Here is a 113904-nt window from a genome sequence, read left to right on the forward strand (position 1 = left end):
CAGATTCCGCCGACTCGGTAGACGGCCAGGGCAACTGCACATCCGCCGGCGCCAGCGTACCGGCCGCGGGGTGAAAGCGCACCGAAGCCAGCTGCGGCAGCGCCGCCACCTCGCCCGCCGCCACCAGCTGGGCGATAGGGAACAGCTGGATCTGCGCCGCCCCGCGTTCGGCAAACGCCACCACCGTGTGGGTGGTGCCCAGGTCGATGCCGACGGTGTAGCGTGGCTTCTTAATTGCTACATTAACCATAGCTACTTGCGCAGGTTAAATATGCGCCGGAGGCTGTTTTTATGCATTTTTTGGGCGTTGCCCACCGTGGCGTCCAGGGTGGCGTCATTCAGAATCGTCTTCCATGGATGTGTCGCCCTTGGCCAGCTCGCGCTCAATCTGCTCAATGCTGGGCAGGCTGGTCAGCAGCTCCGCGGGCAGGGATTCGAGCAACTTGTATTCTGCGATGCCCATGGGCTGGCTCTTGTCGCCCAGGGCGTATTCGGCCACGATCTTGTTTTTGCTTTTACACAGCAGCAAGCCGATGCTGGGGTTGTCCAGCGCACTCTTGAGCTGGCGGTCTACGGCGGTAAGGTAAAAACCCAGCTGCCCCAAATGCTCGGGCTTGAACTTGCCACCCTTGAGTTCAATCACCACATAGCAGCGCAGCTTGAGGTGGTAGAACAGCAGGTCGATGAAAAACTCGTCCCCGCCCACGTCCAGCAGCACCTGCCGTCCAACGAACGCAAAGCCCGCACCCAGCTCCAGCAAAAATTCGGTGACATGCTGGACCAGGGCGTTTTCAACCGCACGCTCCTGCGCCTCGTCGGTCAGTCCCAAAAAGTCGAAGCGATAAGGATCTTTGACCGACTCGCGGGCCAAGTCGGACTGCGGCTTTGGCAAGGTTGCTACGAAATTGGTGACTGCCGCACCGCTGCGCGCCAGCAGGCGGGTTTCAATCTGCATGTTCAGCACATTGCGCGACCAGTTGTGCTCCACGGCCTTGGCGGCATACCAGCGGCGCTCTTCCGGTGTATCCAAGCGCTCCAGCAAGACCAGGTTGTGGCCCCAAGGCAATAGTGCAACAGCCTGTTGCACAAACTCCGCGTCCGGCCAGGCCTGGGCAAAGGCGCGCATGTACTTGAGGTTGCGCGGAGAAAAGCCCTTCATGTCCGGAAAGGCGGCACGCAAATCATGCGCCAGCCGCTCAATAACCTTGGCGCCCCAGCCCTGTGCGGCCTGCCGTGCCAGGATGTCCTGCCCCATCTGCCAGTACAGCAGCACCAGCTCGCGGTTCACGGCCAGCGTGGCGCGCTGCTGGGCGGCGTGGATGCGCCCTTTCAGATCGGCCAGCCAGTCGGCATAGCCTTCTGGGGGCGGAACCAGACTGGCCGGCACCGTGTTGGCGTTGCTACTCATACTTTTTCTCTCCTTGCCGCCTTCGAAGCCGATGGGGTTGGCGCGCGAACCGAGGGCTCGATGCTAATCGAGCTATTCGCAGAATCCAGGCGGATGCGCACTACAGCAGCACGGCTTCCGGCTCGGGCCGCACGCCCAGGGGCAGCACGCACAGCCGGACGCCGTCCAAGCTGAGCACCAGGCCCAGTTGGCCGCCTATCTGCACGACGCCGCAGGTGGTCGCAGGCGGCGCTGTCGTGGTTGCTACCGCCAGCGTGGACAGAGCCGCCAAGGCGCTGATCGGCGGCTGGCGCAGCATCGCCCACAGGGTCTGCGGATCGCGCAGCTGCAGCGACTGCAGGTAGAGGCGGAAAACGGTCTCTTGCTCCACCGTTGGCTCCGTATCGGCGCCGGGGCCAGCCGCTTGGCGCAGCCGCAACAGCGCCCGGCGCAGCTGCTGCCGGCTCGCAGCTTCGGACCGGCCGCTGGCTTCTGCGATCTCGGCGTGGGTGACCTCGAAGACCTCGTGCAGCAACAGGGCTGCGCCATCTTCCGGCGCCAGCTGGGCCGCGAGCAGGCGCAAGGCGTGGGTGGTTTCCTGCGCCAGCGCCGCATCCATCTCGGCCGAGGGGGATGTGGCGTCGTCAGCGTCCATCCCGGCCAGCCATTGCTGCATCCAGTCGCGGCGACGCAGGCGGTCTATGGCCAGGTTGCGCACCACGGTGAGCAGCCAGGCCTGGGCAACAAAGGGCGCCTGCGTGTCTGGTGTCAGCGCGCGCAGGTAGGCGTCCTGCACAGCGTCCTCGGCTTCCGCCGGGCCCAGCAAGCGGGTAGCGGCACGCAGCAGGCGGTGGCGGTCGGCGTCGATCAGGGCCCAATGGTGTTCGTCGTACATGTCTACATGGTGCCATAGGGTGGCTTGGGGGGTGATGTCACGAAAGCTAAGCCCCATTCGTCAAGGCAGTTCAACCACAAGGACTCCGATATGGACACCCCAGACACCACCCCGCCCTCCAGCGCCACCGAGCCGCGCACCTCCTACCTGGAGGAAAAAGCTTTCAAGTCGCGTACCTTGCTGATTTTCGGCACCGTCACCGACGTGATGGCCGCCGACGTGGCGCGCAGGCTGATCGCGCTGGACGCCGACAGCGCCGACCCCATCGACGTGCTGGTGAGTTCGCCGGGCGGCCACCTGGAGTCGGGTGACGCCATCCACGACATCCTGCGCTTCATCGCCGCGCCGGTGAACATGGTCGGCACCGGCTGGGTTGGCAGCGCCGCCACCCATTTGTTCCTGGCCGTGCCGCGTGCGCGGCGCTACTGCCTGCCGAACACGCGCTTTCTGATCCACCAGCCCAGCGGCGGCGCCGGCGGGCCGGCCAGCGACATCGCCATCCAGGCGCGCGAGATCGTCAAGGCCCGCGAGCGCATCGCCCGCACCATCGCCCGCGAAACCGGCAAGCCGCTGGAGGACGTACTGGTCGACATAGAGCGGGACCGCTGGCTGTCGGCCGAAGAAGCGGTGGAGTACGGCCTGGTGTCGCGCACCATCGAGCGCAAGACCGAGCTCAGGTAAGCGTGATGCTCCATTTTTAATAGCTGCCTGCGCAGGTAGAACCTGCGCCAGAGGTCGATTTCTTATAAATCCTTACTGCCCGTCGGCACGGACTTCGAACTCGATCTTCCAGCCGTCCCCGCCGTTGCGTGGAATCGCGTGCAGCTCCAGCGTGCCGGCCTCGGTGACGGCGGCGCGCAGCTTGACGGGCACCACCTCGCCGGGCGCACGGCCGTCGGCAGGCAGATGGGCTTCGATCTCGGCCAGCTCTTGCAGCTCGTCCGGGGTCCAGAAGTCCAGCAGCATGCCGACCGCGTCATCCCGCCGCACGGACGAGCCGAAGAAGCGGAAGCGCACGGCTTCGCCGACCACCAAGCCAAACTCCTGCGGCGGCAGATCGGCTTGGCTGCCTTCTTCCATGCCGAAGGGCGCCACGCACAGGGCTTGCACCGGCGGCTCCAGGCCGGGCACGGCGGGCATGGCGGATTCAATGCCCACGTAGTAGGACTGGGCCGTGCCGCCGCGGATGCGGATGCCCTGGCCTTGGCGCACCGTGCCGTAGTAGGCGGCGCCGCGGGCTACCGCGTAGTCCAGGTCGGCACCGTCGAGCAGGCGTGCCGCCGGCGCGCCTTCTGCGGTCAGCCAGCTGTTCAGCGTGGCCAGGGTGCGCTGCACCAGCAGGTCCGACTTGAACACGCCGCCGTTGAACAGCACGGCCGTGGGGTGCAGAAAACTCGCGTCCAGCGCGGGCGCAAAGCCGCCGAGGGCCGCAGTGGCGCCGACCTGGCGGCCCAGCAGCGCGGCCAGGTGCCGGGTGACGGCCGCGTCCTGCGCATACGGCAGGCCCAGTTGGGTCAAGCCCGCACGGGCCCGGCTGATGGGGCGGGCGCTGCTGTCCACCTGGGGGAAGAAGCCTTCCAGGATGGTGGCGGTGAGCGCTTCGCGGCGCAGCTCGGCGCTGATGGAGCCGCCGATCAGGCGCGCGCCGCGGCTGGGGATGACCAGCGGAACCGACTGCACCTCGGCGTCGCTGAGCAGCTTTTCCTTGGCCAGCCGGCAGGCATAGGTGAGGGCGCGCAGCTGCCAGGCGTCCAGCGATTTGCCGTCCGCCGCCAGCTGGCGCGCCACACCATGGGCCAGGGCCAGGTCCATGTTGTCGCCGCCGAGCAGGATGTGCTCGCCCACGGCCACGCGGTGCAGCTGCAGATTGCCTTCGGATTCGACCACGGCGATCAGCGAGAAGTCGCTGGTGCCGCCGCCTACGTCGACCACCAGGATCACGTCGCCGACCTTGACCTGTTTGCGCCAGCCGCCGCCGCTTTGGGCGATCCAGCTGTACAGCGCGGCCTGCGGCTCTTCCAGCAGGGTGACGCCGGTGTAGCCGGCGGCCTGGGCGGCCTCGGCCGTGAGTTCGCGCGCGGCGGGGTCGAAGGACGCGGGGATGGTCACCGTCAACGCTTGCTGGTCGAACGGGGCTTCAGGGTGCTCACTGTTCCAGGCGTCGCGCAGATGCGCCAGGTAGCGGGTGCTGGCCTCCAGCGGCGAGATGCGCGCTACCTCGTCGGCCGCCGCACCGGGCAGGTCCGGCGGCAAGATGGCCGCGCGCCGGTCCACGCCGGGGTGGCAGAGCCAGCTCTTGGCGCTGGACACCAGGCGGATCGGCGTTTGCGCGCCGTGGCTGCGTGCCCATTCGCCAAGCACGCCCGTGGGCGCAGCGTCCCAGGGCAAAGCCAGGTCGCCGGGGGCGAATTCGCTGCCGTGGGGCAGGTAGATGAAGGACGGCAGCAGCGCGTAGTCCTGCACCGCGCCAGGGCCGCTTTGCTGCGGTATGGGCAGTATCTGCGGGGTGGCGCTGGGGTCGTTCAGGTCGGTAAACGACAGGGCGCAGTGGGTCGTGCCCAGGTCGATGCCGATGGCGTAGCGGGCAGCGTTTGGAGCTGCACTCACAGTTCCACCTCGGCCGCGGCGATGACATGCGGATCGTGGCCCTCGGTGGTGCGGGGCAGGCGCACGTCGGTGGCTTTCCAGCCCGGGTGGCGCAGCGTGCCACGGAAAGGGGCTTGGCCAACCACATTGCCCGTCAGGCGCACGCTGCAGGCGTCAAAGCCGGCATCCAGCACCACGCGGCTGCCTTCGGCCTCGCTGCGCGCAGGCACCAGGGTGAAATGCTCTTGCAGCACCTTGCGGCAGCCGGTGTGCACTAGGCGCGCGGCGCCGCCAATGTCGGCGTCGGAATAGGCGGCCACGTCTTCCTGGATGAAGTCCACAAACCGGGCTTCGCGCTGCAGCAGGCCCAGCAGTTGCAGGGCGGCGTCGGGGGTAGAGACTTTCACCGCAGGTGCGGGCGTTGGCACGGGCGCGGGTGGCGCAACGGGAGACGGGGCGGGTGCGGCCGGCACGCCGTCACGCAGTGCTTGCAGGCGGGCGGCCAGGGCGCCATCGCCCAGCACGGCAAATGCCAGGGCCAGGCGGCTGAAAAAAGAGGGGCTTTGACTCGGCATTCATTTCTCCACAAATAATTTAGGCACAACGCACCCCTCCAAGGACACCGTAGAACCGGCTTTGCCGGGCTACTGGTGTCGCCCCCTGCAAGGGGGTTGGCGCAAGACGCGTAGCGCTGCAGCCTGGGGGTGAGTCAAGTCCTTCCACAAAGACAAACGGCCCGGTGATCCACCAGGCCGCAGGGCATATTTTGTCAGGGATGGACGCCGTAGCGCCCGGGTGCAGGGTTTAAGCCTTGGCTTCCAGCGTGGCTTCCACGGTTTCCACTGCCTTGTCGGTGGCTTTCTTGGCTACTTGTTGGGCGGATTCGATGGCGTTGGTGGCGGCAGCCACAGCCGACTTCACCAAGGCCACGGCGTTTTCACTGCCGGCTGGGGCATTTTTGGCAGCGGCTTCCACGAAGCTGCTGATTTCAGCCTTCGCATCGCTTGCAGCCGCTTCCACGTATTCGCGCACTTCGTTGCCGCTGGAGGTCACGATGGACTGCACATGGCGCAGGTAGGAAGCGGCCTTTTCAGGAGCAGCCTTCAGGGCCTGGCTTTGCAGGTCGGCGAAAGCCTGGGGGTTTTGGGCACCGGCCAGGGTCTGGCTGGCATCGGCGGCTTCTTGCAGCGTGGCCTTGGCGGCTTGCAGGTTCAGGCGAACCAGGCTTTCAGCGCTGCCGAACAGGGAGTTCGACAGATCGAACAGGCCGGCAACAGCGGATTTTTGGGTGGCGAGGATGTTTTCGAAATTCAGCATGGATAGCTCCAGTGGTAGTAAACGGTGGTAGTCAGGTCGGGCAGTACAACAATATGTTGCACTGCAACATAATCCAAACTATACGCCCCAAGTCATGGCAATTCCAAGACAGCAAGCTCTAATCTAGAGGCCGGGCGATAATCCACCCCCTGGCAAACCATTCGAAGCACCACGCCCATGAGCACCAATGAAGTCGTCCGCGACGCGCAATCCGTAGAGTCCTACAACCCGCTGGCCAAGCAGAAAGCGGGCGCCAAGCTGTCGCGCATCCCAGTCAAGGTCGTGCAAGGCGAAGTGTTGAAGAAGCCGGAATGGATACGCGTGAAAGCCGGTTCGCCCAGCACCCGGTTTTACGAAATAAAACAAATTTTGCGCGAAAGCAATCTGCACACGGTGTGCGAAGAAGCCAGCTGCCCCAACATCGGCGAGTGCTTTGGCAAGGGCACGGCCACCTTCATGATCATGGGCGACAAGTGCACGCGCCGCTGCCCATTCTGCGACGTGGGCCATGGCCGCCCTGACCCGCTGGACGTGGACGAGCCGCTGAACCTGGCCAAGACCATCGCCAAGCTGAAGCTCAAATACGTGGTGATCACCAGCGTGGACCGTGACGACCTGCGCGACGGCGGCGCCCAGCACTTTGTGGATTGCATCAAGAACATCCGCGAGCTGTCTCCAGAAACCCAGATCGAGGTGCTGGTGCCCGACTTCCGTGGCCGTGACGACCGCGCTTTGGAGATCCTGAAACTGGCCCCGCCGGACGTGATGAACCACAACCTGGAAACCGCGCCGCGCCTGTACAAGGAAGCCCGCCCCGGCTCCGACTACCAGTTCAGTCTGAACCTGCTCAAAAAATTCAAGGCCCTGCACCCCAACGTGCCCACCAAGAGCGGCATCATGGTCGGCCTGGGCGAGACCGACGAAGAAATCCTGCAGGTCATGCAGGACATGCGTGACCACAACATCGACATGCTGACCATCGGCCAGTACCTGTCGCCCAGCAACAGCCACCTGCCGGTGAAGCGCTACGTGCACCCCGACACCTTCAAGATGTTCGAGGAAAAGGCCTACGCCATGGGCTTCAGCCATGCCGCCGTGGGCGCCATGGTGCGCTCCAGCTACCACGCCGACCAACAAGCCGAACACGCATTGGCCGCCCAGCAATAAATGGCAACTGTCGGGGGCCTGTGGTTCAACCCTAGAAACCTGGGCAACTTCGTCTCCAGCGCGGTGCTGGAGCGGGGCCTGACCCTGTACCGGGGCCAGAAGGTGCTGGACATGGAAGTCCGCGCCATCGACAACGGACGCTGGCAGCTCAGCGGCGCGGTACAGGGCAGCGAACGCAGCCCGTACACGCAAAACATCCGCCTGCACATCAATGTGCACGGCATGCTGACGCACTGGGATGCCGACTGCAGCTGCCCGGTGGGCGTGGACTGCAAGCACGCGGTCGCACTATCGCTGAAGGCCGCCTACCGCACCCAGACCAGCAACACCCCGCCACCGGCCAAACCGCCGACCGAGGCGGAGCTGGCCGCCGCCCGCCAGGCCGCAGCCGAGCGCAGCCGCGCTGCGGCGCAGGCCAAGGTGGGCCACTGGCTGGCCCAGTTCGATGCGCTGGAACGCGGCCCCTCGGCCGCCCATACCGAGCTGTGGGAGAGCTTTGTCTATGTGCTGAGCCCCAGCCCCGGCGCGCATCTGGCGGGCATGCTGGAGCTGCAGCTGCACAAGGCACGGCCCAAGAAAAACGGCGACTGGAGCAAGCCCAAGAGCCTGTCCACCCTGCCCACGCCCGGCCATCCCATGTGGGACGACGCCAGCCCGCAAGACCAGGAGCTGCTACTGCTACTGAAGGGCCAGAGCGTGGCCTCGCCCAGCCCGTCCTACGGCATCAGCGCCGTGGTGGCCGGTGCGGCCGGCCTGCTGGCGCTGCAGCTGGCCTCCGCCACCGGGCGGCTGTTTGCGCTGGCCGACGGCGGTTTTCTGGGCAAAACCCTGCAGTGGAGCCCACCGCGCGACATGGCCTGGGAATGGCAGGCCAGCAAGGACAGCAAGGCCGATGAGCCATTCTGGAACCTGCGCGCCAGGCTAGACGGCGGCCAGGACACTGCGCAAATCTACGCCAACCACCCGCCGCTGTACCTGGACCTGGCCCAGGGTGCCTGTGGCCTGGCACAAACCCAGGGCATACCCGCCGCCCAGTTGCCCCTGCTGTTGAACGCGCCACCCGTGCCACAGTCCGCCCTGCAGCCGCTGCAGGCACCGCTGTTACGCCGCCTGGCCGCCGTGGCCATGCCGCCCACCTTGACGCCCCTGCCCACGGCGCAAGGCGTGAAGCCCGTCGGCCATCTGCACATATCACCTGTCAGCCCCAAGAATGAGGCTACCGAGGGCCTGCTACGGGCGCAGCTGAGCTTCGACTATGCGGGCCTACGCGGCAGTTGGGACCACTACGAACACACGGTACTGGTGCAAAACGGCAGCACCCGCACCTTGCTCTTCCGTGACCTGGACACCGAAGCTGACCTGCGGGGTCAGCTGGATCGCCTGGGCCTGCTGGGCTCACCCACGGAGGGCTACCACATTCCGGGCCGCATGTCGCAGCAGCCCTGGCTGGACTGGGCCGATACCGACTTTGCCGTGTTCCGCACAGCCGGCTTCCAGGTCAGCCAGGATGACGCCCTGCAGCACTGGCTGCAGCGCGCCGATGTGCTGCAGGTGGAAATGCAACCCCAGGGCGCAGCCGACCCTGAGGCATCGCCCTGGTTCGACCTGTCGCTGGGCATGGAAATCAACGGCCAGCGGCACAACATCCTGCCCTGGCTGCCCAGCCTGCTGGCGCAGCTGGCCAATGCCCCGGTGGATGCGCACAGCGGCGAACGCGTGCTGCCGCCCCATGTCTTTTTGCGCCAGCCCGAGGGCGATGCCTTCATCCGCGTGCCCACCGAGCCGCTGCGGCCCTGGCTCTCGGCCCTGCTGGAACTGGCGGGCAGCCGCCAGCACGACCTGGGCGGCGACAGCCTGCGCCTGAGCCGCATGGAGGCGCTGCGAGCCGGTGCAGCACTCGGCCAGGGCGCGGTATGGAGCGGAGCCCAGGCCCTGCAGGAGCTGGTAGCCCAGCTCGCCGGCCAGCAAGCCCTGCCCGAAGTGGCCCTGCCCGCCAGCGTGCAGGCCAGCCTGCGGCCCTACCAGCAGCAGGGCCTGAACTGGCTGCAGTTTCTGCGCCGTGCCGGGTTGAACGGCATCCTGGCCGACGACATGGGCCTGGGCAAGACGCTGCAGACCCTGGCCCACATCCAGGTCGAAAAAGACGCCGGCCGGCTGAGCAACCCGGCGCTGATCATTGCCCCGGTGAGCCTGATGGGCAACTGGCAGCGCGAGGCCCAGCGCTTCTGCCCCGGCCTGCGCACCCTGGTGCTGCACGGCGCCGACCGCCACGAGGTGGCCGACACCACGCATGCGCACGACGTGGTGATCGCTCCGTATTCCCTGCTGCAGCGCGACCGCGACGGTTGGCTGCAAGCCCCCTGGCACACGGTGGTGCTGGACGAGGCGCAGAACATCAAGAACGCCAGCACCCAGGCCGCGCAGGTGGTGGGCGAACTGAACACCCAGCACCGACTGGCGCTGAGCGGCACGCCCATGGAAAACCACCTGGGCGAGATCTGGAGCCTGTTCCACTTTCTGATGCCCGGATTTCTGGGCAGCCAGGCGCAGTTCAACACCCTGTTTCGCGCGCCCATCGAGAAGGCCGGCGACAGCGAGCGCCTGGCCCAGCTGCGCCGGCGCATCACGCCCTTCATGCTGCGCCGGACCAAAGCCCTGGTGGCGCACGAGCTGCCGCCCAAGGTGGAAACCGTGCTGCGCGTGGAGCTGGCCGGAGCCCAGGCCGACCTGTACGAAACCATCCGCCTGAGCACCGAGAAAGCCGTACGCGAAGCCCTCAGCGGCAAGGGCCTGGCCAAGTCGCACATCACCATCCTCGACGCCCTGCTCAAGCTGCGCCAGGTCTGCTGCGACCCGCGGCTGCTGCCGCTGGAAGCGGCGCAAAACATGCAGCAGTCGGCCAAGCTGGAGCAGCTGATGGAAGTCCTGCCCGAGATGCTGGCCGAGGGCCGCCGGGTGCTGCTGTTCTCGCAGTTCACCAGCATGCTGGCGCGCATCGAGGTCGAGCTGAAAAAACGCGGCATCGCCTGGACCAAGCTCACTGGCCAGTCGCAAAAGCGCGACGAGATCATCGAGCAGTTCACCAGCGGCGCGGTGCCGCTGTTCCTGATCAGCCTGAAGGCCGGTGGCGTGGGCCTGAACCTGCCGCAGGCCGACACGGTGATCCATTACGACCCTTGGTGGAACCCGGCGGTGGAGGCCCAGGCTACCGACCGCGCCCACCGCATCGGCCAGACGCAAAGCGTGTGGGTGGTGAAACTGGTTGCCCAGGGCACCATCGAAGAACGCATACTGGCCCTGCAGGACCGCAAGGCCGCGCTGGCCGAGAGCATGTACAGCGGCGCCCAGGCCCGCAAAGAGCCGCTGTTCTCGGAGGATGATCTGCAGGAGCTGCTGAAACCGCTATCGAAATAAGAGCTGCCACCGCAGGTATTACCTGCGCCAGCGGCCTATTTCTTATAAATCCCCGACGACCGGACTGCGGCGCAGGTGGCCTAGCGCAGCCACAGCCGCTATCCTTGGCGGGTCGACCACCTACTTGCACGCAAAGGAATTGATATCCCATGACACCCGGTACACCGCCCAAGCCGTTTTCGATGATCCGCGAATTCCACTTGGCCGATTGGTTCACTCTGGCAAACGCCGTGTGCGGGGTGGGCGCGCTGTTCTCCATCATGACCTACCTGGAGATACGCGACGTGCGGCACGTGTACTTTGCCTGCTGGCTGGTGCTGGCGGCCTTTGTGTTCGACGTGCTGGACGGCAAGATCGCCCGCTGGCGGCAAAAGACCTCCATCATGGGCCGCGAGCTGGACTCGCTGGCCGACGTGATCTCCTTCGGCGTGGCCCCCGCCATCATTGCCTACGGCTGCGGCATGCAAGGCCTGTACGACCGCATCGTGCTGGCCTTCTTCGTGGCCTGCGGAGTGTCGCGCCTGGCCCGCTTCAACGTCACGGCGGAAATGCTGTCTGACGGCGGCGACAAGGTGAAGTACTTCGAGGGCACGCCCATTCCCACCTCCATCGTGCCGGTATTTGTGATGGCACTGGCCGCCTGGTCGGGTGCGCTGCGCGAGAACCTGTGGTTCGGCAGCATGGAGCTGGGCGGCTTCCACTTCCACCCGCTGGTGCTGATGTTTGCCGTGTCGGGCTCGCTGATGATCAGCCGCATCCGCATCCCCAAACCGTAACCGCTATAAATTCAGGAGCTACCAGCGCAGGTACTACCTGCGCCAGAGCCCGATTTCCCTTAAATTCCGCAGGCTAGCGCCAGAGCTTCTGCGATACCCAGTAGCCGTAGTCCACCTCGATGTTTTCCTGCAGGCCCACCAGGTTGGTGGCCTGCTGGCTGAGCAGTTGGCCGAACTGGGCGGCCAGGTTGTACTGCTGCTCGACCAGCTTGGACATGGTATTGGCGCGCTTGCCCTCCTGGTACTCCTTGGCCAGGCCGGTGCAGCCAACCACCCAGGCTTGTTGCTGCTGTTGCAGGCGGCGCAGCACGGCCGCCTGCATCTGACCCATCTCCTGCCAGATGTCGGTGCTCCAGGCCTGGGGCAGCAGCGCCGCGGTACTGGCCGCATTGCCACTGATGCGGGCAAACCACTGGCCCATCAGGATCTGGAAGGTCTGCATATGCTGCACCGGTCCCGGGGTGGCGGCTCGGGTCGCATGGGCGGTCTGGGCCATGGCGATGGGCACGACCTCGGTGATGGCAGTGACCGGCGTAAGCGCGGCTGCAGAAGGTGTGGCAGGTGCTGGCACCAGGGCAACAGCGTTGGTGGTGTTGCTGGCGGCAGTGGAAGAATCGGCTTTCTTGGGCATGGTGGGCTCCTGGTGTGTGGGTATAGACCGTGACTTAGCCGCCCAGGCGGCTGAGCATGCTGTGGATGGCCTTGATCTGGATAGCTTCGCGCGAGTAGTAGTCGGGCTTTTGTGCGTCGGGGCTGGAATAGCCCCACCAGTCCCAACAGCCCTCGGGGTTCTGCGTTTCACCGTCGTCACGGCCCTCGGCCTGGGGGTAGAGCACGATGATGTTGTTGCTATCGGCCATGTGGTTATAGCCGGTGGTGGTGAAGTAGCGGTTGCCGTAGGGCGGCTGGTTGCTGATGTCGGCCCGGCCGTACACATAGTCCACGTAGTTGTAGCCCTGCTTGCAGCCATGCAGGGCAATGTGCACACGGGCCGGCGCACCCTCTTCCACCGCCTTGGGCACGTAGGCATAGCCAAAGTCGCTCATGCTGGCGCGCTTCTGCTTGCCAAAAAATTCGGTCTGGTCAAAGCGCAACATACGCCCGGTCAGCTGTTCGGCCGGCGGGTTCAGCGGGCCGTAGATATGCTGCAGGATGTGGTGCGACTGCATGAAGCCGCCGTTGTTGATGTAGGGAGGCTGGTTGGTATGCAGCACCGAGTCTTCGGGGTTGTCGGTCAGGATGGAGTGGCCGGCGTCCAGGCTGTTGTCGTAGAAGATCTGCGCGGGCTTCACGCCCAGCAACTCGTAGAAGCGGCGGGTGCGCTCCACCACGTCGGAATACACCACGGTGTCGGCCTTGCCTGTGAACAGGTAGACCTTGTCGTCGGCCAGGTTGTCGATGGCGTCGATCTGGTTGGCCGAAGCGGTTTCGCGCGCCAGCTGGGCCAGCAGCGCCGGGTTCGGCCCGGCATTGGGCAGCAGCGGGTTCATGCAGATATAGAGCGCGTTCTGCGCAAAAGCGTCTTCGTCCAGCGTGGCCGGCGCGTGGTAGGACTCGACACAGCGAAACGGCCCGCCCGCAATAATGCCCGCGCCGCAAAAGCTGGCCGAATGCGCCAGGTGCAGCTGCACCGTCATGAAAGCCCCGGACGACAGGCCAGAGACCGAGCTCTGTCCTTTCTGCACCGCATAGTCCCCGAGCTGGACTATCTGTGAATTTAAGCTGACGACCATATCTGCTTTCCTCCCGCTTAAGAACCTGTTCATGGTCTATTTGGGGCCACGCAGCTGCCTTCTCGGGAGGGGCTGGTAGGCGCGGCTCGCCGCCAATAGCCCGGCTATGGGCAAGAGTCGCAACGCCCCAGACTGCCCGAGAAGGCAACTGCCCTACGGGTTGGGGAGAAATCGGGCGATTTGCCCGCCATCACCCTTGCATGGGCAGGGAGCCCATGCTGCGGGCGCTGACAGCCAACTCATCCCGATTGCTCCCCAACGTGGCCCCAAATAGACCATGAACAGGTTCTCCTGACCGAAGTCGGCAAATTTCAGGCCACAGCCGGGACGGTCACACCACCCGGTCAGGGCACAGGCCGCCCCTGTGCCGGGGTACGGCGCCGCGATGTTGCATTGCAGCAATTTGCGCCATCGCACTCTAGCATGGCGAAAGATTTTTGTGGGGACAAAACCCGGCGCCGGCCAGGATTTCAGTAGGTGCTCAGCGGACCCATGCCGGAATCCCACTCCACGCCTTCGCTGCGGGCGCTCAGCGGCAGGTTGATGGCCTCCGACGGGTCTTCGGACTGCAGCACGCCCAGCGCCCAGGGTGCCAGGCGCGAGGTGTCGGCGCGCAACACCTCCTGCTTCACGGCCAGGATCTGCGCCGGGTGCATGGAGAAGCTGCGCAGACCCAGGCCCAGCAGCAACCGGGTCATGGACACATCGCCGGCCATTTCGCCGCAGACACTGACGCCCTTGCCCTGCGCATGGCAGGCCTGGATGGTGTCGGCCAGCAGGCGCAGCACAGCCGGGTGCAGCGGGTCGTACAGGTGGGCCACCGACTCGTCGGCACGGTCAATCGCCAGGGTGTACTGGATCAGGTCGTTGGTGCCGACCGACAGAAAGTCAAAGTACTTCAGGAATAGCGGCAGAGACAGGGCTGCAGCCGGAATCTCGATCATGGCGCCCAGCTTGAGCGGGCCGTAGGCAATGCCCCGGTTGTCCAGCTCGGCCCGGGCGAAATCCAACAGCGACAGGGTCTGGCGGATCTCGCTGCCGTGCGCCAGCATGGGGATCAGCAGATTCACCTGGCCGTGCACGGCGGCCCGCAGAATAGCGCGCAACTGGGTCAGGAACATGGCCGGATCGGCCAGGCTCCAGCGGATGGCACGCAGGCCCAGCGCGGGGTTGAGGTGGGTGTCTTCCTTCTGGCCCTTGTCCAACGGCTTGTCGGAGCCGATATCCACCGTGCGGATGGTGACCGGCATGCCCTGCATGCCCTCCACCGCGCGGCGGTAGGCCTGGTACTGTTCTTCCTCGTCGGGCAGGCGGCCCTGGCGCCCCATGAACAGGAATTCGCTACGGAACAGGCCCACGCCCAGGGCGCCGGCCTCCACCGCGCCAACAGCGTCTTCGGGCATCTCGATATTGGCCAGCAGCTCGACCTTCTGGCCGTCCAGGGTGATGGCCGGGGTATGGCGCAGGCGCACCAGGCGCTCGCGCTCCAGCGTGCCCTGGCGCTGCTTGAAGCCGTATTCGGCCAGGATGATGGTAGACGGGTCGATGATGACCACGCCGGCGTCGCCGTCGATGATCACCCAATCGTCCTGGCGCACCAGCTGGCTGGCGGTGCGCGCGCCCACCACGGCGGGGATGTCCATGCTGCGCGCCACGATGGCGGTGTGCGAGGTCTTGCCGCCCACATCGGTCACAAAGCCGGCGAACACGCTTTGCTTGAACTGCAGCATGTCGGCCGGCGACAGGTCGTGCGCAATCAACACCAGCGGCACGGCCAGGTTTTCGTCGGGGAACAGGCCTTCACCGGACTTGCGCCGCGCCGGCACGGGTGGTGCAACGGGCGACACCACGCCCTTCATGTAGCGCAGGATGCGCTCGACCACCTGCTCCAGGTCGGCTTTGCGCTCGCGCAGGTATTCGTCCTCCATCTCGTCGAACTGGCGCGAGATGATCTCCAGCTGGGTGGTCAGCGCCCATTCGGCGTTGTACAGGCGGTCGGTAATCCAGTGCTTGATGCCGATGGTCAGGGTTTCGTCTTCCAGCAGCATCAGGTGCACGTCAAGCAGGGCCGCCAGCTCGTGGGGCGCGTCCTTGGGCATGTCGTGCTGCAGGCGCTGTAGCTCGTCCACCACCGCATTGCGGCCAACGCGCACGCGGTTGATCTCGGCCTCGACCTGGTCGGGCGTGATGAAGTAATGCGCCACCTCGACCCGGCTGGAGCCCACCAGCACGGCACGCCCGATGGCAATGCCGCGGGCAACAGGAAGACCGTGGATGGAAAAAGTCATGGATGAATTATCAGCAGTAAAAGTGACGCGGCCATGCCGTCAATTACTGTCCTTCACCAAACTTGTCGTCAATCAACGCCAACAGCGCGTCCATGGCCTCTTGCTCTTGCGGGCCGTCGGTGTCGATAACCACGGTGGAGCCTATGCCTGCGGCCAGCATCATCACGCCCATGATGCTCTTGGCGTTCACGCGGCGTTCGCCCCGGGCGATCCAGACCTCGCAGGGAAAACTGCCCGCCAGCTTGGTGAGCTTGGCGGACGCGCGGGCATGCAGGCCCAATTTATTGCTGATGGTCGTAGTGGCTTTGATCATGCTTCTTGCGGGCTTGGTTCTGGGGTGCGGTGATGGCGACTTGCATGATGCCCTGCGAACCGCCAATCAGCGCACGGGACACCAGGGCCTCCAGCGATTCATGGCGGTAGCTGACAGTGCGCAGCAGCATGGGCAGGTTGACGCCAGTGATGAGCTTGGACTTGACGCCATCCACCAGCTTCTGCGCCACATTGCAGGGCGTGGCACCGAACACGTCGGTCAGCACCAAAAAATGGGAAGAACGCATCTGCTCCATGGCGATGCGCGCCATGGAGAAGGTCTCTTCGGGAGATGTATGGGGCTGTACGTCCAGCGCTACCACGCCCTCCGCGCAGTCGGGGAACACGTGCAACGCGCATTCGCGCAAGGCATGGGCCAACGGAGCGTGGGCGATGATGAGGATGCTGTTCATAGCGCTTTATTATGGTCTGAGCCGGTTTGGCTCATTCAAGTTTCAATCCGGCGAAAAAAGTATCGGCTACGGCGGTATCCGGCTGGTCGGCCAGCACCAGCGCATGGAACAGGTCCAGGCCGGCCGGGCTGCGGCGGGCAAACCACACAGCCTGGGCGCTAAAGATACGGCCATCCGCCCGCTGGCCTTGGGCCTGCAAGCGCAAGCCGGCGGGCTGGGGCGCACTGCCAGGCAGGGCAAACGGTTGCTCCTGCACCGCGCTGGCGTGCCAATTCACCAGCGCGGCGCTCTTCCAGCCGGCCAGGGCCTCATCGGCCCGCGACGGGTCGGCCAGGCGTACATGGGAGACGGCAAAGGTGGCGCCACCGGCCTCGCAGCCTTGCATATCCAGCGACACGCTGGCGCCGGCCATGGGCACCTCGCGGCTGCCTTTGTCGGGTTTGCAGGGCAGCAGCATCTGCAAGGCATGCTGGTCAGATCGCACGCTGCGCCAGTTCAGCGTGGGGCTGCAGGCCGCCAGGGCCAGCACAAACACGGGCAAACAGCGCATTCAGGAAGCGCCAAACACCTTTTTCAACAGCGCACTGCCGGTACCCACCGGGTCCTGACGGATGTTCTTTTCCTGCTCGCCAATCATCACGTACAGGCCGTCCAGGGTTTTGCGGGTGATGTACTGCTGGATGGAGGCATCCTCCTGCTTTAGCAGACCCAGGCCCACGGCCTTGCCAGCCAGTTGGTTGTATTTCTCGGCGGCGCCCACGCGCTCTGTGGCCTGGGTGACCACCGGCAGAAACTTGCCAAACAGCGGCTCACGGGTTTTCTCGGCGAAAAATGTGGTCATGGCGGTGTCGCCGCCGCTCAGGATGTTCTTGGCATCGGTAAAGCTCATACTCTTCACTGCGCTGACCAACTGGTCCTTGGCCAGAGGCACGGCGGCCTCGGCGGCGCGGTTCATGGCGGTGACAAGCTCGTCCACGCGCTGGCCCTGGCCCAGCTTTTTCAGCCATTTGGCGGCGTCATCCAAAAAACCAGGCAGGGGAATGCGAACTTTTTCATTGCCCAGGAATCCATCGGTGCGGCCCAACAAGCCAACGGCCGCCACAGCGGACTTCTCCAGTGCGGCCTTCAGTCCCTGAGAAGCCTCTTTGTCACTCAGGTCGGACAGCGACAGGGCATGCACCTGCTGCGCCGTGCCCCAAAGCAGCACGACCAGCGCAGAAAGTGAAGCGGAATTAAAATCGCGGCGTTCCATAGGGTCCCCTAGAAATGAAAAAAGCCATCTACATAGCCGGTATCGCAGCCATTCTGGCCGCAGGTTCAGGGGCCTATTATCTGACTGCAGGCAGCAGCAATGCGGCACCCATGGCCACCTATGTGCTACTGGACGGCAGCCAGAAGACCACCGCCGACCTCAAGGGCCGGGTCACCCTGGTGAACTTCTGGGCCACCAGCTGCGTCACCTGCGTGGGTGAAATGCCCAAGATCATCGCCACTTACAACAAATACCATACCCAGGGCTTTGATACGCTGGCGGTGGCCATGTCCTACGACCCGCCCAGCTACGTGGTGAATTACGCGGAAACCCGCAAGCTGCCCTTCCAGGTGGCCATAGACAACACCGGTGCGGCCGCCAGCGCCTGGGGCCAGATACAGCTCACACCCACCACCTTTCTGGTCAACAAGCGCGGTGAAATCGTCAAACGCTTCGTGGGTGAACCTGATTTTGACGACCTGCACCGCCTGATCGAAAAACTGCTGGCAGAAGCCTGAGGCACCTCCAGCGCAGACAGCAACTGCGGCGGGAGCTACAAAAACAATAGCACACCGCATTCTTGGACGGAAGTCCACTGCACAGGACTAAACTGGTGGCGTTGCTTTTCTCTAACGCCCGCCTTGACCACTCCATTGATTGAGATCGTGACGCCCACGTCCGAGGGTGCGCTGGACGCCACCCGCAGCATCTTCCAGGAATATGCGGCCCAGTTGGGTATCGATCTGTGCTTCCAGTCTTTTGACGAAGAACTGGCCCAGCTACCCTGGGACTACGCCGCGCCGCGCGGCAGCTTGCTGCTGGCCCTGGTGGACGGTGAAATCGCCGGCTGCTGTGCCCTGCGCCCACTGGACAATGTGGACTATGCCAATGCCTGCGAAATGAAGCGCCTGTTTGTGCGCAAGGCCTTCCGAGGCTTCGGCCTGGGACGCCAACTGGTCGAGGCCACCCTGGACAGCGCACGCTCGATTGGCTACAGCTACGTGCTGCTGGACACACTGGACGACATGGAGGCTGCCCGCACCTTGTACGAAGACCTGGGCTTTCAGGGCATTCCTCCGTATTACCACAACCCCATTCCCGGCGCGCACTATCTGATGGCAAGTATTTGAAGCTGAAGCCGCGCCAGCCCGCCAAGCACCGCGCGTATTACGTATTAATATCCCACAGCGTTCTGCCCAGCGCACCTCCACCAAGATCACCAACATGCGCTTACCTTTGCTGTTCGGCTCCCTGCTTTGTGCCGCTGCGCCCGCGCTGGCGGCAAAGCTGCAGGTACAAGTGCAGGATGACGCCGGGCGGCCGCTGAGCGAAGCCGTGGTGTTCCTGGAGTCGCGCGAGGCACAGGCTGCCGTCAAACCGCTGCAGGGCGCCGAAGTGGCGCAGATCAACAAGCAATTCGACCCGCAGGTCCGTGTGGTCACCGTGGGCACCGCCGTCAACTTCCCCAACCAGGACACGGTACGCCACCAGGTGTACTCGTTCTCGCCCACCAAGACCTTTGAGCTCAAGCTGTATGCGGGCACCACCGCCAACCCGGTGGTCTTCGACAAGCCCGGCATCGCCGTGCTGGGCTGCAATATCCACGACAAGATGGTGGCCTGGATCGTGGTGGTGGAGACGCCCTACTTCGGCCGCAGCGGTGCGGATGGCAAGTTCCAGCTCGACAACATTCCGCCTGGCAACTACCGCCTGCGCATCTGGCATGCCAACCTGCCCGTGGGCGCGCCCGCGCTGGACCAGCCCCTGGCGCTGGCTGCCGCCGGTGGCAACCTGAGCGTGCGTGTGCCAGGACTGGTTCCATGAAGCGACGCTGGACCTGGTGGCCAGACATAGGCGGTTGGCGCCTGTCCACCCGCATCGTGATGATGTCGCTGGTATTGCTGCTGGTGGTGCAAGCTGCCGGTCTGCTGGTCGTGCGCGCCAGCATAGAGCGCAATGCCCGCAGCCAGATTGCCAACGAACTCCAGCTGGGCGAACGCGTATGGCGTCGCCTGCTGGACCAGAACGCAGAAAAACTGCGCCAGGGCGCGGGCCTGCTGGCCGGAGACTTCGGCTTTCGCGCCGCCGTCAACTCCGATGACGTAGAAACCATTCGCTCGGCCCTGGACAACCAGGGCGCCCGCATCGGCGCCACGGTATCCGCCCTGCTGGACAACCAACTGGCCCTGCGCGCCACCAACTACACGCCCGACACCCCGGCCCTGAGCGATGTGCTGGCCCAGATCGCCACGCCACTGTCACGCAGCGAATCGGGGGGCACCGTGGCGCTGGTAGGCAACACGGCCTACCAGTTCGTGATGGTGCCGCTGCGTGCCCCGCTGGTGATTGGCTGGGTACTGATGGGCTTCCCCATCGACCAGTCGCTGGCCAACGACATGCTGGCGCTGTCCGGCCTGCATCTGGCCATGCTGACGCAAGCCCACGGCCAAGCCGTCCAGGTCGGCATTTCCACCCTGTCGCCTACGGTGCTGCAAACCCTGCAGACCACGGGGGTCAGCGCAAGCGAGCTGCAGGACGACGGCGACACCCTGGTCATACGGCACGTCAATCTGCATGCAGTGACGGGCAATGTGCAAGTGCTGCTGCTGCGCTCGCTGAGCGAGGTGGTCGCCCCGTTCCAGAAGGTGCAGCTGGTGCTGCTGGTCATCAGCCTGCTGGGTGTGGTCCTGTTCGGCCTGGGCAGCACCTGGGCTGCGCGCCGCGTGACCACGCCATTGCGTTCCCTGGTCGAAGGTGCGGACCGCCTGGGCCGCGGCAACTACGAACAGCGCATGCTCTACACCGAGCGGCGCGATGAGATCGGCGACCTGGCGAACGCGTTTGACCGCATGCGCAAGAGCATCTCCATCAACCGCAACGAGATTCAGCAGCTGGCCTACTGGGACCGGCTGACGCGCCTGCCCAACCGGGTGCGCTTCCGCACCGAAATCCAGGACATCATTGCCCAGCGCAGCCCCAGCGGCAGCAACACGCAGTCCCTGGCCGTCATCACGCTGAACCTGGACCGCTTCAAACACGTCAACGACATCCTGGGCTACGCCGTGGGCGATCGCCTGCTGGTGGCCGTAGCCGAGCGCCTGCTGCTACGCATGGGCGAGCAGGTGCTGGTGGCCCGCCTGGGCGGCGACGAATTTGCCGTGCTGCTGCCCCAGGCCAATGCCGCCAGTGCCATGGTGGTGGCGCAGGCAATTGGCACCTCGTTCGAAGCTCCGCTGACCTACGACGAGCACACGGTGGACCTCAGCGCCAGCCTGGGCGTGGCCTGCTGGCCCCAGCACGCCACCGACGTAGACACCCTGCTGGGCCGGGCCGAAGTCGCCATGTACGCGGCCAAGCGCAAGACCACCGTGACCCAGCTGTACGACCCGGCGCTGGACTCCAGCAGCAAGCAAACCCTGTCGCTGCTGTCCGAGCTGCGCCACGCGGTGGAACACAACGAGCTGCGGCTGTTCCTGCAGCCCAAGATTTCCCTGGCCACCGGCCGGGTAGTGGCCGCCGAAGCCCTGGTGCGCTGGCAGCATCCGCAACGCGGCCTGGTGCCGCCGGACAGCTTCATTCCTTTTTGCGAGCAGACCGGCTTTGTGCGCCAGCTGACGCTGTGGATGTTCAATGAAGCCGCCCGCCAATGGGCCCAGCTGCAGCTGCCCAACCAGCCGCTGCGCATCGCCGTCAACCTGTCAACCCGCGACCTGCTGGACCTGGACTTTCCGGCCCGGCTGGAGGCCCTGCTGTCCAAACACGGCGTGGCGCCCGAAGGCTTCTGCCTGGAGATCACCGAAAGCGCTATCATGGACGATCCGCTGCGCGCCGAAAGCACGCTCAAACGACTGTCCGACCGGGGCTTCAAGCTGTCCATCGACGACTTCGGCACCGGCTACTCGTCCCTGGCCTACCTGAAGCGCCTGCCGGTGGACGAGTTGAAGATCGACAAGTCCTTTGTGATGGCCATGGAGCGCGAGGTTGACGACGCCAAGATCGTGCGCTCCACCATCGACCTAGCCCACAACATGGGCCTGACCGTGGTCGCCGAGGGCGTGGAAAACGCCGCCATCTGGGACCTGCTGCGCGAGCAGGGCTGCGACGAGGCCCAGGGCTACCACATGAGCCGCCCCGTGCCGGTGGCCGATTTCATGCTCTGGCGCGAACGCTGGATGCAACGCGCCGAAGCCTGAGCCAGCACCCACGCCGCATGGCGCAAAATGGCATCTAGCGCGGGCTCTCAAGCCCGCTTTGCCACCCTCCAGAAAGTCCCTCCATGAACGCAGTCAAACTGTTTGCCATTGTCCTCATCGCCGCCGGCACCCTGGCCCTGGTGTACGGCAGCTTCAGCTACACCAAGGACACTACCGCCGTCAAAATCGGCCCGCTGGAGCTGTCGGTGAAAGAGAAGGAAACCATCAATGTCCCGGTCTGGGCCGGCGTGGGCGCCATCGTGGTGGGTGGCCTGTTGCTCGCCTTTGGTGGCAAAAAGGGCTGACCCAGCCACTATTAAAAACATAGCTGCCGACGCAGATATTGCCTGCGCCGGCAGCCTATTTCTCTTGCAGTTGTGAGGCCCACATGCTGACACTGGATACCTGTATCGCTTTCTTCACCCTGTCGCTACTGCTGGGCTTCACCCCCGGGCCGGACAATATTTTTGTGCTGATGCAGTCCGCCACCCAGGGCCGCAAGGCGGGCTTTGTGGTCACCCTGGGCCTGTGCGCCGGCCTGGTGGTGCACACCCTGGCGGTGGCCTTTGGTCTGGCAGCCGTGTTCGCCGCGTCGGCCACGGCCTTCACCGTGCTCAAAGTGGTGGGCGCGGCCTATCTGGTGTACCTGGCCTGGCAGGCATTCCGCGCGCCGGTGGGCGCGCTGGCATCCAGCGTGGACCAGCAGCCCAGCATGCGCCGCATGTTTTTGCGCGGCTGGATCATGAATCTGACCAACCCCAAGATCGTGTTCTTCTTTCTGGCCCTGCTGCCACAATTTGTGCACGCCGAACGCGGCGCAGTAGCGCTGCAGCTGTGCGCCTTGGGCGGCATCTTCATCCTGACCACGCTGATCGCGTTTGGCACCATCACCTACTTCGCCGCCACGGTCAGCAGCCGGCTGCGCGGCTCCGAATCAGCCCAGCGCTGGCTGAACCGGATGGCGGGCACGGTGTTCCTGGGCATGGCGGCGCGGCTGGCGCTGGCGCAGCGCTGAAAATCAGATTGCTATCAAAATAATAACTCTCAGCGCAAGTATTTCCTGCACTGGAGACCCAAAAGGCATGGACTTCTAAATCGCCAACACGGCTGCGTCGCGCACCGCTAAGGGCGCCATGCTGGCCTTGCCCTTGCCGTTGCGTTTGCTCTCATACAAGGCCTGGTCGGCGCGGTCCATCAGATTGGGCAGGCTCTCCACCGTGCCGCCCAGGAACATCGCAACACCGATGCTGGCGCCCATGGACACGTGCTCTCCGTTGTCCAGCCCCACCGGGGTCAGCATGGTTTGCAATACCTTGTGGGCCACCTCCATCGCAGCCTCGGGTGAGGCCACAGCATTCAGCACCAAGGCAAACTCGTCACCACCAATCCGGGCCGCGGTGTCATTGGCGCGGGCCAGGCCCTGCAAACGCTGTCCTACGCGCACCAGCACCTGGTCGCCACTGCGGTGTCCCAGGCTGTCGTTGACGGGCTTGAAGCCATCCAGGTCGATCAACAGCAAGGCCCCTGGACGGTGGTCGCGGTGCGCCGTCAGCACCGCCTGCGACAGGCGGTCTTCAAATAAGCGGCGGTTGGGCAGGCCAGTCAGGCGGTCGTGGCTAGCCAGTGCCAGCACCTGCTGGTGCGCACGCATCAGGCGCGCACTCAATAAGCCCAGCAGCACAGCAAAAGCGTATGACAGCCAAACCACCAGCGTTGGGGCGCTGCCCGCAGCACGCCAGCCGCCGGTGGGCACAGCCCCCAATAGCCAGCTACCGCCACCGGGCAGGGGTACCTCCAGCGTAGCCGGGTTTTCATTGAACAGCTCGGCGCGCCCCAAAAACACCGCGCCACCGGCACCGGTGGCATCTCGGCCCCGCGCCGCCACCTGAAAGCCCATTTGCTCGGTGGTCAAGCCCACGTCGGCGAACAAGATGTCGGCATTTACCGTCAGCGACACGATGCCCCAGTAGGCGGGCTCGGGGTTGTGCTTGCCGTCCAGCACCGGCGCCAGAAACACGGGCGTACGGCTGGTAATGCCCAGCCCGCCCTGCACCAGCTGTATCGGCCCAGCCACCACGGTGCGACGGGTCTGGATGGCGCGCTCCACCGCACCACGCTGCTGCGGGTTGTCCATGTAGTGCAAGCCCAGGGCCTTCTCGTTGCCCAGGCGCGGATAGATGTCGGCAATGACATTGTCTGGCGCCAGTGCCAGGTTGCGGATATTGCGCTGGTGCTCCAGCAGACGCCCCACCACCGTGGCAAAAATGTCCGGCGGCATACGCCCCTGTGCGGCCACAAAAGCAGCCACCGTTTCCGGTACGGACAGGGTGCTCTGCAGCTGCCGATCCATGCGGTCGCGTATCTGCAGCAAGTGGCTTTGCGCCTGCACGGCAATTTCGGCCTGCGCCTTGTGGTGCGAGATATTGATCACCAGCCAGGCCAACGCGGCAGCCAGGGCCCCGCTGACAACACCCACGGCCAAGGGCAAATGGCGGTTGCGAATCCAGTTCGGAGGAAGGCGGTTGGAAGGTATCTGGCGTGGCGTGGTCAAAACCCCAGTTTATGCGGCACAGATCTAGCCACCCGCCAATGCACTCCGTAGTCCGAACCTGTCAAAACCTACCAGCGCCGCCACCACCAACACGGCCGCCGCGGGGCCGGCCGCGGGGTGCAGGATGGAAGCCAGAATGGCTACCACCAGGATCAGCTGCTTCAGTCCCCAGCTGTACAAAATGCCGGCCCGACGCACGTAGACGCTACCCACTGTGTGCCAGCGCTCGCGGGTAGCAGAGCCGACGGGCATGGCGCAAATAAAGCTGGCATGGTGGTAGTAGCGCACCGCCGTGACCGACGCCACCAGCGACGCCAGCAGCACGGCCAGCAAAAGCAACTCCAGCGCCAGCCGGGCAGTAAAAATGGGCCAGTCGGCTGCGGCGTCGATGCTCGCGTGCAGGGCCGGCACGGCCAGCGTGGCGGTGCCCATCAACCCCAACGCAGAGGTAGAGGCCACCATGGTGGCCGACATCAGCGAATTGCGCAGCGTCTGCACCGCCAGCAGCTCTGAGCCGCTGAGCGCGGACACCGCCGCAAACCACTCCTCGCGCAGCGCGGCATGGGCGCTGCGGGCCAGGCGCTCGGGGTGACGCCGTTGGGCCAGCGCCAATGCCAGCTCATAGCCCACCAGAATCAGCACGGTGGTGAGCGCGGCCAGCCAGCTTGCGTTATCGGTCATGGCTGCTTGGCTGAACGCCGTTCCAGCCACTCAAACAAGCCCATACCCACCAGCATGGCCGCCACGAACGCCATGGCCTTGGCCAGGCCCATACCCACGCCGACCAAGGCCGGGCCCGGGCAGAAGCCCGCTACCCCCCAGCCCACGCCAAACAGCAGACTGCCCAGCACCAGGCGGCGATCGATGTGGCGGGCGCTGGGCAGGCGCATGGGGGCACCCAGCAGCGACGCGCTGCGCCGCTTGGCAACCGCAAAGGCCGCGGCCCCCACGGCGATGGCACCACCCATCACGAACGCCAGCGACGGGTCCCACAGGCCGGCCAGGTCCAGAAAACCCAGCACCTTGGCCGGATTGGCCATGCCGGAGGCGATCAGGCCCAGGCCAAACACCAGGCCCGACAACAATGCAGAGATAAACACCATGGCCAACTCCTTACCAGCCTAAAACGTGGCGCACCACGAACACCGTGACAAAGCCCGCAACCATGAAGGCCGCCGTCGCCACCAGAGAACGCGGCGACAAGCGCGACAGACCGCACACGCCGTGCCCGCTGGTGCAGCCCGCGCCATAGCGCGTGCCGATACCCACCAGCAGACCGGCCAGCAACAAGGTTCCGTAGCCCGCGTCGATCTGCGGCGTGGGCAGCACGGCGAACAGCCGGTACACCAGGGGTGCGCCCACCAGGCCCAACACAAAAGCCAGCCGCCAAGCGACATCACCCCGCGTGGGCACCAGCAGACCGCCCAGCACACCACTGATGCCGGCAATGCGCCCGTTCAGCAGCACAAACAGCGCTGCGGCCAGGCCGATCAACGCGCCGCCCACCAGTGCAGCCAGCGGGGTGAAATGGTTCCAGTCCAGGGTCATCACGCCTCCTTGGGGCAGTAAAGGCGGTACAGCACCGCCAGAATTTCCAGCATCGCGGGGTCAACCACGCTGTAGTAGATGTTCTTGCCCTCGCGGCGCGGGGCGATCACACCCTCGTTGCGCAGCACGCCCAGCTGTTGCGACAGCGTGGGCTGGCGAATGTCCAGCCGCTGCTCCAAGTCGCCCACGCACATCTCGCCTTGCGACAGCTGGCACAACAGCAGCAAACGGTCTTCATTGGCCAGCACCTTCATGGCGGCCACCGCATGGTGGGCGGCACCGCGCAGCACGGCGGGGTCGATGGCATCGGAGGCTTGTGTCATGGCTAGATATCGAAAGTGGCTCTTGTTTTTATTATACAAATTTATATAATATATATCAAACAACTGTAGAGCCCAGTCATGACCACCCGCTTGCATACCGAAGGCTTTTTCGATCCCGCAACCTGGACCGTGTCGTACGTCGCCTGGTGCCCCACCACCCGCCGCGCCGCCGCCATCGACCCGGTGCTGGACTACGACTTCAAATCCGGCCACACGTCCACCACGTCCGCCGACCGGCTGGCCACCTATGTGCAAGCGCACGGCCTGCAACTGGACTGGATTCTGGAAACCCATGCCCATGCCGACCACTTGTCAGGTGCACGCTACCTGCAAAACAAGTTGGGCGGCCGCATCGCCATTGGTGAGCGCATCCGCACCGTGCAGGCCACGTTCCAAAAGCTGTTCAACCTGGAGCGCAGCTTCCTGCCCGACGGCAGCCAGTTCGACCACCTGTTCCGCGACTTTGAAACCTTCCACATCGGTGAGATCGAGGCCACCGCCCTGCCGGTGCCTGGCCACACCCCGGCCGACATGGCGTACTACATCGACGGTGACGTAGACGGCGCGGTGTTCGTGGGTGACACCCTGTTCATGCCCGACGTAGGCACGGCCCGCGCCGACTTCCCCGGCGGTGACGCGCACCAGCTCTACGCCTCCATCCACCGCCTGCTGGCCCTGCCGCCCGACACCACGGTGTACGTGTGCCACGACTACCCGCCCAGCAGCCGTGCGCCCGCATGGCAGACCACGGTGGCCGCGCAGCGCGCCCACAACATCCATGTGCGCGACGGCATCTCCGAAGCCGAATTCGTCGCCATGCGTACCGCCCGCGACGCCACACTGGACGTGCCCACGCTGATCCTGCCGTCCATCCAGGTCAACGTGCGCGCGGGCCATATGCCGCCTGCGAACGACAACGGCGTGGCCTATCTGCGCATCCCGCTGAACGCGCTGCCGGTGCACGGCTAACGGTCGCGGCGGCCAGGCTCAAGAGCGGTCTTGACTGGCCTCGACGGTCGACGCATCGCTTTTGAACAGCGCGATGTCACGGGTGTTCTTCTGCACCGCGACCGCGCCAAACAGGCTGAGCAGGAAGGACATGGCATAGAAGCCCTTCTCGCTTTGCGCCAGCGTGGCATTCACAAGCCCCACCGACAGCAGCACCACCACGATCGCCAGCGACAGCCAGCACAGGCCAAAGTAGATGCCGGTGACAGGAATGCCTTCCATCCGATCACGCACCGACTTTTGCAGGGACACGGCGGCAAACAGGCCGTACAGCAGCACGGTCAGGTAGTAGCCCTTCTCGTTCAACTGCATGGTCGCGTTGGACAGGCCAAACATGTAGACGGCAGCCCCGACCAGGAGCGCAATCCAGGATGCGCCCACAAATGCGGCGGTAGGCCGTTGAGTCTGTATCGCCATGGTTTTCCTTTGAAGATTAGTGGTGTGAAATAAGGCCCATGCCCGACGGCAGTCATGCTCCCGCGTGCGTGGCAAACCGTATGCATGTGGACATGCCGGACGGCGGCCGCCTACTTTACCGCGATGGTGCTCCATACCCGTGGAACACGAGGGCAACTGCAGCGCAAAACGCAACGGCACTGAACGAGTGAAAACTGGGGATGCGCAATTTGAATTGAAAACACCCCGAGCACAGCCTGTGAAAACATCCTTAGCCTGCGACGTCCGATGCGGTTAACTTCATAGCAACAGATTTTTGTTTGGGTCAGCCAACGCCACATGTTTTGCGAAGTGAAGAAAATCCCCTGCCAAATTCTGCGCTTTGCTAACGAACATATGAACATCAACATCGACTAACTGATGGCAGGGAAGTATTGATTCCTCGACGACTTCCGAAAACAAGTCATACAAACTGTGGGTCAAATAATTACGCTTCATTGCCAGATCGTCGAAATGCATTTCCCCCTTTCGGCTTAGAAGCTGACTCTCTTTCATCTGCTTCACCATCTGGCCCAGAGTAGCGTTAGCCCGAACATTCTTGCACCCCTTTGCTTTTAGGTAGATGCGAAGATTGGTTTCAAGCATGCCTGCAGCCAGCATCACTTTGCCAATCCCATCACAAAACGCCAACTCCTGATACAGGAGACGAAAGAACTCTTGTGGTTCCACGAAATCGAAAGACATCGCGGCTACCGTTTGAGTCGGCGGCAAGCTGCCCACAAAACCCAATCGCCGGATTCCGATTGGAGCTTAAGCAACAATCGCCTCCAACCCCCGCGCCTCGATCAATTGCAGCAACTTGGCCGCTGCGCCGCTGGGGTGCCGGCCAGAGCCAGGGGACTCCCACTTTTGTACGGCGGACAGGCTGACGTTCAGGATGGATGCCAGCACAGACTGACTGACCTTGGCTTTTTCAACGCGGATGTAGGTTACGTTCTCCGGTGTGTAGGCGGGGGGCTTCTTGCAGATCAGCTGCATCTTGGCCATGTCTTGCTTGGAGATCAGCGCATGCCCCTGGAGCGCCTGGGCCATTTCCATCATTTCATCCACTATGCGGTTGGGGTCGCGCGGTTTGGTTTTAGACATGGCAAATTTCCTTTAGTACATCAGCAGCCACCAGCGCAGTGAGTTGAACCATATTGGCCTGCTGCAAACTGGCCGCAATAATTTTTACGGCATCGACTTCCTTGTCTGAAAAATCAGACCCTGGCTGGCTCTTCTCGCGACCCGCCAGGAAGAAGATGGCGTCTTTATGCTTCTTGGCTACCAACGTGCGGGTGGAACCACTTTTACCCTGGCCCGGCACTGCCACACGCTTTTTACACACGCCGGCTCCAAGGTCCGCTTCGAAAAGCCCTTGCTCAATTTCACGGGCCGCTTGGCATAGCAACGCATCGGTCAAGACTTTCCGCGCCCAGCGGTCAAACGTTTTGATCTTGAAGACGCGTTTCATGGCGTTATTTTAAACAGCTATAGCACTATGTGCAATAGCCAAGCCCCCCCGCATTTTTACGCTTTCTTTATACCCCTGCACCTCCTCTCTACCCCGTTTTTACGCCTGCTTACATAAGCTTCCCCCATCAATTTCTGAAAAAAGAGGTGTCGTATGGACGTGGTCTATCTGGCGGGCGCAGGCTTGCTGTGGGGTGTGATGGTGTTGCTGGTGAAGGGCTTCCAGAAGCTCGAAAAACCAAAGGGAGGCCGCGCATGATCCCGCTCGACATGCTCTATGGCCTGGGTGGTGTGTGCGCCGTGCTGTTGCTGGCGTACCTGGTCTACGCGCTGATCTGCGCTGAGGAGTTCTGATGAACGCCAACGCTTGGGGCCTGTTGGCCCTGTATCTTGTGGTGCTGCTGGCCGCGGCCTGGCCGCTGGGCCTGTGGCTGGCGCGGCTGGCGGAGGGGCGCATTCCTGGCTGGATGCGCCGCGTGGAAGCGCCGCTGTACCGCCTGGCCGGTACCAACCCCGACAAGTCCATGCACTGGGCCCACTACACACTGGCCCTGCTGGCCTTCAACACGCTAGGCGTGCTGGTGGTCTACGCGCTGCAACGCTTGCAGCTGTGGCTGCCGCTGAACCCGCAGGCCCTGGCGCCCATCAGCCCCGACTCGGCTTTCAACACCGCGGTGAGCTTTGTGACCAACACCAACTGGCAGGGTTACGCAGGCGAGTCCACCATGGGCTACCTGACGCAGATGCTGGCACTGGCGGTGCAAAACTTCTTCTCGGCCGCCACCGGCGTGGCCGTGGTGTTTGCGCTGATGCGCGGCTTCGCTGCGCGCTCCACCGCCGTCATCGGCAACTTCTGGGTGGATATGGTGCGCGTCACCGCCTGGGTACTGGTGCCGCTGTCGCTGGTGTTTGCGGTGTTCCTCATCGGCCAGGGCGTGGTGCAGAACTTTGACAGCTACAAGGATGTGACCACGCTCGAAGTCACCGCCTTCCAGCAACCCAAGGTGGATGCGGCCGGCCAGCCCGTGCTGGATGCCAAGGGCCAACCGGTATTGGAAGACGCCAAGACCCAGACGCAAACCCTGCCCATGGGCCCGGTGGCGTCGCAAGAGGCCATCAAGATGGTGGGCACCAATGGTGGCGGCTTCTTCAACGCCAACTCGGCCCACCCGTACGAGAACCCCACGGCGCTGAGCAACTTCTTTCAGATGCTGTCCATCTTCCTGATCCCGGCCGCACTGTGCTTCACCTTTGGTAGCGTGGTGGGCGACAAGCGCCAAGGCTGGGCCGTGCTGGCGGCCATGACCGTAATGTTCGTGGTGGCGGTCATCGCCATCATCCCCGCAGAGCAAGCTGGCAACCCGCTGCTCACACCGCTGGGTGTGGACCAGGTGTCTAGCAGCCTGCAGGCCGGCGGCAATATGGAAGGCAAGGAACTGCGCTACGGCATCAACGCCAGCAGCCTGTTCGCGGTGATCACCACCGCGGCATCCTGCGGCGCAGTGAATGCCATGCACGACTCGTTCACCCCCCTGGGCGGCATGGTGCCGCTGGTGATGATCCAGCTGGGCGAGGTGGTGTTCGGTGGCGTGGGTTCGGGCCTGTACGGCATGCTGATCTTCGCCATCCTGGCGGTGTTCATCGCCGGGCTGATGATTGGCCGCACGCCCGAATACCTGGGCAAGAAGATTGAGGTGCATGAGATGAAGCTCACCTCCATCGCCATCCTGGTCACACCCATCGTGGTGCTGGCGGGCACGGCGGTGGCGGTGCTGTCCGGTGCAGGTGTGGCGGGTATTGCCAATCCTGGGGCGCATGGCTTCAGCGAAATTTTGTATGCGCTGAGCTCGGCGGCCAACAACAACGGCAGCGCCTTCGCCGGGCTGTCGGCCAACACACCGTTCTACAACGTGCTGCTGGGCATTGCCGTGTGGCTGGGCCGCTTTGGCGTGATCGTTCCTGTCCTGGCGATTGCCGGTGCACTGGCCGCCAAGCAGCGCCTGCCGGTGACCAGCGGCACCCTGCCCACGCACGGCCCGCTGTTCGTCACGCTGCTGATCGGCACGGTGCTGCTGGTAGGCCTTTTGAACTACGTCCCAGCCTTAGCCCTGGGCCCAGTGATCGAACACCTGACGCTCTGGGCTGGCAAGTGAACGCTACATATTTCATAGCTACCTGCGCAGGTAGTACCTGCGCTACAGGCCCTAATTGTTTAAATTTCAGAAAGTCATTGGTATGACTACATCCAAGTCCCTGGTGCTGCTGGACCCGGCTTTGCTTAAGCCGGCGCTGAGCGCCGCCTTCACCAAGCTCAGCCCCCGCGTGCAATGGCGCAACCCGGTGATGTTCGTGGTCTACATCGGCAGCATATTGACCACCTTGTTCGGCGCGCTGGCGCTGCAAAGCGGCGACGGCACGGCCAGCTTCGTGCTGAACGTGGCGGTGTGGCTGTGGTTTACCGTGCTGTTCGCCAACTTTGCCGAAGCCCTGGCCGAAGGCCGAGCCCAGGCCCAGGCCGCATCACTACGTGGCCTGAAGAAAAGCACGGTGGCCAAAAAACTGAGCAAACCCAAACATGGTTCCACCTGGCTGCCCGAAGAGGCCGAGAACCTGCGCAAGGGCGACGTGGTGCTGGTGGAAACCGGCGACCTGATCCCGCTGGACGGCGAGGTCATCGAAGGCGTGGCCTCGGTGGACGAAAGCGCCATCACCGGCGAATCGGCACCGGTGGTGCGCGAGTCGGGTGGCGACTTTGCATCGGTCACCGGCGGCACCCGCGTGCTGTCCGACTGGCTAGTAGTGCGCATCGCCGTGAACCCCGGCGAGTCCTTCCTGGACCGCATGATCAGCATGGTCGAGGGCGCCAAGCGCCAGAAGACGCCCAATGAGATCGCGCTGACGATTCTGCTGGTGGCGCTGACCATTGTGTTCCTGGTGGTCACCGTGACGCTGCTGCCGTTCTCGGTGTTCAGTGTGCAAGCAGCGGGCGCAGGCACCGTGGTCAGCATGACGGCGCTGATCGCACTGCTGGTATGCCTGATCCCCACCACCATCGGCGGCCTGCTGTCGGCCGTGGGCGTGGCCGGCATGAGCCGCATGATGCAGGCGAACGTGATCGCCACCTCGGGCCGCGCGGTGGAAGCCGCTGGCGACGTGGACGTGCTGCTGCTGGACAAGACCGGCACCATCACCCACGGCAACCGCCAGGCCTCGGCCTTCTTCCCCGCCCCCGGCGTGGGCGATACCCAACTGGCGACCTGCGCCGCACAGGCCTCGCAGGCTGATGAAACCCCCGAAGGCCGCAGCATCGTGGCCCTGGCCCAGCGCCTGGGTGCGGTACAGCCGCTGGTCGGCAACATCATCGAAGTGCCCTTCACCGCACAGACCCGCATGAGCGGCGTGGACGTGCACAGCGCCGACGGCAACCTGCGCGTGCTGCGCAAGGGCGCGGTGGATGCCATGCGCAAATACGTGCAGGCCCAGAACGGCCGCATGCCCACCGAGGTAGCACGCCATGCCGACGACGTAGCCCGCCGGGGCAGCACGCCGCTGGTGGTTGCAGAGGGCAACACCGTGCTGGGCGTGGTGGAACTGAAGGACATCGTCAAGTCCGGTATCAAGGAGCGCTTTGGCGAGCTGCGCCGCATGGGCATCAAGACGGTGATGATCACCGGCGACAACAAACTCACGGCCTCCGCCATCGCCGCCGAAGCCGGTGTGGACGACTTCCTGGCCGAAGCCACGCCCGAGCAAAAGCTGGCCCTGATCCGCCAGTACCAGAGCGAAGGCCGCCTGGTAGCCATGACCGGTGACGGCACCAACGACGCACCGGCTCTGGCCCAGGCCGACGTGGCCGTGGCCATGAACAGCGGCACGCAGGCCGCCAAGGAGGCAGGCAATATGGTGGACCTGGACTCCAACCCCACCAAGCTGCTGGAAATCGTGGAAACCGGCAAGGCGCTGCTGATGACGCGCGGCTCGCTGACCACCTTCTCGATTGCCAACGACGTGGCCAAGTACTTCGCCATCATCCCGGCGATCTTCGTCACCACCTACCCGCAGCTCGCGGCGCTGAACGTGATGCGGCTGGGCAGCCCCTCGTCGGCCATCTTGTCGGCGGTGATCTTCAACGCCCTGGTCATCATGTTCCTGGTGCCGCTGGCCTTGAAGGGCGTGCGCTACCGGCCCGTGGGTGCCGCTGCCCTGCTGCGCCGCAACCTGCTGGTCTACGGCCTGGGCGGGCTGGTCGTGCCCTTCATCGGCATCAAGATCATCGACCTGATTTTGGTCGCCCTGCACCTTGTTTAAGGAGTTCAACATGAACGCTATTCTTCGCCCTACTTTGGTTTTATTCACCGCGCTGACCGTGCTCACCGGTGTGGCCTACCCGCTGGTCGTCACCGGTGTGGGCCAGGCGGTGTTTCCCACCCAAGCCGCAGGCAGCCTGGTGCTGCGTGACGGCAAGCCGGTAGGTTCCACACTGATTGGTCAAAACTTCAGCGACCCCAAGCACTTCTGGGGCCGCCCCTCGGCCACCGGCCCACAGCCGTATAACGGCACCGCCTCCAGCGGCTCCAACCAGGGGCCGCTGAACCCCGCGCTAGTGGACGCGGTGAAAGGCCGCATCCAGGCCCTGCGCGATGCCGACCCCGGCAACACCGCGCCGGTGCCGGTGGACCTGGTGACGGCATCCGCCAGCGGGCTGGACCCGCACATCAGCCCGGCGGCGGCCCGATTCCAGATTGCCCGCGTGGCCAAGGCACGCGGCCTGGAACTGGCCAAGATAGAGGCGCTGGTAGGCCAATATACCGAGCACCCGCTGCTGGGTATTCTGGGTGAGGCGCAGGTGAATGTGCTGCAACTGAACCTGGCGTTGGACGCCCTACAGTAATGCCATGCAGTAACCTCTGCGAATGACCGAAAACCGCCCCGACCCCGACGCCCTGCTGCAGCGCCTGCAGGAGCAGGATGTAGCGCGCACGCGGGGCCGCTTGCGCATCTACTTCGGTGCCAATGCCGGGGTGGGCAAAACCTACGCCATGCTCAGTGCGGCACAACAGGCCCAGAAATCCGGCAAAGAAGTGCTGGTGGGCGTGGTGGAAACCCACGGTCGCAGTGAAACCGCTGCACTGCTGCTTGGCCTGGATCAACTCCCCCTGCGCCAGCTGCCTTACCGAGGCAAGTCGCTGCCCGAATTTGATCTGGATGCGGCGCTGGCACACAAGCCCGCCATCCTGCTGGTGGACGAGCTGGCCCACACCAATGTGGAGGGCTCGCGCCACCCCAAGCGCTGGCAAGACGTGCAGGAACTATTGGCCGCCGGCATCGACGTCTGGTCTGCCATCAATGTGCAGCACCTGGAAAGCCTGAATGGCACGGTGGGCGCCATCACCGGCATCCGCGTGCATGAAACCGTGCCCGACACCGTGCTGGACAGTGCCGACGAAGTCATCCTGGTCGATGTGACACCGGACGAACTCACCGCCCGGCTGCAGGCGGGCAAGGTCTACATGCCGCAGCAGGCCGCGCGCGCCACGCAGAACTTCTTCCGCAAGGGCAACCTGATAGCGCTGCGCGAAATCGCCCTGCGCCGTACCGCCGAGCATGTGGAAGACGATGTGCGTAGCTACCGGGTGGAGCAGTCTGGCGGCGGCCAACAGGCCGTATGGAACACCTCGGGCGCTATCCTGGCCTGCATCGGCCCGCAGGAAGGCGCGGAGCACACGGTGCGCAGCGCCGCCCGCCTGGCCGGCCAGTTGAACGTGCGCTGGTACGCAGCCTATGTGGAAACCCCGCAGCTGCAGCTGCTGGTGGCGACCGAACGCGACCGCATCCTCACCGTGCTGCAACTGGCCGAAACCCTGGGAGCAGACACCGCGGTGCTCACCGGCAACAACCCCGCCGTGGAACTGGTGCGCCAAGCGCAAACCCTGAACTGCGCAACCCTGGTGCTGGGCCGACCCAGCGTACCGCCACGCTGGCAAGTCTGGCGCCGCTGGGAGCGCTCCATGACGCGCCAGTTGGCCACCTTGGCGCCCACGCTGGAGCTGGTGGAGGTAGGCCAAAGCCACAGTGCGCGCCGCCTGCCCATCAGCCTAGTGCGCAATGTGGAGGACGAGGAACAGGCCGCGCAGCGCCACCCCTGGCTGCCGCACGCCTGGGCCGCCGGCAGCTCTGCCTTGGTCACCCTGTTGGTGCTGCCTCTGGCCAACCGGCTGGACCTGGCCAATATCGTGATGCTGTTCCTGGCCGCCGTGGTGCTGGTGGCGCTGCGTTTTGGCCGTGGCCCGGCGGCGCTGGCGGCGGTACTGAACGTAGTGGCCTTTGACTTCTTTTTCGTGTCACCACGCTTCTCGTTTGCGGTGAGCGACATCCAGTACCTGGTGACCTTTGCCGTCATGCTGGCGATTGGCCTGCTGATCGGCCAGCTGACGGCCGGACTGCGGTTTGCCGCGCGCATCTCAGCCAGCCGCGAGCGCCGCGCCCAGGCGCTGTTCGACCTGAGCCGGGAGCTGTCGGGTGCGCTGCTGACCAGCCAGGTAGTGGAGATCGGCCAGGCCGCCGTGCAGCGCCTGTTCACGCAGGTAGAGGGCCTGGTCTACGACCCTGTCAAAGGCGGCAAGGTGATGGTGCTGGTCGCCGAACACGGCGATGCCGCGCAAGGCGGTGCCAGCCATCTGCAGCTGCCCACCCTGCTGCCGCACGACTTCGACCCCGGCATTGCCGACTGGGCGCTACGCACCGGTCAGAGCGCCGGCCTGGCCACCACCACCCTGCCCGCCCACCCCTGGCATTGCGTGCCACTGCAAGCCCCCATGCGGGTGCGCGGCGTGCTGGCGCTCAAACCCACGCAGGCGCGCTGGCTGTTGATACCCGAACAGCAGCAGCTGCTGCAGACCCTGGCCCGGCAGATCGCCATTGCGCTGGAGCGCGTGCACTACGTGGAGGTAGCGCAGCAGGCCGTGGTGCATATGGAGTCCGAGCGCCTGCGCAACACCTTGCTGGCCGCCATCTCGCACGATGTGCGCACACCGCTGACGGCGCTGATGGGCCTGGCCGAGTCGCTGCAAAGCTCGCAGCCACCACTGGCCTCCGCGCAGATCGGCATGGCCCAGTCCATGGTGGTGCAAGCGCGCGAGTTGTCGGCCTTGGTCACCAATTTACTGGACATGGCACGGCTGCAGAACGATGGCGTGGCGCTGCGCAGCGAATGGCAGTCGGTGGAGGAACTGGTGGGCGCGGCCATTCGCGCTGCCGCCCCGGCCTTGCAGGGCATCGGCGTGCAGACCCAAGTACCCGCTGATCTGCCGCTGGTGGAATTCGATGCCGTGCTGATGGAGCGCGTGCTGGTGAACCTGCTGGAAAATGCCGCCAAATACGGCCGCCCCTCCATCGTGCTGCGCGCCCACGCCACGCCCACCAGCCTGGTGCTGGCCGTACGCGACCACGGCCCCGGCCTGCCCAAGGCCGTGCTGGGCCGCGAGGCCGCGCTGTTCGACAAATTCACCCGCGGCAACGCCGAGTCCGCCACACCCGGCGTGGGCCTGGGCCTGGCCATCTGCAAAGCCATCGTGGACGCCCACCGTGGGCAAATCATTGCCACCAACGCCGTCGGCGGTGGGGCAGAATTCAGCATTACCCTGCCACGCCGGCCCGCACCGGATTTACCTTGAGCACACCTGTCGCCGTTCTCATCGAAGACGAACCCCACATCCGCCGCTTCGTGCGCAGCGCGCTGGAGGGTGAGGGCTGGCAGGTGTTCGAGGCCGACACCGCCCAGCGCGGCCTGACCGAGGCCGGCACGCGCAAGCCCGACCTGTTGGTGCTGGACCTGGGCCTGCCGGATGGCGACGGGCTGGACGTGATACGCGACGTGCGCGGCTGGTCCGCCGTGCCCATCATCGTGCTGTCAGCGCGCAGCGACGAGGCCGACAAAATCGCCGCACTCGACGCCGGTGCCGACGACTACCTGACCAAGCCCTTTGGCGTGGGCGAGCTGCTGGCCCGCGTGCGCGCCAACCGGCGGCGCCCGCGGGCCGCCACCGCCGACGGCAGTGTGGAGGCCGACCCCGTGTTCCGCTTCGGCACGGTGGAGGTGGACCGCACCGCCCGCCTGGTTCGCCGGGATGGCGCAGAAGTGCACCTGACCCCCATCGAGTACCGCCTGCTGGCCGTGCTGATCGCCAATGCCGGCCGGGTACTGACGCAGCGCCAGCTGCTGCGCGAGGTCTGGGGCCCGGCACACACCCAGCAAAGCCACTACCTGCGCATCTACATGGGCCATCTGCGGCAAAAACTGGAGGCCGACCCGACGCAGCCGCAGCACCTGCTGACCGAAACCGCGGTGGGCTACCGGCTGGTCATGTGAGCGTAGCCCGGCTTCCCCTGATGCCAACGCTGCGGTGCCAAGGCGACGCTGAATAAGTCCGCGAGATTGCACGCATTGGATCGAGATGGGATGCAAGGCGCAAACCACAGACATGGCCTGGGCTATGGCGAGGATTTGCAACGCAGCAGACCGCGAGGAACTTGTTCAGCGTTGCCCTACAACAGCTTCGGCAAGACCAGTTCAACCACAAAATGCGCATCAGCCGTGCGCGCAAACTGCAAGTGACCGCCATGTGCGCGCATGACGCGGTCCACAATCGACAGTCCAAGACTTGCGCCAATACGCCCGCCCACGCGAACCGCGAATGGTTGCCTGAGGCGATCCTGGTGCGCGAAGTCGATCCCGGCGCCATCATCCTCGAACTGCACCACCCAGTTGCCTCCCTGTTCCCTGATGTACACATGGAACAACCTCGGCGCCCCGTACTGCAAGGCATTGTGGGTCACGTTCTTGATGGACTCCGCCAGCGTGGTTGGGTCGCCCCTCACTTTGCAAGGCCCATCTGGCACCCGCATTTCAATATCCAGGTCACGGGTTGCGCTGCCAGACAGTATCTCCGCCACCTCGTGGCGAACCAGTTCGGACAGATCGATGGACGAGAATTCCGGGTTCATGGAACGGTGTTGCACCATGGCGTAGTTGATGAGCTGGTTGACCAGCTTCGCCAAATTCAGACTGAGCTCGCGCAAGCGCTCCACATGCGCGCGACGTGCGCCCTCATCCGTTTGTATGGACAGCATTTCCGTCTGCGAGACCATCGAGGCAATTGGGGTGCGTAGTTGGTGGGCCGCGTCGCCAATCATGTGCTCCAGGGCAAACCTATGTTCTGACAGCCTGCGCATGAAACCATTGATGGCATTCACCAGCGAAAAGATTTCAACAGGTACCGCCTGCGCAAAGGGTGACAAATCATTGGGGTCACGGCTCGCAATGGCCTTTTCGATTTTGACCAATGGAGACAAGGCCTGGTATAGCGTGAAGAGCGCCGCCGCAACCGTGAGCAGGCCCATCACCAAGATGATGACAGTCGCCTTCAGGTCCAGACTTTTGGCAAACGAGCGGCGTCCCGCGGTTGTCTGTGCAATGGCAATGACGGCCCATGGATGCTCACCCGCGATCGTCATCCGCCGGCCCACTACCGCAATCCTGACGGGCAGATCCTGGTACTCACCGTCATACAGCAAAGGGCCTTCCTCCAGCCGACTCCACTCGATCCTGGGCCTGAAATTGGGGTCGCCAGCAATAGTGCGTCCCTTGTGATCCTGCACCGCATAAAAGGTTTGATCACCCGGGGTCAGGGTGAACGCGGCCAACGGAACATCCACGCTCACGGAACCCTCCTGAACGATCGTGTTCTCCGCGATCTGCAAAGCGTTGCCGACCAGCATTCGGTCATAGGTCTCATTGGCGGCAAACTGCGTCGTCACCCAGATGGAGACCAGCAGCAGTACGGCGCTAACGACCAGCACACCACCAATGCGTACAACCAACCGGGTGTACAGGGAGCCACGCGCAACGATCATTTCATCGTCACCTGGTAGCCCAGCCCGCGCAGCGTGCGGATCTCGAAGTCTGCCTGCGTCAGCTTCTTGCGGATGCGGGCGATGTACTGCTCCACGGTGTTGGCATTCGGGTTGTCGTCGATGGTGAACATCTTGTCCATCAGCTCGTCCTTGCCAAAGATACGGCCCGGACGCGAGGCAATGATTTCCAGCAAAGTGACCTCACGCCGGGTCAGCTCCAGCGGCTGGCCGTTCAGCAGGGCGCCACGGGTCTTGCGGTCGATGGTGAGGTTGCCGCACACCAGGGCATTCGTGTGCGATCCCTCCCGGCGCCGTAGCAGCAAGCGGATACGGGCCTCCAGTTCCCGGAAGTCAAAGGGCTTGACCAGATAGTCGTCCGCCCCCATGTCCAGGGCCTTCACACGCTCGTCGATTTCCGCGCAGGCGGTCAGCATCAGCACCTGCGTTGGCAAGCCCTTGGCGCGGATCTGCCGCAGCAATTCAAAGCCATCCACCTCCGGCAACATCACGTCCAGCACCACCAGGTCGTAGTGCGCGGACACCACCATGGGCAAGGCCTTGCGCCCGTTCGACTCCCAATCCACCACATGGCCAATATGTGCCATGGCGGCGACCACCGCCTGCGCCACATCGACCGTATCTTCCACCAGCAGTATGCGCATCGGGACTCTCCATAGCTGTCAGATTCATTACAGGCAAGCTTCCTAGCATCCGTCTCCGTAAGTTCATAAAAACATCTGGAGACAAAAGTGGAACATCCACCCAACACGCGCGCCCCGCAAGGCATGGGCGCCGGCCCGGCACAGGCGCCTTTGCTTGAAATTGACAAGGTCACACTGCAATACAAGACGAGCAACTTCCTGGTCACCGCAGCGCAACAGGTCAGCTTCAAAGTCTATCCATCGGACCGCTACATATTACTGGGCCCATCAGGTTGCGGTAAGTCCACACTGCTGAAAGCCATAGGGGGTTACCTGCAGCCCACCCACGGTGTAATCCGTCTCCATGGAGAGGAAGTGCGCGAGCCCGGACCGGACCGGATGATGGTGTTCCAGGAGTTCGACCAGCTGCTGCCCTGGAAGACCGTGCGCCAGAACGTGGAGTTTGCCCTGCATGCCAGCGGCCGGCTCCAGGGCCGGGAAGCCGCCGAACGCGCGGCCTACTACATCGATAAAGTGGGTTTGGCCAAGTTCATCGACAGCTACCCGCATACCCTGTCCGGGGGCATGAAGCAGCGCGTCTCCATCGCCCGCGGCATGGCCATGGAACCCGCGGTCTTGCTGATGGATGAGCCCTTTGCCGCACTGGATGCGCTGACGCGCCGCAAGATGCAGGACGAGCTTCTGCGCCTGTGGGACGACACCCGTTTTACCGTGCTGTTTGTGACCCACTCGATTGAAGAAGCCATCAAGATCGGCACCCGCATCCTGCTGCTGTCGCCGCACCCTGGCCAAGTCAAGGCCGAGCTCAACAGCATTCCCGCCGAGCAGATGGGCACATCCGCGCAGGCCGAGCTGGAAGCGCGCATCAACGACATGCTTTTCGCCCACGAACACGCCGAGGTTCCATCGCCATGAATACCGCCACAAGCACCGCGCAACCCTTTGTGCGCCCCGAAATCGTCTTGAACCCTGTGAAGGGCGATGTGGAGCAGGTACAGCGCCCACTGTCCGCATTCGAGAACCTGTACCAGAAAGCCTGGCTGCGCAAGCTGGTGATACTGGCCCTGCTGGCCCTGGTGTGGGAGGTGTACGGGCGCTGGCTGAACAACGCCCTGCTGTTCCCTTCGTTCACCGACACCTTCGACGCATTCCAGTCGGGAATCCGCAGCGGCGTGCTGCTGGAGCGCGCCGCTGTGTCCCTGCAAACGCTGCTGATCGGCTACGGCATAGGCATAGGCCTGGCCACGCTGCTGACCACGCTGGCCATCAGTTCCAAGATTGGCACGGACTTTCTGGAAACCCTGACCTCCATGTTCAACCCCCTGCCCGCGATTGCCCTGCTGCCGCTGGCCCTGATCTGGTTCGGGCTGGGTACGGGCAGCATCATCTTCGTGCTGGTGCACTCGGTGCTGTGGGCCGTGTCCCTGAATACGCACAGCGGTTTCCGCGCCGTGTCCAACACCATGCGCATGGTGGGGCAGAACTACGGGCTGAAACGCTTCTCGCTGGTGCGTCTGATCCTGATTCCGGCCGCTTTTCCCAGCATACTGACCGGGCTGAAAGTGGGTTGGGCCTTCGCCTGGCGCACGCTCATCGCGGCGGAGCTGGTGTTTGGCGTGTCATCCGGCAAGGGCGGCCTGGGCTGGTACATCTTTGAGAACCGCAACCAGCTGGAGACCGCGAATGTCTTTGCCGGCCTGTTCTTCGTCATCCTCATCGGCCTGTTCGTGGAGAACGTGATTTTTGCCAGTGTGGAAAAACGCACCATCCGCCGCTGGGGCATGCATATCTGACGCAGCACCCAAGCCACCCTACACAACAAAGGAGACAAACATGAAATTCAAAACCACCGTCTGCAGCCTGGCGCTCGCCGCCCTCTCGCTCACCAGCTTCACGGGCACGGCCCATGCCGAGGCCGACACCGTACGCCTGTCGCATGGCTTTGGCATCCTGTACCTGCCATTGATGGTCATGCGCGACCAGCAGCTCATCGAAAAGCAGGCCAAGAAAATGGGCCTGGGCGACATCAAGACCACCTGGGCCACGCTGGACGGCGGCAACGTCATCAACGACGCCATGCTGTCCGGCAATCTGGATATTGCCGGCACCGGCGCACCCGGCTTCATCACCCTGTGGTCCAAGGCGCATGGCATTCCGCGCTCCGAGGTGATTGGCCTGGGTGCCATGAGCACATCCCCTCTCTGGCTCAATACCAATAACCCGGCCATCAAGTCACTGAACGACTTCACACCCAAAGACAAAATTGCCATCCCGGGCATCAAGACATCTTTGTCGGCAGTCGTACTGCAAATGGCCGTGGCGAAGGCATTCGGCCAGGCCAACTACGCCAAGCTCGACCCCTTGACGGTCAGCCTGGGCCACCCGGAAGCCGTGGGCGCGCTGCTATCCGGTAAAACCGAAATCACCGCCCACTTCACCTCCCCGCCCTTCTCCTACCAGGAGATCAAGGACAAGCGGATTTCACGGGTGCTCAACTCCTCGGACGTGCTGGGCAATATCACGCTGGACGTGGTCTATGCGCTGAAGCAGTTCACCGACCAGAACCCCAAGCTGACCCAGGCCTTCATGGCCGCCCAGGAAGAAGCCAACGCCTACATCCTGCGCGACAAGAAGGGCGCGGCGGACACCTTCATCCGGGTTTCCAAAATTGACCTGCCGCGTGACGAAGTAGAGAAGATGCTGGCCGACAAGGACACGCAGTTTTCCACCATCCCCAATGGCATCATGCAATACGTCCAGTTCATGGGCCTCGCTGGCAGCATCAAGACCAAGCCAGAAAAATGGTCTGACCTTTTTATTCCTGCCCTGGCAAACCGCAACGGCAGCTGAGGCCGCAACAGCGGCTGAAGGAAACGAAGGTGGGTTCATGGCAGGTCGCTTAAAATATAAGCAAAATCTGCCTCTGACGCTGGTAAATCATGCGCAGGCAGCTATTCATTTGATAGCACACCATGAACACCCCCATCAAGCCCCCGAATCCCACCGTAGCCTTCCGCCGTGCCGCGCCACCCGCCGGGCCCGCCGCCAGCAATGAGCCCACACGGCTCAACAAGCGCATGGCCGAGCTGAACATGTGCTCGCGCCGCGAGGCCGACGAATGGATCGCCAAGGGCTGGGTCAAGGTGAATGGCGCCGTTGCCGAGATGGGCGTCAAGGTCACGCCCAGCGACCGCATCCAGATCGACAAGGCGGCCACCGGCCAGCAGGCCAACCAGGTCACCATACTGATCAACAAACCTCTGGGCTTTGTGAGCGGCCAGGCCGAAGACGGGCACGAACCGGCCATTACCCTGGTGCAGCCGCAGAACCGCTGGCGCGATGACAACGCCCGCTTCTTCTTCCACGGAAGCCAGCTCAGGAGCCTGGTGCCGGCCGGCCGGCTGGACATCGACTCCACCGGCCTGCTGGTGCTGACGCAGGACGGCCGCATCGCCCGCCAGCTGATCGGCGAAGACTCTGTGATGGAAAAGGAATACCTGGTGCGTGTGGCCTACACCGGCGTGGCCAACCCCGCTGCCGCCAACTCGGCCGCTGCCACCTATGGCGGCCTGCAGTCCGGCAGCAAGATCCAGCAGCTGGTGCGCATTGACGACGACGACCCGGTCACCAGCGATGTGCAAAGCGCCTTCCCCCCAGCCATGCTGGCGCGCCTGCGCCACGGCCTGAGCCTGGACGGCCAAGCACTCAAACCCGCCAAGGTGAGCTGGCAAAACCCCGAGCAGCTGCGCTTTGTGTTGACCGAGGGCAAGAAACGCCAGATCCGCCGCATGTGCGAGCTGGTGGGCCTGAAGGTGGTGGGCCTGAAGCGCGTGCGCGTCGGCAATGTGATGCTGGGCAATTTGCCGGTAGGCCAGTGGCGCTACCTGGCGCCGCACGAGAAGTTCTAAGCCAACTCAGGCGGGCGCTGGACGCTCTGCCTGTTGCTGGAACGACAGCGTCAAAAAATCCACAAACGCGCGAACCCGCCCGGTGGTCTGGTGGCGCGGCGGGTACACCGCGTGGATGTCCGCGTCCGGCGTGTAGCACTGCGGCAGTACCTGCACCAGTCGCCCATTGCGCAGATAGCGCTGGATATCCCACTCGGCACGCATCAAGATGCCGTGGCCGTCCAGAGCCCAGTTAACTGCGATCTCCCCGTCGTTGGTGGTCAGGTTACCCCGGGTCTTGATGGCCTCGGTTTTCGCCGATCGGCCGCGCTCGCTGGTCAGGCGCCATACGCCGTAGGCCTCTTCTCCCTGGCGGATGCCGATGCAGTTGTGGCGCACCAGATCGTGCGGCACCTTGGGCATGCCATGGGCCTCGATATAGGCCGGCGCCGCACACAGCAGCCGGCGGTTGGGCGCAATATGCTTGGCAATGACACGCGCATCCGGCGGCGCGCCAAAGCGGATGCAGACGTCAAAAGTGTCGTCCGTCAGTGGCGGCGGGTTCACCGACAGCTGGAGCTGCACCTCTACCTTGGGATGCAAGCGCACGAACTTCGATATCAGCGGTGCGATATGGCTGCGGCCAAAGCCCAGCGTGGCATTCACCCGCAGCAAGCCCTTGGCCGTCGACTTCGCGCCGCCCAGCAGCTCCGCCATGTCGTCGATCTCGCCCAGGATGCGGCGCGCATGCTGCAGGTACAGCTCGCCCTCCTGGGTAAGGCTCATGCGCCGGGTGGTTCGGTTCACCAGGGACACGCCCACGCGTGACTCCATCAACGCCAAATGTTTGCTGACGGCCGGCGTGGTGATGCCCAGCTCGCGGGCGGCCGCGCTCAGGCTGCCGGCACTGGCCAGCGCGGAGAAAAAGCCCAGATCGGCGGCTTGAATGGCGTTCTGTCCCATGGTGTTAATTGTTAAATTAAAGTAAACAATAGCTTGAATTTGACGGTGATTTTTGCATGCATCCAGTCCCTACAGTACGGCCACTTACCTACCTTACGGAGACAACCCATGAAGACTTACCGCATTGCAACCATTCCCGGCGACGGCATTGGCAAGGAAGTCGTGCCCGCAGGCCGACACGTTCTGGAAGCCTTGGCCAGCTCCAGCAGCACTTTCCGGTTCGAGTTCGAAGACTTCGGATGGGGTGGCGACTGGTTCCGTGAACACGGCGTCATGATGCCGGACGACGGCCTGGACGCGCTGCGCGGCAAGGACGCGATCCTGTTCGGCTCGGCCGGTGACCCGCACATCCCCGACCACATCACCCTCTGGGGCCTGCGCCTGAAAATCTGCCAGGGCTTCGACCAGTACGCCAACGTCCGGCCCACCCGCATCTTGCCCGGCATCGACGGCCCGCTCAAACGCTGCGGCCCGGACGACCTGAACTGGGTCATCGTGCGTGAAAACTCCGAAGGCGAATACGCCGGCGTGGGCGGCCGTGTGCACCAGGGCCACCCAATTGAGGCCGCAACCGACTTGTCCATGATGACGCGCGCCGGTGTGGAACGCATCATGCGCTTTGCCTTCAAGCTGGCCCAGTCGCGGCCCCGCAAGCTGCTGACCGTCGTGACCAAAAGCAATGCCCAGCGCCACGCAATGGTGATGTGGGACGAAATCGCACTCCAGATCAGCAAGGAATTTCCCGACGTCACCTGGGACAAGGAGCTGGTGGATGCGGCCACGGCACGCATGGTCAATCGCCCTGCGACACTGGACACCATTGTTGCGACCAATCTGCACGCCGACATCCTGAGCGACCTGGCCGCCGCACTGGCCGGCAGCCTGGGCATTGCCCCCACCGGCAATATCGACCCGGAGCGCCGCTACCCGTCGATGTTCGAACCCATCCATGGTTCGGCTTTCGACATCATGGGCAAAGGCCTGGCCAACCCCGTGGGAACCTTCTGGTCAGTCGTGATGCTGTTGGAGCACCTGGGTGAAAACGAGGCCGCAGCCCGCGTTATGCAAGCCATAGAAAGCGTGACGGCCAACCCGGCACTGCACACCGGCGACCTGGGTGGCAAGGCCACCACCGCCCAAGTCACGCAAGCCGTGTGCGACCAGCTGCAAGCCCAGAGCCAGCGCAAAGCCGCATAAAGACCACTAAAAGCCAACTAGGGTGGCGGCAGCTTCCAGTCGCCACCTCTTCTGCCCCCGGGCTGGCGCCAAGCCGCCAGCCGCCCCAATGCAGCCGCACAGAGCTGCAGTACCTCGCCGTACCCGCAAAATACCAGGAGACAAACCATGCGTCGCTTTTTCGGAAAGCTGTACGTCCAAGTGCTCATCGGCGTGTTCGCCGGCGTCACCTTGGGTTTTTTCGCGCCCCACATTGCCAGTGACTTCAAGCCGCTGGGAGATGTGTTCATCAAGCTGATCAAGATGGTGTTTGCGCCCATCATCTTCGCCACGGTAGCCCTTGGCATTGCGCGCATGGAGAACATGAAGGAGCTGGGCCGGGTTGGCCTGCGCGCCTTGATCTACTTTGAAATCTTGTCCACCTTCGCGCTGGCGGTAGGCATGCTGGTGGTGAATGTAGTTCGCCCCGGCGACGGCATGAACATCGACGCCGCTTCGCTGGATACCAAAGCCATCGCGTCCTACACCGCAGCGGGCGCCAAGCCCACGGGCTTTATAGACTTCATGCTGAACCTGGTGCCCACCAGCATCGTGGATGCGCTGGCCAAGAACGACATTCTGCAAATCCTGGTGTTTGCCACCTTCTTCGGTGTGGCGCTCTCGCAAATCGGGTCGCGCGGCAAACCGGTGGTGGACTTCCTGGACTCATTCACGCATGGCATCTTCTCCATCGTCGGCATGGTGATGCGGTTGGCGCCGCTAGCGGCCTTCGGCGCCATGGCCTTTACGGTAGGCAAATACGGCCTGGGATCGATTGTTTCGCTGGGCAAGCTGATGGCCACGATGTACGTGACTTGCTTTTTGTTCGTGACCCTGGTGCTGGGCGCCATCGCCCGCATGTCCGGCTTCAGCCTGTGGAAGTTCCTCAAATACATCAAGGATGAACTCTTCACCGTCCTGGGCACCAGTTCTTCTGAATCCGTGGTCCCCCAACTGATGCGCAAGCTGGAGCTCGCTGGTGTGTCCAAACCTGTAGTGGGCTTGGTGGTGCCAGCGGGCCTGACCTTCAACCCCGATGGCCAGTGCATCTACTACACCATGGCCGCGATCTTCATCGCCCAGGCCACCAACACGCCGCTGACCATCACCGACCAACTGGTCGTGCTGGGCGTGCTGCTGTTGACGTCCAAGGGTTCAGCCGGCGTCACCGGCTCGGGCTTCATCACGCTGGCGGCAACGCTGGCCTCCATGGGCAAAATCCCCGTCGCCGGCATGGTGCTGCTGCTGGGTGTGGACAGGTTCATGTCCGAAGCCCGGGCCATTACCAACACCATCGGGAACGCCGTGGGTACGGTCGCCATTGCCCGCTGGGTGGGCTCCGTGGACCGTGAGCGCCTGGCCCAGGTGCTGGACGGAAAAGCCCTGCCTGAGGAAGCCTCCCACCCACACGCCATCGAAGTCGTTGCCGACGGCAACCCCGCACGGGTGGCCCCGACCGAAGAGTTTGCGCCGGGTGACCGGCGCGCCCACGCAGCATGACCGGCAAGCAAACCGCCATGTCCGCCGATGTACCGTGCGATCTGCTGCGCGCCATGTTCGATGCCGCAATTGCGGCAGCCCAGCCGGCGCTCTGTGTGCCGCCCCACCTACCCAGCCCGCCCAAGGGGCGACTTGTCGTCATTGGCGCGGGCAAGGCATCAGCGGCCATGGCAAAAGCCGTGGAAGAGCACTGGCCCGGCCCCTTGTCCGGCCTGGTCGTGACGCGCTACGGATACGCCGTGCCCTGCGAGCGCATAAACATCGTGGAAGCTGCGCATCCGGTACCGGATGCGGCTGGCGAAGCGGCCGCCAAACGCATGCTGGCGCTGGTGCAAGGGCTAGGCCCGGATGACCTGGTGCTGTGTCTGATTTCCGGTGGCGGTTCTGCCCTGCTGCCGCTGGCGCTGCCCGGACTGAGCCTGGCCGACAAGCAGGCGCTGAACCGTGCCCTGCTGGCCAGCGGCGCCACCATCCGGGAGATGAACTGCGTGCGAAGGCATCTATCCGCCATCAAGGGCGGCCGCCTGGCGGCGGCGTGCTACCCCGCCCGGGTGCTGAACCTCCTGCTGTCCGACGTGCCGGGTGACGACCCTGTCGATATCGCCTCGGGCCCCACGGTGGCCGACCCCAGCACCTGCGCCGATGCGTTGGACATCCTGCGCCGCTACGGCATCCCGATTCCGCCAGTTGCATTGGCACTGCTGGAAAACGGCCAGGGCGAGAGCCTGAAGGCCGGCGACAGCCGTTTGCCGCACATAGAAACCCGCTTCATCGCCACGCCGCAGATGGCGCTGGAGGCCGCAGCCGCGGTTGCTCGGCAAGCCGGCTTTGCCGTCCATATCCTCGGTGATGCCATCGAAGGAGAAGCCCGCGACGTAGCCAAGACGATGGCCGGCATGGCCATGCAGATTGCCCGCCGGGCCCAGCCCTTCCAGGCGCCCTGCGTGCTGCTGTCGGGGGGCGAAACCACGGTCACCGTGCGGGGCCGGGGCCGGGGCGGGCGCAATGTGGAGTTTCTTTTGTCCCTGGGCATTGCCCTGAATGGCGAAGCCGGCGTGTACGCCCTGGCGGGCGACACCGATGATGTCGATGGACAGGAAGAAATTGCCGGCGCCATGCTGTCGCCCGACACGCTGTCCCGCGCCTGGGCCCTGGGCCTGCGGCCGCGTGAGCGCCTGGATGACAACGACGGACACGGATTCTTCGAAGCGCTGGGCGACTCGGTCGTCACCGGCCCCACCTTGACCAACGTAAACGACTTTCGCGCCATTCTGATTGCCACCGAAGCTGGTGAGCATGCAGGCGCCAGCAGGACCATTTGATATGCGCAGAAACAAGCACGCCAAAATCGTCGCCACCCTCGGCCCCGCCAGCGACGACGGCCCCACCATCCAGGCCCTGTTCGATGCCGGCGCCGACGTATTCCGACTGAACTTCAGCCACGGCACACAGCAAGACCACAAACGCCGGCTGGACCTGATACGCGGAATCGAGCGCGACAGCGGCCGCCCCATTGCCGTACTGCTGGACCTGCAAGGCCCCAAGCTGCGCATAGGTACGTTTCCGGATGGCCCCATCAGCCTGACAGAAGGCGCGGCATTCCGCCTGGACCTGGACAAGCAGACGCCAGGCAACGCTGCACGCGTCGCCCTGCCCCACCCTGAAATCTTCGCTGCCCTGGAGGTGGGAACCGATCTGCTGCTGGACGACGGCAGGTTGCGCCTGCGGGTGGAGAAGTGCGGTGCGGACTACGCCGAAACCCGCGTCGTCAATGGCGGCAAGCTGTCGGACCGCAAGGGCGTTAATGTGCCCGGCGTGGTACTGCCGCTGTCAGCCCTGACGGACAAAGACCGCGCCGACCTGGCTTACGGGCTCACCCTGGGCGTCGATTGGGTGGCGCTGTCATTCGTCCAGCGGCCGGAAGACGTGGTGGAGGTGCGCAACATCGTCAACGGGCAGGCCGGCATCGTGGCCAAACTCGAAAAGCCCGCCGCGATTGCCTCCCTGGACGCCATCGTGGCAGAGACCGATGCGGTGATGGTGGCGCGCGGTGATTTAGGCGTGGAAATGCCGGCCGAACAGGTGCCATCCATCCAGAAACGCATTGTCCAGGCCTGCCGCAAGGCCGGCAAACCAGTGATCGTGGCCACGCAGATGCTGGAATCGATGGTCGCAGCACCGGTACCCACGCGAGCCGAAGCCTCGGATGTAGCCACCGCCATTTACGAAGGCGCGGATGCCGTCATGCTGTCGGCCGAGTCCGCCAGTGGCCGCTACCCCGTAGAAGCGGTGAAGATGATGAGCAGCATCATCCAGCATACCGAAGCAGACCCGAACTACCGCCGCTCCATCGACCTGTCGCGCTCCGAACCCCAGGCACTGGCCGCCGACGCCATCGGCTACGCCATGCGCCATGTGACGGGCTTGCTGCAGGCCGCGGCCACGGTGGCCTACACCAGCTCCGGCTACTCGGCCCTGCGCATGGCCCGCGAGCGACCCGAGGCCCCCATTATCGGGATGACACCCAGGTTGGCCACGGCACGCCGCTTGGCGCTGGTCTGGGGCGTGCATGCCGTGCTGTGCCACGACGTCGTGGACGTACCCGAAATGAGTGATCTGGCAAGCCGCACCGCCTTGAACGAAGGCTTCGGCGTAGCCGGGCAAACCATCGTGATATCAGCCGGCATGCCTTTCGCCACCTCAGGTACCACCAATTTGCTACGCATCGCGCACATCACCTGACGACGCACCGGCACCGCACCAGACGTTGCCAACAAAAAAGCCGCGAACTTCGCGGCTTTTTGGATGGTGCCTGTCAGTTGGACAGCTTGGGCGCTTCGTTCGTGAGCGCCGGGTCCCAGTGCTCGACAGCCTTGCCATCCTTGATACGCCATGTGTCGAACCAGGCTGTGCTGTAGCTGCCGTTGGGGTGTTTGGGGTCGATCACCCGGCGGGGGTAGACCACCGTTACCAGATCGCCCTCGGCCATGACCTCGGCGACCGGCAGGCCCAGTTTGTCTGGAATCGGCGTGGGCTGGACCTTGAGTATCTGGGTGAAGAAATACACCACGGCATCCCGTCCATTGCGCGCGTTGGGGTTGTGCTGGATGTAGTCCTTGTCGATGTAGCGCTCGGCCAGTTCCCAGTGGTTGGCTTCCAGCAAGTCCTTGACTATATGGTAGGCCACCTGCTTGTTGGCATGCAGCTTGGGGTCTGGGCTGGTAAACAGTGCGTCGGCGTTGGCCGCGCTACGCACGGCCTCCTGGGCCAAGGCCGGCAGCGCGCAGGCGACGGCCAGCATGCCAGCCAGTAGGGATGTCTTCATTCAAGTCCTTTCAGGTTTCTGGGACCGGGCAGTAGAGCCGCCCGGGGTGGGGATTGAATGTAGGCATATCACTTACTTTCTGCAAGTACACACAAAATAGTAAGTGCTAGCGCAGAGCGCGTATCTACAATCCAAGCAGTGTTCTCAAGGAGCTAAACATGGGAATTGCCGCTAAGTTCCAGCGGGGCGATGTGCTGGTTGCCGCCTGCCCCTCGCGGGAGGTGCTGCAGCACATCACCAGCCGCTGGGGCGTATTGGTGCTGATCGCGCTGGAGTCGGGCACGCTGCGTTTTGGCGAGCTGCGGCGCAAGGTCAATGGCGTGAGCGAGCGCATGCTGGTCCAGACGCTCCAGTGCCTGGAGGGCGATGGCCTGGTGAATCGCATCGCTTTGGAGGTCGTGCCGCCGCACGTGGAATATAGCCTCACCCCGCTAGGGCGCGAGGCCGCCGAGAAGGTGCGCCTGCTGACCGACTGGATCGAAGGCAATATTCCGCGCCTGCTCAAAGCCAAGGCGGCTCCATAGGCATCCGCCTATGGAGGCACGAGCCGGTTTAGTCGTCGCTGAGCAAGACGTTGTAAATCAACGCACCCAGAACCGCGCCGACAATGGGCGCCACCCAGAACAACCACAGATCGCCCATGGCGGCGGGCACGAACAGCGCGGGGCCGGTGCTGCGCGCCGGGTTCACCGAGGTGTTGGACACCGGGATCGAGATCAGATGGATCAAGGTCAGGCACAGGCCGATGCTGAGTCCGCCAAAGGCACCGGCCGCGCGCTTGGCGGTGCTGCCCAGGATGACGACCAGGAAGATGGCCGTCATCACCACCTCGGTGATCAGCACCGACTGCATGCTGAAACCGCCGGGCGAATGGGGGCCGTAACCATTGGTGGCAAACGCGCCGGCACCGGAGAAGGCCTTGGCCGCGTCGAAGTCCGCCTTACCCGACACTATCAGGTACAGCACGCCGGCCGCCGCGCAGGCGCCCAGCACCTGGGCCACGATGTAGCCCAATAGACCAGACGCCGGGAAACGCTTGCCAACGGCCAGGCCAATCGACACGGCGGGGTTGAAATGCCCGCCAGAAATCGGCCCCAAGGCATAGGCGCCCGTCACCACCGTCAGGCCGAAGGCCAGCGACACACCCAGCAGGCCGATGCCCACGCCAGGGAAGGCGGCTGCAAGCACCGCGCTACCGCAGCCGCCCAGCGTCAGCCAGAACGTACCAATGAACTCGGCCGTGCATTTCTTCAGATTGCTATCCATATATTTACCCCTTGTTTGGATGTTTGCGCGCGAGCGGACCAGCGCCAGCACGCGCTTTTGCAGTGGGCGATAGTCGCAAGCGGCTATGACAAAAGCAATTTTTTTAACAATCCATCAATAAATTTGTACGCAATCTGCATGAAAACCGGCCGGGACTTGAAGTTTGCGGCTCCGGCCATAATTAAAGGCTGCCCGGCACCTGGCTGTCGGAGTTCAGTTTTTTTGATATTTCCAAGGCATTTATCCCAACATGACCAAGCAAACCATGAATTTCCAGGCCGAAGTAGCCCAGCTGCTGCACCTGGTAACCCACGCGCTGTACTCCAACAAAGAAATCTTCATGCGCGAGCTGGTGTCCAACGCATCGGACGCTTGCGACAAGCTGCGCTATGAAGCCATCAGCAACAGCGCCCTGCTGGAAGACGCACCCAACCTGGAAGTGCGCGTGTCCTTCGACAAGGATGCCAAGACCCTGACCATCACCGACAACGGTATCGGTCTGTCGCAACAAGAAGCCATCGACAACCTGGGCACCATCGCCAAGAGCGGCACCAAAGACTTCGTCAGCAAACTGTCTGGCGACCAGAAGGCCGACTCGCAGCTCATTGGCCAGTTCGGCGTGGGCTTTTACTCCGGCTTCATCGTGGCCGACCGCATCACCGTGGAATCGCGCCGCGCCGGCTTGCCCGCCAATGAAGGCGTGCGCTGGACCAGCGACGGCGGCGCCAGCGGTGGCGGCGCCTTCGAGGTGGAATCCATCACCCGCGAAAAGCGCGGCACCAGCGTGATCCTGCACCTGCGCGACGACGCCCTGGAATACGCCAGCGCCTGGAAGCTCAAGGCCATCATCAGCAAATACTCTGACCACATCAGCCTGCCCATCCTGATGGAAAAGGAAGAGTGGAAAGACGGCGATCTGATCGACCCTTCGAACGAAGAAGGTGGCCGCCAGCCCGGCGGCATGGTCGCCACCGGCGAATGGGAAGCCGTCAACAAGGCCAGCGCCATCTGGACGCGCGCCAAGAAGGACATCAGCCAAGAGCAGTACGATGACTTCTACAAGCAGATCAGCCACGACTTCGAAGCGCCGCTGGCCCACACCCACAACCGCGTAGAAGGCAGCACCGAATACACCCAGCTGCTGTACGTGCCGGCCAAGGCCCCGCAAGACCTGTGGAACCGCGACCACAAGGGTGGCCTGAAGCTGTACGTGAAGCGCGTCTTCATCATGGATGACGCCGAAGCCCTGCTGCCCAGCTACCTGCGCTTTGTGAAGGGCGTGGTTGACTCCGCCGACCTGCCACTGAACGTGAGCCGCGAGCTGCTGCAAGAAAGCCGCGACGTCAAAGCCATCCGCGAAGGCTGCACCAAGCGTGTCCTGGGCATGCTGGAAGACCTGGCCAAGTTTGACAAGGCCCCCGCAGCCACCGAAGGCGAAGTCACCGACGTGCTGTCTGAAGAAGACAAGGCAAAGGAAGGCAAATACGCCAAGTTCTATGCCGAGTTTGGCGCCGTGCTGAAAGAAGGCCTGGGTGAAGACTTCGCCAACCGCGAACGCCTGGCCAAGCTGCTGCGCTTCGCAAGCAGCACCACCGACAGCACCAGCGTGTCGCTGGCCGACTACAAGGCCCGCATGAAGGAAGGCCAAGAGGCCATCTACTACATCACCGCCGACAACGCCGCTGCCGCCAAGAGCAGCCCGCAACTCGAAGTCTTCAAGAAGAAGGGTATCGAAGTGCTGCTGATGACCGACCGCGTGGACGAGTGGGCGCTGAACTACCTGCACGACTTCGACGGCACGCCCATGCAGTCCGTCGCCAAGGGCGCTGTGGACCTGGGCAAGCTGCTCGACGAAGACGAAAAGAAGGCCGCTGAAGAAGCCGCCGAAACCTTCAAGCCCCTGCTGGCCAAACTGAAAGAAGCGCTGAAGGACAAAGCCGAAGACGTGCGCGTCACCACCCGCCTGGTGGACAGCCCTGCCTGCCTGGTGGTGCAAGATGGCGGCATGAGCACCCAGCTAGCCCGCATGCTCAAGCAAGCCGGCCAGACCGCCCCCGAGACCAAGCCGGTGCTGGAAGTCAACGCTGAACATGCCCTGGTGAAGAAGCTCGAAGGCTCGGTGCACTTCAACGACCTGGCGCACATTCTGTTCGACCAGGCACTGCTGGCGGAGGGTGGTTTGCCGGCCGATCCGGCGGCTTACGTGAAGCGGGTGAATGCGCTGCTGGTGTAAGCCTGCTTGAACGAAATGCGCCCCTAACGCAGATAGATAGTGCGCTGGCAGCTATTGAATAAATAGCAAATGTGCAATCTAAAAAGCCCCGCAGTTGTGAGACTGGCGGGGCTTTTTTGCGAGACTTCAGACCAGCGCCCCTGTACAGTACATTTTGCAATGTGTATTGCGGCGCGGCACGCTGGGGCTTGCGGATTCTGTGATCAACTGAAACGATGCATGAGTTCAAATTGTAGAAATCACCGCCCTCAGTCTCGTTATCAGCTCGCGATAATCGAACCTCAGCTCAAGGCTGGAAAAAACAATGATCGAATCAATCTACGTCGGCAATTTCAAATCATTGGCCGAAGTTCATGTGAGTATTGGCAAGTTCACTTGTCTAATTGGGATGAATGGCTCCGGGAAAAGTAGTGTGTTGCAGGCGATCGATTTCATCTCGCAGTTGATGGTCGGTCGAGTGGAAGAATGGTTAGAGGCGCGCGGCTGGAGCGCAGCAGATCTCAACTGCAAGCTGCGCAAGGAGCGGAACGTCAGCGTTGGCGTGAAGTTCAAGACTCAGACGGGCAAAACGTTGAAGTGGATTGGGGTGTTCAACCGAAGCCTTTTGCACTGTACTGAAGAGCACATCGACCTTGGCAGTGAAAAGATTTTCTTTGTCACGAAACAGAAGTACAGCGTTGCTGACCGTCCCTCTCAGAGTATCGCTTTCACCTATCAGGGCTCGCTACTGTCAGCATTGAAGGAGTCCGAGCTAACGCAGGAGTTGTTGGAGTTTCGCAATGCAATTCAACAAATCAAATCCTTGGAACTGCTGTCACCTCAGCTACTACGCAAGCGTGCACGATCCACAGAGAAAGGCATTGGCGCTGGAGGCGAAAAACTATCCGCCTATTTGGACACATTGACTGAATCGACGCATGCTGCCTTGGTCGACCAACTTCGTCGTTTCTACCCCGGCCTAGTGGATTTCAAGGTATCGTCCTTGCGCTCAGGCTGGAAGAAACTTTCGGTGGTCGAGCAGTTCTCACAACAAAAGCTGGAAACCGATGCCGCCCACCTGAACGATGGCCTGTTGCGCATACTGGCCGTTTTGACCCAGGCCGCCTCAGAGCGCTCTTTGATATTGCTTGACGAGATTGAAAACGGTATCAACCAAGAAGTCATTGAGACCTTGGTGGACACCTTAGCGGAGTCACCACACCAACTGCTGGTGACCACGCACAGTCCCTTGATCCTGAATTTCCTGGACGACGAAGTGGCCCGCCAAGCGGTGCAGTTCATCTACAAAGCACCGTTGGGTGAAACACGTATCCGCCCATTCTTCGAGATTCCTCGCATCAATGACAAATTGCGCACCATGGGGCCTGGCGACGCCTTCGTGGACACTGACCTGAGACAACTCACCGATGAATGTTTGGAACTGGATCTCCAGGCGGGCATCTTCACCATCGATGACCTATGAAGATACTGCTCAGCGGTGAGGGGCCGACTGACTTGGGTGTGTGCCACAACGCGCAAGGCCGCTGCGATGGGGCAGACTTCAAACAAGGCCCGATGACCCAGTTGCTGATCCAACTTTTGGAGCCCTTGCTTGGATATTCGCTTGCCGATTACCCAGAAAGTTTTGCCTACGTCAGTGAAACCGCTTTGTGTGCGCAAACCAAGGCGACGCCCGCGCGTCTTCAACCGACCCGAGGCAAGAAGAAAGGTGCAGAAACCAGTTACTTCTATGGCAATGCCATGACACTGGGGCGCATGGCCCTCGATCTTGTGGCGGAGCTGGGTGACTCTGTAGTAGCGGTTTTCTTCCGTGACACTGATGGAACACGCACTAGCCATGCCGGTCTCTGGCAAAACAAGTGGCAGTCGGTCTGTGACGGCTTCAAGCACTCTGGGTTCAATCCAGGAGTACCCATGTTGCCCAAACCCAAGTCCGAAGCCTGGCTGCTATGCCTCACCGGCGTCAACCCTGGGGGCAGCTGCGAGACATTGGAGGAACTCTCAGGCAACGATCACTCGCCCAACTCCGCCAAATCACGTTTGGATGAAGCTCTGGGGCGCCATCACTCCGCCGACGAACTGTGTGATTGGCTCAATGCGCACCCTGTAGAAGTGGATCGCATCAACACGATGCCCAGCTTCCACGCATTCCATCAAGCCTTGATTTCAGCATTAGAGAATCTGCCGCGTTGATCGCTTGAACCGGCTCATGTTATACCGTCCTTCTGCGTGGGATGCTCAATTGCAGGTGTGGGATTGCCAGGGGCTACAGCCAAATCTCCATCATCGCCTCTCAGTTCGACGCCCATTCGATACCCCATCGCACGATAGCCTCGCTGTCGCTTGTCCCACATTCTCAACAGCGCGGGGTGGCCCGTATCGACGAAGTCGATGATCCGTACGTCGGTTTTGCTGGCATGTTCTCGGTGCAGGCGGCCTGCGTACTGTTGCAGCGTGCCTTTCCAGGAAACCGGCATGGCCAGCACCAAGGTATCCAGCGGCGGGTGGTCGAATCCTTCTCCCACCAGCTTTCCGGTGGCCAGCAGGATGCGTGGTGCATCAGGTGGCAGCGCGTCAAGCTCAGCGATGCGGATGGCCCGCTGCTTCTTCGACATCCGCCCGTGCAACACGAAAGGCAGCAGCACCTGTGCGATGAGGGCCTGGTGGATAGCCTCGAGGTGTTCCGTACGCTCGGTCAGCACCAGCACTTTGCGGCCCTGCTCGAACGCCGCTATGACCTCGACTGCAATGGCTTGGGTGCGGTCAAGGTCGTTGGCGAGGTGTCGAAATACGTCCTGAATACCCGCTGTGGCCGGTAAGGCTATGCGGGCAAACCGTGATCGAGGCACCACTTCCAAGTCGTGTGGCGCACCGGCGGGCCTGGCCGCAGTGTGTCGGATCGGCCCGCACTGCATAAAGATGATGGGCTGTTGGCCGTCGCGGCGAATCGGCGTTGCAGTCAAACCTAAGACGAACTTCGCCTTGGTCCGCTTGAGGATGGCATCGAACGATGCGGCCCCCACGTGGTGGCATTCGTCGACAATTACATGCCCATAGTTCTCAACCAACGCATTCACCTCGCCCTGGCGGGATAACGACTGCATCACGGCAATGTCGATCTTGCCAGTGGCTTTGGCCTTGCCACCAACAATGGTGCCGACCACGCGCTTGCCTGCACCGACTTCCATGGAGAGAAAGGTTTGTAGACGCTCTTGCCATTGCTTCAACAGTTCGGTGCGGTGTACCAGCACCAAGGTATTCACACCACGCCTGGCGATAATGGCCGCTGCCGTCACCGTCTTGCCAAATGCGGTGGGAGCACACAGCACACCAGCATCGTGATGCAGCATGGCCGCGACGGCTACCTCCTGGTCGAGCCGCAAGGTGCCGGCGAAGCTGGCATGGATGGACTCACCACCGTACCGTTCGTCCCGCAGATCACAGCGGATACCGTTGCCCTTCAATAATGCAAGTGCGGCGTCCAGGCAGCCGCGCGGCAAGGCGATGTGTTGTGGATAGTTCTCGGCATTGCCGATGACGCGCGGCTTGTCCCACACCGACATGCGCATGGCCTGGGCCTTGTAGAACTCTGGGTTCTGGAATGCCGCCAACCGAATCAACCGATTGGCCAAGGCTTGGGGCAGAGCGCTTTTCTCGAAGTAGACGAGGTTGCCCAGCGTCACGGTCAAGGTTTGGGGCATGGTGCCGGCCAGCTTCGTGGACATGCCGGCCTGCCGCTTCCATGGCGTGGCCAAGTCTTCGTCGTCGATGAAAGTCACATCCAAGGGGTGGATACTGCCGGTGGCGCGCAGGATGGTCGGCTCGATGTCGTGCGGCGCCATGGGCTGGACGGATGCGAGGAACGCCCATTGATCGCGGTGGGGGCGTAGCGCGACGTCCACAAAGACACTGCACCCGTTTTCGCGCGGATGCTTCTGCAGCGGCAGGGCGATCAGGTTGCCAAACCCTCCTTTAGGCATCGTGTCCTGGTTGGGAAACAAGCGGTCATAGGATGCCAGCTTGAGCTGCCGGGTGCGCGCACAGGTGTGACTGATCACGGCGGTGCCCAGGCGGCGGGCATCGCGCGCTGACACTCGCCCGGCGAAAAATACCCAGGCATGCGCGCCTCGGCCCGAGCGCGAAATCTCCAGCGCCGCCGGCATGCCCAGCTCGGTGCACGAATGCATGAAAGCCTGAGCATCCTTCTGCCACTCGGCCTCATCGAAATCGACCGCCAGAAAGTGACAGGTGTCATCCTCCAGCAGCGGGTAGACCCCCACCGTGTGCTCGCCGGCCAGGTGGTCGTAAATCACCGCATCCGACAGCGGAACCAGCTGCCGCTGGCTACAGTCGCCGCACTTGACGCGCGGCTTCTCACAGATGCCAACTCGCCACTCGTTGGCACAAGCCGGTGCGTAGCCCGACTTGCCAGAAGTCTTGCCCTCCCAACGTACCGGATACACATCCGTGCGGCCCTGGAACAGCCGCCGAAACAACGCCACCTTCTCGGCGGTGGACAGGCTGGCATGCTGCGTTTCTGGCGCGGGCTCCGGCATTGGTGCGGCCCGCGTTGGCTGCGAAACCGTTAAGGGCGGCGTGCGCCATCCGATGCCGTGCAATTCCAGCAGCGCCACTAGCCGCGCGTTCTCGGCCTGCAGCGCGGCAAGGACGTTAGGCTCAGTCATCGCGCGCCGTGATCTCTCTTTGCTTCATTTTCCTATCCCTTTGTCTCGTATCTATCGTACAACTCGTTGCAACCGATGTTCATGCGTCAGAACATATCTCCGAATCTCGCTCGCACTTCAGCTCGAATCCCGTCACCCAAATTTGTCGCACAAACGCACCACTTTCCATACAAATATTTGCCACGCCCGAGCCCACCCGCATGCTCAAGCAAGCCGGCCAGACCGCCCCCCCGAAACCAAGCCCGTGCTGGAAGTCAACGCCGAACACGCCCTGGTCAAGAAACTGGAAGGCTCGGTGCACTTCAACGACCTGGCGCACATTCTGTTTGACCAAGCCCTGCTGGCTGAGGGTGGCTTGCCTGCTGATCCCGCCGCCTACGTGAAGCGCGTGAATGCGCTGTTGGTGTAAGCAGGTTTGAAAGAAATGCGCCTCTGGCGCAGATAAATATTGCGCTGGCAGCTATTGAATAAATAGCAAAGGTGCAATCTAAAAAGCCCCGCAGTTGTGAGACTGGCGGGGCTTTTTTATGCCAGGTGGGCTAGCTCGTTTCACGAGGCCAACCGGTAGGGGGATAAGCCGGTCGCACTGCCGCAATTGCTTACAAGAGACTGTCCGCATCCTGTTAGTCTTACCTCGATGTCCAACACACATACTGTCACTGTCGTCGTCTCCAGCCTTCTGCTCAGCGCCTGCAGTTCGGTGGGCGTAGGCGTCAGCGTACCGCTGTTCCCCGGGGTCAGCGTGGGGGTGGGCGCAGGCTCGGGCGGGGTGCATCTGGGCGTGGGGGCCGGGGTGGGGCCGGTGGGAGTCGGGGTAGGTGTGAACCAGCGTGGCCAGGTGGGTGCCGGGGTGGGCGTGGGTACCAGCACCAATGTCGGCGGCGCACAGGTGGGGGTTGGCGTGGGGACCGGCACCACTGTCTACGACCCGGACCAGCCAAAGGCGCACCGCTAGCCATGCCCTCCATCTTCACCATCCAAACAGCCGGCGCAGAAGACGTACCCGAGGTCGCCACCATGGTAGGCGAATTGCTGGCCGAGATCATGCAGGCCATTGGCGTGCAGGCCTTCCATTTCGATCTGGGCGCCACCACGTCCCGGCTGCAGGACTTTATCCAGCAGGGGAAATATTTTGTGTTTGTGGCCCGCGACAGCGACCGGCATCCGGCCGGTTTTATCGCCGTGTATGAAAGCTATGCCTTGTATGCGGAGGGTGCGTTTGGCACCATCCCCGAGTTATATGTGCGGCCAGATCGACGCAAGCATGGCGTGGGCCAACAGTTAGTGGCGCAGGCCCAGGCTTTTGGCGCGGCGCGGGGCTGGACGCGGCTGGAGGTGACCACGCCACCGTTGCCGCAGTTCGACCGGACGCTGGCGTTTTATGAGCGCGAGGGCTTTGCCATCAGCGGTGGCCGTAAGCTGAAAATCAGCCTGTGAATAGCCTGCCCACCATCGATAACTCCGCATTGGGAATATGCCGCCAGCGCAATAGGAATCTGCACCATTAGCTTCTAAATTTATAGCAACAAGCTCACAAAAAAGCCCTGGAATGCCCCGCGCATTCCGGGCTTTTTGCATGTGGCGTCAGAGGTTGTTGCGGAAGAAGCGTGTCACGCGTTCACGTGACTTATAGGCCTGGGCCACATCAGGAATGGCGATAACGTTGGGCATGGCAGACAAGCCCAGCAAATAGCTGCCCTGGTTGGCGAATGGATCGGGTGCAGTGATGGGCACCATCAGGCGGTCGAAGTCATGGTAGGCGCCGGGGTACTCCGCCACGCTTACCACGCCGCCGTTGCTGGGGTTGACGCCAGCCGCCAGCGCCTGGCAGGGCGCGGCGCTGTTGTCATAGCTGTCCTTGCTGCCGATCTGGATCAGCACCGGGGCGCCGGTGAGGTTCAGGTACTGGGTGCCGGCCTGGGCTGGCGCCACACCAAATGCGTGCAGGATAGCCGCGTTATTGGCACCGTAGCAGACAGGGTAGTTGGCCACGTGGGCCGCGAACTTGCGGCCACCGCCGAACTGGCCCGCATACAGGCGCTCCGATGTGCCCAGGCTGATCACACCGCCCCAGGAGAAGCCCAGCACGCCGATGCGCTCCGGGTCGATATTGGCCTGGCTGCTCAAGAAGGCCAGCGCCGAAAAGGCGTCGGGGTAGGTCAGGATAGGCAGTTGCGGGCGGTTGGCCAGCCCGGTCACACCGCGCGCTTCCCACATATCGATCTGCAGGGTGGCAATGCCGGCGGCGTTCAGTGCCTCTTCATAAAAATTGCCGCGCGCATCGATGCCGGCGGTGCCGTGCAATAGAACCACCGCCGGCAGTTTTTCATTGCGGTACTTTTTATTGCCAAAGGGGAAGCAGTTCCAGCGGCCGTCCACCTTGCCGGGCAGGCTGAGCTTGCCCTTGATGGTCAGCGGGCTGGTCGGCGCGGCGAGGTTGGGCGACTGGAACTGGATGAAGCTGATCTGCGGCTGCCCACGTTCCCTGCAGCCCTCGTCATCGGCGTGGGCCGCCGCCGCCATACCTGCCACGAACGTCAAAGCCAAGGCCCGAAGCCACTTGGGATGCAGCATGCAATTCTCCTGTGTAGAAATAATGGGTGAATGATGGGGATTGCCAAACGGGTCGCTGTGCCCGCCCCGATGCGCGGCCCACATTAACCACCGCCCCAGGGTGTGTCAACGCACGGCAGATGGCAGCGCAGCTGCTGAAAACGTGCTGGCCAGCAGGTTGTTAGCAGCCGCCAACAAGGGCTGCCATTCACGAATCAGAAATGGCTGCAGCGCACATAGATACTGTGCTGAAAGCTATCAAATTAAAAGCATTAAGATAGCGCAGCTAGAGCTTGTTGCGGCGTGGGCGACAGCACCAAACGGGGCACCTTGGGCACGCCAACCGCGCTCCAAAGCTTCATACATATTGGGTATCTCAGTGCCCGAAACGGCGCTGCTCCCAACGCGCCCGCTGCAAGGCCCACAGCTCCGCCAGGCCCCAGGCCAGGCAGGCGGGCACGGCGAATAAGCGCATCAGCGTGGTTCTGCGAAGCAGCATGTCGGGACTCCCCTTGGGTGGTGTGCAAACCACCTTAGGCATGCCATGTGACAGTGGCGTGTCAGCCGTGTAATAGCCGCACACCAGACCATATTTCGCACCGCGAAAGCGCCTGTGTGGCTATGCTGCGGTGCTGTGCCTGCCACTTCCTCCACCGCCCCTGAACTGCCCGAACTGGTGGCGTTGGAGCGCACCATCGCGCTGGGTGGGCAGCATCTGCAGGCTCGCACCGTGTGCACGGTGCACCTGCCCAGCGGCACCCGCTACCCGGTGCATGCCATTACGCTTGGCAACCCCTCGCTGGACGTGCCGGCCGTGGGCTACTTTGGTGGTGTGCATGGGCTGGAACGCATAGGCGCGGGCGTAGTCATCGCCTATCTGCACAGCCTGGTGACGCGCCTGCAGTGGGACAGCGCGCTGCACCGCCAGCTGGAAGCCGTGCGCCTGGTGTTCATGCCCATCATCAACCCCGGCGGCATGGCACTGGGCACGCGGGCCAACCCACGGGGGGTGGACCTGATGCGCAATGCGCCCGTGGAGGCGCGCGACCCCGTGCCCTTTCTGGTCGGGGGCCAACGTCTGAGCGCCCGCCTACCCTGGTACCGTGGCCGCTATGCGGCGGCCATGGAAGCCGAGAACCAGGCGGTGTGCGAAGTGGTGCAAGCCGAGCTGCTGTCACGCGCCTTCAGCGTATCGGTGGACTGCCATTCGGGCTTTGGCGTAAGCGACCGGCTGTGGTTCCCCTATGCGCATACCCGCACACCAATTGCACACCTGGCGGAAATGCATGCGCTCAAACGCATCTTCATGGAGTCGCACAGCCACCACCGTTATATTTTTGAGCCGCAAAGCCTGCAGTACCTGGCGCATGGCGACCTGTGGGACCACCTGTACCAGCAAGCCTGCAGCCAGTCGCCCGAACGCATCTTTCTGCCGCTGACGCTGGAAATGGGCTCCTGGCTGTGGGTGAAGAAGAACCCGCGCCAACTGTTCTCGCGCCACGGCATCTTCAACCCGCAAATTGCCCACCGCCAGCAGCGGGTGCTGCGCCAACACCAGTCCTTGCTGGACTTTCTGGGCCGCGCCGCGCAGGGGCACAGGCTGTGGCTGCCAAACGTGGATGCGCGCACCTACCACCACGCCCAGGCCCGGCACGACTGGTACGGCCCCAAATGAAGACCTGGCTACTGCTGCGCGGCCTGACGCGCGAGAGCGGCCACTGGAGCGGCTTCGTAGCGCAGCTCCAGGCCGCGCAGCCGGACAGCCGCATCGTGGCACTGGACCTGCCAGGCAACGGCAGCCTGTACGCACAACGCAGCCCCAGCCACATCAGCGCCATGGTGGCGCACTGCCGGGCCGCGCTGCAAGCGCAGCAGATCACCGGCCCGGTGCACATCCTGGCCATGTCCCTGGGTGCGATGGTGGCAGCCAGTTGGGCCAGCAGCGCCCCGCAGGAGGTGGCTGCCCAGGTGCTGGTCAACACCAGCCTGCGGCCGTTCAGCCCGTTCTACCAGCGGCTGCGGCCGCGCCACTACGGCCTGCTGCTGCGCCTGGCATTGGGGTGGGCATCCGCGCTGGACTGGGAGCGCAGCATTCTGCGCATCACCAGCCACGGCCAGCATCCAGACGTATTGGCACAATGGCTGAGGCTGCGCCAACAGCATCCGGTCACGCGGGGCAATGCGTTGCGCCAATTGCTGGCGGCGGCGCGCTACCAGGCCCCTGCTAGCCCGCCGCAGACACCCACCCTGCTGCTGGCCAGCGCACAGGACGGCCTGGTGTCGGTAAATTGCTCGCGCAGCCTGGCGCGACAATGGGGCTGCACCCTGCAGGAGCACCCTTGGGCCGGGCACGACCTGCCACTGGACGACGGCACCTGGGTAGCCCGCCAGGCGCGAGATTGGCTGCAGCACATAGCGTAGAAGTAAGTCAATTTAACGACTTTACAAAGAGACTCGGCAAATCTGGCTAATATGCGCGACTTGCCTGCGGGTGGCGCCCTCCTCCTTCTGGCCGCCCACAGGCTGTATTCCACGCAACAACCACGGGCCCATGGATCACTTTGCGTTTAACGAGCCAGCGATTGATGTCGTCTACCTGTGGGTCGATGGCAACGACCCCGTATGGCGTGCCAAACGGCAGCGTGCGGCCGCTGCCCTGAGCAGCGACACCCTGGACCACATGGCCTTGTACGGCAATGTGGAGGGCCGCTACCGCGACAACGATGAGCTGCGCTACAGCCTGCGGGCGCTGGAGCGCTTCTTTCCGCAACACGGCCATGTGTACATCGTGACCGACGGCCAGACGCCCTCCTGGCTGGAGCCCAACGACGGCCTGACGGTGGTGGACCACCGCACGCTGATGCCTGCGACGCAGCTGCCCACGTTTGACTCCGGCCATATCGAGTCCTATGTACACCGCATTCCGGGCCTGTCCGAACGCTACTTCTACCTCAACGACGACGTATTCTTTGGTGCACCTGTACACACCGCAGACTGGTTCTCGGCCGACGGCGTGTTTGTTGCCTGGTCGGACGAGCCCGCCGTCAGCGACGAGGCGCTGCGCCTCGATGCCACCGCGCTGGAAAACGCCTGCCGGCTGTCGCACCAGTGGTTGCGGGCGCATCCGCCGCTGAAGCCGGGCTACCAGCACACCTTCCGCACCTTTGCCCATGCGCCGCGCCCACTGCGCAAGTCGCTGCTGAACCTGCTGGAGCGCGAGGCGCCGGAGATGTTTGCCAGCGTGCGCTCCACCGTGTTCCGCTGCTGGGACAAGCCGGCCATCGTGTCCGACTTCGTGCTGCGCTGGGCGCTGGCCCATGGCAGGGCGCAGCTGCGCGAATACCGGCATATGCACCTGTCCACCGGCGACAGCAACAGCCAGGTCGGCCTGGCCCAGCTGGAGACCGCCATAGGCGCACTGGACTTCTTTTGCCTGAACGACACTACCGACAACACCATGCCGCAGGACCCGCGTCTGGCCCGCGTACGCAAAAGCCTGCAGCGCATGTTCCCCACGCCCTCGGGCTTTGAGCGCACAGCTTTGGGGCCAACGGATACACGGATGAAGCACATGCAGGGCGTCTATTCCTGATTGCCCGTTCAAGGTTTTAACCCGACGGCACCCGCAAATACCACTCAGATGGCCACGCCTCGTTCGGCGGCAGGTTTGCCCCCGCGCGGCGTCATGCGCGCAAAGAAGACCACCACTGCGGCGAGGATGGACATCGCAGCCAGCCCGGTCATGCCGCCCTCGATCGAGCCGCTTTGCTGCTCCAGGTAGCCAAAGGTGGCTGGCGCCACAAAGCCGCCGAGATTGCCGATGGAATTGATCAGCGCCAGTACCGCCGCCGCAATGCGTGCGTCCAGATAGCCCTGTGGAATCGGCCAGAACAAGGAAGATGCTGCCTTGAAGCCGATGGCCGCGAAACAGATGGCTACAAACGAGAACGCCGGACTGCCCTTGCCTGCGGCGTACATGCCCAGTGCCGCAATGACCAGCACGCAAGACACCCAGGCTTGCTGGAATTTGAAGCGCCCCGCCATGCCGGCGAAGAAATACATCGCCACGATGGAGATCAGCCAGGGAATCGAGTTGTACAGCCCCACCTGGAAGTCGTTCAATTGGCCCATCTTGCGGATGATGCTGGGCAGCCAGAAGGTGGCACCGTAAATGGTCAGGGAGATCGAGAAATAGATCAGGCAGAAGATCAGTATTTGTGGATCGCGCAACAAGCTCCAGACCGAGGGCTTGGCCGTGTGCATGGCGTCGCGCTCGCGCTGTTCCTCGGCGATCTCATCCACCACCGCGTCCTGCTCCGCGCGGCTCAGCCATTGCGCATCCTGTGGCTTGGAGTCCAGCCAGAACCATACAAAGCCAGCCAACACCACCGAGGCCATGCCTTCGATAAGAAACATCCACTGCCAGCCATGCAGGCCTGCGCCGTTGATCAGCATCAGCCCACCCGAAATCGGCCCAGACAGAACCGACGCCAGCGCAGATCCGCTGAGAAAGATCGCCATAGCCTTGCCGCGCTGGTCGCGTGGCAACCACTGGGTGAAGTAGTACAGCACGCCCGGGAAAAAACCCGCCTCGGCTGCGCCCAGCAGCAGCCGCATCACATAGAACGAAGTCTCGCCCTGCACGAAAGCCATGCCGGTGGCGGCCAGCCCCCAGGTGACCATGATGCGGGTCAACCACACCTTCGCACCAAAGCACTGCAGCATCATGTTGGACGGCACTTCAAACAGCGCATAGCTGACAAAAAACAGCCCGGCACCCAGTCCGTAGGCTGCCGCGCCTATGCCCAGGTCTGTCGCCAGATGCTGGCGGACAAAGCCGATGTTCACCCGGTCGATGTAGTTCACTATGAACATCACGACAAATAGTGGCAGCACATGCCACTTGATCTTGCTGACGGCGCGGGCCAGCGTATCGGCCCTGGCGGACCGGGACGCGGACGGATTGGATGTATTCATGGACTGGTTTCCTTATTGGCACGGGTGAGGCACTGATGGCCCTTGTTTCTGCTTAAAAACGCGGGTTCTTGCCGGTGAAGCTGGGCTCGTACTTCTGCATCTGCTTCAGGTCGTCGCGGTTGCGTACGCCACAGGACAGGTACTGCGCATGCAACTCGGCCAGGCGTTCGCGGTCCAGTTCCACACCCAGGCCGGGCGTGGTGGGTACGCGTACCGCACCGTTGTCGAACACCACGCGGCCGCCCTGGATGACCTCTTCCTCCTGCCAGGGGTAGTGGGTATCGCAGGCATAGGTCAGGTTGGGGATACTCGCGGCCACATGGGTCATGGCCATCAGGCTGATGCCCAGGTGCGAGTTGGAATGCATGGACATGCCCAGCCCCCACAGCGCACACATGCGGGCCAGGGTCTGCGTCACACGCAGGCCTCCCCAGTAGTGGTGGTCAGACAGCAGAACCTTGACCGAACCCATCTCGGCACCACGGCGGAAGTCCTCCATGGTGGTGATCACCATATTCGTGGCCAAGGGCAAACGGGTATGCGTGGCCAGCGTCGCCATGCCGGCCAGACCGGGGCAGGGGTCTTCGTAATACTCCAACAATTCGTCCAGCTCGGGTGCGGCCTGGATGCTGGTTTGCAGCGACCAGTTGGCGTTCGGGTCCAGGCGCAGAGGCAGGCCGGGGAAGGCCTGGTGCAGCGCGCGCATGCAGGCGATCTCGTGCGCCGGTTCAAACACGCCGCCCTTCAGCTTGATGCTTTGAAAGCCATACAGATCGATCATGCGGCGTGCCTGGGCCACGATTTGTTCCGGGCTCAGGCCTTCGCCCCAGGCATCTGGCGCATAGGGCTTGTCCACGTGCTCGGCGTACTTGAAGAAGAGGTAGGCGCTGTAGGGCACGGCATCACGCACTTTGCCACCAAGCAGATCCACGATGGGCGCGCCGACGATCTGGCCCTGCAAATCCAACATGGCGACCTCGAAAGTGCTGATCACCTTGGCTGCGTTCTTCGCTGTGTGCGAGCCCGGGGCCAGTTCAAACTCGATGGCCCCGACGCTGGGCTGGATGGTGGCACGTACCCGCTGTTCCATGGCGTTCAGGTCAAACGGCGACAGCCCCAACACCAGGGATTTGGCCTGCTCCAGCACGCGCAGCATGGGCTCATCGCCATAGGTCTCGGAAATGCCGACCCGCCCGTCGCTGGTCTCGCATTCAACGATGGAGCGCAGCGCCCACGGTTCGTGGATGCCGGCGGCATTTAGCAAGGGGCCGTCACGAAAGGCGATCGGGGTGATGCGGACATGGGTAATGGTGGTTTGGCGTGTCATGGAACGTGGCAGTAGTAGTGGTGGGGCATTTGCGCTAGACCCTCTATTAAAGTACTAATGTATTAGTGCGTCAGCAGGGTAAGTACTACCTATAATCCGCCTGGTTATTTCTGTAATAAGTGCTTATGCCAGCCAGCGATTCCCCACTACCGGTCACCCGTCTGGACCGTTCCCGCCACGCGGCGCCACAGGTTTTCGAGCGTTTGCGCGACATGATCTTGTCTCTGGAACTCGCCCCCGGCACGGTACTGTCCCGTGCCGAGCTAGCCAGCCGCTATGGTCTGAGCCAGACGCCGGTGCGCGATGCGCTCATGAAACTGGGCGAAGAGGGGCTGGTAGACATCTTTCCGCAGCACGCCACCGTGGTCAGCCAGATCAACGTGACCTCGGCACTGCAGGCGCACTTCCTGCGCCGCTCCATCGAGCTGGAAGTGGTGCGCACCCTGTCGGAACGGCGCGACGCCGGCTTGATCACGCAGCTGCGCACAACCATTGCGCGTCAGACCGAGCTGTGCGACCTGAAGAACTACGAGCAATTCGCGCTATACGACCAGGCTTTTCACCGCCAGATGTATGAAGCCGCCGGCGTGCCCGAGTTGTGGAACCTGGTACGCAGACTGAGCGGCCACATCGACCGGTTGCGCCGCCTGCATCTGCCGGTCGAGGGCAAGACCTTGGCGGTGGTGCGCGACCATACCGAGATCGTGGATGCCATTGAACAAGGCGATGCCACGGCCGCCCAAGCGGCGCTGCGCAAGCATTTGTCAGGTACGCTCAACCAGGTGGACCAGATCCGCACCAGCCATCCAGCCTATCTGGCAAACGACTGAGCGGTTGAACGGTTGAACGTTCAAAAATTCACTGCCAAAATGACCTACAGCGCAGGTTCTATCTGCGCAAGCAGCTCTTAATTCAATAGCATTCAGGCCTGCGCCTGCTCCAGCTGTTGCAGCGCAGCCCCGAAGTCGTAGCGCGCTATCGCAGCGGCGATGCCGGCGTAGGCGTCTTGCAGGCCGTGGCGCAGCAGGCTGGCGTGCTGCTGCAGCAACTCAATGGCTTCGGCATCGTCCTCCCGCAGCAGGCGGGCCAGTTGCGCACGCACGGCTTGGGCCTGCTCCAGATCCACCACCAGCGGCTCCGCTGGCGCACGCTCTGCCGGCAACAGCGGAGTGATGGCGGCAACCAGGGCGTCGAGCTGTTGGCGGGTGCGGTCGGCCAGGGCCTGCACCGTATCTGAGGGTTGGTGGTGAAGAGCCTGCTCCAGCGCCTCGGCCGCAGCCTGCAGAGCCGTGGCTCCAATATTGCCCGCCGTGCCCTTCAGCGTGTGGGCAGCACGCTCGGCGCTGGCGAGATCACCGGCCCGCAAGCGCTCCAGTACCGCATCCACCGCCCCGCCCTGGCCGGCAGCAAAGCTGCGCAACATGTCGAAGTAGCGCTGCGGCTTGCCCATGGCGCGGCGCAGGCCGGATGCCACATCCAGCCCGGAAATCGCACGCAAGGCGGCCATGTGGGCCTCGTCGGTCGGACTGCCAAAAGTGCCCTCGGTGCGCCGTACCTGGCCCAGGCCACGGTGCGGGCGTATCCAGCGGGCCAGAACGCGCCACAGCTCTTCGGGTTCTACGGGTTTGGTCACAAAGTCGTTCATGCCGGCATCCAGGCAGCGCTGGCGATCGGTGGCCATGGCATTGGCCGTCATGGCAATAACCGGCAGCGCGGTGCTACGGCTATCCTGGCGGATCAGGCGGGTGGCGCTCACACCGTCAAGCTCCGGCATCTGCATGTCCATCAGCACCAGGTCGTAGGTTTGGGTGGCATGCGACTGGGCAATCATGTCCAGCGCCTGCTGGCCGTTGTCGGCCAGGACCACCAGCATGCCAGCCTCGGCCAGCAGCTCGCTGGCGACCTGCTGGTTGAGGTCGTTGTCTTCCACCAGCAAGACCCGGGCACCGGCCAGGGGGGCCAGCGCATCCAGCCCGGCGCGGGCATCGTCCACCACGCGGGCCGACTGCACGCCGCGCCCCATGGCCTGCATCAGGGTGTCGAACAGCAGCGAGGCGTTGACCGGCTTGATCAGCAGATCCTGGATGCCGGCGTCGTGCGCGTTGGGTACCAATTCCTCGCGGCCGTAGGCGGTCACGAGTATGGGCTTGGGCTGTTTGGGTAAGGGCAGTGCAGCGATGGCGCGGGCGGTTTGCAGGCCGTCCATGCCGGGCATCTGCCAGTCCAGCAGAGCGATGTCGAAAGCCTGGGCCCGGGCCGCGGCGTCTCTGACCGCAGCCACCGCCAGCGCCCCGGAATGCACGACCTCCACCTCGAAACCCATGGCCTGCAGCATCTCGGCCAGCACCTGGGCGGCGTGCGCGTTGTCGTCCACCACCAGCACCCGGCGGCCGCGCAGGTCCAGGTCGGCCCGGCGCTGAGACGGGCGTGTGCTATCCAGGCCGACGCGGGCGGTGAACCAGAAGGTCGAGCCCTCGCCAAATTCGCTGCTGACCCCCACCGCGCCGCCCATGGCCTCGGCCAGCGCCTTGCTAATGGCCAGGCCCAGGCCGGTACCGCCGTATTTGCGGGTGATGGAGCTATCGGCCTGGCTGAAGCTCTGGAACAGGCGGCCTTGCTGCTCGGCCGTCATGCCAATACCGGTATCACGCACCTCAAAGCGCAACAGGATGTGCTCAGCCGTGCTGTCCTGCACGCGCACGGTAATGCTGATCTCGCCCTGCTCGGTGAACTTGACGGCGTTGTTGACCAGATTGATCAAGACCTGGCCCAGGCGCAGCACGTCACCGCTCAGACTTTGCGGCACGTCGGAGCGCACATCGCAAACCAGCTCCAGGCCCTTGGCGCTGGCCTTCTCGGCCACCACATTGGCTACGTTGTTCAGCAGGTCGTCCAGCGTGAAGGGCTGGTTTTCCACCGTCAGCTTGCCGGCCTCGACCTTGGAGAAGTCCAGAATGTCGTTGATCACGCCCAGCAGGTGCTGGCCGGACTGGTGGATCTTGCCCAGGTAGTCGCGCTGACGCGGCGACAGGTCGGTCTTCAGGGCCAGGTAGGACATGCCGATGACGGCGTTCATGGGCGTACGGATTTCATGGCTCATATTGGCCAGAAAGTCGCTCTTGAAACGGTTGGTGTCCTCGGCCAGCTCTTTGGCGCGACGCATCTCGGCTTCGGCGTGTTTGCGCTCGCTGATGTCATCCAGCAACCAGATCACCGCCTCCACATAGGCCGCCACGGCAACCCGCAAGCCGACCAGACGCCCCTCGAAAGTACTGCCATCGGCCCGGCAGAAGCTGCGCTCCAGCTCCACCCGCTCGCCATTGGCCAGCGGCAGCCCCACCTCGGCCTCAAACTCGGCAAAAGCCTGCGGCGTGTCAAACAGCATGGCCAGGCTGCGCTCACCCAGGTCCACGCCGGGCAGGCCGACGATGCTGGCAAAACCGGCGTTGTACTGGCGAATCAGGCCGTCAGCGGCGAACACTACGCCCGAGGGGATGTTGTCAAAAATGACTTGCTGCTGCTCGGTCACCTCGCGCAGGCGGTTTTCACGCTCCTTGATGGCGTCCACCACCTGTAGATAGCCGGTGAACAGCACCGAGCCATCAGGCAATGCCCGGGGTACCGAGGCGCAATGCACCCAGTGCGTGTTGCCATTCGGATGCCAGATGCGCAGGTCCTGCGCGGCGGGCTGCATATGCAGCAGGGCCTGGGCTTCCAGCCGCACCCGATCAGCCCGGTCGGCGGCATGGACCACGCGGTCCAGTTCCGCAGGATCGCGCAACACCGCGTCCACCGAGATACCCAGAATCTCCTGCGCCCGATCGCTCATATAGGTATAGCGGCGGCGGCCGTCGGGAAAACACTGCAGGCGGTACACCACCAGGGGCAGCGCGGCCGTGATCTCCTGCAGATCGGCCTGGGCAGCGCGTTGCACGGCCTCGGTCTCCAACCGGGCTCCCGCCTCCAGCACTTGCAGGCGCTGCGTCTGCGCCTGTTGACGGGCCGCCTCACGCTGGCGGTACTGCAGATAGAACGCCAGCACCAGGCCAAAGGTCAGCAATGCCTGGAACAGCGTCAACAGCCGGGTGGTGGTGGTCTGGCGATGCACCTCCACCGTACGCCGGTCCACCACCTCGGATGCGGACTGCGAGGCCTCCAGCGACAGATTGCGTATGGGCTCGCGCAACGTGGCCACATGGCTTTGCAATGCCAGCAGCTGCTCTCGGGTTGGAGGCTTGGCCGCCGGGTCCAATACCGCATCGGCCTGCGCGACAAACTGCTGTACCGAAGAGCGCACCTCCTGCATCAGCTTCTGGTTCCTCAGCAAGGCCGCCGACTCGCCGGTGTAGAGCGAAGCCACGCGGCTCACAAACAGGTCGTAGCGCAGCTGCAGCTCATCCTGGGCGGCATCCTGGGGACTGAAGATGCGGTGGTCCAGCGCAGCAGAGAAACGGAAATACTCAACCTCCAGCTGCACCACGCTCCACACCACGTCCCGGTCACCGCGCCGGCTGACCTGGCTCAAACCATCCTGCTGCTTCAGCTGGACGACCGCAATAGCCGCGTAAACGGCCAACAGTACGGCGATCAACAGGGCCAGGATTTTGCTGCTACGAGCCATAGAAAGAGATCAAACAGGCCCACGCGGGCGAATCCACACATTGTGGCGTACGGTGCCACCCCATGGCGATTGTCAAATTACTAATGCCTATTTGCAACAATGTGCAAGAGCGCAATCGCGCTTGTAATTCATGCACGGCGCTTGTACAAAGCAACACCTTCTACGCTACAAGGACCCCGCCATGGCAGCCTCCAGTTCCAACCTCTCCATCACCAAGCGCCTGGGTTTGGGATTCGCGTTCATTCTGCTGCTTTCGCTGATCTCCATGCTGGTGGGTATCAGCAAGCTCAACAGCTCGGCGGACTCGACCCAATACATGCTGAACAACCCGATCCAGACAGAGCGCATCATCAGTGACTGGTACCGGGACATCCACACCAGCGTGCGCCGCACCACGGCTATTGCCAAGAGCAGCGACCCGTCTTTGGCCACCTATTTCGCCCAGGATGCGGCCGAAGCCACCGAACGCTCCAGCAAGGCCCAGAAGGCTGTGGAAGCCCTGATGACGTCCGACGAGGAAAAGAAGCTCTTCGCCGCAGTGGGTGAGGCGCGAAAGACCTATGTCACCAACCGCGACGCCGTATCGGCCTTGAAGAAGGAAGAGAAATCCGAAGAAGCCAACCAGTTGCTGGAGCAAAAGTTTGTGCCTGCTGGCAAGGCCTATCTGGACGCGCTGGACGCGCTGATGAAGGCCCAGCGCCATGAAATCGACGTGAGTGCCCAAGGCATTGCCGACAACAACACCCAGGGCCGCAACCTGCTGATTGGCCTAGGGCTGTTCGGCGTGGTGTTCGGCGTGGGCTGCGCCTGGTGGCTGTCGCGCTCCATCATCCTCCCACTGGCCCAAGCCAATGGTGCGGCGCGCCAGGTAGCCACCGGCGACCTGACCGGGCATATCGAGAAAAGCGGTAACGACGAAGTCGGCCAGCTGCTGTCCAGTCTGCAGGACATGCAGGCCAACCTGGTCAAGGTGGTGTCCAGCGTACGCCAGGGGGCAGACGGCGTATCCACCGCCAGCGCCGAAATCGCCCAAGGCAATAACGACCTGAGCGCGCGCACCGAGAACCAGGCCAGCGCACTGGAGCAGACCGCCGCGTCCATGGAAGAGCTGAACTCCACCGTCAAGCAAAACGCCGACAACGCGCGCCAGGCCAACCAGTTGGCCATGCAGGCCTCCACCGTAGCCATACAGGGCGGCGAGGTCGTGGGCCAGGTGGTGCAGACCATGAAGGGCATCAACGAAAGCTCGCAGAAGATCGCCGACATCATCAGCGTGATCGACGGCATCGCCTTCCAGACCAACATCCTGGCACTCAATGCCGCCGTGGAAGCCGCCCGGGCCGGCGAGCAAGGCCGTGGTTTCGCCGTGGTGGCCAGTGAGGTGCGCAGCCTGGCCGGGCGCAGCGCCGAGGCCGCCAAGGAGATCAAACAACTCATCAATGCCAGCGTGGAACGCGTGGCCCAGGGCACGGTACTGGTGGACCAGGCCGGCACCACCATGACCGAGGTGGTTAGCTCCATCCGCCGCGTGACCGACATCGTGGGAGAAATCAGCGCAGCCAGCAGTGAGCAAAGCCAGGGTGTGTCCCAGGTGGGCGAGGCCATCAACCAGATCGACCAGGTCACGCAACAAAACGCCGCCCTGGTGGAACAGATGGCCGCTGCGGCAGGCAGCCTGCAAACCCAGGCCGCCGACTTGGTACAGGTGGTGTCGCTGTTCAAGCTGGAAGACAGCCACAGGGTGTCTGCGCCCTCGCGGCCCGCAGTGGCGGCGCCGCACCGCCCAGCCATGCCCAAGCCGCCAGCGGCACCCAAGGCATTGGCCAAAAAGCCTGCAGGCCCGCCGTTGGCCGCCCCGCGCGCCGCGGCACCGGTGGCCAAGCCCAACGATGACGACTGGGCTGCGTTTTAAGACGTAGTCTGCTGCGCCTGCGCCTGCGTTTGCGTTTGCGTTTGCATCGGAGCCGGCCCATCCGCCGGCCCTGGCTGGCGCGCCTGCAGCACCACGCAGTGGATGAACTGCAGCTTGGCCACCACGGCCGGTGTCAGCACAAAGGGGTAAAAGTCCGGCTCGCCCATGCTGCGCGACATCTCGTTGAGCACGCCGGTCAACTCCACCCAGCCATTGACGATCTGTAGAAAACCCTCGGCATCCGGGTTTTGCGGGCGCCACAGCGCATCGACCGTGAACGGCGCGTAGGGCAGCTCCACATCTTTCGCGTCCAGGCCAAAGCGCATGGCCGTGCCCAGGGTATCCACCATGTGCAGGTAGTGCGCCCAGGTCTCGGCCCAGTCTTCCCAAGGGTGGGTGCTGGCATAGCTGCTGACAAAATGCTGCGCCCAGTCGGGCGGCGGGCCCTGGGTGTAGTTGCGCTGCAGGGCCTCGGCATAGTTGGCCCGCTCGTCGCCAAACAGGCTGCGGTAGTCGTCCAGCCAGGTGCTATTTAGCACCAGCCGGTCCCAGTAGTAGTGGCCCACCTCGTGCCGAAAATGCCCTAGCAGGGTACGGTAGGACTCGCCCATCTGCGTGCGCACCTGCTCGCGACGGGCGTCGTCGGCCTCGTCCATATTCAGCGTGATCAGGCCGTGGTCGTGGCCGGTCAGCACCGGCTGCTCGGGCGTGGGCCGCAGGAAGTCAAACGCCAGGCCCAAAACCTCCGGCGCTTGCGCGTTGCGTGGCTCCACCGGCAAGCCCATGGCCAACAGCTGCGCCACCAGGTGGCGCTTGGCCATCTCCAACGCACGCCAGGCGGCCAGGTTCATGGGGTCCGACGGGTTGGACACTGTGCGGTTCAGGCTGCAGGCCAGGCACACCGTGCCGGGCGCTGCATCGCCCGACACCAGCCAATTGCAGCCCACCATGTCCAGATTGGCACAACGCCGAAAACGCGGCCCGTCAGGGGTGCTCCACAGTGTCCATTGGCCCGGCGCATCGGCCACTTGCGCCAATGGCTCCAGACGCGAGCTTTCAACCACAAAGCCCAGCGGCGTGCCGCAGGACAGGCAGGCACTGTTGCGGAAGAAGACCGGCCGCCCGCATTGGCACAGATAGGCACGCGAGGCACGGATGGCGCCGTAGTCCTCCGTGCGCTGGGTCCAGAAGCTGTCATGGGGGGCGAAGGGGCGGAAGACGGTGGTGAAGTAGTCCATGGCCGCAGTCTAGGGGTAATTAAGCGGCAGCTTTGCGTTCTGCGACATAGCCCCAAAGCAGCTCAGTAGATTCCCTATGCGCCTGGCATGGCTTTTGCAATATCGTCGGCACTTCTTGACCATTTGGTCAGGATTTGGACGCCCCCAGCCAATTCCGGGCATGGCGTGCTGCAGATTGGTGCAGTGCGCCCCACCTGGGAACCACAGCCACAGGAGTTACCGTGCCAGAACTATCCACACCGGCCGCACCGGACATCCGCGCCGGCCGCCTCAGCGCCGCGCAGTACGCGCAGCACTTTGCCGACGCCACGCCCCCCCTGAACGCATCCCAGGCCATGCTCGAATCCGAGCGCTGCCTGTACTGCTTCGATGCGCCCTGCCAGACCGCTTGCCCTACCGACATCGACGTGCCCAGCTTCATCAAAAGCATCTCCGACGGCAACCTGCGCGGCGCGGCACGCACGATTCTGGAAGCCAACCCCCTGGGCGGCATGTGCGCCCGGGTCTGCCCCACCGAGGTGCTGTGCGAACAGTCTTGCGTGCGCAACACCCAGACCGACACGCCGATCCAGATCGGCCGCCTGCAGCGCCACGCCGTCGATGCGCTGATGGCCAGCCCCCAGCCACAGCTGTTTACCCGCGCAGCCCCCACCGGCAAGCGCATCGCCGTGGTCGGCTCCGGCCCGGCCGGTCTGGCCTGCGCACACCGCCTGGCGCGGTTGGGCAACGATGTGGTCATCTTCGACGCCAAGCCCAAGGCCGGCGGCCTGAACGAATACGGCCTGGCCAGCTACAAGACGGTGGACGACTTCGCACAGAAGGAAGTGCAGTGGCTGCTGGACATCGGCGGCATCACCATCCAGAACAGCTGGCGCTTTGACGGCGCGGCCTCGCTCGACAAGCTGCAGACCGAATATGACGCCGTGTTCCTGGGCCTGGGCCTGTCCAAGGTGCAAGCCCTGGGCGTACCGGGTGAGGCACTGGCGAACGTGCGCAACGCGGTGGACTTCATCGCCGAGCTTCGCCAGATCGAACACGTAAACCAGCTGCCCGTGGGCCGCCGCGTAGTGGTGATCGGCGGCGGCATGACCGCTGTGGACGCCGCCGTGCAGGCCAAGCTGCTGGGCGCTGAAGAGGTGCACATGGTCTACCGCCGCGGCGTGGAAACCATGGGCGCATCGGCAGCCGAGCAAGAGTGGGCACAAACCAACGGCGTGGTGCTGCACCACTGGCTGGCACCGGTCGAAGTGCTGGGCAGCAGCCACGCCACCGGCGTGCGCTTTGCCGAGCAAACCCTGGTGGACGGCAAGCTGCAGGCCACCGGCAAGGAGCTGGTGCTGGGTGCCGACATGGTGTTCAAGGCCATCGGTCAGAAGCTGGACGACAGCCCGCTGCAAGCCACTGGCTTGACCCTGCAAGGCGGCCGCATCGTGACCGCCGAAGACGGCAAGACCAACCTGCAGGGCGTATGGGCCGGTGGCGACTGTCGCGCCGGCGGCCGCGACCTGACCGTAGAAGCCGTAGAGCACGGCAAACGCGCCGCTGAAAGCATGCACAAGGAATTGAACCATGGCTGATCTGTCCACCACCTTCGCCGGCGTGAAGACGCCCAACCCCTTCTGGCTGGCCTCCGCGCCACCCACCGACAAGGCCTACAACGTGAACCGCGCTTTCGAAGCCGGCTGGGGCGGCGTGGTCTGGAAGACGCTGGGCGAAGCCGGCCCGCCGGTCGTCAACGTCAACGGCCCGCGCTATGGCGCCCTGCTGTCAAACGACCGGCGCATGCTGGGCTTCAACAATATCGAGTTGATCACCGACCGCGACCTGGAGCTGAACCTGCGCGAGATCACCGAGGTCAAGCGCAACTGGCCCGACCGCGCAATGATCGTCTCGCTGATGGTGCCCTGCGTGGAATCGTCGTGGAAAGCCATCCTGCCGCGCGTCGAAGACACCGGCGCCGACGCCATCGAACTGAACTTCGGCTGCCCGCACGGCATGAGCGAGCGCGGCATGGGCGCTGCCGTGGGCCAGGTGCCCGAGTACATCGAGATGGTCACCGCCTGGTGCAAGCAGTACAGCAAGCTGCCGGTCATCGTGAAGCTCACGCCCAACATCACCGACATCCGCATGCCCGCCCGCGCCGCCAAACGCGGCGGTGCCGACGCGGTGTCGCTGATCAACACCATCAACTCCATCATCGGCGTGGACCCGGACACATTGATGATGTCGCCCACCACCGGTGGCCTGGGTTCGCACGGCGGCTACTGCGGCCCGGCGGTCAAACCCATCGCACTGAACATGGTGGCCGAGATCGGCCGCGACGCCGAAACCCGCGGCCTGCCGATCAGCGGCATCGGCGGCGTGGGCAACTGGCGCGACGCACTGGACTTCATCGCCCTGGGTGCCGGCACGGTGCAGGTCTGCACCGCAGCCATGGTGTTCGGCTTCAAGATCGTGCAGGAGATGGCCTCGGGCCTGTCGGACTACATGGACAGCAAGGGCTTCAAGAGCCTGGACGATTTCCGCGGTGCGGCCCTGCCCACGGTCAAGGAGTGGAAGAACCTGAACCTGAACCACGTCAGCAAGGCCGTCATCAACCAGGACTCGTGCATCTCCTGCGGCCGCTGCCACATCGCCTGCGAAGACACCTCGCACCAGGCCATCACCAAGATGAAAGACGGCGTGCGCCACTTCGAGGTGATGGAAGACGAATGCGTGGGCTGCAACCTCTGCGTCACCGTCTGCCCGGTGCCCAACACCATTTCGCTGCGCGATTTGAAGCCCGGCGAAAAAGACTTGCGCACTGGCCTCATCGTGAGCGATAAACATGCGGATTGGACGACGCACGCCAATAACCCGATGCGCACCGCCGCTTAACCAAGGCTCTCCCCCGTTCGGGCTGAGCTTGTCGAAGCCCTTTTACGCTTGAGCAGGCCCTTCGACAGGCTCAGGGCAGGCTCCTTCGACAAGCTCAGGGCGAACGGGGTAGATGGTAGGTTGAGGTCCAACAAAATAGGCATTAAATATGCTTGTAGCGCAGACAATAACTGCGCCACCAGCTACTAATTTAGGAGCAACCATGACCAGTGTTTTGATCCGAGGCGGCACGGTAGTTAACGCCGACCGCGCATTCCGCGCCGATGTCTTGTGTATCGACGGCAAGATCGCTGAAGTCGGCGACAACCTGGCAGCACCCGCAGGCGCCCAGGTGGTGGATGCCGGCGGCCAATACGTTATGCCCGGCGGCATCGACCCGCACACGCATATGCAGCTGCCGTTCATGGGCACGGTGACCATGGACGACTTCTACAGCGGCACGGCGGCCGGCCTGGCCGGCGGCACCACCAGCATCATCGACTTCGTCATCCCCAGCCCGAAGCAGCCGCTGATGGACGCCTACCGCACCTGGCGCGAATGGGCCGAAAAGTCCGCCGCCGACTACAGCTTCCACGTTGCCGTGACCTGGTGGGACGAGAGCGTGCACCGCGACATGGGTACCCTGGTGCAGGACGAGGGCGTGAACAGCTTCAAGCACTTCATGGCCTATAAAAACGCCATCATGTGCGACGACGAAACCCTGGTGAACAGCTTCAAGCGCGCGCTGGAACTCGGCGCCATGCCCACGGTGCACGCCGAGAACGGCGAGCTGGTGTACCTGCTGCAAGCCGACATGAAGGCCAAGGGCATCCTCGGCCCCGAAGGCCACCCGTTGTCGCGCCCGCCCGCGGTAGAGGCCGAGGCCGCGCAGCGCGCCATCGCCATCGCCAATGTGCTGAACGTGCCGATCTACGTGGTGCATGTGTCGTGTGCCGAATCGGCCGAGGCCATTGCCCGCGCCCGCGCCGCCGGCCAGCGCGTGTACGGCGAGGTGCTAGCAGGCCACTTGACGGTGGACGACAGCGTGTACCGCAACCCGGACTTTGCCTATGCCGCCGGCCATGTGATGAGCCCGCCGTTCCGCAACAAGACCAACCAGGACGCGCTGTGGCACGGCCTGCAGGCCGGCCATCTGCACACCACCGCGACCGACCATTGCACCTTCTGCGCCGCGCAAAAGGCCGCCGGCAAGGACGACTTCAGCAAGATCCCGAACGGCTGCGGTGGCGTGGAAGAACGCCTGGCCGTGATCTGGGACGAAGGCGTGAACAGCGGCCGCCTCACGCCCAGCGAGTTCGTCGCCATTACCTCGGCCAACGCCGCCAAGCTGTTCAACATCTACCCGCGCAAAGGCTGCGTGGTGGCCGGCGCCGATGCCGACCTGGTGGTGTGGGACCCAGCGGGCACCAAGACCCTGTCCGTCAAGACGCAAAAGTCGCTGGGCGACTTCAACATCTTCGAAGGCCGTACCGTGACCGGCGTGCCCAGCCACACGCTGAGCCAGGGCAAGGTGGTCTATGCCAACGGCGACCTGCGCGCCGAGCGCGGCGTCGGCAAGTACGTGAAGCGCCCACCGTTTGGCCCGCAGTTCGATGCGCTGGCCAAGAAGACCGCGCTGCATGCACCCCACCCTGTCAGCCGCTGAATTGGAGTTTCGTATGGACACCGCACTCGCACCACTTTCCGAAAAAATCCAGGCCTTGCGCATCAACGGCCCGCGCCTGTGGGACTCGCTGATGGAGCTGGCCCAGATCGGCGCTACCCCCAAGGGTGGCGTCTGCCGCCTGGCCCTGACCGAGCTGGACAAACAAGGCCGCGACCTGGTCACCCGCTGGGCCACAGAGGCCGGCATGACCGTCACCATCGACAAGATCGGCAACGGCTTCATGCGCCGCCCGGGCCGCAACAACAGCCTGCCGCCCATCATGACCGGCAGCCACATCGACACCCAGCCGACCGGCGGCAAGTTCGACGGCAACTACGGCGTGCTGGCCGGTATCGAGGTGGTACGCACACTGAACGACCACGGCATCGAGACCGAGGCGCCGATTGAAGTGGCCTTCTGGACCAATGAAGAAGGCTCACGCTTCGTGCCGGTGATGATGGGCTCGGGCGTGTTCGCCAAGGCCTTCACGTTGGAACACGCCTACGCGGCGGTAGACACCGAGGGCAAGAGCGTGCAAAGCGAGCTGCAAAGCATTGGCTACATCGGCGACCAGGAGCCCGGCGACCACCCGATTGGCGCGTACTTTGAGACGCACATCGAGCAAGGTCCGGTGCTGGAAGACAACGACATCACCATCGGCGTGGTGCAGGGCGTGCTGGGTATCCGCTGGTTCGACTGCACCGTCACCGGCATGGAAGCCCACGCCGGCCCCACGCCCATGGCGCTGCGCAAAGACGCCATGCTGGCCGCCACCCGCATCATGCAAGACGTAGTGGCAGCAGCCCACCGCCATCCGCCGCACGGCCGTGGCACCGTGGGCATGGTGCAGGTGTTCCCGAACAGCCGCAACGTGATTCCCGGCCGCGTGAAGTTCAGCATCGACCTGCGCAACAGCACCGACGCGCTGGTGGACCAGATGGTCGAAGAAGTCAAAGCCTTTGCCGCTACCGTGGCCACAGAGCACGGCGTGGACGTGAAGATCGAGATGGTCTCCAGCTACAACGCGATCGCCTTCCACGACAACTGCGTGGACGCCGTGGCCCGCGCCGCCAAAAGCCTGGGTTACTCCAACATGCCCGTCGTATCCGGCGCCGGCCACGACGCCGTCTATATGGCCAAGCTGACCTCCAGCGGCATGATCTTCATCCCCTGCAAGGACGGCATCAGCCACAACGAGATTGAGGATGCCAAGCCGGAGCACATCACCGCTGGGTGCAATGTGCTGCTGCATGCGATGTTGGAGCGGGCTGGGGTGGTTTGACTCGTCTTCGGGGGAAGAATATGAAGCTTATTGGCCTCTAACCCCCATATTCATTTCGCGAGCCGCTCCTGATTTGGTAGCAAATCAGGAGCTTTTTGTTTACCCTTGGACAATATCCCTCGATCAGGGGATGTCCAGTTTGGCCTTTCACTTCTAGACTCGGTCATCGTCAAGTATTGCGATGCTCATCTACAGGAATTCGCCAAATGCCAAGACCGGCCACCGGAATACTCGTCCGCTTTGATGAGGACAGACGCACCGACCTTCTCCGAGAGCGCGTCGAAGGCGATTTCTCACCTTTCACTGACGCCCTTAGTGTCAGAGATTGGACTTTCGGCAGCGCGGCAATTGCACTTTTGTCGTTTTCTGAAGAGACGATCGATTTCATTTGCATTGCACGCAAACGAAATCAAGTCGTCACTTCAAAAAATAGGATCGAATTCTCAAGCCTGGTAAGACTAGGCAACATCTCAATCGATACCATAGAAGCTCGCCTTTCTCTACAAATCCAAAGGCACTTTATTAGAGTCTCTAACGGAGTTGGCGGTATTTTTCCGCCAACTACCTGGGCGCTTGTGTTGGACGCTATCAAGGCTGAACAGCCTGAAATTGCTGGCGAAATCGATCGCCTGATCGCCTTGCTTCAGTTTTCCGATTACAGAATAACCGGCGAAGCTGCCCAGGTTCTCCTTCAAGAGCGTGATGCAATTGGCATTGCACTCGACATTTTTTCTGGATCTAACAAGCTACGAGATCGTGTTCTCGGCGAATGGGCACCAAGCGAAGAACAACTCACGGAACTTGACGAAAGCGAGAGAACCGCAAAGTTTGCTTCGCGCCCGGGCAGAATTTCATCATTCATGAAAGGCATTCCGCAACAATTTCTACAGGAAGAAGCCGCGATCCAACATGACCTTTTCAATTGGCCAGGAATGACGCCAATGCATGAAGCTGGAATAAGTGTGTTTACGTCTGGAGACCGACGACTGGAAGTAATCTATGCAAATCGGAACGACTTGGAACACACTCTCGGAGTCGATCTTCTTTATTACAACGAATCGTTTCAGCTATTCGTCCTTGTGCAGTACAAGCTAATGCACGAGGAGGGCGATGAGATGCTGTACCGCCCAGACGCTCAGTTGCGTTCGGAAATAGCGCTAATGGACGAGTTCAGTACTGCTCACCGAATGATCGGTTCGATATCGACTCACGAGCAGTTCAGGCTGAATGATGATGGCTTCATGCTAAAACTCGTACCTCAAAACGGGCTCAGGCCTGCCTCGGGAGAGTTAATAAAAGGGATGTATGTGCCGCGGGAATATATGCATTTTCTGCTTGGCCCGAATGGCCCGGTAGGACCTAGGGGCGGCTCAAAGATCACTTTCGAAAATGCACCACGATATATGACTAACTCCCAGTTCATCGCCTTCGTGAATGAAGGTTGGATAGGCACACGAGGAGTTCAGTCCACTGAGATTTTGGCCATGGTGAAACAGTTCTACGAGACAGGTCGTGCCTTGGTCGTTGCTCGGGAAAATTAACGTACATGCGGCCTGACTGCCTCACTGGCACGGCAATCGGGCAGCGAGGCATTTAGTCTGCCGGCGTTTCCGGAATGCGGGGCACGCTGGCCAGAGCAAAGAACCTGTGCCCAAACCGCAGCTTTGAGCCCTTTACTCACCAAGCCTTTAGCTTCTCGGCCAACTGCACCTTCAAATACCCCACCCGCAAAACTAACCTCAATCGAAGTCCGCGTCACTTCATCCGTCCACCCAAACGCCCGCCGACACAACGCGTACTCCCCCACCAGGCTCGCCACCAGCAACGCTGGGTCATCGGTGTTGATGGCACGGAAGACGAGTAGGCGCTAATCGCCCCCAAAGTACTCCACAAGTCCTTGAGGTCAAATCGTGCTCCAGCGCAGATAAAACCTGCGCAAGCAGCTCTCAAATTTAGAGCAACCGGATTCTTCCAAGGCAGCTAGGAGTCTGGTCGATGGAAGCCCTATCGCACACACCTCGCTGCTGGGCAGCAAGGTGCCGCAGTGGTCAATACATGCCGACCTTGGATTCGGCCATGCTGATGAAGATGTTTTTGCACTGAGAGTAGTGGTCCAGCATCATCTTGTGGTTCTCGCGGCCAATGCCGGATTTCTTGTAGCCGCCAAACGGTGCGTGCGCGGGCAGTTGGTTATAGGTGTTGACCCACATCCGCCCGGTCTCCACGCCCATGGCCACGCGCAATGCACGGTTGAGGTCGCGGGTCCAGACGGCGCCTGCCAGTCCGTATTCGCTGTCGTTGGCCATGGCGATGACTTCATCCACCTCGGTGAATTTGACCACCGTGGCCACGGGGCCAAAGATTTCCTCTTGCGAGAGCCGGGCCTGGTTGTTGCGCACCGCGATGAGCGTCGGGCGCATGAAACACCCCTTCGCCAGCTCGCCCTCGGTCACCGCCGAACCGCCGGCCAGCACCTCGCCTTCTTTGCGGCCAATGTCCACATATTCCAGGATGCCGTTGAGCTGCTTGCGGTTGACTTGCGGCCCCATCTGCGTGCCGCTGAGCCAGGGCAGATTGACGTTGACCTTGTTGAACGCCTTGGCGGTTTCGTCCACAAACTTGTTATAGATGTCGGCGTGCACAAACAGGCGCGAGCCGGCGCAGCAGACCTGTCCCTGGTTGAACAATATGCCCAGTTGCACGCCTTCGATGGCCTTGTCCCACGGTGCATCGGGGAAGACGATGTTGGCCGATTTTCCGCCCAGCTCCAGCGTGGCGGGAATGAGCTTTTTGGCGGCGGCCTCGGCCACGGTGTAGCCCACATCGGTAGAGCCGGTAAACGCCAGCTTGCGGAAGCCCTCATGCTGCAGCATGTAGTCGCCGGTGGTGGAGCCCTTGCCGGTGACCACGTTGACCACGCCTTTGGGCAAGATGTCGGCCAAGATCTTGGCCAGCTCCAGCAAGCTCAAAGGTGTGTCGGAAGAAGGCTTGATCACGATGCAATTGCCTGCGGCCAGCGCGGGCGAAATCTTCCACGCCGCCATCAGCAGCGGAAAGTTCCACGGAATGATTTGCCCAATCACGCCCAGCGGTTCGCGCATCACCAGGCTCAGCGTGTCTTTGTCCAGCAGCGTGGAGCTACCTTCTTCGGTGCGGATCGCAGCGGCAAAGTACCGAAAGTGGTCAATCGACAAAGGCACGTCCGCACCGGTGGTTTCGCGCAGCGGCTTGCCGTTGTCCAGCGTCTCTACCATGGCCAGATGCTGGGCCTTGGCCTCCATTGCATCGGCGATTCTAGTGAGATAGGCAGCGCGCTCGGTGGGGCTGGTGTGCTTCCAGGTGGCAAAGGCATCCCAGGCGGCCTTGACGGCGGCGTCCACGTCTTCTTTGTCAGCCGCGGCACAGGTGGCCAAGCGCTCGCCGGTGGAGGGGCTGAAGGTTTCGAACGTCTTGCCCGAGGCGCCATCCACCCATTCTCCGTTGATGAAAAGCTGGTAATTGCTATCGATATGGTCAGAAACTTTCACTGCATTCTCCAGACCTGCACGTTATAAAAAAACACGCCCATCGACTTGTGCAGGAAAGCAATGACGGGCGTCTCTAGCTCTTAGGCGACCAGCGCTACCTTGAAGATGTCCACGACCTGCGCCAGCGTGGCGGTGCGCGGGTTGGTCAGTTGGCAGGCATCCTTCTTGGCGTTGACGGCCATGACCTCCAGGTCTTTTTCCAGCACGCCCAAAGCGGTGAGGTTTTTCGGAATGCCCACATCCCGCGCCAGGCGGCGGATGGCGCTGATGGCCTTCTCGGCTGCGGCGATGGTGGACAGGCCACGGGTGTTTTCTCCCAGCGCCTGAGCGATGTCGGCAAAGCGCTGCGGGCACGCAATCAGGTTGAAGGTGCACACCTCGGGCAAGAGCACGGCATTGCACACCCCGTGTGGCAGGTTGTAGAAGCCACCCAACTGGTGCGCCATGGCGTGCACATAGCCCAGGCTGGCACTGTTGAAGGCCATGCCCGCCAGGTACTCGGCGTAGGCCATCTTGTCGCGCGCCTGCACATTGGTGCCACAGGCCACAGCCGGGCGCAGCCATTCGGAGATCAGGCGGATGGCCTGCAAGGCACAGGCATCGGTAATGGGTGTGGCAATTGTGGACACATAGGCTTCAATGGCGTGTGTCAAAGCGTCCATGCCGGTGGCGGCTGTCAGGCCGGGGGGCATGTCCACCATCAGCAGCGGGTCGTTGATGGCGATATTGGGTGTGCAACGCCAGTCCACCAGCGCCATCTTCACATGCGTGTCGGTGTTGGTGATGATGCAAAAGCGCGTCATCTCTGCGGCAGTGCCGGCGGTGGTGTTGACCGCCAGAAACGGCGGCATGGGCTTGGTCGTTTTGTCCAGACCTTCGTAGTCACGGATGTGGCCGCCATTGCCAATCACCATGCCGATGCCTTTGCCGCAGTCATGTGCGCTACCGCCGCCCAGCGTGACGATGGAGTCACAGCCTTTAGCCTGGTACAGCTTCACGCCATCATGCACATTGCGGTCCGTGGGGTTGGGCTCGGCGCCGCCAAATACGGTCACCTGGATGTCCGCCGCCTGCAGCATCTGCGTGACTTTGGCCGCCAGGCCCAGCTTCACCATGCCGGCGTCGGTGCACAGAAAGGTATGGCGGGCCCCCAGGGACTTGGCCTGCGGCCCAATCTCCTTGGCGCAACCCACACCCATCAAAGCTACCGTGGGCGTAAAAAAACCAAATGTTTGTTCAACAACTGACATATTCATCTCCAGTGACACACCGTTAAATCCCTTAGCGGGCCTGCGATCACTGTGGTTTTAAAGAGGCAACCAACGACTGCAGGCTGACCAGCCCGTAACGCGCTCTTGGCAGCGCGCACCATGTCACTCTAGGCCTGCCACCAGCCGGCTTCAGTGACCTAGATCAACAAACGACGGTTCTGTGGAAATGGGGCAAGCGGGCCGGGTTTGTGTCCGCAGGATATAGGTCGAAATGGCCTCTGGCGCAGTATTTACCTACGGCAGTAGCTATCTATTTGGTAGCAATTGCAAAGACGAACCTCACTCGGCCACCCTGCAAACCTTTGGGCCAGGGGCAAGTAAAGATGGGGAGCGGAATGTCCGCACGGCGCTGGATGGGGAGGGGGAAGCATGCTCCCCGGGCCTGGATACGCCCGGGGATTCGGCTTGGTGGTCGCGACCTTTGTGGGGCCGGTGGGTGCGCTGCTGGCTTATGACCAGGGTGGCGGGGGTCTGTGTGTTGCAGAGACTTCAGTGTAGGCCAAGGCTACGGGCAGAATATTGCGTTATTGGCTCTGAATTCTCTATTCTTAGCATAATCTGCCAAAATTCTTAAATTTCAAGGCACACACATGGATTTAGACCGGTATGACAGGCAAATTCTGGATATTCTGCAGGTCGATGGCCGGGTCAACAACCAGGACCTGGCGGACCGCATTGGCTTGTCGCCCTCGCCCTGCCTGCGGCGGGTGCGGGCGCTGGAAGAGTCCGGCCTGATTCTGGGCTATCGGGCCCTGCTGGATGCGAAGAAGCTGGGGCTGTCGCTGATGGCCCTGGTGCATATCTCCATGGACCGGCACACGCCGGAACGCTTCGCCAACTTCGAGGCCTCGGTAGACGTATTGCCCGAGGTGCTGGAGTGCTTGCTGATCACCGGCCAGTCTGCCGACTACCAGATCAAGGTGGCGGTGCGCGATATGGACCACTACCAGGACTTGCTACTGAACAAGCTGACGCGCATTGAGGGCGTGACCGGTGTGCATTCCAGCTTTGTGCTGCGTAGGGTGGTGGACAGGACGGCGCTGGCACTGTCCTGAGCCCGCCCCCGGCAAGCCGGCGGGTTCAACCAGGGTCGCGCTCTACCGTATTCGTCAGCACGCCGACCTGGCTGACCTCCACCTCGACGCGGTCGCCCGGTTGCATCCACACGGGGGGATTGCGCTTTGCGCCCACACCGCCAGGGGTGCCCGTGACGATCACATCCCCGGGCTGCAGCGTGGTGAAGGTGGAGATGTAGTGGATCAGCACCGGGATGGGGAAGATCATCGACGCGGTGGTGGTGCGCTGCATAAGTTCGCCGTTGAGGCGCGTCTCCAGCATCAGTTCGGCGCCGTCGGCGATCTCGCCGCGCGTGACCAGCCAGGGGCCAAATGCGCCGGTACCTGTGAAGTTCTTGCCGGCGGTGAACTGCAGGGTGTGGCGCTGCCAATCGCGGATGGAGCCGTCGTTGTAAGCGCTGTAGCCGGCCACATGCTCCCATGCGTCTTCCTCGCGGATACGGCGCCCGGCCTTGCCGATAACGATGGCGATCTCGCCCTCATAGTCCAACTGGGTGGATTCAGGCGGCAGCAAGATAGCCTGGCCATGGGCCGTCTGCGATTCGGCCACCCGCATGAACAGCAGGGGGAACTGGGTCTTGTCGCGTGCGGTCTCGATGCGGTGTTCCTCGTAGTTGTGGCCTACGCAAAAAATCTTGCCCGGTGCGGGAATCACCGGCAGGAGCACGATGTCGGCCAGCGGCAACACGGCCGCACTGGCCTCGGCGGCGATGGCATCCAGCTGGCCCGCTTGCAGCGCGCTCAGCAAGCTAGGGTAACGTGCACTGCCCAAGGGCTGCACGCCGACATCGGTGACCATACCCCAGCCGGGTTGGTCTTGGTAGAGATAACTGATCAGTTTCATGCTGCGCTTTCTAAAGTAACGGTAGGTCGATTGAAATAAGGGGCCAGTTGCTGTAGGCGCTGTTGGTCCGGTGTGCCAGCGCAGCCAAGGTAGGCCAGCACATAGCGGTCGGGCCGCAGCAGCAGGGCGCGGGCACTGGCGCTGCGCAGGATGTTTTCCAGCACGCCATCCACGTCGCGCAGCACGGCATCCACACCATCAGCGGCGGGCAAAAAGTCATCCTGCTGCGCCACCACGCGCAAGGTGCGGCAGGGCAGGTGGAAGGCGGTGGGCAGCGGGGCATCGGCCAGGCCCAGCCATACAAAGCCGTGGCCCAGCATGTCGTCCAGCGGCACATGGGCGCCCCCAGGCAGCTCCATCTGCGGCTGCGGCAGCAACTGGCCTGCGGGCACTAAGACATCGGCATGCTCACCCTGCACAAAGAAGCCTTCAAAGAAACGCGGCTTGGGCTTGAACTTGAGGTGCAGCACATAGTCGCGCACCGGCCGATACAGGCTGCACAACTTCAGCGCGCCCTGCGTCAGCATGGCTGCCAGCACCGACTTGGGTTGCATGAAGGTACCGATGCGCACCGCCATGCGGATCAGCGACCAGGCGTGGGGTTTGCGCTCCTGCGCATAGGTGGATAGCAAGCTCGGCGCCATGTCGCCGCGCACCACCGCGGCCAGCTTCCAGGCCAGATTGGTGGCGTCGCGCACACCGCTGTTCATACCCTGGCCGGCGAACGGTGGCGTGAGGTGGGCAGCATCGCCGGCCAGGAACACCCGTCCCGATTGCCAGCGCTCGGCAACCCGCGCGTGGAAGGCATAGACCACCTTGCGGGCAATGGCCAGCTGCGCGTCAGCCGGGTTGCGTGCGCGTATCCAGGCCCGTACATTCACCTCGTCCAGCACCTGGTCGGGGTCTTCGCCTGCATGCAGCATGAACTCATAGCGCAGCGTGCCCTGCGGTCCGGGCAGGCGGATCGCCGGCCGCGCCGGGTCGCAATAAGTGCGGGTGTGGCGAAAGGCCGAGTCGCGTTCCAGCAGATCAACGATCAGCCATTTCTCGTCGTAAGTGCTGCCCGTGAGCGCAATGCCGAGTTGCTCGCGCACCGGGCTACGGCCGCCGTCACAGGCCACCAGCCATTGGCAGCGGATGTGTTTAGTCTCACCGCCGTGGCTCAGTTGCAAATGCACGCGCTCCCCGACTTCGCCCTCGTCGCGGAACTGCACCAGCTCGTGGCCAAACCAGATGGCGGTATGCGCAAAGCGCTGCAGGCCATCGCGCAGCTGGCCGACCAGCAACTGTTGGCGAAACGCATTGCGCTTGGGAAATCCATACTCCTGGCTCTGCGGCTCGATGCGGGCAAATTCCTTGCCGCGCCAGGAGTAGTAGTGCACGCCATACCCCTGCACCACCTGCGGCAGAACATCGCCGATCAAGCCGGTGGCCTGCACGGTCCGCAGGCTTTCATCATCGATAGTGACGGCACGTGGCTCGCCCACGGTATCGGCGCTGCGCTCGACCACCAGCGTGCGTATGCCCTGCTGGCCGAGCAGGTTGGCCAACATCAGCCCGGTAGGGCCGGCGCCAATGATGACCACGGGGAAATGTGTCTCGTCGGCCATGCCGGGGGGAATGGCGGACAAAGGCAGGGCTGCGTTCATGGGGTCTCCGTTTTGCTTTTTTGGGCGCGCACCTTGTCGCGCTGGTCTTGCAGCCGCCCTTCGATGCGGCCGGCCGCACTTTGCAGACGGCTCAGCGTGGCTTTGCGCAGCGCTGCGGTAAGGGTGGCGGCGGGCATCACCACGCTGAGGCTACCCAGCAGCTGCTCGCCGTCGCGCAGCGGCACGGCAAAGCCCACCGCATCGGGGTCCACCTCGCCCGAAGTCACGCAGTAGCCGGTCTGCCGCAGCGCGGCCAGCACCTCGACGAGTTGGGCGTAGTCATCGGGCAGCCCGGCAGCCACCAAGGTCTGGCGTTCGCTGGACCACAGCTGCTTCAGTTGGGCTGGCGGCAGGCAGGCGAGGATGATCTTGGACGTCGCGCCGCGGTACAGCGGCATGGCACGGCCTCGTTCGTAGCTGACGGACAAGGCCGGGTTCTGCCCATTGACCTGGTGGATGCACATCACCTTGTTGGCATGGAAACGGCACAGCAGGATGGTGCCGCCGGTCTCATCGGCCAGCTTGCCAGGCAGTTCTTGCGCAGCTTCTAGCAAGGGGTCGGTCAGGCGGATTTGCCGGTCCAGCTCGACCACCATGGGGCCGAGCACATAGCCCCGGTCGGCCACGCGTTCGAGCATGCCCGCACGGGTCAGTTGGCCGAGGTCGCGGTACACGCTGGCGCGCGATACACCAAGCTCTTCCACCAGCCATTCAGGCGATATCACCGGGCGGTCCAGGGCGAACAGGCCGAGGATGCGCAACATGCGGTTGGTACTGGGCATGCTGTTCTCAGCTTCGCAAAATGGCCTTGCCCCAGAGGTTGAGCGTGCGCTCCTCGTGGGCCCATTCACCTGCGGGACGGCCGGGTTCGCAGTGCTCGATCTCTGCGGAAATCTCGGCCAGGTTGCCGTCGGGGTCGCGCACCATGAAGAACACGTCGTTGCCCGGCCCATGGCGGCCTATACCCCAGACAATCGGCTCGCGCAGGCTGGCCATGTGGTCGCCCCAGGCCTTCATGCTGGCCCAGTCGGGTGCTTCAAAGGACTGGTGGTCAAAGCAGGATACGGGCGCAAAGAACAGTGCCAGCGCATGGTGCAGATGGTCGCTGCGCAGGAAGCAGGCCCGCAACTGGCCTTCGGCATCACGCACAGCGTCGGACAGCACAAAACCCAGCTGCCCGGTATAGAAGGCCAGCATCTGCGGCAGCTGCTGTGTACGCAAGGCGAAATGCTGCAATGTGGCCACCGGCAGCTCGGCATGGCTGCCAGCCAAGGCGGCATCGTCAGGCGCAGTGAAGACGATCCGGTTGCCATCGGGGTCACGCACGGCGACGGCCCCGACAGGGCAATTGGCAGGCACAGCCTGGGCTTCCACGGCCTGGACGCGTTGGCGCAGATGCTGCCAGGCAGCCGGCGTGTGCAGCGCGAACTGGGCATAGCCCAGCTGGTTGGCCGGGCCGGTGGTGATCTGCACCTGGCGGCCCGGGCCGCGGCACGCATAACCGCCCTCCACCGCCTCCAGCGACATGCCATACGCAGCGCTGTAGAAGCGGGCCATGGTCAGCGGATCGGGCGAATACAAGCTGATGGTGTGCAGGGCGGCCTGCAGTTCGGGCGGGTTGTGCATAGCGGCAATCGAGGTGATGAAGCAGTGCAGCGACTGTCGCCGCCATTCCCAAGACCGTCAACGCAAAGTCTCAACATGTGAGATTGGAAAGCACATTTCCCGCGCCGGGCCTGGCATGGCCGCATGCCCTCATGGGCCGAGAACATCACGCCAGGGAAATCCCTGAGAGGGCGCTGACACGCTCAGTCAATGCCGGCGCGCTGATGCCAGATGCATGCAGCCGTATTTCCTATTCTTGCCGGACCCCATTTACGGAGACAGTGCTATGCACGCTATTACAAAAATCGACAGCAAGACCACCATGTTTGCGCTAGCCCTTTGCATGGTGACCGCCATGGGAACCATACAGATGCAGCCCGTGCTGGGCGGCGCCCTGGTGGACCGCATGGGCATCAGCCTGCAGCAAATGGGCCTGCTGTTTGGCATTGAATTGGTGTCCATGGCGCTGGCCTGCACCATCACGGCCTTTGGCGCGCACCGGCAGAACCGGCAGCATCTGATGCGCATCGCCCTGGTGGTTCTGTTGGGCTCCAACGCCTGGAGCATGGTGGCCGATAGCTTCACCCTGTTTTGCGCGGCCCGTTTGCTGTCGGGCGCTGCAGGCGGCGTGGCACAGGCCGTGGTCTACGCCAGCACCACCTTGCGTACCCACAAAGACAAAACCTTTGCCACGCTCAATATCTGCGTCCTGCTGTGGGGTGCGATCTCACTGGGCATATTGCCGCCGGTCATTGCGGCGCACGGCATTCCCGCCGTGTTTGCTGGCTTCGTTGTGATGTGTGTGGTGAGCCTGCTGGTGTGCGGACGCATTCCTGCCCATGCGCCAGCGGCGGTAAACAGCGGTGCGGGCGCTATCGCATCCAGCCCCCTGCAGCTGAACCACATACTGCTGCTGGTGCTGGTGGTGCTGCTCTTCGCCGGACATGGTGCCCTGTGGATCTACCAGGAGCGCATCGGCAAAGCCATCGGCATCGCGCCCGATCACATCGGCATGATCCTCGGACTCAGCGTTCTGTCAGGTGCGGCGGGCGCAGCGGTGGCAGGCATGCTGGGGCAACGCATTAGCCACCGTAGCGCCCAACTGCTGGGGTTTGCGGGCTCCCTGGTGGCGACGCTGCTCATGGTCTACGGCAACAACGTGGCGGTGTATGCGCTTACCGCCTGCGTCACCATGCTGGTGTGGTTCTTCGGACTGACCTATCTGCTGACCCTGTCGGCCGATATGGACCCCACGGGCCGCTTGCCCGGCCTGGCCAATGCGGCGATCTTCATGGGCCAGGCACTGGGCCCCGCAATCGGCGCCTTCGCCATCGGGACCGGCAGCTTCCGCAACGTGGGCTGGGCAGCCGCCCTGGTCTACGCCATCGCGCTGGCCTTGTCTGTGGTGGTGACCTCGCGCCATGCGCACGAGGGCCATCTTCGCAGCGTTTCGCCGCTCAGTCCCACATGAAGTTGCAAGTACCCACTCTCTCCATCCACTCCACCATTCCTCGCCATGCCCACCGATTCCAGCCCTAGCCGCCAGTTCCCACCCCTGCCGCAATTCAGCGGAATGAATGCGCCCTCGCGTATCGAATGCCACATCAAAGACCTGGAGGTCGTGGGCGAACTGCCCCTGGCACTCCAAGGCACCTGGTACCGGTGTGGCCCCGACCCCCAGTACCCGCCCATGCTGGGCGACGACATCTACATCAATGGCGACGGTGCCGTGAGCGCCTTTGGCTTCGCCAACGGCCGCGTGGATTTCAAGATGCGCTACGTGCGCACGCAGCGCTTCGAGGCCGAGGGTGCAGCCCACCGATCCCTGTTCGGCCTGTACCGCAACCCGTACACCGACCATGCTTCGGTGCGCGGGCTGGACCGTGGCACGGCCAATACCACCGCCTTCGTGCACGCAGGGCGCTTGTTTGCGCTCAAGGAAGACAGCCTGCCCTACGAGCTGGACCCGGTGACACTGGAGACCAAGGGCCGGCACGACTTCGGCGGCAAGCTGCGTTCGCGCACCGTCACCGCCCACCCCAAGCGCGACCCGGAAACCGGCGAATGGCTTTTCTTTGGCTACGAGGCGGCCGGCGATGCCAGCAAGGACGTGGCCTTCTGCGTTGCCGACAAGCATGGCGCGCTGGTGCGTGAAGAATGGTTCGAAGCACCCTACGCCGCCATGCAGCACGATTTCGCGGTGACGCGCGACTACGTCATCTTCTCCGTCTTCCCCACGGTCTGCGATCTGGACCGCATGAAAGCCGGCGGCACGCACTGGATGTGGGACGGTGCACTGGACACCTGGATCGGGGTGATGCGCCGAGACGGCTCGGTCAAGGACATGCGCTGGTTCCGCCGGCCGGCCTGCTATTCCTACCACGTCGCCAACGCCTTCAATACCGGCAGCCAGATCACCATCGACCTGTGCGTATCGGAGCGCAATGTTTTCCCCTATGTGCCAGCACGGGACGGCAGCGCGCACGATCCAGAAGCCAATGCACCGTTTCTCACGCGCTGGAGCTTCGATGCCAACAACCCCGAATCCTCGTTCGCATCCCGTGTGTTGAGCCCGATACCGGGAGAGCTGCCGCGGATCGACGACCGCGTGTCCATGCAGCCACACCGCTTCATCTACTACGGCGGCATCGACCCGCGCAAAAGCCAGCTCGTGGCGGGCCCCATCGGCCTGGGCTCGAACCACCTGGTGCGCGTGGACACGCAAACGGGTGGCGTCACCGCCCTGTTTCTGTCGGACACCACCACCTTCCAGGAGCCGCAGCTGGTGCCGGTTCCCGGCGCGGAAGGCCTGCTGCTGGCCGTGGTGGACCACCATGACACGGGGCTGGCCTCCGTGGTGGTATTGAACGCCGCCAACATCACGGCCGGCCCCGTCGCGCAGATCAAGCTCCCCATCCGGCTGCGCGATACCTTTCACGGCGACTGGGCGCCATCGACCCCCAAAACCATTTAGGAGATACCCATGAACACCGTCCAACTTCTGATCCAAGGCGAATCTGCCGATGCCCGCTCGGGCGCCACATTCGAGCGCCGCAACCCTGTCACCCATGAGGTGGTCACCACGGCCGCGGCGGCCAGCCCTGCGGATGCCGTAGCGGCGGTGGTCGCGGCGCAGCAGGCTTTTGTGGCTTGGTCGAAAACCGGCCCTGCCGAGAGGCGCTCGATGCTGACCAAAGCAGCTGACGAACTGGAGCGCCACCTACCCAGCCTGATTGCAACCATGGTGAGCGAGACCGGCGCCAGCGAGCTCTGGGCCGGCTTCAACGCCGCCACCGCCGTGGGCATACTGCGCGAAGCGGCCGCGCTGACCACCCAGATCAATGGCGAAGTCATCCCCTCCGACGTGCCCGGCAATCTGGCGCTGGCCGTGCGCCAGCCGGCCGGCGTGTCCCTGGGCATCGCCCCCTGGAATGCGCCGCTGATTCTGGGCGTGCGCGCCATTGCCGTGCCCCTGGCCTGCGGGAACACTGTGGTTTTCAAGGCATCGGAATCCTGCCCGGCCACCCACCGGGCCATCGCCGATGCGTTCACCCGCGCCGGCCTGCCTGCGGGCGTGGTGAACTTCATCAGCAACGCGCCTGCCGATGCGGGCGCCGTGGTGGCCGCCATGGTTGCACACCCCGCCGTACGCCGCGTCAACTTCACCGGCTCCACCAAGGTGGGCAAAATCATCGCCGCCCAATGCGCCGAACACCTGAAGCCCGTGGTGCTGGAGCTGGGTGGCAAGGCACCGCTGGTCGTGCTCGACGATGCCGACCTGGACCAGGCCGTGGACGGCGCCATCTTTGGCGCATTCCTCAACTCGGGGCAAATCTGCATGTCCACCGAGCGCATCATCGTGGACGAGCGCATTGCGGACGAATTTGTAGCGCGGCTCGCCCGCAAGGCCCGTACGCTGGTACCTGGCGCAGCAGGCTCGGGCGCAGCCCTGGGCTCCGTCATCGACCAGACCACGGTGGACCGCTGCAATCTGCTGCTGGACGACGCGCTGCAGGCCGGTGGTCAGCTGCTGTGCGGTGGCCGCGCAGACAGCACGCTCATGCTGCCGACGCTGATCGACCACGTCACACCCGCCATGAATATCTACAGCGAAGAATCCTTCGGCCCGGTCAAAGGCATTGTGCGGGTCCGTGGCGTGGAAGAAGCCGTGCGCTGTGCCAATGACAACGCATACGGCTTGTCGGCCGCCGTCTATGGCCGCGATATTGCCCGCGCGCTGCAGGTGGCGCAGCGCATTGAATCCGGCATCTGCCACATCAACGGCCCTACGGTGCACGACGAGCCGCAGATGCCGTTCGGCGGCGTCAAGGCCAGCGGCGTCGGCCGGTTTGGTGGGCGCGCCGGTATCGACGCCTTTACCGACCTGCGCTGGCTCAGCGTGCAAACCACGCCGCGGCACTATCCGATCTGAAATTACGGCGCCGCGCGGTAAGCCTTGGGGGAGACCCCCAGGCTGCTGCGGAACACCCGGCTGAAATGCGAGGAGCTGGAAAAACCCCACTGCATGGCAATGTCCGTCAACGAACGGGAGGCATGGCGCGGGTTCTTCAGGTCGCTGGCGCATTGGGCCACCCGCTGCTGCCAGATGTATTCGGAGGCGGAGCCCAGGGCATCGTCGGCAAAGGCGCGGTGCACCGTGCGCACGGAGCAGCCGCAGCCCTGCGCCACCATCTCTACGCAGAGACCGGGCTCGGCCAGATGCTTGTCGATAAAGGCCTTGAACTTGTTGCGTTGCGTGTCGCGCACCGTGTCCTTGTCCGGGGCCGCGAACCGTTCCTGCACCGCATGCCAGGCCAGCGCCGTGATCGCATCGGCCAGGGTTTTGGCGGTGCTGGCCGGCAACCGGTCAAACTGCCCATAGGCCTCACGGACCATGGTTTGCACCAGGCGCGAGGAACCGGTGCGCCCGTCACAGCGTGATGCGCGGGTACGCGCAATCAGGTCCACCAGCGCAGGGTCGGACGGGCGGGGCGGCGTCAGAATGATCTGGTCGCATCCATAGGGGTGATCCACCACAAAGGGCTGGGCGGCGTCCAGGATGCACCAGTCGCCCGGCTCCAGCATCGCACTACGCCCGTCCTGCTCCAGGAGCGCGCAGCCTTTTTGCTGCATCAACAGCATCAGCGGACTGGGGATGTCTTCCTGCCGGGCACCCATGGCGCGGCTGAAGCGGTGTGGCGTTGCGGTCAGCCGGCAAAAGCCCGCGCCGCCCAGCATGCCGTACTCCAGGCTGCCGGAAAATGTTTGGCCCACCAGGGGCTCCCAGTGGCTGGCATCCCGCAGACGAAACGACTCTGGCGTACGCCCTACATGGGTGCTGATCAAGGCGTGCCAGGCCGGTAGCCGCTGGGACGGACTGACGGCATCTACCGAAACGTGGGTGCGACTCGCCATATATGTCTCCTTCTTCTGCTCCAGCATATTCGGCATGCCGCTGGTGCGCGTCAAACCACAGTCTCAGCATATGAGAATGCGACCCCAAATCCTGCGCCCGGGTTAACCACGACGACAGCGCGGCATGCCTGGGCAAGTGTGTCACCCACAAGCAAGCTGCATCGGCTCTCGATTTTTATCCTTCAGGCATCGAAGCACCCCGCTTCGAACTACCGCGTTCTGGAGGAGACAATTGATGAAAAACAAACATGCCCACGCCACCTGGTTGATCGCTGCGGCAAGCGCCCTGGCGGCCACCGGCGTAGCCGCCCAAGTGCCTACCGTGAGCCAACCCGCCGGCCTGAACCTGGGCGGCACCAGCTTTTACGACGGTTTCTCCGGCGCGCCGGGATGGACCTGGCTGAGCTGGCTACGCAACGCATCGGCGAACGCCATCAAGGACAACAACGGCAACAACGTGGCGGCTTTCAACAGCCCCAAGATCAACAGCACCTCGTGGGCCAACCAGCTCAGCTACTCCTCACCCACCAGCTTTGGAGGCTGGCACCCTGGCGTTACCGCCATCCTGCCGCTGGTGTCCCTCCACAGCAGCTTTGGCCCGGGAGCGTCGATGACGGACGGCGGCACCGATCTGGGCGACATCACCGTGGGCGCATTCTTGCAAAGCGACCCAGTCATGGGGGCGCAAGGCCAGCCCGTCTTCGTCCAGCGCCTGTCCCTAGACACCATCCTGCCCACGGGCAAGTACGACCAGCACACCGACATCAACCAGAGCGCGGGCTTCGCCTCGTTGAATCCGTACTGGGCGGCCACGCTGTTCCCGGCCGACCGCTGGGAAGTCAGCTGGCGGCTGTACTACCTGTACAACTTCAAGAACGACAAGCCAGCCTCCAGCAACCCGCAGCAAAGCTTCAACGGCGCGCCGCTCACCAGCACGCAGGCCGGGCAGGCCACGTGGGTGAATTTCACCGCCTCGTATGCGCTCACACCCGCACTCAGCCTGGGCATCAACGGCTACCTGTTCCAGCAGCTGAGCGATAGCAAGGCCAACGGCAGCACGCTTGCCGACTCGAAAGAACGCGTGCTCGGCATCGGCCCCGGGCTGATGTGGCGCATCAACCGCGACACCTCGCTGTGGGTCAACACCTACCACGAGACCCTGGTGCGCAACCGCACCAGCGCCCCGCTTACCGCCCAGGTACGGCTGGCGATGCACTTCTAGCCAGATTTACATGAAACAGGCCTGTAGCGCAGGTAGTACCTGCGCAAGCAGCTCCTTATTTAGGAGCAAATCGGGAGCTGCCAGTTAGCCCTGCAGCGCGGCGTTCTCTGCCTCCAGTTGCGCGATGCGCTGCTCGGCCGCCTGCAGCGCCTGCGTCAAGCGCTGGACTTCGGCCGCCAGGCCATCGGCCACCTCGGTGACGCGTTCGCGTGTGCCGTCGCGGGTCTGGGCCAGCTGGGCGCTGACCCCATCCAGCCAAGCCATGATCTCCACCCGCGTCGTGTCCTTGTGCACCGGGTTTTGCAGCGTGGCCTTTTTCACGTCGGCGCGGCGGCACAGTTCGGACTGGGTCACCCGGCCAAAGTTGAAGGGGTAGATGCCCTGGTGCGCCGCGATCTCGGCCTCGATGTCGCGCATGGCCTTGTGCAGGCGGGCCAGCGCGGCTTCGGTGCGGGCATTGGGTTTGTCGATGGAAGAGGTCGATTCGATGGTCATGGCAAAAGTTTAAGCGCCCTGGCCGACCCGCGTCGCATCAGGCCGGCGGGGTTTCGCCAGCGATCTGGTCCAGCCGTGCCACAGTGCTGGACGGCAGCACCAGCTGGGCCGCTGCCAGGTTTTCGCGCAGATGCACGACCGACGAGGTTCCGGGAATCAGCAGGATATTGGGCGAGCGCTGGAGCAGCCAGGCCAGTGCGACCTGCATGGGTGTGGCGCCCAGCGCTTCGGCCACGGCGGAGAGGCCCGCCGACTGCAAAGGGCTGAAGCCACCCAGCGGGAAGAACGGCACGTAGGCCGTGCCGGCGCGGGCCAGGTCGGCGATCAAGGCGTCGTCGGCACGCTGCGCCAGGTTGTACAGGTTCTGCACGCACACAATGCGGCAGATGCTGCGCCCTTGCGCGATTTGCGTGGGCGTGGCATTGCTTAAACCGATGTGGCGCACCAGGCCCTGCTGCTGCAATTCGGTCAGCACGCTGAGCGGTTCTTCCAGCGAGCCTTCGGCCGGCCCGTAGATGCCGAACATGCAGCGCAGGTTGACTACATCGAGCACATCCAGACCCAGATTGCGCAGATTGTCGTGCACCGCCTGGGTCAGTTCTTCGCGGGTGAAAGCCGGGTTCCAGGAGGCGTCCGCGCCACGCCGGGCGCCGATTTTGGTGACGATGGTGAGGCCATCGCGGTAAGGGTGCAGCGCCTCGCGGAGGATCTGGTTGGTGATGTGCGGGCCGTAAAAGTCGCTGGTGTCGATGTGGTTGACGCCGCTTTCCACGGCCTCGCGCAGCACGGCGATGGCCGCATTGCGGTCCTTCGGCGGCCCGAATACGCCCGGGCCGGCGAGCTGCATGGCGCCGTATCCCAGACGCTGCACGCTGCGGTCGCCGAGTGTGTAAGTTCCGGCCTGGCCAATGTCGATCATGTTCGTTCTCCTGTGGTGAGCCACGAATGTAGGGAAGAACACCGCGTACGATAAGGGGATTGAATCAGCACAGGTTGTGCGGAAAGGCGAACAATGACCGCAAACCTGGCCGACCTGACGGCCTTCGTGGCGGTGGCGCGCGCAGGCGGCTTTCGGGGCGCGGCCATGGCCAATGGCGGCAGCGCCTCCAGCCTCAGTGAAGCCGTGCGCCGGCTCGAAACCCGGCTCGGCGTACGGCTGCTCAACCGCAGCACGCGCAGCGTCGCGCTGACCGAGGCCGGCACCCGTCTGCTGGAGCGGCTGGGCCCGGCGCTGGGCGAGGTAGAGGCCGCGCTGGATGTGGCCAACAGCTTTCGGGACCGGCCCGCCGGTACGCTACGGCTGAATGTGCCGCTCAGCGCGGCCCGCCTAGTGCTGCCGCGCATCGTGCCGCCATTTCTGGCCGCCTACCCCGACATCGTGCTGGAGGTGATCGCCGAAGAAAGCTTTGTCGACATGCTGGCCGAGGGCTGCGATGCGGGCATACGCTACGAGGAGCGGCTGGAGCAGGACATGGTCGCCATCCCCATCGGCCCGCGTGTGCAGCGCTTTGCCGCCGCGGCCTCCCCAGCCTACTTGGACCAGCACGGCCGCCCCGAGCATCCGCGCGATTTGCTGGCCCACGCCTGCCTGCGCGGCAAATTTGCCAGCGGCGCCATGCCGGCCTGGGAATTCGAACGGGATGGCGAAACCATCAAGGTGGACACCAGCGGCCCGCTGATCGTCAGGATCGGCGGGGCCGTGGAACTGGCGGTGGATGCCGCCGTGGCCGGTAGCGGTGTCATCTACCTGTTCGAAGACTGGTTGCGCCCCCATCTCGACAGTGGCGCCCTGGAGCCGGTGCTGCAGGCCTGGTGGCCCAGCTTCTCCGGCCCCTATCTGTACTACCCCAGCCGCCGCCAGTTGCCCGCGCCGCTGCGTGCGTTTGTCGATTTCGTCCAGGCATTGCGCTCCTAGGCGCCTGGGCCGCAGATATACGAAAGAAATCTGCCACTAGCGCAATATCCATCTGCGCTAGCAGCTACCAATTCAATAGCAATCAGCCCTTGCGGATGAACTTGAAGATCAGTATCCAGAAGCTCAGGATCAGCGAAGCCACGGGGAACTGCAGCGCGGTAGGCATCAGGTAGATGGCCACCACACCGGGTATCCACACGCACCACAGGGCGACCAGCAGCGGCAGGTAGCGGCTGCTCAAAAAGTCGGCGGAGAAGATGCGCTGCCAGGCGCTGGCGCGAAAGCCATCTTCGCGCCAGGCGAACATGGCGATGACGGCGAAGTTGGTCATCGGCGAATACACGAACTGGTCCACCAGCATCTTCTTGGCGATGGTGAGGCCGTCATTGCCTTCGCCAAACAGGCTGACCTGCAGCGCATAAAACAGGTCCACGGTGATGCCGATGCAGCCGAACACCAGGGTGGCGTAGGCCATATCGGCCCACAGCGTGCGGCGCAGCGGCTGGCGCAGCAGCGCAATGCCCAGCAGCTCGGGCACCAGCACGGCAAACGCCGCATAGGTGGCGAACGCCATCGGGTAGCCCCCGGCCTGCTTGACCGCCCCCCACTGCGCCAGTCCCGTCTGCACCGCCGGGCTCCAGGCGTAGGCCAGGGTCAGCACCACCAGACCGGCCCAGAGCACCATGCCAGGCAGCAGATTGGCTTTGACCGCCGCACGGACTTGCTGCAGCGGTGTGGGCCTAGCCGGGGTTTCCATCAGGCGGGTTCGGCCAGTGCCAGTTCGGCCAGCTTGACCGCGCCCTCGAAGCTGCGGGCACCGCCGATGAACAGGTTCAGGTGGCAAAACACGCTGTCGGGCACGCCGGTCACCGCCGCCAGTTCCTGGTCGCGCAGGCCGGCCCAGCTGGCGGGCAGGTCCATGCGGGTGTCGAACGAGCCGACTTCCGCCGGCACGGTCTTGATCTGGTACTGGTTGCCGTCGGAATCCGGGTAGATGACGAACATCACCTCGGGCATTTCATCGACCACCACGCGGGTCCAGGGCATGCCGCCCTCGCGCAGATGCAGCAGCTTGCCGCCCAGCAGGCGGGGCGCCTGGCGCACGATGTCCATAGCGCGGATCTGCGCCACCTTCTTGCTGATCGCGTGGTCCAGAAACTTGCGCGTGATGGCAATGGCCTCGCGGAAGCGGGTTTCCAGCAGCTGGGCCTTGGCGGCCAGGTCCAGGCCCTGCTCTTCCAGCCAGTGGGTGTTGAGCTGCGCCACCAGGCTGGACAGGCCGAAGATGCCGGGCGCCACATCGCCCTGGCCGGTGTCGACGATGTCCAGGTACTGCACCAGCGAGTGGTCAATGGTGTTTACCACGCTGGCCACGGCGGCCTCGTCCAAGCTGTGGCCATGGGTCTGGGCCCAGGCCTGCACATAGGCGGCGCCAAATGCCGACCAGACCAGGCCGGCACTGGCATAGCCCACGCCGGGCACGCTTTGTCCGTCTACCAGCCGCGGCGGGCGCGCGCCTTCAAAGCCGCGCTGGTGGTGGTCGAAACGGCCGCTGGCCGCGTCCCAGGTACCGCCCACGTCGACCACAAAGTCGGCGGTGGCGATCAACGCCTTGTCGCGGGTGCGCAGCAGGGAATGGGATGGGAACACGCCCATCAAAACGCCAACGCCAAAAACGTCGTCGGCATGGAAAGTGCCACTGTGGGTGGCAATCGTGGTGGTTTTTGTCATCGGCCGATTTTAATGACTCTGCCGCCGAGGCTTGCCCCCGGCGCCTACAGAGTCATTACACCGAACAGGCCGCTAGCGCAGTATTTACCTGCGCTAGCAGCTATTTTTTCGATAGCAAAAGTGGCTGACTTAGAAGTTGTAGCGAAGGGTGTAGATGAAAGCGTCCTGGAGCGTAGCCGAACCCAGCTTGTTCTTGGCGTAGCGGTAGGACAGGCCGGTCGTGATATGGGGGGTGGCGTTCCACCACAGCGACAGGGCACCGTTTTGCGCGGTCTTGTTGGCGGTGACTACGCCGCCGTCGCGGGCCATGACCAAGTAGCTGTCTTTGCGGCCCATCTCGGTTTCATGCCAGCTGGAGACCATGAAGGACTGGTCCCAGGCCTTGAAGTTGTAGCCGAATACCCAGCCCGCCATCGTGCCGTTGAACTGGGTGCCGAGATCGGTCTTGGTCTCGTAATGCGCGCCAAAGAAGGGCTTGATCCAGAAGCCGCCGTTGTAGTACGCGGTACTCAGGCCCAACACATTGTTCTGATCGCGGAAGCCGTCGTCCATGAAGTTGTAGATGTGCGCGTATAGCTGCACGGGCACGCCGCCCAGCTCGGTCATGTTGATGTGGGCCACGGCCTTCATGGCGTATCGGCGGTCCATGGCGGAGTCGCCAGCGTTGTGGGCGTCCTTGTCGGCGTTTTCCACGTCGAAAAAGCCGTACAAGTCGCCCCACTTACCGCCCATACCGCCTTCCAGCTCCAGTAAGGTGAAGTCCTTCTTCACACCAAACGGGCCCTTGCCGGTCTGGTTCTCCGTGTGGCTGGTCCAGTCCAAGTGTTGGACACTGATGTCCTTGAACGACCAGTCGTCGTCTGCATGTGCGGCGGGCGCGAACGCAGCGGCGAGGGCCAGTGCGGCAAGATATGGAGTAGCTTTCATCGAGGGTTCCCTGTAGGTGTTGTAAGGGCAGCCTCCAACGCAAGTGTCATGCCAATAATCTGACCTAATGGTCAGCTTTATGCGCACGAAAATGGGGTGCGGCACCAAGAAAAAAAGGGGTGCCCGCCCCACTGGCGAACACCCCTTTTTGAATCAGCTCGAAAGCGCCCTGGTTCAGCGCTCCTTGACGTAGGGCTGGCCCAGCGCCTTGGGCACCGCCGTCTTGCCGATAAAGCCGGCCAGCAGCACCACCGTCAGCAGGTAAGGCAAGGCCTGCACGGCCTGCACCGGTACCTCACCCACGCCGGGCAGGCTGACACCTTGCAGACGGATGGCCATGGCGTCCAGAAAACCGAACAACAGGCAGGCCCACAGCGCGCGCACCGGACGCCAGTTGCCAAAGATCATGGCGGCCAAGGCCATGAAGCCTCGACCGGCAGTCATATGCGGCACAAACGAGGCGTTCTGCCCCAACACCATGTAGCTGCCAGCCAAGCCGCATAGGACACCGTTGAGCGTCAGTGCGGTATAGCGCAGGCGCAGCACCGAGACACCGGCGGCATCCACCATGTGCGCGTTTTCGCCCACGGCGCGCAGACGCAAACCAAAACGCGTGCGGTACACCAGCCACCACACCGCGGCCACCAAGGCCAGTGCCAGATAGACCATGATGTTGTGACTGAGCAGGCCCAGGCCGATGATCTGGCCGACCAGCGGAATGCCTTGCAAGGCATCTGCCGCACCGGGCCACAGCGCATGCAGGCGCACGCCATCGGCCACGGAAGGCGTCTGCCCGCCCTGGTGGAACCAGGCCAGGCCCAGCACCACCGTCAGTCCCGTGGCAATGATGTTCAAGGCCACGCCGGACACCACCTGGTCACCCCGGTGGCTGACGCAGGCATAGCCATGCATCCAGGACAAGGCCACGGCGATACCAATGGAGGCCAGCAAGGCGATCGTGACCGAGCCAAAGGCGGCGCCGCTGGCACCGGCTATGAAGGCGGCAAACAGCATCTTGCCCTCCAGCCCCACGTCGATGACGCCAGCGCGCTCGGACAGCAGGCCAGCCAGAGCGCACAAGATCAGGGGCGTGGCCATGCGCAGCGTGGACGCCAACAGGTCGGCAATCAGGGCTTCATCCATGCTGGGCTCCTGCGGTCTTGGGGGTCAGCAGGGCCAGGCCGCGCGACAGCATGGGCGCAAACACATAGGCCATGGCACCCGAGAACATCACGATGAAGCCTTGCAGCATCACCACCATGTCGCGGCTGAAGCCGGGCACGTCAAAACTCACCTCGGCACCGCCCTGGAACAGCGCACCAAACAGGATGCTGGCCAGCACGATGCCAAACGGGTGGTTGCGCCCCATCAAGGCCACAGCAATGCCGGTAAAGCCGGCGCCGGCCACGAAGTCCAGCAGCAACTTGCCATTGACGCCAGCGATTTCGTTCATGCCGATCATGCCGGACAGCCCGCCCGACAAGGCCATGGCAAACACCACCTGGTGCTTGGCATTGATGCCCGCATACAAGGCCGCACCTTCGCTGGAGCCCACAGCCCGCAAGCGGTAGCCGGCCCGGCTGTGCCAAAGCAAAAAGTACACACCCAATGCCGCCGCTAGGGCCAGGAACAGGCTGACGTTGAGCGGCGACGAAGGCCAGTCAATACCTATCCAGGCCAGCGCCTCCTGCATGCCGGGCAGCTTGGCCGAGTCGGCAAAGGGCGCGCTTTCCACCGACATGGTGCCTGGCGGTTTCAGCCGGTTCACCAGCAGATAGGCCAGCAGGCTGGTCGCCAAAAAATTGAACATGATGGTGGTGATCACCACATGGCTGTGGCGGTAGGCCTGCAGGTAGCCAGGTATGGCCGCCCACAGCATGCCAAACAGCACGCCGGCCAAGAGCATGAGGGGCAGCATGACCACCGCTGGCAGGCTGTGCGACAGCCACAGCGCAATCAGGCCCGTGCCCAACCCGCCCACCACGGCCTGGCCCTCCACACCGATATTGAACAGGCCGCCATGGAAGGCCACCGACACCGCCAAGCCGGCAAAGATGAAGGTGGTGGCGTAGTACAGGGTGTAGCTTAAGCCCCGCTGCGTGCCAAAGGCACCATGCACCAGCACCTCCATCACCTGGCGTGGGTTCTGCCCCACCAGGGCCACCACCACACCGGCCACCAGCAACGCAATCAGCAAATTCACTGCGGGCAGCAGGAACACATCGGCCCATCGCGGCAAGGGCTTGGCCGTATTCGTCGCGCTCATGCCTTCAATCCTTGTTCTTTGGTTTCCACCATGAGCAGGCCCAGTCGGGCCTCGCTGCAGTCTGCAATCGGCAGCTCGCCCGTAACGCAGCCCTGGTTCAGCACCAGCACACGGTCGGCCAGGGCCAAAATTTCGTCCAGTTCGCTGGACACCACCAGCACCGCACAGCCCGCATCGCGCATGGCGCGCAGCTGGGCGTGGATGAATTCAATCGCGCCAATGTCCACACCCCGCGTGGGCTGCCCCACCAGCAGCACCTTGGGCGCCTGGCCGATCTCACGCGCCAGCACCAGCTTCTGCTGGTTGCCCCCGGAGAATTTGGAGCTGACCAAAGCCGGGTCGCGCGGGCGCACATCGAAGCGCTCCATCATGGCCGCCGTGGCCGCGCGCATGGCGCCGTGGCGCATCCAGCCCCCCGCGCTGCTGTATTCGGGCAGAGCCTCATAGCCCAGCACCGCAGACTCCCAGGCGGCAAAATTCATCACCATGGCGCGGGCATGCCGGTCTTCCGGCACATGGGCCAAGCCCAGGCTGCGGGCCACGCCCGGGGTGAGCCACTGGCCTGGGGTGAAGCTGCGACCACCCAGCTGCAGCTCGCCCGCGCTGGGGGCCAGCAGACCGGACAATACCTCCAGCAGCTCGCTCTGGCCGTTGCCGGCCACGCCGGCCACGCCGACGATTTCGCCAGCGCGCAGGCTCAGGTCAAAGTCCTGCAAACGGGTCACCTGCAGCGCATCACGCACCACCAGCCCGCGCGCCTGCAGCAGCACCGCGCCCAATTCGACGGCCGTATCGCCCTGGCGGCCCATATTCACTTTGCGGCCCACCATGGCTTCGGCCAGTATCTCCACCGAGGCCTGGGCAATGGCGCATTCATGCACCACGCGCCCACTGCGCATGACGGTGACATGGTCGCACAAGCGCATCACTTCCTTGAGCTTGTGGGTAATCAGCAAGATGGTGGTGCCCTGCGTGCGCAGACGCGCCAGCACCTCGAACAATTGTTCGGTTTCCTGTGGGGTGAGCACGGCGGTGGGCTCATCCAGGATCAGTATCTTGGCGCCACGGTACAGCGCCTTCAGAATTTCCAGGCGCTGGCGGTCGCCTACGGAGAGCTGGTCCACCGTGGCGTCCAGGTTCACGTGCAGGCCGGTAGATTGCATCAGCGCGCCCAGCTTGCTGCGCACGATGCTCTCAGCTTTGCTCAGCAGTGCATGCGGCTCGGCACCCAGCATGACGTTTTCCAGCGCGGTCAGCGTGTCCACCAGCATGAAGTGCTGGTGGACCATGCCAATGCCCAGCGCAATGGCTTCATGCGCATTGCGGATGCGGGCGGGCTGGCCAAAGACTTCGATGCTGCCGCTGTCGGCACTGTAGAAGCCGTAGAGGATGGACATCAGCGTGCTTTTGCCAGCGCCGTTCTCGCCCACGATGCCGTGCACCGTGCCAGAACGCACGCGCAAGTCCACGCCGTCATTGGCCCGCACAGCGCCAAAATGCTTGCTGATGCCCGCCATGTGCACAGCGGTCGCATCCACCACAGAAGATTGTTGGGTTGTCATGGAAATCCGAGGTGCCGGGTTGCGCGACGCGCCCCTCCAGAGAACCCGTGGAACCGGCTCAGCCGGGCCACTGGGTTCGCCCCCTGCAGGGGGTTGGCGGAAACGCGCAGCGTGGAGCCTGGGGGGGAGCCTATTTACAAGCGTTGGCGGTCATGTAGTCCACGACCTTGATCTTGCCGCTGATGATGTCGGCCTTGGCGGCATCGACCTTCTTCTTCATCTCGGGCGTCACCAGCTTGGCATTGAACTCGTCCATGGAATAGCCCACGCCGTCTTCCTTCAAGCCCAGGGAGGTCACACCGGCCTTGTAGTTCTTCAGGATGTTGTACACCGCCACGTCCACGCGCTTGACCATAGAGGACAGCATGGTGCCAGGTTGCACATAGTTCTGGTTGCTGTCCACACCGATGGCGAGTTTGCCTGCGTCTTTGGCCGCCTGGTAAACACCGATACCGGTACCGCCCGCAGCCGCGAACACCACGTCGGCGCCCTTGGCAAACTGGGACTTGGTCAGCTCGCCACCACGGCCTGGATCGTTCCAGGCGGCACCGGTGGTGCCGGTCATGTTGGCAAAGGTTTCTACCTTGGGGTTGGCGTACTTGGCGCCTTGTTCATAGCCGCACTGGAACTTGCGGATCAGCGGAATGTCCATGCCACCCACAAAACCGACCTTACCGGTCTTGCTGGCTTCAGCGGCCAGCATGCCGACCAGGAAGCTTCCTTCATGCTCCTTGAACACTACCGACTGCACGTTGGGCGCTTCCACCACGTCATCGATGATGGCGAATTGCAGCTTGGGGAATTCCTTGGACACCTTGGCCATGGCGGAAGCCTGGCTGAAGCTGATACCAATGATGGGGCTGGCACCGCGCTCGGCCATGCGACGGATGGCTTGTTCGCGCTGGGTTTCGTTGGCGACTTCGAATTCCAGGTAGGGCTTGCCGGTCTCCTTCTTCCAGCGCTCCATGCCTTCGTAGGCGCTCTGGTTGAAGGATTTGTCAAACTTGCCACCCATATCAAAAATGATGGCCGGGTCGGCCCAGGCGGAGAAGGTGGAAACCAGCGCGGCGGCCAAAAAGCCCAGTTTGAGTGTGTTTTTCATGTTGGTTTAAGTTTCAGGGTGGTGGTTGACGAAGAACCCGCTGTAATTGAGTGGGCAGAATGTAGCGCCATTTCAATTCAGCAGGAATTGTGCCCGTTATAGGCAAAATATGAAAAGTGGTATGCGGGTGTAAGAGCCTATGCAGTCCTCCTTATGCCTGTGGAACCATGCCTACATAAAGCCGGTAAACGGCATGCCTTGCGGCTGTATCCAATTGCTGTCGGGATAATGCGCCCGCCCGTCCACCGCGTGCAAGGTATAGGCGTGGCGTGACTGGGCCGAGCGGTTGGGCTCTGACAGGTGCGGGAACAGACCGTTGAACACAATCAAGCTGCCCTGGCGCACCTCCAGCCACTCCAGCTGCTCCATGTCCCATTGCGCGCTGGCTTGCAGCTGCTCCAGTCGCAAAGCGCCATCGGACTGGCGGCGGAATACCTCCTTCAGCCCGTGGTGGTGCCCACCCGGTACGCCACCCAGGCAACCATTGCCGCGGTGCGCACCCTCTATCGCAAACCAGAAGCCCACCACCGACTGCGGCTCGGTGTACAGATAGGTCGCGTCCTGGTGGCAGTTCACCTCACCACCAATACCTGGCTGCTTGAAGATATACATGGACTGCAGCAGCCGGGCATCTGCCAGACCCAGACCATCCGCCACGGCCTGTAAACGCGGGCCGCGCGAGAAGGCCTGGAACACCGGGTCCAGGTCATGCATGGCATGGCCCAGCTTGTTGATGGCGCGCTCCAGTGGCACCTGCAGCTGGCCCTGCTCATCGAACGCGCCCTCTTCAAAGAACGCGCCTATGCCGCGGGCCGAGGCGGCAAAGTACGCGTCCTTGGCATGGCGCTGGTCGCGGGCGGAAAAAACGGTGCCGGGTGCACGCGGCGCATGCTCGGCCACCAGCTCCAAAGCACGGGTCTGCAAGGCCTGGCACTGGGCCGCAGACACAAAGTCTTCCAGCACCAGCACGCCGTCGCGCGCATAGGCGGCCTGGGCCTCGATGGAGAGGCCCTGCGCGTCGTCCAGCACCGTGCGGTAGACCATGGTGCTCAGGCCACCCGCTGTTGGTAGGCGACTGCGATTCCCGCCGCCAACCGGGCATTGTTCAACACCAGCTGGATGTTGGAAGCCAGGCTGTTGCCACCAGTGATCTCGCTGACGCGGGCCAGCAAAAACGGCGTGGATTGCTTGCCCGCCACGCCCTGGGCACGGGCCTCCTGCAGCGCCTGCTCGATGGCTGCGTCAATGGTCGCGCGCGGCATGGCATAGGCCTCGGGAATCGGGTTGGACACCACCATGCCCCCCTGCAACCCCATGGCCCACTGGGCCTGCATGGCGCCGGCGATGGCGTCGGGCGTGTCCAGCCGGTAGTCCACCTTGAAGCCGCTTTCGCGGGTGTAGAAAGCCGGCAGATTATTGGTCTGGTAGCCCACCACGGGCACACCATGGGTTTCCAGGTATTCCAGCGTCAGCCCCAGGTCCAGAATCGACTTGATGCCGGCGCACACCACGGCAACTGGAGTCTGGGCCAGCTCCAGCAGGTCTGCAGAAATATCAAAGCTCTGCGCCGCCCCCCGGTGCACGCCGCCAATGCCGCCGGTGGCAAATACGCGGATACCGGCCATGGCCGCAATCAGCATGGTCGAGGCGACGGTGGTGGCACCGGTCTGACCTGCAGCCACGATGAACGCCATGTCGCGGCGGCTGACCTTGACGACGTCACGGCCGCCACGCCCCAGTTGTTCAATTTCCTCCGGGCTGAGGCCGACTTTCAAACGTCCCTGCACGATGGCGATGGTGGCCGGCACGGCGCCATGGGCGCGCACCTCGGCCTCTACCTGCAGCGCCGTCGCCACATTGTTTGGGTAGGGCATGCCATGGGCAATGATGGTGGACTCCAGCGCCACCACAGGGCGCTTGGCGGTCAGGGCAGCCGCTACTTCGGGATGGATGTCGAGAAAAGGAATAGCCGTCATCAAAATCTTTCTAGGTCACATATTCAGGTCGTGCACAGCCATTGTTGCACCAGCGCCAGCGACAGCTGGGGGTGGTTGGCACCCTGTACGCCCAGCGTCAGGGCCGCACAGGCAGAGCCAAAGTCCACCGCCTCCGACAGAGTTTGACCCTGGGCATGCGCATGCATCAGCCCGGCCATGAGCGCGTCGCCCGCGCCGGTGGCATTGACCACCGCGACATGCGGCGCACTCTGCAGACCCTGGCTGCCATCCGCATCGCTCCAGAACACGCCTTGCACACCAAAGCTCAGCACCACCTGCCGCACGCCCTTGCGGTGCAGCCAGGCCGCCACGGCGGGCGCGTCGGTCAGACTGTCCAGCGGCAAGCCCGTCAGGGCCTGGGCTTCAAGCCGGTTGGGCTTGAGCAGGTGCACATGCTGCAGCCAGGGGGCAATGCGCGGGCATTTGTGGGTGGATACGGTATCCACAAAAATCGGCGTACCGGCGCTGTGCGTGCATAACCAGGCCAGGGCCGCATCGGTCAGATTGCAGTCCAGCAGCAGGGCCTGGGCGGCAGCGATATCGGCGGCCAAGGGCGCCAGCCGCTCGGGCGTGATACGCGCCACGAGGCGCATATCGTTCACGGCCATGGCCATATCGCCATCCGGCCCGTGCAATGACAAATAGCTGGAGGTAGCCTCCCCCGGCAGCACCCAGCAGGCGCGCAGATCCACGCCGGCAGCGGCGGTGGCATCCAGCAGGCTGCGGCCTGGCGTGTCGTCGCCCACCGCGCTGACCAGCCGCGTGCGGTTACCCAGGCGTGCCAGGTTTTCGGCCACATTGCGTGCCACGCCGCCAGGGGCCAAAGCGATATGGCCAGGATTGGAGTCGCCCAGCACCACGGCCTGACTGCTGTGGCCGGCAATGTCCATATTCGATGCGCCTACGGCCACCATATAACTCATGGCGCAGGGTCCGGATTCAGGCCGCAACCGCGCAGTATCAAGGCCAGCACATGGGTAGTGGCGCGGCTGTGGTCGTTGCGGGTCAGGGCCGGCTTACCCAGCACGGCGCTGACCTGGATATCGAAGTCGGCATAAGTCTGGGTGGCTGCCCAGATGGTGAAGAACAGGTGCGTGCTGTCCACCGGCGCCATCTTGCCCTCGGCAATCCACTGGTCGATGACGGCGGCCTTGGCGCGCACGGTGGCGCGCAGCTCGGTAGCCAGCAACTGCCGCACCACGGTGGCGCCGTGCAGCAGCTCATTGGCCCAGACCTTGGACGCATGCGGCCGCGCAGCAGATAGAGCCATCTTGCTGCGGATGTAAGCACCTATCGCCTGGCTCGGGTCAGCCTCGGGGGTGATGCCGTGGGTGGGCGCCAGCCAGTCCTCAAGGATGCGGGCCAGCACCGCGCGGTACAGCGCCTCCTTGTTGCCAAAGTAATAGTGCAAATTGGCCTTGGGCAGGCCCGATTCGTCGGCAATCTGCGCCATGGTGGCGCCGCTGAAACCCGCCCCGGCAAACACGCGTTCTGCCGCGGCGAGTATCAGCTCTTCATTGGCCTGGCGGATCTGGCCCTTGGTATCCGCCGTGCTAGTTGTCAATCGACTCATTCCCTGTCCACTTCCCTACGATATCTGGTGCGCCAGCCCAGGCCATACTGGGCTGCGGCAAGAAAAATGGACACCATAACGGATGGAAGCAGTGGAAGTGGGCCGACAATTACTTTTTGGTGGCCGCGTCCCACACCACGTGGCTCATGGCAGCGGCGCCCGGGTCTTTCTTGATGACCGGAGCGCTGCCGCCCGACATCAGAACTTTAACGGTGCGCTCATAGGCAGCGGGTTCCAGATAGCCCATCTTCGGCGTGTTGGCGGTGGTGATCAGCTTGGCCACGTTCTCCATCTGGCGCTTTTGCACGGCCAGGGTGGCGCTACCGGACATGTCATTGGCCACCACGATCTTGGCCGCCTCCTCGGGGTTCTTCACTGCGTCGTTCCAACCCTTGAAGGTGGCCTTCAGGAACTTGCCCATGCGGGCTACGAAGGCCGGGTCTTTGAGCTTGGATTCGAGCACATACAAGCCGTCTTCCAGCGAGGCCACACCCTGGTCTTCGTAGAAGAAGGTGACCAGGTCGCTCTCTTTCACGCCAGCATCGATGATCTGCCAGTACTCGTTGTAAATCATGGTGGACACGCAGGCGGCCTGGTTCTGCAGCAGCGGGTCGACGTTGAAGCCCTGCTTCAGCACCTTGATGTCGGTATCGGGCTTGTAGCCCAGCTTGCCCATCCAGTTCAGGAACGGGTATTCATTGCCGCCATACCAGACGCCCAGGGTCTTGCCCTTCAGGTCCTTCGGGCTGCTGACGCCGCTGGCCTTTTTGCAGGTCAGCATCAAGCCCGAGCGGTTGAACACCTGGGCGATGTTGACCAGCGGCACGCCGGCTTCACGCGCGGCCAGGGCATCGGGCATCCAGTTGACGATCACGTCGGCGTTATTGCCGGCAATCACCTGCACCGGCGAAATATCCGGGCCGCCGGGCTTGATGGTCACGTCCAGCCCCTCGGCCTTGTAGTAGCCCTTGGCGGCCGCCACGTAGTAGCCGGCAAACTGGGCTTGCGGCACCCATTTGAGCTGCACGGTGACCTTCTCTTGTGCCTGGGCGGCAAGGCTGCCAACCGCAAACGCGGCGGCCAGCAGGCATTGACTCAACTTGGACAGTTTTTGCATCAAATACTCCTAGGTGGGGAAAGTTATTTATCGAGACCGAACCGATGGATGCCAGAACGCAAAGTGCCGCTCCAGCTGCACCAACAACGCATAGGCCGCCGACCCGGTGATGGCGGCAACCACAATCGCGCCCCACACCAACGGCATATGCATCTTGGCCGCCTCGGTGGAAATGCGAAAGCCCAGGCCCGCCGTAGGCGAGCCAAAGAACTCGGCCACGATGGCGCCGATCAGCGCCAAAGTGGCATTCACCTTCAGCGCGCCGAAGATGAAGGGCATGGCGCTGGGCAGACGCAGTGCCAGCAGGGTCTGGCCGTAGCCGGCGGCATAGCTGTACATCAGCTCGCGCTCCAGCTTGCCCGCGGCCTTCAGGCCGGCCAGGGTGGACACCAGCATGGGGAAGAAGGTCATCAGCACCACCACCGCCGCCTTGGACTGCCAGTCAAAGCCAAACCACATCACCGCGATGGGCGCCACGCCGACAAGTGGCACGGTGCTGGTCAGCGAGGCGATGGGCAGCAGCCCACGCTGCAGAAACGGCAGGCGGTCTATCGCCACCGCCACGGCAAAGCCCAGGGCGCAGCCCAGCAGCCAGCCCGTCAACACCGACTTCAGCACGGTCTGCACAAAGTCTGTCCACAGCACCGGCCACTGATCGGCCATGGCCTGGGCAATGAACCAGGGCGCGGGCAGCAGCACACGCGGCACCTCGAATGCCGTCACCAGCAGCTGCCAGAAGTACAACAGCCACAGACCGAACAGGCCGGCCGTCAGCATCCCGTAAATGGCCCGTCCGTCCAGCGCGGCGCAGGCTCGCACCGTCCACACTGCCAATACCAGCACCAACAAAAGTCCAGGGTAAAAAAGGCCGCTAGCGCTGGATTCACCTGCGCTAGTAGCTATAAAAATAGAAGCAACCACCACACTAACGAGCACCAGGCCAGCCACGGCCACCGGGCTGCGCGCCTTCATGCTGCAGCCCCCGGCCGCACACCGTGGCGGCGCAACACCAGGCGCTCCACGCCCAGCACGGCAGCAGTCAAACCCAAGCCGAGCAAGGCCGACATCAGCAGGGCCGACCAGATGGCCACCGTGTTGCCGTAATAGGAGCCCAGCAGCAGCTTGGCCCCCAGGCCGGCCTGCGCCCCGGTAGGCAGCTCGGCGACCATGGCACCCACCAGCCCGGCGGCAATGCCCACGCGCAGCGCGGGAAACAAGAACGGCAAAGCCGCAGGCACACGCAGCAGCCAGAAGGCCTGCCAGGGTGAAGCGGCATAGGTATAGAGCAGCTCGGTATCGATCTTTTGCGGCGAGCGCAGGCCTTGCACCATGGCCACCGTGACCGGGAAGAAGCACAGGTACATGGCAATCACCGCCTTGGGCCAGACGCCGGAGAAACCCAGGCTGCCCAGAATGATCAGCACGATGGGCGCAATCGCCAGCACCGGAATGGTTTGCG

General features: G+C 63.4%; 103 protein-coding genes and 2 pseudogenes (2 of these 105 running past the window's edge). 48 read left to right on the forward strand and 57 right to left on the reverse strand.

All coding sequences use genetic code 11. The features are described from left to right. The 3 genes from AC07VY_RS02500 to AC07VY_RS02510 all read right to left on the reverse strand — a co-directional run. Positions 1-250, reverse strand: partial view of an Hsp70 family protein gene (locus AC07VY_RS02500; protein ID WP_495096153.1) — the 5' portion only. The gene continues 2486 nt to the left of window position 1, outside the view; only the first 250 of its 2736 coding nucleotides appear in the window; its start codon is at positions 248-250; its stop codon lies off the left edge, out of view. A gap of 84 nt (positions 251-334) precedes the next feature. Then, a complete protein-coding gene (locus AC07VY_RS02505; RefSeq protein WP_495096154.1) occupies positions 335-1408 on the reverse strand; it encodes a PDDEXK nuclease domain-containing protein in 1074 nt (357 codons plus the stop codon). Between the two features lie 100 nt (positions 1409-1508). Continuing rightward, a complete protein-coding gene (locus AC07VY_RS02510) occupies positions 1509-2282 on the reverse strand; it encodes an RNA polymerase sigma factor (protein ID WP_495096155.1) in 774 nt (257 codons plus the stop codon). A 90-nt stretch (positions 2283-2372) separates the two neighbouring features. Here AC07VY_RS02510 and AC07VY_RS02515 point away from each other — a divergent pair, with 90 nt between their 5' ends. Further along, on the forward strand, positions 2373-2963 hold the full coding sequence (locus AC07VY_RS02515; RefSeq protein WP_495096156.1) for an ATP-dependent Clp protease proteolytic subunit: 591 nt from the start codon (positions 2373-2375) through the stop codon (positions 2961-2963). 72 nt (positions 2964-3035) lie between these two features. On the opposite strand, the gene AC07VY_RS02520 is transcribed toward AC07VY_RS02515, so the two are convergent. From AC07VY_RS02520 to phaP, 3 genes are all read right to left on the reverse strand, one after another. Continuing rightward, positions 3036-4889: an Hsp70 family protein gene (locus AC07VY_RS02520; protein ID WP_495096157.1), complete on the reverse strand. Its 1854-nt coding sequence runs from the start codon at positions 4887-4889 to the stop codon at positions 3036-3038. Continuing rightward, entirely contained in the window at positions 4886-5443 is a 558-nt protein-coding gene (locus tag AC07VY_RS02525) for a DUF2760 domain-containing protein (RefSeq protein ID WP_495096158.1), read from the reverse strand. The genes AC07VY_RS02520 and AC07VY_RS02525 overlap by 4 nt, the downstream gene beginning before the upstream one ends. Positions 5444-5672: 229 nt before the next feature. Then, on the reverse strand, positions 5673-6185 hold the full coding sequence (gene phaP / locus AC07VY_RS02530; RefSeq protein WP_495075784.1) for a TIGR01841 family phasin: 513 nt from the start codon (positions 6183-6185) through the stop codon (positions 5673-5675). A 177-nt stretch (positions 6186-6362) separates the two neighbouring features. Here phaP and lipA point away from each other — a divergent pair, with 177 nt between their 5' ends. From lipA to pssA, 3 genes are all read left to right on the forward strand, one after another. Then, on the forward strand, positions 6363-7352 hold the full coding sequence (gene lipA, locus AC07VY_RS02535; protein WP_495096159.1) for a lipoyl synthase: 990 nt from the start codon (positions 6363-6365) through the stop codon (positions 7350-7352). Further along, entirely contained in the window at positions 7353-10766 is a 3414-nt protein-coding gene (locus tag AC07VY_RS02540; protein ID WP_495096160.1) for a DEAD/DEAH box helicase, read from the forward strand. It begins immediately after the preceding gene. 149 nt (positions 10767-10915) lie between these two features. Next, entirely contained in the window at positions 10916-11542 is a 627-nt protein-coding gene (pssA, locus tag AC07VY_RS02545; RefSeq protein ID WP_495075782.1) for a CDP-diacylglycerol--serine O-phosphatidyltransferase, read from the forward strand. A 73-nt stretch (positions 11543-11615) separates the two neighbouring features. On the opposite strand, the gene AC07VY_RS02550 is transcribed toward pssA, so the two are convergent. The 7 genes from AC07VY_RS02550 to AC07VY_RS02580 all read right to left on the reverse strand — a co-directional run bounded on the left by AC07VY_RS02550 (position 11616) and on the right by AC07VY_RS02580 (position 17540). Beyond that, complete coding sequence (locus AC07VY_RS02550; RefSeq protein ID WP_495075781.1) at positions 11616-12173, reverse strand: hypothetical protein; 558 nt, start codon at positions 12171-12173, stop codon at positions 11616-11618. 34 nt (positions 12174-12207) lie between these two features. After that, entirely contained in the window at positions 12208-13227 is a 1020-nt protein-coding gene (locus tag AC07VY_RS02555) for an extracellular catalytic domain type 2 short-chain-length polyhydroxyalkanoate depolymerase (RefSeq protein WP_495111283.1), read from the reverse strand. A gap of 518 nt (positions 13228-13745) precedes the next feature. Beyond that, positions 13746-15563: a phosphoenolpyruvate--protein phosphotransferase gene (ptsP, locus tag AC07VY_RS02560; RefSeq protein WP_495096162.1), complete on the reverse strand. Its 1818-nt coding sequence runs from the start codon at positions 15561-15563 to the stop codon at positions 13746-13748. Positions 15564-15606: 43 nt separating this feature from the next. Next, positions 15607-15876 (reverse strand): HPr family phosphocarrier protein, encoded by a 270-nt coding sequence (locus AC07VY_RS02565; protein WP_495075778.1) that lies wholly within the window; start codon positions 15874-15876, stop codon positions 15607-15609. After that, positions 15845-16288 carry a PTS sugar transporter subunit IIA gene (locus AC07VY_RS02570; RefSeq protein ID WP_490592060.1) on the reverse strand — a complete coding sequence of 148 codons (444 nt, stop codon included), beginning with the start codon at positions 16286-16288 and terminating at the stop codon, positions 15845-15847. The genes AC07VY_RS02565 and AC07VY_RS02570 overlap by 32 nt, the downstream gene beginning before the upstream one ends. 31 nt (positions 16289-16319) lie before the next feature. Then, positions 16320-16838, reverse strand: a complete 519-nt coding sequence (locus tag AC07VY_RS02575) for a hypothetical protein (RefSeq protein WP_495096163.1) — start codon at positions 16836-16838, stop codon at positions 16320-16322. Continuing rightward, positions 16839-17540, reverse strand: a complete 702-nt coding sequence (locus AC07VY_RS02580; RefSeq protein ID WP_495096164.1) for a DUF4197 domain-containing protein — start codon at positions 17538-17540, stop codon at positions 16839-16841. It abuts the gene before it with no gap. Positions 17541-17554: 14 nt separating this feature from the next. Between AC07VY_RS02580 and AC07VY_RS02585 the strand changes: the two genes are divergently transcribed. The 6 genes from AC07VY_RS02585 to AC07VY_RS02610 all read left to right on the forward strand — a co-directional run bounded on the left by AC07VY_RS02585 (position 17555) and on the right by AC07VY_RS02610 (position 22748). After that, a complete protein-coding gene (locus AC07VY_RS02585) occupies positions 17555-18058 on the forward strand; it encodes a TlpA family protein disulfide reductase (protein ID WP_495096165.1) in 504 nt (167 codons plus the stop codon). 123 nt (positions 18059-18181) lie between these two features. Continuing rightward, positions 18182-18670 carry a GNAT family N-acetyltransferase gene (locus AC07VY_RS02590; protein ID WP_495075774.1) on the forward strand — a complete coding sequence of 163 codons (489 nt, stop codon included), beginning with the start codon at positions 18182-18184 and terminating at the stop codon, positions 18668-18670. A gap of 94 nt (positions 18671-18764) precedes the next feature. Beyond that, positions 18765-19364, forward strand: a complete 600-nt coding sequence (locus AC07VY_RS02595; RefSeq protein ID WP_495096166.1) for a methylamine utilization protein — start codon at positions 18765-18767, stop codon at positions 19362-19364. After that, complete coding sequence (locus tag AC07VY_RS02600) at positions 19361-21733, forward strand: putative bifunctional diguanylate cyclase/phosphodiesterase (protein ID WP_495096167.1); 2373 nt, start codon at positions 19361-19363, stop codon at positions 21731-21733. Before AC07VY_RS02595 ends, AC07VY_RS02600 begins: the two co-directional genes overlap by 4 nt. A gap of 83 nt (positions 21734-21816) precedes the next feature. Then, positions 21817-22038: a hypothetical protein gene (locus AC07VY_RS02605; protein ID WP_495075771.1), complete on the forward strand. Its 222-nt coding sequence runs from the start codon at positions 21817-21819 to the stop codon at positions 22036-22038. A gap of 83 nt (positions 22039-22121) precedes the next feature. Next, positions 22122-22748: a LysE family translocator gene (locus AC07VY_RS02610; RefSeq protein WP_495096168.1), complete on the forward strand. Its 627-nt coding sequence runs from the start codon at positions 22122-22124 to the stop codon at positions 22746-22748. A 75-nt stretch (positions 22749-22823) separates the two neighbouring features. Here the strand turns inward: AC07VY_RS02610 and AC07VY_RS02615 are convergent, their stop codons facing one another. From AC07VY_RS02615 to AC07VY_RS02635, 5 genes are read right to left on the reverse strand one after another with little or no spacing between them, the layout of a single operon-like run. Next, positions 22824-24284: a diguanylate cyclase domain-containing protein gene (locus AC07VY_RS02615; protein ID WP_495096169.1), complete on the reverse strand. Its 1461-nt coding sequence runs from the start codon at positions 24282-24284 to the stop codon at positions 22824-22826. A 24-nt stretch (positions 24285-24308) separates the two neighbouring features. Further along, the gene (locus tag AC07VY_RS02620; RefSeq protein WP_495096170.1) at positions 24309-24965 is read right to left on the reverse strand and encodes a DUF599 domain-containing protein; all 657 of its coding nucleotides are present in this window, start codon (positions 24963-24965) and stop codon (positions 24309-24311) included. Further along, positions 24962-25387, reverse strand: coding sequence for a DUF6691 family protein (locus tag AC07VY_RS02625; RefSeq protein WP_495096171.1), 426 nt, complete (start codon positions 25385-25387; stop codon positions 24962-24964). The genes AC07VY_RS02620 and AC07VY_RS02625 overlap by 4 nt, the downstream gene beginning before the upstream one ends. Before the next feature lie 10 nt (positions 25388-25397). Continuing rightward, positions 25398-25832 carry a YeeE/YedE family protein gene (locus tag AC07VY_RS02630; protein WP_495096172.1) on the reverse strand — a complete coding sequence of 145 codons (435 nt, stop codon included), beginning with the start codon at positions 25830-25832 and terminating at the stop codon, positions 25398-25400. Then, positions 25832-26155, reverse strand: coding sequence for an ArsR/SmtB family transcription factor (locus AC07VY_RS02635; RefSeq protein WP_495096173.1), 324 nt, complete (start codon positions 26153-26155; stop codon positions 25832-25834). The genes AC07VY_RS02630 and AC07VY_RS02635 overlap by 1 nt, the downstream gene beginning before the upstream one ends. Positions 26156-26233: 78 nt before the next feature. Between AC07VY_RS02635 and AC07VY_RS02640 the strand changes: the two genes are divergently transcribed. Then, positions 26234-27124 carry an MBL fold metallo-hydrolase gene (locus AC07VY_RS02640; RefSeq protein WP_495096174.1) on the forward strand — a complete coding sequence of 297 codons (891 nt, stop codon included), beginning with the start codon at positions 26234-26236 and terminating at the stop codon, positions 27122-27124. Positions 27125-27142: 18 nt separating this feature from the next. On the opposite strand, the gene yiaA is transcribed toward AC07VY_RS02640, so the two are convergent. From yiaA to AC07VY_RS02660, 4 genes are all read right to left on the reverse strand, one after another. After that, positions 27143-27580 carry an inner membrane protein YiaA gene (yiaA, locus tag AC07VY_RS02645; RefSeq protein WP_495096175.1) on the reverse strand — a complete coding sequence of 146 codons (438 nt, stop codon included), beginning with the start codon at positions 27578-27580 and terminating at the stop codon, positions 27143-27145. A 279-nt stretch (positions 27581-27859) separates the two neighbouring features. After that, positions 27860-28303: a hypothetical protein gene (locus AC07VY_RS02650; protein ID WP_495096176.1), complete on the reverse strand. Its 444-nt coding sequence runs from the start codon at positions 28301-28303 to the stop codon at positions 27860-27862. Between the two features lie 66 nt (positions 28304-28369). Further along, a complete protein-coding gene (locus tag AC07VY_RS02655; RefSeq protein ID WP_495096177.1) occupies positions 28370-28705 on the reverse strand; it encodes a helix-turn-helix domain-containing protein in 336 nt (111 codons plus the stop codon). Beyond that, on the reverse strand, positions 28698-29072 hold the full coding sequence (locus tag AC07VY_RS02660; protein ID WP_495096178.1) for a type II toxin-antitoxin system RelE/ParE family toxin: 375 nt from the start codon (positions 29070-29072) through the stop codon (positions 28698-28700). Before AC07VY_RS02660 ends, AC07VY_RS02655 begins: the two co-directional genes overlap by 8 nt. Before the next feature lie 254 nt (positions 29073-29326). Here AC07VY_RS02660 and kdpF point away from each other — a divergent pair, with 254 nt between their 5' ends. The 6 genes from kdpF (at position 29327) to kdpE (ending at position 37439) form a co-directional block, all read left to right on the forward strand. Then, complete coding sequence (gene kdpF, locus AC07VY_RS02665; RefSeq protein ID WP_490592047.1) at positions 29327-29425, forward strand: K(+)-transporting ATPase subunit F; 99 nt, start codon at positions 29327-29329, stop codon at positions 29423-29425. Continuing rightward, the gene (gene kdpA, locus AC07VY_RS02670; protein WP_495096179.1) at positions 29425-31224 is read left to right on the forward strand and encodes a potassium-transporting ATPase subunit KdpA; all 1800 of its coding nucleotides are present in this window, start codon (positions 29425-29427) and stop codon (positions 31222-31224) included. Before kdpF ends, kdpA begins: the two co-directional genes overlap by 1 nt. Before the next feature lie 82 nt (positions 31225-31306). Next, positions 31307-33379 carry a potassium-transporting ATPase subunit KdpB gene (gene kdpB / locus AC07VY_RS02675; protein ID WP_495096180.1) on the forward strand — a complete coding sequence of 691 codons (2073 nt, stop codon included), beginning with the start codon at positions 31307-31309 and terminating at the stop codon, positions 33377-33379. 10 nt (positions 33380-33389) lie between these two features. After that, a complete protein-coding gene (gene kdpC, locus AC07VY_RS02680) occupies positions 33390-33962 on the forward strand; it encodes a potassium-transporting ATPase subunit KdpC (RefSeq protein WP_495096181.1) in 573 nt (190 codons plus the stop codon). A gap of 22 nt (positions 33963-33984) precedes the next feature. Continuing rightward, positions 33985-36744 (forward strand): DUF4118 domain-containing protein, encoded by a 2760-nt coding sequence (locus AC07VY_RS02685; protein WP_495096182.1) that lies wholly within the window; start codon positions 33985-33987, stop codon positions 36742-36744. Next, positions 36741-37439, forward strand: a complete 699-nt coding sequence (kdpE, locus tag AC07VY_RS02690; RefSeq protein ID WP_495096183.1) for a two-component system response regulator KdpE — start codon at positions 36741-36743, stop codon at positions 37437-37439. Before AC07VY_RS02685 ends, kdpE begins: the two co-directional genes overlap by 4 nt. A gap of 176 nt (positions 37440-37615) precedes the next feature. Here the strand turns inward: kdpE and AC07VY_RS02695 are convergent, their stop codons facing one another. Together AC07VY_RS02695 and AC07VY_RS02700 are read right to left on the reverse strand one after the other, a co-directional pair. After that, positions 37616-38983, reverse strand: a complete 1368-nt coding sequence (locus tag AC07VY_RS02695) for a sensor histidine kinase (protein ID WP_495096184.1) — start codon at positions 38981-38983, stop codon at positions 37616-37618. Further along, entirely contained in the window at positions 38980-39645 is a 666-nt protein-coding gene (locus tag AC07VY_RS02700) for a response regulator transcription factor (RefSeq protein WP_495096185.1), read from the reverse strand. The genes AC07VY_RS02695 and AC07VY_RS02700 overlap by 4 nt, the downstream gene beginning before the upstream one ends. Before the next feature lie 123 nt (positions 39646-39768). Between AC07VY_RS02700 and AC07VY_RS02705 the strand changes: the two genes are divergently transcribed. The 4 genes from AC07VY_RS02705 to AC07VY_RS02720 all read left to right on the forward strand — a co-directional run bounded on the left by AC07VY_RS02705 (position 39769) and on the right by AC07VY_RS02720 (position 43553). Then, positions 39769-40560 carry an ABC transporter ATP-binding protein gene (locus tag AC07VY_RS02705; RefSeq protein ID WP_495096406.1) on the forward strand — a complete coding sequence of 264 codons (792 nt, stop codon included), beginning with the start codon at positions 39769-39771 and terminating at the stop codon, positions 40558-40560. After that, on the forward strand, positions 40557-41438 hold the full coding sequence (locus AC07VY_RS02710) for an ABC transporter permease (RefSeq protein WP_495096186.1): 882 nt from the start codon (positions 40557-40559) through the stop codon (positions 41436-41438). The genes AC07VY_RS02705 and AC07VY_RS02710 overlap by 4 nt, the downstream gene beginning before the upstream one ends. A 40-nt stretch (positions 41439-41478) precedes the next feature. Beyond that, complete coding sequence (locus AC07VY_RS02715) at positions 41479-42495, forward strand: ABC transporter substrate-binding protein (RefSeq protein WP_495096187.1); 1017 nt, start codon at positions 41479-41481, stop codon at positions 42493-42495. A 122-nt stretch (positions 42496-42617) separates the two neighbouring features. Then, positions 42618-43553 (forward strand): pseudouridine synthase, encoded by a 936-nt coding sequence (locus AC07VY_RS02720; RefSeq protein ID WP_495096188.1) that lies wholly within the window; start codon positions 42618-42620, stop codon positions 43551-43553. Between the two features lie 6 nt (positions 43554-43559). On the opposite strand, the gene AC07VY_RS02725 is transcribed toward AC07VY_RS02720, so the two are convergent. Next, a complete protein-coding gene (locus AC07VY_RS02725; RefSeq protein ID WP_495096189.1) occupies positions 43560-44495 on the reverse strand; it encodes a LysR substrate-binding domain-containing protein in 936 nt (311 codons plus the stop codon). Between the two features lie 108 nt (positions 44496-44603). On the opposite strand from AC07VY_RS02725, the gene AC07VY_RS02730 reads away from it, so the two are divergent. From AC07VY_RS02730 to pyk, 4 genes are all read left to right on the forward strand, one after another. Then, complete coding sequence (locus tag AC07VY_RS02730; protein ID WP_495096190.1) at positions 44604-45692, forward strand: tartrate dehydrogenase; 1089 nt, start codon at positions 44604-44606, stop codon at positions 45690-45692. 147 nt (positions 45693-45839) lie between these two features. Next, positions 45840-47210 (forward strand): dicarboxylate/amino acid:cation symporter, encoded by a 1371-nt coding sequence (locus AC07VY_RS02735; RefSeq protein ID WP_495096191.1) that lies wholly within the window; start codon positions 45840-45842, stop codon positions 47208-47210. Then, entirely contained in the window at positions 47207-48532 is a 1326-nt protein-coding gene (locus AC07VY_RS02740) for a glycerate kinase type-2 family protein (RefSeq protein WP_495096192.1), read from the forward strand. Before AC07VY_RS02735 ends, AC07VY_RS02740 begins: the two co-directional genes overlap by 4 nt. A 1-nt stretch (position 48533) precedes the next feature. Beyond that, positions 48534-49952 carry a pyruvate kinase gene (gene pyk / locus AC07VY_RS02745; RefSeq protein ID WP_495096193.1) on the forward strand — a complete coding sequence of 473 codons (1419 nt, stop codon included), beginning with the start codon at positions 48534-48536 and terminating at the stop codon, positions 49950-49952. A 73-nt stretch (positions 49953-50025) separates the two neighbouring features. On the opposite strand, the gene AC07VY_RS02750 is transcribed toward pyk, so the two are convergent. Then, complete coding sequence (locus tag AC07VY_RS02750) at positions 50026-50535, reverse strand: nuclear transport factor 2 family protein (RefSeq protein WP_495096194.1); 510 nt, start codon at positions 50533-50535, stop codon at positions 50026-50028. 158 nt (positions 50536-50693) lie between these two features. Here AC07VY_RS02750 and AC07VY_RS02755 point away from each other — a divergent pair, with 158 nt between their 5' ends. Continuing rightward, a complete protein-coding gene (locus tag AC07VY_RS02755) occupies positions 50694-51059 on the forward strand; it encodes a winged helix-turn-helix transcriptional regulator (protein ID WP_310343473.1) in 366 nt (121 codons plus the stop codon). Positions 51060-51087: 28 nt separating this feature from the next. Here AC07VY_RS02755 and aqpZ read toward each other — a convergent pair whose 3' ends face one another. Beyond that, the gene (gene aqpZ / locus AC07VY_RS02760) at positions 51088-51801 is read right to left on the reverse strand and encodes an aquaporin Z (protein WP_495096195.1); all 714 of its coding nucleotides are present in this window, start codon (positions 51799-51801) and stop codon (positions 51088-51090) included. 250 nt (positions 51802-52051) lie between these two features. Between aqpZ and htpG the strand changes: the two genes are divergently transcribed. The 3 genes from htpG (at position 52052) to AC07VY_RS02775 (ending at position 56227) form a co-directional block, all read left to right on the forward strand. Next, entirely contained in the window at positions 52052-54034 is a 1983-nt protein-coding gene (gene htpG / locus AC07VY_RS02765) for a molecular chaperone HtpG (RefSeq protein WP_495096196.1), read from the forward strand. A gap of 304 nt (positions 54035-54338) precedes the next feature. After that, complete coding sequence (locus AC07VY_RS02770; protein WP_495096197.1) at positions 54339-55496, forward strand: AAA family ATPase; 1158 nt, start codon at positions 54339-54341, stop codon at positions 55494-55496. Beyond that, a complete protein-coding gene (locus AC07VY_RS02775) occupies positions 55493-56227 on the forward strand; it encodes a hypothetical protein (RefSeq protein WP_495096198.1) in 735 nt (244 codons plus the stop codon). Before AC07VY_RS02770 ends, AC07VY_RS02775 begins: the two co-directional genes overlap by 4 nt. A 14-nt stretch (positions 56228-56241) precedes the next feature. On the opposite strand, the gene AC07VY_RS02780 is transcribed toward AC07VY_RS02775, so the two are convergent. Then, a complete protein-coding gene (locus AC07VY_RS02780; protein ID WP_495096199.1) occupies positions 56242-58719 on the reverse strand; it encodes a TOTE conflict system archaeo-eukaryotic primase domain-containing protein in 2478 nt (825 codons plus the stop codon). A gap of 197 nt (positions 58720-58916) precedes the next feature. On the opposite strand from AC07VY_RS02780, the pseudogene AC07VY_RS02785 reads away from it, so the two are divergent. From AC07VY_RS02785 to AC07VY_RS02795, 3 genes and pseudogenes are all read left to right on the forward strand, one after another. Continuing rightward, positions 58917-59128, forward strand: a pseudogene (locus AC07VY_RS02785) (molecular chaperone HtpG); the annotation flags it as partial. Positions 59129-59356: 228 nt separating this feature from the next. Then, positions 59357-59665, forward strand: a pseudogene (locus AC07VY_RS02790) (hypothetical protein); the annotation flags it as partial. An 11-nt stretch (positions 59666-59676) separates the two neighbouring features. Continuing rightward, the gene (locus AC07VY_RS02795; protein ID WP_495096200.1) at positions 59677-60156 is read left to right on the forward strand and encodes a GNAT family N-acetyltransferase; all 480 of its coding nucleotides are present in this window, start codon (positions 59677-59679) and stop codon (positions 60154-60156) included. A 147-nt stretch (positions 60157-60303) separates the two neighbouring features. On the opposite strand, the gene AC07VY_RS02800 is transcribed toward AC07VY_RS02795, so the two are convergent. Together AC07VY_RS02800 and AC07VY_RS02805 are read right to left on the reverse strand one after the other, a co-directional pair. Continuing rightward, positions 60304-61293, reverse strand: coding sequence for a dienelactone hydrolase family protein (locus tag AC07VY_RS02800; protein WP_495096201.1), 990 nt, complete (start codon positions 61291-61293; stop codon positions 60304-60306). A gap of 355 nt (positions 61294-61648) precedes the next feature. Continuing rightward, entirely contained in the window at positions 61649-61771 is a 123-nt protein-coding gene (locus tag AC07VY_RS02805; RefSeq protein WP_495075749.1) for a hypothetical protein, read from the reverse strand. Between the two features lie 135 nt (positions 61772-61906). Here AC07VY_RS02805 and AC07VY_RS02810 point away from each other — a divergent pair, with 135 nt between their 5' ends. The 3 genes from AC07VY_RS02810 (at position 61907) to AC07VY_RS02820 (ending at position 64864) form a co-directional block, all read left to right on the forward strand. Next, entirely contained in the window at positions 61907-62947 is a 1041-nt protein-coding gene (locus AC07VY_RS02810; protein WP_495096202.1) for a M14 family zinc carboxypeptidase, read from the forward strand. Beyond that, complete coding sequence (locus AC07VY_RS02815) at positions 62944-63693, forward strand: alpha/beta fold hydrolase (protein ID WP_495096203.1); 750 nt, start codon at positions 62944-62946, stop codon at positions 63691-63693. The genes AC07VY_RS02810 and AC07VY_RS02815 overlap by 4 nt, the downstream gene beginning before the upstream one ends. Before the next feature lie 130 nt (positions 63694-63823). Further along, positions 63824-64864 (forward strand): Stealth CR1 domain-containing protein, encoded by a 1041-nt coding sequence (locus AC07VY_RS02820; RefSeq protein WP_495096204.1) that lies wholly within the window; start codon positions 63824-63826, stop codon positions 64862-64864. Positions 64865-64908: 44 nt separating this feature from the next. On the opposite strand, the gene AC07VY_RS02825 is transcribed toward AC07VY_RS02820, so the two are convergent. Further along, positions 64909-66249 (reverse strand): MFS transporter, encoded by a 1341-nt coding sequence (locus AC07VY_RS02825; protein ID WP_495096205.1) that lies wholly within the window; start codon positions 66247-66249, stop codon positions 64909-64911. A 52-nt stretch (positions 66250-66301) separates the two neighbouring features. After that, a complete protein-coding gene (locus AC07VY_RS02830; RefSeq protein WP_495096206.1) occupies positions 66302-67576 on the reverse strand; it encodes a glucarate dehydratase family protein in 1275 nt (424 codons plus the stop codon). A 125-nt stretch (positions 67577-67701) separates the two neighbouring features. Between AC07VY_RS02830 and AC07VY_RS02835 the strand changes: the two genes are divergently transcribed. Continuing rightward, entirely contained in the window at positions 67702-68406 is a 705-nt protein-coding gene (locus AC07VY_RS02835) for a GntR family transcriptional regulator (protein ID WP_495075743.1), read from the forward strand. 92 nt (positions 68407-68498) lie between these two features. On the opposite strand, the gene AC07VY_RS02840 is transcribed toward AC07VY_RS02835, so the two are convergent. Further along, entirely contained in the window at positions 68499-72197 is a 3699-nt protein-coding gene (locus AC07VY_RS02840; RefSeq protein ID WP_495096207.1) for a hybrid sensor histidine kinase/response regulator, read from the reverse strand. A gap of 181 nt (positions 72198-72378) precedes the next feature. Here AC07VY_RS02840 and AC07VY_RS02845 point away from each other — a divergent pair, with 181 nt between their 5' ends. Further along, a complete protein-coding gene (locus tag AC07VY_RS02845; RefSeq protein ID WP_495096208.1) occupies positions 72379-74109 on the forward strand; it encodes a methyl-accepting chemotaxis protein in 1731 nt (576 codons plus the stop codon). On the opposite strand, the gene AC07VY_RS02850 is transcribed toward AC07VY_RS02845, so the two are convergent. Then, complete coding sequence (locus tag AC07VY_RS02850; protein WP_495096209.1) at positions 74106-75347, reverse strand: zinc-binding metallopeptidase family protein; 1242 nt, start codon at positions 75345-75347, stop codon at positions 74106-74108. The two genes, AC07VY_RS02845 and AC07VY_RS02850, sit on opposite strands and share 4 nt — an antisense overlap. 221 nt (positions 75348-75568) lie before the next feature. Here AC07VY_RS02850 and AC07VY_RS02855 point away from each other — a divergent pair, with 221 nt between their 5' ends. The 5 genes from AC07VY_RS02855 (at position 75569) to AC07VY_RS02875 (ending at position 82692) form a co-directional block, all read left to right on the forward strand. Continuing rightward, complete coding sequence (locus tag AC07VY_RS02855) at positions 75569-76924, forward strand: NAD(P)-dependent oxidoreductase (RefSeq protein WP_495096210.1); 1356 nt, start codon at positions 75569-75571, stop codon at positions 76922-76924. Next, positions 76917-78224 (forward strand): NAD-dependent dihydropyrimidine dehydrogenase subunit PreA, encoded by a 1308-nt coding sequence (gene preA / locus AC07VY_RS02860; protein WP_495096211.1) that lies wholly within the window; start codon positions 76917-76919, stop codon positions 78222-78224. Before AC07VY_RS02855 ends, preA begins: the two co-directional genes overlap by 8 nt. 202 nt (positions 78225-78426) lie before the next feature. Further along, on the forward strand, positions 78427-79869 hold the full coding sequence (hydA, locus tag AC07VY_RS02865) for a dihydropyrimidinase (RefSeq protein WP_495096212.1): 1443 nt from the start codon (positions 78427-78429) through the stop codon (positions 79867-79869). A 13-nt stretch (positions 79870-79882) separates the two neighbouring features. Next, on the forward strand, positions 79883-81151 hold the full coding sequence (locus tag AC07VY_RS02870; protein ID WP_495096213.1) for a Zn-dependent hydrolase: 1269 nt from the start codon (positions 79883-79885) through the stop codon (positions 81149-81151). 206 nt (positions 81152-81357) lie between these two features. Next, the gene (locus tag AC07VY_RS02875) at positions 81358-82692 is read left to right on the forward strand and encodes a hypothetical protein (protein ID WP_495096214.1); all 1335 of its coding nucleotides are present in this window, start codon (positions 81358-81360) and stop codon (positions 82690-82692) included. 507 nt (positions 82693-83199) lie between these two features. On the opposite strand, the gene AC07VY_RS02880 is transcribed toward AC07VY_RS02875, so the two are convergent. Both AC07VY_RS02880 and AC07VY_RS02885 read right to left on the reverse strand, forming a co-directional pair. Continuing rightward, positions 83200-84678 (reverse strand): aldehyde dehydrogenase family protein, encoded by a 1479-nt coding sequence (locus tag AC07VY_RS02880; RefSeq protein WP_495096215.1) that lies wholly within the window; start codon positions 84676-84678, stop codon positions 83200-83202. 80 nt (positions 84679-84758) lie between these two features. After that, positions 84759-85934 (reverse strand): iron-containing alcohol dehydrogenase, encoded by a 1176-nt coding sequence (locus tag AC07VY_RS02885; RefSeq protein ID WP_495096216.1) that lies wholly within the window; start codon positions 85932-85934, stop codon positions 84759-84761. 605 nt (positions 85935-86539) lie between these two features. Here AC07VY_RS02885 and AC07VY_RS02890 point away from each other — a divergent pair. Beyond that, positions 86540-87004 (forward strand): Lrp/AsnC family transcriptional regulator, encoded by a 465-nt coding sequence (locus tag AC07VY_RS02890; RefSeq protein ID WP_495096217.1) that lies wholly within the window; start codon positions 86540-86542, stop codon positions 87002-87004. A gap of 25 nt (positions 87005-87029) precedes the next feature. Here AC07VY_RS02890 and AC07VY_RS02895 read toward each other — a convergent pair whose 3' ends face one another. Genes AC07VY_RS02895 through AC07VY_RS02910 form a run of 4 tightly spaced genes read right to left on the reverse strand, consistent with a single transcriptional unit; the run spans position 87030 to position 91144 of the window. Further along, the gene (locus tag AC07VY_RS02895) at positions 87030-87869 is read right to left on the reverse strand and encodes a fumarylacetoacetate hydrolase family protein (RefSeq protein ID WP_495096218.1); all 840 of its coding nucleotides are present in this window, start codon (positions 87867-87869) and stop codon (positions 87030-87032) included. Further along, positions 87866-89518, reverse strand: coding sequence for a bifunctional 3-(3-hydroxy-phenyl)propionate/3-hydroxycinnamic acid hydroxylase (locus AC07VY_RS02900; RefSeq protein ID WP_495096219.1), 1653 nt, complete (start codon positions 89516-89518; stop codon positions 87866-87868). The genes AC07VY_RS02895 and AC07VY_RS02900 overlap by 4 nt, the downstream gene beginning before the upstream one ends. Beyond that, a complete protein-coding gene (locus AC07VY_RS02905) occupies positions 89515-90300 on the reverse strand; it encodes an IclR family transcriptional regulator (protein WP_495096220.1) in 786 nt (261 codons plus the stop codon). Before AC07VY_RS02905 ends, AC07VY_RS02900 begins: the two co-directional genes overlap by 4 nt. A gap of 7 nt (positions 90301-90307) precedes the next feature. Then, entirely contained in the window at positions 90308-91144 is an 837-nt protein-coding gene (locus AC07VY_RS02910; RefSeq protein WP_495096221.1) for a VOC family protein, read from the reverse strand. A gap of 265 nt (positions 91145-91409) precedes the next feature. On the opposite strand from AC07VY_RS02910, the gene AC07VY_RS02915 reads away from it, so the two are divergent. Genes AC07VY_RS02915 through AC07VY_RS02925 form a run of 3 tightly spaced genes read left to right on the forward strand, consistent with a single transcriptional unit; the run spans position 91410 to position 95555 of the window. After that, entirely contained in the window at positions 91410-92594 is a 1185-nt protein-coding gene (locus AC07VY_RS02915) for an MFS transporter (protein WP_495096222.1), read from the forward strand. Positions 92595-92639: 45 nt separating this feature from the next. Beyond that, the gene (locus AC07VY_RS02920; RefSeq protein WP_495096223.1) at positions 92640-94097 is read left to right on the forward strand and encodes a carotenoid oxygenase family protein; all 1458 of its coding nucleotides are present in this window, start codon (positions 92640-92642) and stop codon (positions 94095-94097) included. A 9-nt stretch (positions 94098-94106) separates the two neighbouring features. Then, the gene (locus AC07VY_RS02925) at positions 94107-95555 is read left to right on the forward strand and encodes an aldehyde dehydrogenase (RefSeq protein WP_495096224.1); all 1449 of its coding nucleotides are present in this window, start codon (positions 94107-94109) and stop codon (positions 95553-95555) included. Between the two features lie 2 nt (positions 95556-95557). On the opposite strand, the gene AC07VY_RS02930 is transcribed toward AC07VY_RS02925, so the two are convergent. Beyond that, the gene (locus AC07VY_RS02930) at positions 95558-96538 is read right to left on the reverse strand and encodes a helix-turn-helix domain-containing protein (RefSeq protein ID WP_495096225.1); all 981 of its coding nucleotides are present in this window, start codon (positions 96536-96538) and stop codon (positions 95558-95560) included. A gap of 235 nt (positions 96539-96773) precedes the next feature. Between AC07VY_RS02930 and AC07VY_RS02935 the strand changes: the two genes are divergently transcribed. Further along, positions 96774-97760 carry a SphA family protein gene (locus AC07VY_RS02935; RefSeq protein ID WP_495096226.1) on the forward strand — a complete coding sequence of 329 codons (987 nt, stop codon included), beginning with the start codon at positions 96774-96776 and terminating at the stop codon, positions 97758-97760. 84 nt (positions 97761-97844) lie between these two features. Here the strand turns inward: AC07VY_RS02935 and AC07VY_RS02940 are convergent, their stop codons facing one another. Both AC07VY_RS02940 and AC07VY_RS02945 read right to left on the reverse strand, forming a co-directional pair. Then, the gene (locus AC07VY_RS02940) at positions 97845-98255 is read right to left on the reverse strand and encodes a hypothetical protein (RefSeq protein ID WP_495096227.1); all 411 of its coding nucleotides are present in this window, start codon (positions 98253-98255) and stop codon (positions 97845-97847) included. 37 nt (positions 98256-98292) lie between these two features. Further along, entirely contained in the window at positions 98293-99174 is an 882-nt protein-coding gene (locus AC07VY_RS02945) for an aldo/keto reductase family oxidoreductase (protein WP_495096228.1), read from the reverse strand. Between the two features lie 93 nt (positions 99175-99267). Here AC07VY_RS02945 and AC07VY_RS02950 point away from each other — a divergent pair, with 93 nt between their 5' ends. Continuing rightward, a complete protein-coding gene (locus tag AC07VY_RS02950) occupies positions 99268-100170 on the forward strand; it encodes a LysR family transcriptional regulator (RefSeq protein WP_495096229.1) in 903 nt (300 codons plus the stop codon). An 82-nt stretch (positions 100171-100252) separates the two neighbouring features. Here the strand turns inward: AC07VY_RS02950 and AC07VY_RS02955 are convergent, their stop codons facing one another. The 14 genes from AC07VY_RS02955 to AC07VY_RS03020 all read right to left on the reverse strand — a co-directional run. Beyond that, positions 100253-100927, reverse strand: a complete 675-nt coding sequence (locus AC07VY_RS02955; protein ID WP_495096230.1) for a hypothetical protein — start codon at positions 100925-100927, stop codon at positions 100253-100255. Beyond that, complete coding sequence (locus tag AC07VY_RS02960) at positions 100927-101901, reverse strand: MYG1 family protein (protein ID WP_495096231.1); 975 nt, start codon at positions 101899-101901, stop codon at positions 100927-100929. The genes AC07VY_RS02955 and AC07VY_RS02960 overlap by 1 nt, the downstream gene beginning before the upstream one ends. A gap of 129 nt (positions 101902-102030) precedes the next feature. Further along, positions 102031-102828, reverse strand: coding sequence for an outer membrane protein OmpK (locus tag AC07VY_RS02965; RefSeq protein ID WP_495096232.1), 798 nt, complete (start codon positions 102826-102828; stop codon positions 102031-102033). Positions 102829-103002: 174 nt separating this feature from the next. Beyond that, positions 103003-103971, reverse strand: a complete 969-nt coding sequence (locus tag AC07VY_RS02970) for an ABC transporter permease (protein ID WP_495096233.1) — start codon at positions 103969-103971, stop codon at positions 103003-103005. Then, a complete protein-coding gene (locus AC07VY_RS02975; protein ID WP_495096234.1) occupies positions 103964-105094 on the reverse strand; it encodes an ABC transporter permease in 1131 nt (376 codons plus the stop codon). The genes AC07VY_RS02970 and AC07VY_RS02975 overlap by 8 nt, the downstream gene beginning before the upstream one ends. Further along, complete coding sequence (locus AC07VY_RS02980; RefSeq protein WP_495096235.1) at positions 105091-106656, reverse strand: ABC transporter ATP-binding protein; 1566 nt, start codon at positions 106654-106656, stop codon at positions 105091-105093. The genes AC07VY_RS02975 and AC07VY_RS02980 overlap by 4 nt, the downstream gene beginning before the upstream one ends. Positions 106657-106786: 130 nt before the next feature. Then, entirely contained in the window at positions 106787-107758 is a 972-nt protein-coding gene (locus tag AC07VY_RS02985; protein WP_495075713.1) for a BMP family lipoprotein, read from the reverse strand. Between the two features lie 171 nt (positions 107759-107929). Beyond that, positions 107930-108802, reverse strand: a complete 873-nt coding sequence (locus tag AC07VY_RS02990; RefSeq protein WP_495096236.1) for a phytanoyl-CoA dioxygenase family protein — start codon at positions 108800-108802, stop codon at positions 107930-107932. Positions 108803-108807: 5 nt separating this feature from the next. Beyond that, positions 108808-109734 (reverse strand): pseudouridine-5'-phosphate glycosidase, encoded by a 927-nt coding sequence (locus AC07VY_RS02995; protein ID WP_495096237.1) that lies wholly within the window; start codon positions 109732-109734, stop codon positions 108808-108810. A 23-nt stretch (positions 109735-109757) separates the two neighbouring features. After that, positions 109758-110678, reverse strand: coding sequence for a PfkB family carbohydrate kinase (locus AC07VY_RS03000; RefSeq protein WP_495096238.1), 921 nt, complete (start codon positions 110676-110678; stop codon positions 109758-109760). Next, complete coding sequence (locus tag AC07VY_RS03005; protein WP_495096239.1) at positions 110675-111328, reverse strand: TetR/AcrR family transcriptional regulator; 654 nt, start codon at positions 111326-111328, stop codon at positions 110675-110677. Before AC07VY_RS03005 ends, AC07VY_RS03000 begins: the two co-directional genes overlap by 4 nt. A 109-nt stretch (positions 111329-111437) precedes the next feature. After that, complete coding sequence (locus AC07VY_RS03010; protein ID WP_495096240.1) at positions 111438-112445, reverse strand: ABC transporter substrate-binding protein; 1008 nt, start codon at positions 112443-112445, stop codon at positions 111438-111440. Positions 112446-112472: 27 nt separating this feature from the next. Then, positions 112473-113288 carry an ABC transporter permease gene (locus tag AC07VY_RS03015; RefSeq protein ID WP_495096241.1) on the reverse strand — a complete coding sequence of 272 codons (816 nt, stop codon included), beginning with the start codon at positions 113286-113288 and terminating at the stop codon, positions 112473-112475. 125 nt (positions 113289-113413) lie between these two features. Continuing rightward, positions 113414-113904, reverse strand: partial view of an ABC transporter permease gene (locus AC07VY_RS03020; RefSeq protein ID WP_495096242.1) — the 3' portion only. 424 nt of this gene lie beyond the right edge of the window; 491 of the gene's 915 nt are visible here — the last part of the coding sequence; its start codon lies off the right edge, out of view — the gene reads right to left on this strand; the stop codon is at positions 113414-113416.

Source organism: Rhodoferax sp. GW821-FHT02C08, from assembly GCF_059421805.1.

Coding starts and splice junctions, on each gene's coding strand:
- AC07VY_RS02640 (WP_495096174.1), top strand. CDS start 26,234: ATGACCACCCGCTTGCATACCGAAGGCTTTTTCGATCCCGCAACCTGG.
- AC07VY_RS02740 (WP_495096192.1), top strand. CDS start 47,207: ATGACCGGCAAGCAAACCGCCATGTCCGCCGATGTACCGTGCGATCTG.
- AC07VY_RS02710 (WP_495096186.1), top strand. CDS start 40,557: ATGAATACCGCCACAAGCACCGCGCAACCCTTTGTGCGCCCCGAAATC.
- AC07VY_RS02945 (WP_495096228.1), bottom strand. CDS start 99,174: ATGATCGACATTGGCCAGGCCGGAACTTACACACTCGGCGACCGCAGC.
- preA (WP_495096211.1), top strand. CDS start 76,917: ATGGCTGATCTGTCCACCACCTTCGCCGGCGTGAAGACGCCCAACCCC.
- AC07VY_RS02600 (WP_495096167.1), top strand. CDS start 19,361: ATGAAGCGACGCTGGACCTGGTGGCCAGACATAGGCGGTTGGCGCCTG.
- AC07VY_RS02540 (WP_495096160.1), top strand. CDS start 7,353: ATGGCAACTGTCGGGGGCCTGTGGTTCAACCCTAGAAACCTGGGCAAC.
- AC07VY_RS02875 (WP_495096214.1), top strand. CDS start 81,358: ATGCCAAGACCGGCCACCGGAATACTCGTCCGCTTTGATGAGGACAGA.
- AC07VY_RS02550 (WP_495075781.1), bottom strand. CDS start 12,173: ATGCCCAAGAAAGCCGATTCTTCCACTGCCGCCAGCAACACCACCAAC.
- AC07VY_RS02720 (WP_495096188.1), top strand. CDS start 42,618: ATGAACACCCCCATCAAGCCCCCGAATCCCACCGTAGCCTTCCGCCGT.
- AC07VY_RS02820 (WP_495096204.1), top strand. CDS start 63,824: ATGGATCACTTTGCGTTTAACGAGCCAGCGATTGATGTCGTCTACCTG.
- AC07VY_RS02655 (WP_495096177.1), bottom strand. CDS start 28,705: ATGTCTAAAACCAAACCGCGCGACCCCAACCGCATAGTGGATGAAATG.
- AC07VY_RS02870 (WP_495096213.1), top strand. CDS start 79,883: ATGGACACCGCACTCGCACCACTTTCCGAAAAAATCCAGGCCTTGCGC.
- AC07VY_RS03000 (WP_495096238.1), bottom strand. CDS start 110,678: ATGAGTTATATGGTGGCCGTAGGCGCATCGAATATGGACATTGCCGGC.
- AC07VY_RS02950 (WP_495096229.1), top strand. CDS start 99,268: ATGACCGCAAACCTGGCCGACCTGACGGCCTTCGTGGCGGTGGCGCGC.
- AC07VY_RS02515 (WP_495096156.1), top strand. CDS start 2,373: ATGGACACCCCAGACACCACCCCGCCCTCCAGCGCCACCGAGCCGCGC.
- AC07VY_RS02595 (WP_495096166.1), top strand. CDS start 18,765: ATGCGCTTACCTTTGCTGTTCGGCTCCCTGCTTTGTGCCGCTGCGCCC.
- ptsP (WP_495096162.1), bottom strand. CDS start 15,563: ATGACTTTTTCCATCCACGGTCTTCCTGTTGCCCGCGGCATTGCCATC.
- AC07VY_RS02975 (WP_495096234.1), bottom strand. CDS start 105,094: ATGAGCGCGACGAATACGGCCAAGCCCTTGCCGCGATGGGCCGATGTG.
- AC07VY_RS02620 (WP_495096170.1), bottom strand. CDS start 24,965: ATGACCGATAACGCAAGCTGGCTGGCCGCGCTCACCACCGTGCTGATT.
- AC07VY_RS02605 (WP_495075771.1), top strand. CDS start 21,817: ATGAACGCAGTCAAACTGTTTGCCATTGTCCTCATCGCCGCCGGCACC.
- kdpC (WP_495096181.1), top strand. CDS start 33,390: ATGAACGCTATTCTTCGCCCTACTTTGGTTTTATTCACCGCGCTGACC.
- AC07VY_RS02695 (WP_495096184.1), bottom strand. CDS start 38,983: ATGATCGTTGCGCGTGGCTCCCTGTACACCCGGTTGGTTGTACGCATT.
- AC07VY_RS02960 (WP_495096231.1), bottom strand. CDS start 101,901: ATGACAAAAACCACCACGATTGCCACCCACAGTGGCACTTTCCATGCC.
- AC07VY_RS02565 (WP_495075778.1), bottom strand. CDS start 15,876: ATGATCAAAGCCACTACGACCATCAGCAATAAATTGGGCCTGCATGCC.
- AC07VY_RS02910 (WP_495096221.1), bottom strand. CDS start 91,144: ATGCACAACCCGCCCGAACTGCAGGCCGCCCTGCACACCATCAGCTTG.
- AC07VY_RS02780 (WP_495096199.1), bottom strand. CDS start 58,719: ATGACTGAGCCTAACGTCCTTGCCGCGCTGCAGGCCGAGAACGCGCGG.
- AC07VY_RS02845 (WP_495096208.1), top strand. CDS start 72,379: ATGGCAGCCTCCAGTTCCAACCTCTCCATCACCAAGCGCCTGGGTTTG.
- AC07VY_RS02840 (WP_495096207.1), bottom strand. CDS start 72,197: ATGGCTCGTAGCAGCAAAATCCTGGCCCTGTTGATCGCCGTACTGTTG.
- AC07VY_RS03010 (WP_495096240.1), bottom strand. CDS start 112,445: ATGCAAAAACTGTCCAAGTTGAGTCAATGCCTGCTGGCCGCCGCGTTT.
- AC07VY_RS02660 (WP_495096178.1), bottom strand. CDS start 29,072: ATGAAACGCGTCTTCAAGATCAAAACGTTTGACCGCTGGGCGCGGAAA.
- phaP (WP_495075784.1), bottom strand. CDS start 6,185: ATGCTGAATTTCGAAAACATCCTCGCCACCCAAAAATCCGCTGTTGCC.
- AC07VY_RS02525 (WP_495096158.1), bottom strand. CDS start 5,443: ATGCCGAGTCAAAGCCCCTCTTTTTTCAGCCGCCTGGCCCTGGCATTT.
- AC07VY_RS02940 (WP_495096227.1), bottom strand. CDS start 98,255: ATGACCATCGAATCGACCTCTTCCATCGACAAACCCAATGCCCGCACC.
- AC07VY_RS02935 (WP_495096226.1), top strand. CDS start 96,774: ATGAAAAACAAACATGCCCACGCCACCTGGTTGATCGCTGCGGCAAGC.
- AC07VY_RS02900 (WP_495096219.1), bottom strand. CDS start 89,518: ATGAACGCAGCCCTGCCTTTGTCCGCCATTCCCCCCGGCATGGCCGAC.
- kdpF (WP_490592047.1), top strand. CDS start 29,327: ATGATCCCGCTCGACATGCTCTATGGCCTGGGTGGTGTGTGCGCCGTG.
- AC07VY_RS02905 (WP_495096220.1), bottom strand. CDS start 90,300: ATGCCCAGTACCAACCGCATGTTGCGCATCCTCGGCCTGTTCGCCCTG.
- AC07VY_RS02570 (WP_490592060.1), bottom strand. CDS start 16,288: ATGAACAGCATCCTCATCATCGCCCACGCTCCGTTGGCCCATGCCTTG.
- AC07VY_RS02925 (WP_495096224.1), top strand. CDS start 94,107: ATGAACACCGTCCAACTTCTGATCCAAGGCGAATCTGCCGATGCCCGC.
- AC07VY_RS02890 (WP_495096217.1), top strand. CDS start 86,540: ATGGATTTAGACCGGTATGACAGGCAAATTCTGGATATTCTGCAGGTC.
- AC07VY_RS02835 (WP_495075743.1), top strand. CDS start 67,702: ATGCCAGCCAGCGATTCCCCACTACCGGTCACCCGTCTGGACCGTTCC.
- AC07VY_RS02725 (WP_495096189.1), bottom strand. CDS start 44,495: ATGGGACAGAACGCCATTCAAGCCGCCGATCTGGGCTTTTTCTCCGCG.
- AC07VY_RS02825 (WP_495096205.1), bottom strand. CDS start 66,249: ATGAATACATCCAATCCGTCCGCGTCCCGGTCCGCCAGGGCCGATACG.
- AC07VY_RS02770 (WP_495096197.1), top strand. CDS start 54,339: ATGATCGAATCAATCTACGTCGGCAATTTCAAATCATTGGCCGAAGTT.
- AC07VY_RS02800 (WP_495096201.1), bottom strand. CDS start 61,293: ATGCTGCATCCCAAGTGGCTTCGGGCCTTGGCTTTGACGTTCGTGGCA.
- AC07VY_RS02700 (WP_495096185.1), bottom strand. CDS start 39,645: ATGCGCATACTGCTGGTGGAAGATACGGTCGATGTGGCGCAGGCGGTG.
- AC07VY_RS02980 (WP_495096235.1), bottom strand. CDS start 106,656: ATGACAACCCAACAATCTTCTGTGGTGGATGCGACCGCTGTGCACATG.
- AC07VY_RS02510 (WP_495096155.1), bottom strand. CDS start 2,282: ATGTACGACGAACACCATTGGGCCCTGATCGACGCCGACCGCCACCGC.
- AC07VY_RS02805 (WP_495075749.1), bottom strand. CDS start 61,771: ATGCTGCTTCGCAGAACCACGCTGATGCGCTTATTCGCCGTGCCCGCC.
- AC07VY_RS02650 (WP_495096176.1), bottom strand. CDS start 28,303: ATGTCTTTCGATTTCGTGGAACCACAAGAGTTCTTTCGTCTCCTGTAT.
- AC07VY_RS02795 (WP_495096200.1), top strand. CDS start 59,677: ATGCCCTCCATCTTCACCATCCAAACAGCCGGCGCAGAAGACGTACCC.
- AC07VY_RS02505 (WP_495096154.1), bottom strand. CDS start 1,408: ATGAGTAGCAACGCCAACACGGTGCCGGCCAGTCTGGTTCCGCCCCCA.
- AC07VY_RS02990 (WP_495096236.1), bottom strand. CDS start 108,802: ATGGTCTACCGCACGGTGCTGGACGACGCGCAGGGCCTCTCCATCGAG.
- AC07VY_RS02970 (WP_495096233.1), bottom strand. CDS start 103,971: ATGGATGAAGCCCTGATTGCCGACCTGTTGGCGTCCACGCTGCGCATG.
- AC07VY_RS02625 (WP_495096171.1), bottom strand. CDS start 25,387: ATGGTGTTTATCTCTGCATTGTTGTCGGGCCTGGTGTTTGGCCTGGGC.
- lipA (WP_495096159.1), top strand. CDS start 6,363: ATGAGCACCAATGAAGTCGTCCGCGACGCGCAATCCGTAGAGTCCTAC.
- AC07VY_RS02850 (WP_495096209.1), bottom strand. CDS start 75,347: ATGGACTACTTCACCACCGTCTTCCGCCCCTTCGCCCCCCATGACAGC.
- AC07VY_RS02635 (WP_495096173.1), bottom strand. CDS start 26,155: ATGACACAAGCCTCCGATGCCATCGACCCCGCCGTGCTGCGCGGTGCC.
- AC07VY_RS02750 (WP_495096194.1), bottom strand. CDS start 50,535: ATGAAGACATCCCTACTGGCTGGCATGCTGGCCGTCGCCTGCGCGCTG.
- aqpZ (WP_495096195.1), bottom strand. CDS start 51,801: ATGGATAGCAATCTGAAGAAATGCACGGCCGAGTTCATTGGTACGTTC.
- AC07VY_RS02755 (WP_310343473.1), top strand. CDS start 50,694: ATGGGAATTGCCGCTAAGTTCCAGCGGGGCGATGTGCTGGTTGCCGCC.
- pssA (WP_495075782.1), top strand. CDS start 10,916: ATGACACCCGGTACACCGCCCAAGCCGTTTTCGATGATCCGCGAATTC.
- AC07VY_RS02885 (WP_495096216.1), bottom strand. CDS start 85,934: ATGAATATGTCAGTTGTTGAACAAACATTTGGTTTTTTTACGCCCACG.
- AC07VY_RS02610 (WP_495096168.1), top strand. CDS start 22,122: ATGCTGACACTGGATACCTGTATCGCTTTCTTCACCCTGTCGCTACTG.
- kdpA (WP_495096179.1), top strand. CDS start 29,425: ATGAACGCCAACGCTTGGGGCCTGTTGGCCCTGTATCTTGTGGTGCTG.
- AC07VY_RS02895 (WP_495096218.1), bottom strand. CDS start 87,869: ATGAAACTGATCAGTTATCTCTACCAAGACCAACCCGGCTGGGGTATG.
- AC07VY_RS02705 (WP_495096406.1), top strand. CDS start 39,769: ATGGGCGCCGGCCCGGCACAGGCGCCTTTGCTTGAAATTGACAAGGTC.
- AC07VY_RS02965 (WP_495096232.1), bottom strand. CDS start 102,828: ATGAAAGCTACTCCATATCTTGCCGCACTGGCCCTCGCCGCTGCGTTC.
- AC07VY_RS02735 (WP_495096191.1), top strand. CDS start 45,840: ATGCGTCGCTTTTTCGGAAAGCTGTACGTCCAAGTGCTCATCGGCGTG.
- AC07VY_RS02995 (WP_495096237.1), bottom strand. CDS start 109,734: ATGACGGCTATTCCTTTTCTCGACATCCATCCCGAAGTAGCGGCTGCC.
- AC07VY_RS02685 (WP_495096182.1), top strand. CDS start 33,985: ATGACCGAAAACCGCCCCGACCCCGACGCCCTGCTGCAGCGCCTGCAG.
- AC07VY_RS02815 (WP_495096203.1), top strand. CDS start 62,944: ATGAAGACCTGGCTACTGCTGCGCGGCCTGACGCGCGAGAGCGGCCAC.
- AC07VY_RS02915 (WP_495096222.1), top strand. CDS start 91,410: ATGCACGCTATTACAAAAATCGACAGCAAGACCACCATGTTTGCGCTA.
- AC07VY_RS02920 (WP_495096223.1), top strand. CDS start 92,640: ATGCCCACCGATTCCAGCCCTAGCCGCCAGTTCCCACCCCTGCCGCAA.
- AC07VY_RS02630 (WP_495096172.1), bottom strand. CDS start 25,832: ATGACCCTGGACTGGAACCATTTCACCCCGCTGGCTGCACTGGTGGGC.
- AC07VY_RS02585 (WP_495096165.1), top strand. CDS start 17,555: ATGAAAAAAGCCATCTACATAGCCGGTATCGCAGCCATTCTGGCCGCA.
- hydA (WP_495096212.1), top strand. CDS start 78,427: ATGACCAGTGTTTTGATCCGAGGCGGCACGGTAGTTAACGCCGACCGC.
- AC07VY_RS02730 (WP_495096190.1), top strand. CDS start 44,604: ATGAAGACTTACCGCATTGCAACCATTCCCGGCGACGGCATTGGCAAG.
- htpG (WP_495096196.1), top strand. CDS start 52,052: ATGACCAAGCAAACCATGAATTTCCAGGCCGAAGTAGCCCAGCTGCTG.
- pyk (WP_495096193.1), top strand. CDS start 48,534: ATGCGCAGAAACAAGCACGCCAAAATCGTCGCCACCCTCGGCCCCGCC.
- kdpB (WP_495096180.1), top strand. CDS start 31,307: ATGACTACATCCAAGTCCCTGGTGCTGCTGGACCCGGCTTTGCTTAAG.
- AC07VY_RS02575 (WP_495096163.1), bottom strand. CDS start 16,838: ATGCGCTGTTTGCCCGTGTTTGTGCTGGCCCTGGCGGCCTGCAGCCCC.
- AC07VY_RS02715 (WP_495096187.1), top strand. CDS start 41,479: ATGAAATTCAAAACCACCGTCTGCAGCCTGGCGCTCGCCGCCCTCTCG.
- AC07VY_RS02985 (WP_495075713.1), bottom strand. CDS start 107,758: ATGAAAAACACACTCAAACTGGGCTTTTTGGCCGCCGCGCTGGTTTCC.
- AC07VY_RS02930 (WP_495096225.1), bottom strand. CDS start 96,538: ATGGCGAGTCGCACCCACGTTTCGGTAGATGCCGTCAGTCCGTCCCAG.
- AC07VY_RS02830 (WP_495096206.1), bottom strand. CDS start 67,576: ATGACACGCCAAACCACCATTACCCATGTCCGCATCACCCCGATCGCC.
- AC07VY_RS02580 (WP_495096164.1), bottom strand. CDS start 17,540: ATGGAACGCCGCGATTTTAATTCCGCTTCACTTTCTGCGCTGGTCGTG.
- AC07VY_RS02955 (WP_495096230.1), bottom strand. CDS start 100,927: ATGGAAACCCCGGCTAGGCCCACACCGCTGCAGCAAGTCCGTGCGGCG.
- AC07VY_RS03005 (WP_495096239.1), bottom strand. CDS start 111,328: ATGAGTCGATTGACAACTAGCACGGCGGATACCAAGGGCCAGATCCGC.
- AC07VY_RS02775 (WP_495096198.1), top strand. CDS start 55,493: ATGAAGATACTGCTCAGCGGTGAGGGGCCGACTGACTTGGGTGTGTGC.
- yiaA (WP_495096175.1), bottom strand. CDS start 27,580: ATGGCGATACAGACTCAACGGCCTACCGCCGCATTTGTGGGCGCATCC.